Source organism: Gluconobacter potus, from assembly GCF_015244705.1.
Lineage (GTDB): Bacteria > Pseudomonadota > Alphaproteobacteria > Acetobacterales > Acetobacteraceae > Gluconobacter > Gluconobacter potus.
The window spans coordinates 1-115,343 of sequence record NZ_JABCQF010000002.1 but is presented as its reverse complement, the minus strand read 5'-3'; the positions used below and the strand labels follow the sequence as shown (position 1 = coordinate 115,343).

Sequence of the window (115,343 nt, the reverse complement as noted above, 5' to 3'; positions counted from 1 at the left end):
CAGAATCTTCAGGAACAGAAGGCGGCCAATGCGCTTGCCAATACAGTGTTCCTTGATGCCCAGGCCAGCAATACGAAAATTCTTAAAGCCCTTTCCAGAATCAACACGCAGACACTTGGCCCGGCGTTTCTTGTCCAGTTCGCGCATCGCCTGAAGGGGCACGACCCGCAGAAAGACCCGGCTTTCCTGTGGCTGGAAGGGATATTGCAGGAAAAAGGGACAACTCTGGAGCAGATCGTTCATGAAGAGTTGCAGGAACAGAGCGCCCTGAATGCGACCATCCGCAACATCATCACAAGCATGCGGCTGATCACCACGCTGGACTGGAGCAGTATTTTTGAAAGCATCAGCGCGGTCAGCCAGATCCTATATCGTCATGCCGGCTTTTCGGACATGGATCCTGCGACCCGGAACCTGTACAGCAAGGCCATCGAGGCCCTGGCGAAAGGGTCCGGGCATGCGGAATGTGACATTGCGAACAGGGTGACGGCCCTTGCCGCGATGGCGGCCAATGAGGAAAATCCCGATCCGCGCCGCGCCGATCCGGGTTATTACCTTCTGGCGGAAGGACGACCAGGCTTTGAAGCGGAACTGAAATTCCGCGCCCCGCTGAGGGTCCAGATCGGGCAGATCTGCCGTCGGCTCGGCATCACGGGATACAGCCTGGGCGTTACGTTACTGACGCTTCTTCTGCTGTCAGCCTTCCTGTCCATCATGAACGGCAACCTGTCGGGCCGGGCGGCGTGCGCGCTGATTGTTCTGGGCTTTATTCCAGCCACGGATGCCGTTGTGGCGGGTGTGAACCGCTTCCTGATGTGGGCCATCAGGGTCTCGGAACTTCCTGCGCTGGAACTCAAGGACGGCGTTCCCGCGAATCTGCGGACCATGGTTGTCGTCCCGACCCTTCTGACGAAGCGTTCCTCCATTCTGGAAATGGTGAACCGCCTGGAGAAGCATTATCTTTCCAGCCGGGATGGCGAGATCTATTTCGCCCTTCTGACGGACTGGACGGACTCATCCACGGAAAGCCGGAAAGGTGATCAGGACCTGCTGGCAGTGGCGAGGCGGGAAGTCGCCCGCCTGAACCAGACTTATGGCGCGGGTCCTGCGGGGACGCGATTTCTGCTCCTGCATCGCAGGCGGCAGTGGAGTGCCAGCGAAGAGAAATGGATCGGGTGGGAGCGCAAGCGCGGCAAGCTACATGAACTGAACCGGCTGCTCCGCGGCGCGACGGATACCAGTTTTTTCAGCCTGTCCGGGCAGAATATTCCGCAGGATGTCCGATATGTCGTGACGGTAGATTCCGACACACGGCTGCCGCATGAGGTTGTCAGGCGTCTCGTCGGGAAAATCGCCCATCCACTCAATAATGCGCAGTTCGATCCGAACGAAGGGCGCGTCACGGAGGGCTATGCGGTTCTTCAGCCGCGTGTCACGCCCTCTCTGCCGGAAGCACGGCAGAGCACCCTGTTCCAGAGGGTTTTCTCAAGCCCCAACGGGATAGAGCCTTACACGGCGGCCGTCTCCGACCTGTATCAGGACATGTTTGCCGAGGGGTCCTTTGCCGGAAAAGGCATTTACGAGATCGACACGTTCGAAGCGGCACTGGCGGGGCGCGTTCCCGATGGGACGCTCCTGAGCCACGATCTGTTCGAAGGCGTTTTTGCCCGGGCCGGTCTGGTGACGGATATCGAGGTCATCGAGGAATATCCAACCGATTATCTGGTTTCGGTTACGCGCCTCAACCGCTGGGTCCGCGGGGACTGGCAGCTTCTGCCGTGGATTTTCTCATGGATGGGCCGTTTGCCGACCATCCGGATCAAAACCAACCCACTCACGGGAATTGCGCGCTGGAAGATGCTGGACAATCTGCGCCGCAGCCTTTCGGCCCCCATGGCCATCGGAGCGCTCTTCGCAGGCTGGTTCCTCGGGTTTCATAATGCCCTGGTGTGGAGCCTGTGCATTGTCTCGACCCTCGTCATTCCGGCTTCCCTGCCGCTTCTGGTGGATATTATCCGGCGCAGACGCGGGGAGACGTTCCGCAGCTATTTTTCCCTTCTGACGGTCGATCTTCAGCGCACGGCCCTGACCACGGCGCTGTGCTTCGCGTTTCTGGCCGATCAGGCCTGCCTTGCGGGCGATGCAATCAGCCGGACACTGGCCCGCGTTTTCGTGACCCGCAAGCATCTTCTGCAATGGGTTACGGCAGCCCAGGCAGCCGAAGCGCCGCGCGAGCAGATCCAGGGCTATTTCCGCCAGATGAGTGGAGCCGTCCTGATCGGCCTGCTGACAGCAGGCGTCATGGTTGTATCGGCTCCCTGGGTCTGGCTCGTCATTCTGCCTTTTGCGCTGGCCTGGTGCCTGTCGCCGGCGATTGCGTGGAAAGCCAGCCAGTACCGCGCTTCCGCCCGCAGGCTTGAGGCGACCGAGGCCGAGACCGTTTTCATGCGCATGCAGGCCCGGCGCACATGGCGGTATTTCGAGACATTCGTCTCTGCCGCCGATCACATGCTGCCGCCAGACAATTTCCAGGAGACCCCTGCCCCGCTCGTCGCGCACCGGACATCCCCGACCAATATGGGGCTTTATCTTCTGTCCGTTGTTGCGGCCTGCGATTTCGGCTGGATCGGCGTGGCGGATGCCACATCGCGTCTGAGCGCCACGCTCGGGACCATGGCGCAGCTTCCACGGTTCAGGGGACATTTCTATAACTGGTACAGTACTGCCGATCTTTCCCCGCTGCCGCCCGTTTATGTGTCCACCGTCGATAGTGGCAATCTGGCCGGCCATCTGATCACGCTGGCCTGCGCCTGCGAAGAATGGATCCAGAAAGGCCGGAAATCCGACACCTGGCGGGAGGGTGTGCGTGACGCCCTGAACCTCGCACTCGAACAGGCCACATCGGGCAGCGATGTCTTCCGTTCCTCGGAACTCGCGCAGCTCATAGAGACTGTTCTTCAGGACATGAAGGACGGCCATGCCAGCCAGCTCACGCTCGCCTACAGGGTGCAGATGCTGGTCGGTCAGGCCGAAGAACTTGTGCATCTCCTGCACAGGCGGGCCACGGCAGGACGCGCAGGGCAGGACATCTCTGCCACGGGTGCGGAGAACCTTCTTTTCTGGCTGCATGCGGCGCAGGACTGCATCCAGAGTGAACGCAAGGATCTCGAAAGCAGTCCCCTGCTCCATGACGAACTCCACAGGATTGCACAGAGCGCGAGAAACATGGCGCTGGAGATGGAGTTCGGCTTTCTCCGGAACACCGATCGAAAGCTGCTTTCCATCGGCTATGTCGTCAATGAGGGCACGCTGGATGAGAACTGCTACGACCTGCTGGCGTCGGAAGCCCGGCTTGCTGTCTTCTTTGCCATCGCGAAAGGCGACATTCCGGCCTGGGAATGGTTCCGTCTGGGACGGCCACTGGCCACTGTGGCGCATGGAGAGGCTCTGGTCTCGTGGTCGGGGTCCATGTTCGAATACCTCATGCCGTCCCTGATCATGGCCGCGCCTTTTGACAGCCTTCTGGAAGAGACGAGCCGGCAGATTGTCCGGCGTCAGATCGAATACGGGCAGTTCTGCGGTGTGCCCTGGGGGATTTCGGAATCCGCCTATAATGCGCGGGATCTGGATTATAATTACCAGTATTCCGATTTTGGTGTTCCGGGCCTTGGGATGAAACGGGGGCTGGCGCAGAATCTGGTCATTGCGCCTTATGCCACGGCGCTGGCCACCATGGTGGATGCGCATCTGGCCACGGAGAACTTCAAGGCCCTGCAGGCTGCCGGAGCGCAGGGGAGCTACGGATTTTATGAGGCGCTGGACTATACGAAAGCGCGGCTGCAGCCGAACCAGACCGTTGCGGTCATTCATTCCTACATGGCCCATCATCAGGGCATGTCCATCCTCGCCATAGCGGATACGGTCCTGAAAGGGCTTATGCGCTCCCGCTTTCATGCGGAGCCCATGATCGGGGCGACGGAGCTGCTGCTTCAGGAGCGCGCGCCAACAGGCGGCGTCATTACGACACCGCTGAAAGAAGAAGAGACCGCGCCTGCTGCGCTGACCATCCAGTTGCAGTCCGGCGGACGTCATCTTCGCACGGCCGATACGAACACGCCTGTCACGCATCTTCTTTCAAACGGGCGTTACAGCGTGATGCTGACGGCAGCCGGGTCCGGGTACAGCAAATGGGGGGATCAGGCGGTGACGCGATGGCGCCGGGATTCCACTCTCGATAACTGGGGGAGCTATATCTACCTCCAGCGCGCCGGGAGCCCTCACGTCTGGACGGCGGGGTTACAGCCTTCCGGCGTTGAAGCCGAAAGCTGCGATATCGAGTTCCTGGAAGATCGCGCGACCTATACGCGGCAGGACAACAGGCTGACGACGACGCTGGAAGTCCTCGTTTCGGCCGAGGACGACGCCGAGCTTCGTCGCATCTCGGTCCGGAATTCCGGCACGGCCGCAGTGGAAGTTTATGTCACGTCCTATGTGGAACTCGCCCTGTGCCCGCCGGGGATGGACATCAGCCATCCGGCCTTTGCCAAGATGTTTGTGCAGACGGAATATCTTCCCGCCTGCAAGGCGATCATTGCCACGCGGCGCAAAAGAAATCCGTCCGATCCGGAGATCTGGGCCGCGCATCTGGTTGTGGGCGGCAGCGAGCTTTCGATTGAAACCGATCGCTCGCGGTTCATCGGGCGTGGCCGGGATCTGCGGGATCCGATTGCCGTTACGGGGACCGGGCCGCTTTCGGGATCAACCGGAACGGTTCTGGATCCTGTTTTCTCCGCACGCTGCAAGCTGACACTTCCTGCGCGTTCCACGCGGCATGTTTCATTCTGGACGATCGTGGCCTCAACCCGCGAAGCCCTCATGCAGAGCATCGTGCGCCATCAGAATGACGCGGATCTCGATCGTGCGCTGACCCTTGCCTGGACGCATGCCCAGGTTCATCTGCGGCATCTCGACATCCAGCCCGTCCAAGCGGATTTGTTCCAGCAGCTTGCGGGATATCTCCTGTTTCCGGGACCGGCCCTGCGCGCATCGGCTGCCCGCATCAAACGCGGGGCGGGCAAACAGGCGGATCTGTGGGGACAGGGAATTTCCGGCGATCTGCCGATCCTGCTGCTGGTCATTGCCGAAAGCGAGGATTTCGACCTCGCGCGAAGCATTCTCACGGCCCATGACTATCTGAGCTTCAAGGGGCTGGCTTTTGATCTCGTTATTCTGAACGACCATTCGGCGTCTTATGCGCAGGATCTGCAGCACGCTCTTGAAGCCCTGGTCCGCTCTTCCGGGCAGCCGGGAAGCGTGCGTCTCCTGCGTGGGACGCTCATGCCGGAAACGGTCAGGGAGCTTCTGTTCTCGGTGGCCTGCGTCGTTCTGACGGGCAAGGGTGGGAACCTGCAACATCAGATCACCCGGCTCGAAATGAAGCAGCGCTCGAAAGCCGTGCAGGCCGTCCAGCGTCCCTGCCGTCCCTACCACGGAGCACAGGAAACGCCTGAACTGCCTGTGTTGGAACTGGCGAACGGATATGGTGGCTTTACGTCTGACGGGCAGGAATATGCCGTCATCATCCGGGGCAGGACCCGCACTCCTGCGCCCTGGGTCAATGTCGTTTCCAGCCCTCATTTCGGTTTTCAGGTCTCTGCGGAAGGCAGCGGTTATACCTGGTCCGAAAACAGCAAGGAGAACCAGCTGACCCCCTGGTCCAATGATCCGGTCGTCAACCCGACCGGAGAGGCGTTTTACCTGTGCGATGAGGAGAGCCGGCAGTTCTGGTCCCCGGTGGCCGCCGTATGCCCGGACGACAATGCCGTTTATGTCTGCCGGCACGGGCGCGGATACAGCCGGTTCGAGCGCAACGCCAACGAAATTGTCTCGAGCCTGCTGCACTATGTGCCGCCTGAAGATCCCATCCGGATTTCCAGACTGAAACTGACCAATACATCCTCGCGCGCCCGGACCCTGAGGGTCACGACCTATACCGAATGGGTGCTCGGACAGTCCCGCAGCACAACGGCACCCTTTGTTTTCACGGAGCAGGACCCGGAATCCAGCGCGCTGTTCGTCAGGAACAGATGGGGCGAGACGTTTGGCGAGCAGGTCGCCTTTGCGGATCTGGCCGGTCAGCAGACGTCCAGCACAGATGACCGGTGCACGTTCATTGGTCCGAACGGCACCCTTTCCGCCCCCAGAGCCATTATCCGGGGTGGACCGCTTGAGGGCATTATCGGGGCCGGCGTTGATCCCTGTGCCGCATTGCAGACTGTCGTCACGCTTGAAGCCGGGGAAAGCGCCGAAATCCTTTTCCTGCTGGGTCAGGGACGGAATGCCGAACACGCCCGCCAGCTAATCCGGCAGTACAGAGCGGCAGATCTCGATGCCGTTCTGGAGGCTGTCCATCGCAGATGGGAGACGATCACGAAAACCGTGCAGGTCCAGACGCCGGACCGCGCCATGGATATCATGCTCAATGGCTGGCTGCTGTATCAGTCCCTGTCCAGCCGTATCTGGGCCCGGGCGGGTTTCTATCAGGCCAGTGGCGCCTATGGATTCCGGGATCAGTTGCAGGACGGAATGTCTCTCGTTCTGGCGGCTCCGCAGCTGGTCCGGGAGCATCTGCTCCGGGCGGCATCCCGGCAGTTTCCGGAAGGAGACGTGCAACACTGGTGGCTCCCCCAGAAGGGGAATGGTGTTCGCACGAGGATTTCGGATGACTGTGCCTGGCTCGCCTATACCGTCGCGCAATATGTCCGTGTCAGTGGGGATGCGGCGGTGCTGGATGAGGAAATACCCTTCCTCAGCGCGCCTGTCCTGGCGGATGGGGAGCATGAGCGCTTTCTCCAGCCGGAAGTTACGGACGATACGGCCTCTCTTTATACGCACTGCATTCTTGCGCTCGATCATAGTCTGCAGAGAGGTGCCCATGGCCTTCCGCTGATGGGAACCGGCGACTGGAATGACGGCATGAACCGTGTTGGCGAAGCCGGAAAAGGGGAAAGCATCTGGCTGGGATGGTTCACGCATGCGGCATTGTCAGCGTTCCTTCCCCTTGCCCGCGCACGACAGGACACTGAACATGTCGAGAAGTGGACCCGCGTTATGGCGGAGCTTGAAACCGCTCTGGAAGCCGCGTGGGATGGTGCGTGGTATCTGCGGGCGTATTTCGATGACGGAAGCCCTCTGGGCAGTCACGCCAACAGTGAAGGGCGCATCGATGCCATTGCCCAGTCATGGGCCGTGATTTCAGCGGCAGGCTCTCCCGATCGTGCGCGGCAGGCCATGCGATCCGTTCAGGAACAGCTTGTTGATCTGAAACAAGAGATCATCATGGTCCTGACGCCCCCGTTCAATGTTTCAGAGCCGGACCCCGGCTATATCCGAGGCTACCCGCCCGGCATTCGGGAAAATGGCGGCCAGTACACGCACGCGGCCCTCTGGACGGTTATGGCGACCGCTCTGCTCGGAGAGGGCGATGCAGCGCATGAGATGTTCTCGACACTCAATCCGATTCATCATTCCCGCGATCGGGAGGCGGCAGACCGTTACAAGGTCGAACCCTATGCGGTTGTTGCAGATGTTTACTCTTCCAGCCCGCATGTCGGGCGGGGTGGCTGGTCCTGGTACACAGGATCGGCAGGATGGATGCAGCGCATCGGAGTTGAGACGTTGCTGGGGATACAGATTGAAAAAAACCAGCTGTTGATGAACCCGCGCATTCCTGCGGGATGGCCCGCATATGAAGTGCGCCTGCGCTGGAAAACGTCAGAATATCACATCCGGATAGAAAACCCCGACCATGTCTGCCAGGGAGATCTCTTCATGCAGGTTGACGATGCGCTCGTTGCATTAACCCGGCCGATCGATATGGAAAATGACGGCCTGACCCATCGTGTAAATGTCGTAATCAAAGGATCGAAAGGTCTCGATCCGGCAGGTTCATAACGATTTGGAAACGAGATCAGAAAGTGAGCTCAAGAGTCATGACTTCAAAGGACGCAAAGCGGATCACGACGGGAGTATCGGCATCCAGGGCTACGGGGGCAGTAGATTTCGCCCAGAGCGGATGAACGCTGTAATGCGTGAGAGCATCGTCGGGCAGTTCAAATGCCTAGGTTCTGTTGACAAAGGACGGTAGCCACAGTTTTACGACTGCGGGGTTAAGAAGGGCGAAGAACGATTTTCTTGTCTTGTCATAGCGTGTGGCGATACGGCGAAACTGCTTCAGCTTGTTGAACATCCGCTCGATACGGTTGCGATCCCGATAGCGACGGAAGTCGCAGGGGATATCCTCTGTGCGCTTTGAACGCGGCGGGATGACAGGAAGAATGCCTCGAAAAAGCAGGTTCTCCCGTATCCTGTCACTATCATATCCCCTATCGGCCAGAAGTCGGCGCGGTGTCACGACCGACAGGTCCATCAGGGCATCAGCGCCGGAGTAGTCAGAAATTTCACCGCCCGTCAGTTCAAAGCCAAGAGGGCGTCCCTGACCGTCAGCGCGGGCGTGGATCTTGCTCGTAAAGCTGCCGCGGCTTCGACCAAAGCCTTCCTTATGTGTCCCCCTTTTGCGCCAGCAGCCTGGCTGTGAGCCCGAACGACCGGGCTGTCGATCATGTGCTGCCAGTCATCGGTCAGGCCAAGTTCGACCAGCGTTTCCAGCAGGGCGTCCCAGACACCCTGCTCTGCCCATCGACGGAACCGGACATAGACCGAGTTCCATTTTCCGTAGCGCTCATGCATGTCCCGCCACGGGCAACCGACGCGCAGCACATAAAGCATTCCGTTGAGAAACAGACGGTTATCCTGTGCTGGCCGGGACCAGCGGCCACGCTCAGGCGGCAGAAGGTCCTAGCCCCGAAAGGCCTGCTTCCTCCATCTACAGCCAATCCTTTTGACAAATAATAAAATTAGTTACGAATCATTTGTTGTGATATTTGGAATATATATTTTTTTGTCTCATAAGACAGAATATGGTTTGACATTCGTATCATATATTTGCCTCAATATAAGAGCGGGACCCCGGGTTCACCGCTTCCGATTGCGGTCGGTTCAGCATTTCCAAGTCGTCATCCGGCACAAGGCCGTACGAGAAAGGTTGAGCGATGAATGTCAGGGATCTCGAATATTTCATTTCTGTAGCGGAATGTGGGTCATTCTCTCGTGCGTCTGTTCAGTTAGGGCGCCCTCAACCAGTGCTCAGCCGTCATATTCGTGAGCTGGAGACTGAACTGCGAGTTCCGCTTCTTTATCGAAATGGTCGAGGCGTCGTCATGACGCAGGCGGGGGAACGCCTCAAGCAGCTTGGCGCCACGATCATTCGCCAGATCCAGGAAGCACAGAACCAGATTCGCCACCTTTCACCGGACCACCTGGACTCTGCTGCCATCGGAATGCCTGCGAGCGTCAGCGCCATTCTGCTCCCCCCCCTCGCCCGTGCCCTGCGCGACGCCCATGCGGATGCCGAACTCCGCTTTCTCGACGGCTGTAACGGCGATCTGCTGAACAGCCTGAATGCCGGTTCGCTGAATGTCGCGCTGCTTTACGATGCGCCAGGACTTGCTCATCCCAATCTGGAAGCCGTGCTTTCGCAACCCCTTTATCTCATTGAGGCTTGTCCTGCCGGGCTGGAAACATCAGACATCAATGCGACGATCGAGGCCGCTGAACTGGCCAGAATCCCGCTAGTTTTACCTGGGAAACGCCATGGCCTGCGGCAGATCGTCACCACATGGGCCAACCGGAATGCGCTTGATCTGACTGTACAATGCGAATGTGATTCCTATTCTTCCATGCTCCAGGTGGTTTCATCCGGCATGGCAGCGACCCTTCTGCCGGCAGCATCTCTGAAACGCGAAATTCTCTCCGGCTATTTTCGGTGCCGACTGATCACGAAACCCGCACTCTACCGCACCATCGCACTCGCAGCGTCCCAGAGCCGCCCGGTCAACGCCGGACTTGTCACCCAGATCAAGAAAATGATCGAAACTGTTCGGGACGATTTTCTCTGGCCCCAACTTCCCGGGAACACACAGCCAAACATACGGGCCATCCCGGCGTCTTCCCTGAATGGTGCTTTACAGGCAGCGGAAGAGATCGTTCTCTGAGGCCATTCAGGACGAATGGCCTCCCCCTCCTGCCGTCAGACCGAAATCCTGAGATATTCCTGCGGCTGTTTCGAAACACCGCGGATTGCCGTGACTTCAAATTCCACCTTCAAATCATCGCGCGCCAGAGGTGTGCAGGCCATTGTCGCGGCCGGATCAATCCCCTTGAAAACCTCTCCCAGAACCAGAGCCACGGGAGCCATGTTCGCACGATCCGGAACATGGGTGATGATTCGCACCACATCGGCGAGAGACGATCCCACCGCATTCAGTGCCCCCTCGATCGTCTGAAGCGCACGCCGGGCCTGGACCGCGACGTCAGGCGAGATTTCCCGCGTTCTGTAATCAACACCTGCCGTATTGGCGACGAAAAGCATGTCACCGACTGCCACCAGTCGCGAATAGCTGTTGCGCTCTTCGTACATGCTTCCTGATTTGACCTTGATGATATCCGGCATCTGTCTTTCTCCGAGAAAGGAAGAGATCTCATCAAAAAGTATTGCTCATCGCAGCGTTTTTTTCCTTCCATAACAGCTATACATAAAACCGCCTTGGTCCTCTTCCAGCGCCATGGAACAACACGGGCTGGACCTTTCAGCACAGGAATCCACATCATGACCGAACAACCCATTATTTCCCTGGGCCGGGACATCGATATGCCCCAGTTGGGGCTGGGTGTCTGGCAGACTCCCGTCGATCAGACGGCGGATGTCGTGAAATGCGCGCTTGCTGCCGGTTATCGCGCCGTCGATACCGCCGCGATCTATGGCAATGAAGAAGGCGTCGGAACGGGCCTGGAAGGACATCCCGAAATTTTCCTCACAACCAAGCTCTGGAATACGGATCAGGGCTTCGACAAAACCCTCCGCGCCTTCGACGTGAGCAGCCGCAAGCTGGGCCGGACATCAGTTGATCTCTACCTCATCCACTGGCCGGCACCACGCCTCGATCTCTACGTCGAAAGCTGGAAGGCCATGATCCGTCTGCGGGACGAAGGCCGCGTTCGCGCGATTGGTGTCTCGAATTTCACGCAAACCCATCTTGAACGGATCATCGGGGAAACGGGTGTCACCCCGGCGCTCAACCAGATCGAACTCCATCCCGAATTCCAGCAGCACAGCCTGCGGGCCTTTCACGCCTCAAAAGGCATCCATACCCAGTCCTGGAGCCCGCTTGGACAGGGGCGCACGCTGAACAGTCCGATCATCGGGAAAATCGCGGAGAAGCACGGCAAATCTCCGGCGCAGGTCATCATCCGCTGGCACCTTCAGAGCGGCCTGATCGTGATCCCGAAATCAGTCACGCCCTCCAGAATCGCCGAGAACATCGCCGTTTTCGATTTCACACTCGACGCGGATGATATGGCGCAGATCGCGACGATGGACCGTCCCGACGGCCGCATCGGTCCTGACCCTCTGACAGCAGATTTCTGAAGCCTTCAGGTCCTCTCCGGAAGCAAGCCCGGAGAGGACCTCTCAACCACGTGTTGAAGCAGGACTTAACGCCCCGTTTCAACAATGAGATTGAGATGTGGCTCGACGATGGCGCGCGTTCCCGGCGGCAATACTGTCGTCGCATCCATCTGTTCGATGATCGCCGGCCCGGCGACCTCATTCCCACTCCTGAGCAGACTGCGTTCATAGATCGGGCATGACACAAAGCCTTCCGTCTCAGGAAACCACACGTCGCGCGCGCCTGTAATGGCGGACTGCGCATCAGGTCCGGCATCCGGATGTGCCGTGAATGCGGCTTTTTCCACCTTGCCTGTCGCCTCGATACGGAATGTCACGAACTGAACAGGGTCCGTCTGTGAGGCAAAGCCGTATTGCGCTTCATGCGTTGCGATGAAGCTGCGGACCATGTCGGTCACACTCTCATCATTCATGGCATCAATCGAAACCGGCATGTCCACCGCGAGTTCGTAATTCTGCCCGACATAGCGCATATCCGCGCTCATCCTGAGTCCGCGATCTTCCTCACGGACATTTTCCTGAGCAAACCAGTGGTTGGCCTGTTTCAGCAGGTCCCGGAAGATCGACACGATATCGGTGTACATGCCCGGATGCGCGACCATAATCTGCGTACTGGAGAAATCCGCCCGCAGATCTGTCAGCAGCAGGCCAAGTGCGCACATCACCCCTGGTGTCAGGGGGATAATGACACGCTTCATGTCCAGCTCCTGCGCCAGACGCACGGCGTGCAGCGGCCCTGCTCCACCAAGCGCCATCAGGGCATAGTCACGCGGATCATGGCCCTTCTGCACGCTGATGACACGCACGGCACGTGCCATGTTGGCGGTCACGACAGAGATGATGCCCTGCGCCGTCGCCATCACGTCCATGCCGAGCTCTCCGGCCAGAAGACCAATGCGCTCCATGGTCAGATCCCGCCGGATCGCCATACGGCCGCCCAGCAGAAATTCCGGATTGAGGGTCTGCAATGCGACGTTGGCGTCGGTTGTGGAGGGTGTGAGGTTGCCCTGATCGTAGCAGACGGGTCCAGGAAAAGCGCCGCAGCTCTGGGGACCAACCTTCAGCAGGCCGCCATTGTCGCGATAGGCCAGCGAACCGCCCCCTGCACCGACCGTATGGATATCCAGCATAGGCGCCTTGACGGGATAGCCATGCACTTCCGCTTCACCGGTCAGACGGCAGGTGCCATCCTTCAGCAGCGCAACGTCCGTGCTGGTTCCCCCCATGTCAAAGGTGATGATGTTGGGGATGCCGATGACCCGTCCGATGGCCTGCGCCGCGACAACACCGGTGGACGGCCCCGAAAGAACCGTTCGCACCGGCAGGGCGCGCGCCAGATCGAAACTGATGACACCACCATTGGACTGCGTAATCCGGGGCGCAACCGAGAGACCCAGCTCCAGAAGACGTGCCCCCAGACGGGCAATATAGACTTCCATGACCGGGCCGAGATAAGCGTTCACCGCCGTCGTCGAGAAGCGCTCATATTCACGGAACTCAGGGGCGACCTGATAGCTTGCGCAGGTAAAGGCCTCGGGAAACTCCTCCCGAACGATCTCATAGGCGCGGCGCTCATGCTCCGGCTTTATGAATGCATACAGAAAGCCGATCGCCACCGCCTTGACGCCGGCTTTTTTCAGGGCCCGTGCCGCGTCGCGCACACTTTCCTCATCAAGCGCGACTTCCACCGTGCCATCGTGCCGCACCCGTTCCGGCACCTCGAACCGCAGGGCCTGAGCCACCAGGGTTTCCGGCTTGTCTTCCTGCGTATCATAGAGGCTCGGACGCTGCTGGCGGCCAATCTCCAGAAGATCACGAAAGCCATCCGTGGTAATGAACCCCGTCAGCGCGCCCTTGTGCTGGATGAGCGCATTCGTGCCGACAGTCGTCCCATGGCCCAGAAAACTGATATCCGAGGTTTCGGCCGAAACCGTTTTCAGTCCTTCGGTGATACCGGTCAGAATTCCGCGTGACGGATCATCCGGCGTCGAAGAGACTTTCCAGATCGCAAACCTTTTCGATTCCGTATCATAAAGACAGATGTCACAGAACGTTCCACCAGAATCGACACCAAGTCTCCACGCCATTTTCCGCTCCGCTCATTGATTGCGTCGTGATCTGTTCACGATACCCATCTCTTTCGGCGCGGAATAAGAGCCGTTTTGAAATAACAGCTATGCCAAGACACGCCGCAAAGAGTCATGGCACGTCTTGTCATCGATAAAAAACGACACTGTTTTCAGTTCGAGGACGAAAAAAGATGGCGCCGAAGGTCATTCCCGTAAAATCGGATGAAAACCTGCCCGAAACGGTCGATGTCGTCGTGATTGGCGGCGGCATTATCGGCGTGACGACCGCCTTTTTCCTGGCACGTGCGGGCGTTTCCGTCGCGCTCTGCGAAAAAGGTGTTATCGGCGGCGAGCAGTCGAGCCGCAACTGGGGCTGGACGCGCGTCATGGGACGCGACGAACGTGAACTCCCTCTGGGAATGAGCAGTCTCAATCTCTGGCGCGAGATGAACAGACTGACCGGACGCGAAACCGGCTTCCGCCAGTGCGGCATCCTCTATGCCTGCGATAACGAAAAGCAGCTGGACGAATTCCGGAACTGGAAAGATATCGCCGATCGGTACCAGATCCAGACAACACTCATGGATGGTGCCCGGACGGCCGAGATGGCAGCGGGATCACAGCGCGCCTTCCAGGGGGGTCTCTTCTGCGCAACGGACGGCCGGGCTGAGCCGACAATGGCTGCATCGGCTGTCGCCGAAGCCGCGCGGGAGCACGGCGCGGCAATTCTGACGCATTGCGCCGTCCGCGCCTTGGATCGGCAGGGCGGTCGGATCTCGGGCGTCGTCACCGAACGTGGCCGCATCAGATGCAGCACTGTCGTCCTCGCCGGCGGCGCATGGTCGCGGCTTTTCGGGGGGAATGAAGGCATCAACCTTCCCTCGCTCAATGTGCTCGGCAGCGTCATGCGCGTGGACAATGTGGAAGGCGCTCCGGAAGAAACGGTGGGCGGCAGCGACTTTGCCTTCCGGCGCAACATTCAGGGCGGCTACAATATCAGTCGCCGGAACGCGAGCGTATCGGAAATTACCCCGGATTCCTTCCGTCAGCTGCGCCAGTTTGCCGGCTCCTATCTAAAGAATCACAAGGAGCTGCGCCTGCGTCTGAGCCGCGCATTTCTGGACGAATGGAGAATGGAGCGTCGCTGGACACCCGACAGTGTCACGCCTTTCGAAAAGATCCGCACTCTGGACCCCGAGCCGTCGCACGGCCTGCTGGAAGAAGCCGCACGGATCATCAAACGCGATTTTCCGCCCTTCCGCACCATGCGTGAAGTGGAACGATGGGGTGGGATGATCGACGTCACGCCGGATGCCGTGCCCATCATCGACCGTGCCGAAAAAATTCCGGGGCTGGTTCTGGGCGTGGGTTTCTCCGGTCATGGCTTCGGTATCGGACCAGGTGCCGGAAAGCTGTTGTCTGAGATTGTCCGGAACGTGACAACCTCTGTTGATCCGGCCCCCTTCAGTTTCACGCGTTTTGGCTAACCTTTCCTGTCTTCTCTCACTACCCTGACGACGCATCGGAGATCCTGCATCATGACCTCTTTCCAGCGCATCGCCCTCGATCCTGTCACCGTCGAAATCATCGGAAGCGCACTGGCTTCCGTCGTGGAAGAGATGGGCGAGGCTCTCGTCCGCACCAGTTATTCAACGAACATCAAGGAACGCCGGGACTGCTCCACCGCCCTGTTCGACCAGTTCGGCTACACGCTGTGTCAGGCCGAACACATCCCGATGCATCTGGGGTCGTTCATCGAATTCATCCCCCTCGTCATGGACCGTTATCCCACAGCCCAGATCGAACCGGGCGATGTGTTCATCGGCAATGATGCCTTCGTAGGCGGCGGCACGCATCTGCCCGACATCGTGCTGGCCGAACCGATTTTCATGGACGGTGCGCTCGTGGCCTGGGCCATCAACACGGCCCATCATTCGGATTTTGCCGATCGGGGTGATGCCCATATCTTCCAGGAAGGCATTCGCATCCCGCCGATCAAGCTCTACAAGCAGGGGGTTCTGCAACAGGACGTGCAGGACCTGATCCTCCTGAACTGTCAGGTGCCGGACGAGCGGATCTCCGACCTTCGCGCCCAGATGGCCGCAAACCGGCTCGGTGTGAGCCGTTTCAAGAGCCTCTGCACGAAATACGGCGTTGATGTCATGATCAGCGCAGGTCTGACCCTTCAGGATTATGCCGAACGCAAGATGCGCGCCGGCATCGCAGCCATTCCGGATGGCACCTACACGGCCTCCGACCTGTTCGAGACCATCGACCATCCCGAGATCATGGAAATCGGCTGCCGGATCACGATTACGGGCGATGAAATGACACTCGCCTTTCAGAGCCCGCCGCAGGTCCGCGCCAATCTCAACATGACGCGTTCGGCTCTGCTGGCCACCGTGTATTACGCCATAAAATCGATCGTTGATCCGACGATCCCGCCCAATGCCGGTCTGGCCCGCCCCCTGCATGTCGAGGCTGAATCCGGAACCCTGCTCTGCTGCGCCCTTCCTGCCGCCGTCATGGGACGGATTTCGACATGCCAGCGTGTCGTTGATGTCATCATGGCGGCACTGGCCCCTGTCTGCCCCGAAAGCATCACTGCCGCGACCAATGGCTGCGTCGGCTCCGCAACCTTCAGCGGAACACGCAAGGGCAGCAACAAGTTCTGGATCTATCTCGAGACCATCGGCGGCGGGTCCGGTGCGCGCTATAACAAGGATGGTCTGGATGGTGTCCAGGTCCATCTGACCAACACTTCTAACCTGCCCATCGAAGCACTGGAAACAGAATACCCGCTGACCCTGCTGCGATACGAACTGGTCGAAGACTCAGGGGGGAAGGGTAAATTCACCGGTGGCCGGGGCCTGCGTCGCGTTTACCGGGCAGAAGAGGAATGTTACGTTTCCACCAGCATGTCCCGCCTCTCGACGGCGCCCTGGGGACTGAATGGCGGCGGTCCGGGTGGTATGGCACAGGTGAAATGCACGGCGCCGATGGTCCGTGGCAATGCCACGCTCGCCCCCTCGGATATCGTGGAAATCGTAACCCCCGGCGCGGGCGGCTACGGAACACCGGACGTTCTCTGACCCCGGACAAGGAGATCACATCATGTCGGAACAGTGCTCTCCCCTTCCCTCCGGGCGCGTTGCCCTGATCTCGGGCGCGTCCCGGGGGATCGGCCGCGCCATTGCGGAACGTCTTGCAGATCAGGGCTGGCGCATCAGCGCCGGCATGCGGGACGTGGATGGAAGCTGGCTGACGGCGCCCCATCTGACCTGTCCGTATGATGCTGCGAACCCGGCTTCGGAAGAGGCCTGGGTGGCAGAAACGATGCGTGTGTTCGGCCGGATCGATACCGTCATCCTGTCCGCAGGAATCATGATTCCTGGGTCGATCCTTGAAACCGACGATGCCGATCTGGATCGCATGTTCCAGATCAACGTCCGCTCCCCCACACGGCTGGTCCGGGCGGCGTGGGACGCCCTTGCGGCTGGTGGCCGGGGGCGAGTCGTACTGCTGTCATCCATGTCGGGAAAGCGCGTCAAATCCGCGCGATCGAGCACTTATGCCATCACGAAATTCGCCACGTCCGGCCTTGCCGCAGCAATCCGGCGCACTGGCTGGGACAGCGGAATCCGCTCCATCGTGGTATGCCCCAGCTTCGTCGCCACAGACATGACGCGGGACATCGCAGGCTGGACACCGCAGGACATGACACAGCCTGCCGATATCGCTGTCATGGTCACAACAGCGCTCGACCTGCCCAATACGGCCAGCGTTTCTGAACTCTGCTTCACCTGTCAGGATGAAGACATGGCTTGATCGCAGGACAAAGGAGGATCAGAGTCCCAACGTCAGGACAGGAACTCGATATAACTCCTGATTTTCTCGATGATCTGCCCGGCCTCGCGGTCGGACAGTTCATCCGTCGGTTTGGCAACGGTCACCGCCGCCCGACATGTCCCGTCTCCCTCGAGGATCGGCAGGGAAATACCCGATATGCCCTGGATCACCGCGTTGCGTCGGGAATCGTACCCATCCTCACGGACCTGATTCAGGAGGTCTTGCAACGCCTCAAGGTCAACGTTCAGTTCCTGATAGCGCGATGCGTTCGCCTGCAAGATCGCCATCTGATTGTCCGGATCCTGATTCGCCAGAATGACCGTGCTTCCCATACCGTAACCCAGTGGCAGACGTCCCCCCAGCCCGTCATGACCCAGAACGGGCAGACGGCTATCGGTGATGTACATGTCGGTAATGATCGCATCCAGACCTGTGCGCTCAAGCAGGAACGCCGAAGCCCTGAACTCCCGCCCCAGCAAAGCAAGATAGGGCTTCCACTGCCGGATACGCTCCACGGGACTTGTCCTGAACCGTCCCAGCGCAAGAGCTGCCGGGCCAAGACGATAGCGTCCCCGCTGGGCCGCCTGCACGACCAGACCATGCCTCCGTAACGCCTGCAGGGACCGGTGGACAGCCGATTTTTCTGCTGAAACAAGCTCGGCCAGTCGGCCAAGCGCCAGTCCCTGCGACCCATGTTCGTTCAGAATCATGAGGAGCTGCGCCGCGCGATCGGAGTTCTGGGAATACTGCGCCTGCTTCGCAGCCGGAGCATCCTGTACCGGCGTCTTCCGCGTCGCTGCTCTCTCCTGGACGAACGACACCGATGTCACCACGCTATATTCCTTCAATGGGGCGTTCCGGATGCGTGCCCGAACAACAGACCGCACCGATCATCCCCGCAATGAATGGCAGAAGAAGTGCCATGGACCAGCTTCCTGTCATCCTGACGATATACACCATGACGATTGGCGCAACACCACTGGCCGCATTTCCCCAGAATGTCGTCCACCCGGCAACAATCCCTGCCTGTCCGGACGTAAGGTCCTGAACGGAGGTCCAGATGGAAATCTGGCTGAGTCCTGAACAACCCAGGGCAAGACCGAAGATCACGATCATACCCGTCACATTCTGTACATGATCGCCAACCAGAACCAGCGTACCGCAACAGAACGTCCCGATCATGCCCATAGGCGTCCGGGCCTTCCACACGGACCCCGTCCGCCTGAGCACAGCGTCCGCGATCATGCCGCTCAGGAACACGGAAACGTAAAGGAAGGCCCATGGCAGGGAATACAGCCATCCCATTGACGTGAACTGAAGATGCCGGTGATCCATGAGATAGAATGGCATCAGCGTCAGGAAAAAGGACTGGATGGTCAGCAGGCACATGTAATGAACGCCGATGAACCAGAACTGCCGTGAGCGCAGAAACCGTTTCATGGGCACACGGTCTGCCACCGGCTTCATGTCTTCGACCGTCGGCTCCTCCGTCGCCGGCCGATCACGCATGAAGATGCTCCACAGGCAGCTCCAGATCACGCCCCCCACGCCAAAGACGTAAAACCCGAGTTTCCAGGAATAATGTGCCGTCATCTGCGTCAGCATCGGACCACCGATCACCGATCCCAGATAGAGAAAACCCAAGAGAACCGCGTTCGCCCGTGCCCGCCGACGGGGCTGAAACCAGTTGTTGATGGTCACGATGCTCGAAGACCAGTCAGGAGACTGTCCGACCCCCATCGCAAGACGGATCAGCAGGAAGCTGGCAAACGAACTGCCCATGGGCGTCAGGATCGTTGCGATAGACCAGGCGAGACAGCCGACAAACAGACATTTCCTGGGACCGTAACGGTTTACCAGGGCGCCGGCCGGAAGCTGAAGCAGCGCGTAGGTCCACAATACGCTGGCAATGATGATGGAAATCTGGACGAGGGAGAAGCCGAATTCCGCCTGTATCCGAGGCGCTGACAGCGTCATGGCCTGACGGTCCAGCGACATAAGCAGATTGATCGGCGCCACCAGGGCAAAAAGGATGACCCAGCCAGCGCCCCACGACGTCCGGACAGGACGCATCCCGAATTCATCGACAAGGGCCGCGTCAATTCCGCTCAAACTTCCCTGCCTCCCCGGTCGTTCCCCCATCATGTTGGTTCCCTTCCGAAACGTTCGTGACAACAGTATGCAATTTCCTGATGTGCGACCAGTATATCAGTTATACACCCGGGCCGGCCGCCAGACTGATTTACCTGCAGTTTTTGAATAACAGCTATGTGTTGGATTCCGGCGCCCTTCAGAAGATGCTTTCCAGATCGTAACGACAGCAAACCCGCTCTACCGATCGCAACCCGCTGCGAGCCCTGAAAACGGAGATCATGTCAGTGGCATCTTTCACATTCTCCAGACGCCTGTCGGCAACCACACTCCTGTTTGCAGCCAGTGCAATGTCCCCCATAGGCGCGCAGGGTGCCACGCCCTCCGCGAAGAGCATCCGGCCTCACAGCGGGCATAGCGCCCCTCCCGCATCCCACCCGACACCCCGCAAACAGGCAAGCGCGGTCAAGGTGCAGTCCGATCCCGAGCAGATCCATGTCTCAGCCGGACGGCGCATGGCGGGTGGTTTCATGAAACGTCAGGTCGCCCCGGAATCCACAAGCTCCATCACGGCTGCGGCCATTGCCCGCAAATCAGCCATTGCCTCGCCGTTGCAACTCGTCTCCACCCTGCCGGGCGTCAATTACGGCACGCAGGATGCGTTCGGTCTGAGTATCCGCAACACGATCAGTGTCCGCGGCTTCCAGCAGACACAGCTGGGCTATACGATCGAAGGTGTGCCGGGCGTCGATCAGGCCTATTACAATCCCTATACTGAAACCTATGCCGACAATGAGAATCTGTCTGACATCACGCTGATTCCCAGCACCTCGCGGATCAACGACCCGGTTCAGTCCTCCTCGGGTGGTGAACTGATCGAGACCGTACGGGATCCTTCAGAAAAAGCCGGTGGCATGATTTCCTATGCTGCGGGGTCCTACCGCGCGCAACGCGTATTCGGACGGCTCGACAGCGGCTATATCGGTCATTCCGGTATCCGTCTGTTCGGTTCCGCGTCCTATACCGCCGCGGACATCTTCGCGGGTTCCGGACGCAGCAACAAAACACATGTCGACTTCAAGGCGCTCAAAGAGTGGGGCTCCATCGGACGCAGCAGTCTGTTCGTTTCTTACGACGCCTGGAAGAATGCCCGTAGCAATCCCTATACGCTCGCAGCCTACGAAACCGCTGCAAAGACGAACAATAATTTCTCCGTAGGAAACTATGCTTCCACTTATACCCCAGGCGTGACGACCAACTACTGGAAGAACTATCTTTATCACCGTAACAGCGTTCTGATTTCATTCCAGAACGAGTTCTCGCTTGCGCGGCACCTGAACCTGCATATCACGCCCTATTTCCACTGGAACTTCTCCAACAGCCCGGGCCAGACTTCGCTTAACCCCGACTCTCTGTATTCGGGAGACCAGCGCGTCACCCTGGATACGTCCAGCCTGACGCTCGTCAACGGACGCGTCAATGGCCTGGCGAATACGGCGCAGCGTGAATACGAGACCGGGGTCAACACCTATATCCAGTATGATCCGATCCACAGCAATCACCTGATTTTCGGTTACTGGTTCGATCACTGGAACATGGACGCAACATCCGGGGTTACACCTCTGGACATTAACGGAAATGCGTCCAGCTATATGGGCAAGGACCTGCTTTACGCCACGAATGGTAGCCTCATCGCAGGCGCAAAGTATCAGATGTCCACGATGATCAACAATTTCTACGTCTCTGACACGCAGAGCTTCTTCGATGACAAGCTGAAAATTACTGCCGGCGTGAAAGAAATGATGTTCTACGTCTCCGGCACCAACCAGCTCGCCGGGCCACAATATCATTTCTCGCAGGCCATAACACAGCCCATGCCGCGCGTATCGGTGTCGTACAACATCACCAAGGACATGCAGGTCTATATCAACGGAACAACCAACGCACGACCGCCCGTCCCGCTATCCACCTATCCCAACATCTACAGCACCGCGACTGGAGCAATCTCCCAGAGTGGCTCTAACAATGCCCGTATGGAATACACGATCAGCGAGGAACTGGGCTTCCGTTACTACGGGGCTTTCAATTTCGACGCAGCGTTTTTCAATGCCAACCTGACGAACCACCAGGTCACGACCCAGGCTTTCATCAACGGCGCATCAACCAACACCGCCATCGCAGCAGGCGGCCAGACCGTACGCGGCGTGACAGCAGAAGCGTCCCTTCATCCGTTTTATGGCTTTGCGCCTTATGTGAACGGGCAATATCTCCATTCCACGATGGACAACAATTTCAACACAGCCTCGGGGACCCTGCCGACTGCCGGGAAAATTGCGGTTTTCAGTCCGAAATTCATGGCCAATGTCGGGGTAATGTACACAAAAGGACCGTTCTTCGCCAACGTAACCTTCAAATATGTTGATTCCCAGTACTCGACCTTCATGGACGATCAGTCGATGCCGGCTTACAAAACCGTCGATCTGGGTCTGGGTTACCACTTCCCGAAATGGTTTGTCCTCCACGAGCCAGTCCTTCGTCTGAACTTCATGAACCTGACGAACAAAGCCTATCTCGGCGGCATCAGTACTGTCACCACCAATGCACGACCAACACGCGCCACGAACGGCCAGATCGTCGCAGGCTCGACACCCGCCTACTTCCTCGCAGCCCCCATGACCTTTGTGATCAACATCTCGTCTTCCTTCTGAGCAAAACCAAGACGCTTCCCTCGGGATCAGAACAACACTTTACGCCGCCCTGCAAGGAACCCTCGCAGGGCGGCGTTTCATTTGATCCTGAAGGCAGATAACCACGTCCTCCATTGCCAGACGCGTCGTTTTACCAATCAATCAAGATCGAACTGTGAGGGCACTTTGGCGATTACATGACGACTACATGACGACCCAGTTGCCCTCAATGATCATGTTGGTGGCAACAGTGATTCCATGCCCGAGATAAGCAACCTTCCCGGCTGCAATCCCCCGTGTCGCAAGGATCGTTCTGATCCCCGTCAGAATGGCTTCGGACGGATCATGTGGGGTGGAGGGCGTCTTGAAATAGGACAGTTCCTCACCCTCAGCCTCCGAGACCGGAAAATCGGTCAACGTTCCGCCGACATCTATTCCTATCCGGACCATGGGAGCCTCCGTTGACAGACTGTTTTCAGTATTCGGGTTCTTTCCAGACATCATGCGAACCTCAGGTCAGGAGACGGGCGACATCGAAGGCGCCGATATCGTAACGGGACCGACCGTGCATGATGCAGTCGGCGATGATCTCCCCGACCAGGGGAACAAGCTCGAACCCGTGGCCGGAAAATCCGAATGTGTGGAAGACGCCGGGAGCACGTGCGGACGGCCCGATGACAGGCAGAAGGTCAGGAGTCTTTCCTTCCAGCCCCGTCCAGGCCCGCACGATCTGGACGTTCCGGATGGCCGGAAACAGCGCCTGCGCCGCTGCCGCCCCCCGGGACAGGGCACGAAAATCAACCTGCGTTGACCCCTTTTCCAGATCGGCCCAACCCTGGATCCCGCCGCCGACAACCAGCGTTCCCTGCGACGACTGCTTGAAGCTCAGGGGCCGGCCGACCGTGCTGAAAACCGGCCCGAACGCCTGCTGCACCCGCTCGGTGACAAACACCATGGAGGCCTTGTACCCAAACCGGATGACCTCACCGACCATCCGGCAGACCTGACCGCCCCAGGCACCTGCCGCATTGACGACATGGCGCACGGCCCAGTTTCCGGCATCCGTCACCACGCGCCACCCCCCGGCCTCGGGTTCAAGCGCCATGACGGAGATCCCCTCGCGAATGACGGCCCCATGCCCTTCAACAGCCCGGCGGAATGCGGCAATCGTCCGGTGGGGATCAGCCGCCCCATCACGACGGGCGATGAGCCCTCCAACACAGTGCTCACTGATCATGGGGGCCAGCCGACGCAGCTCCCGGGTATCGATCAGTTCTTCATGATGGAACCCGAGGTCACGCGTCCGGGCGGCCCGGGCCGCCAGTGCCTCCATCTCGGCATGACTTTCGGCAACCTTGATCTGACCGCCCGCCCAAAAGCCGCAGTCATCCCCGACAAGCGCATCCATCCGGTACCACCGCTCCAGCGCCTCAAGGGAAAGGCCGATTTCCGCCGGATCGCGCCACAGCGTCCGGACACCCGCCGCCGTCGCGCCCGACGCCCGACGCCCGATCCATGACCGTTCGAACAGCACGACGTCCTGCCCCCGCTGCACCAGAGCCAGCGCACAGGCCAGACCATGCAGCCCCCCGCCGATCACGGCCGTCGTGGCCTGCCCGGCCTTCATGACGAAAGACCTTCATCTGCCAGACCCGCCAGATCGCAGAGCCGGACCGGTTTCAGGGGCGGCCGCACCCGGAAGGGCTGGACCTCACCCATCTGACGCCCCTCGGCGGCGGCAATCAGGGCCGCCACGGTCAGGCCGCACTGTCGCCCCTGACAGGACCCCATTCCCGCCCGGGTAAAGGCCTTGAGCTGGTTCGGCCCCACGCTCCCCGCAAGCACCGTACGCAGATCGCGAACCCGCAGTTCCTCGCAGCGACAGACGATCGTGTCGTCATCCGGCGCAAAGATCTCCCCGCGCGGCCGGAAAACCCGATCCAGAAAAGGACGCAGCGCCAGGGCACGCGCGAGGGCCGCCCGACAGCTCTCCTCGGTCATCCCGGGCTCAGCCGCGACTTTCCCCAGCCTTTGCAGGATGCGCAGAGCCGACAGCCTGCCCCGATGGACCGCAGCCTCGGCGCCACCAATACCGGCCGCATCTCCCGCGATCAGGATATCGGGATGGCTGCACTCGCCCCATTCATTCAGAACGGGCCTGTAGGCGGCCTGCCCGGCATCCCATTGGATTTCACATCCGAGACTGCGTGCCGTATGCAACTCGGGCAGCACCCCTTCATGAACCAGCAGAAGAGACGTCCTGATCTCTGCCAGCCGTCCGGCTGCCGTCCGGTAGCGTACGCCCTCAAGCCGGTCCGTCCCCAGAGCCTGAAGATCAACAACACCCGGAACATAGCGTCCGGCACGATGGCGCAGCCCCGCATACCAGGACATGCCCTTGGCAAGCTCGCCGCTGCTCCGCAGGACAGCCCTGCCTGCGAGCCGCAACGACTCACGCAGTGGAGTGGAAGGCCGGGTATCGAGAAAACCCGCCACCGCTCCCCCCATTCTGATCAACTGATGCGCATAAAGCAGCGCTAGCGGCCCACATCCTGCAATCCAGACAGGCTCCGAAGGAACGCTTCCGGGGTTCTTGAGCAGGATCTGCGCCGCCCCGACCGTCATGACCCCGGGCAACGTCCACCCCCGGAACGGAGCCGGACGCTCCTGCGCTCCTGTCGCGATCAGAACCAGACGCGGGGCAATCACACGTGTCCCCCCGGGGCCGGTGACATACGTCCCCAGAGTAGGCTCGATCTGCCAGACGCGCGTGGACGGCCAGTAAACCGCCCCACATTCACGAAACGCCCGGACTGTCGCCAGACCGGAGCAGTACTGCGAGCCCAGCGCCCTGCCGCGGGACGTCCCCGCATTTGCTTCGACCCCACGCCAGATCTGGCCGCCGGGCGTCGGCTGTTCGTCAACGACGACGACCTTCAGCCCCGCGCGCGCCGCAACGATCGCAGCGCTCATTCCAGCCGGGCCGGCTCCCACGATCAGAAGATCCGGCTTCAGCATGACGGCCCCACCTTCCGTGGCCCCGTCTGCCGCTGCACCTTCAGACCGGCCCGGACAAGCGTCTGGCACGCGCGGACCAGCCCTTCTCCCTCGACCAGCATCAGACAGTCGAAACACACACCCATCATGCAGTACGGAGCCCGCCGGGCACCGGAGACCGGTGTCGTCCGGCTCCAGGAAGCGCCCTCACGCAACAGCGCGGACGCCACCGTTTCTCCGATCCGCGCGATGACCGGATACCCGTCGATCTCGATCGTCACCGTGCTCTCCATCCTGCCCCGGTCATCTTCAAGCAGCCTGAACATTGAACCTCCTGGCACTGAACTGCTGGACGTCATCCCAGCTCCCATATCCGGCGATGCGCTTCGCGAGCCCGCGGGCGTGATAGGCCGCCAGCGTCACCCCCGAATGGCAGATGCAGGCATACGCCCCCGGAAACCTGGAACTGCGCTCGTAAATGGGCGCGATATCCGGCGTGATCACGCGTCGGCCGCTCCACTGACGGACGGCTGAAACGCGCGCCAGATCGGGAAATACCCTGATGGCGCGTGCCGCCAGACTGGCTGCCGCACCGGCCGTCGTGCCTGTATCGCGGCCGACATTCTCCTTGGTGCCGCCAATCATGATCGTGCTCCCGGCAGTCTGCCGGATGCGGTCGGAGGGATAAGGCAATACAGGCCCCACACGCTCTGTCACGAGGATCTGCCCGCGCTGCAAGGTGAACGGCAGCGTCATGCCGAGCGGCTCGGCAAGAACCCGGCTCGCTTCCCCCGCCGCAATCACCACCCGGGCCGCGTGCACGACACCCGTTTTCAGATGCAGCCTGAACTGCCCGCCGCAGACCTCGATCCCATCGACACGTCTTCCGCGATGAACCGTCCCGCCAGCATCCACAAATCCCTGCTGAAGCGCCATCAGCAGACGCAGCGGATTGACATGACCGTCCAGGGCGGAAAAGGCTCCCCCGGTAACGTCCTTTCCAAGGCGGATCCCGGGATAGAGATGCTCCAGCTCGCGGCGGGAGAGCATCCCGATTTCGGTCCTCTCCATCTAGCCTGCAAGTCTGGACAGGATCATCTGCCGGGCTTCGAGTTCCTGATCGCCCAGACAGAACGTAAGGCCGCCCTGCCCTGCGAACTCGATCGGGATTCCGCCTGTTTCCTCGATTTCCCTGGAAAAACTGCGCCACTCTTCGACCGCCAGCCGGGACAGACGCTGATAGGCGGGCATGCCCACACCCTTGCTCTGATACCAGACCAACCCGAAATTCGCCTGGGCAGCGCGCGGATCGCTGTCCCTTCCATCGATCATCAGAACAGAATCCAGATGCGAGACCAGACCATAGGCAATGGCCGAACCGACAACCCCACCCCCGATGACCACGCAATCGAACATCACATCCCGTCCTTTCGATACAAGAACATTGCAGATTCGATTATGAACTGTCTAAGACCGTTTTTGACCCATCCCATTCCGGAAGGTTATGGCCGCGATGAAGCCCCTGAATTTCCGGCAGATCGAACTCTTCACGACCCTGATGGAACAGAAAACCGTCAGCGCGGCAGCCGTAGAACTGAACATCTCCCAGCCAGCAGCCAGCAAACTGCTCCGGCACCTTGAAATCGATACTGGTCTGGAACTGTTCGAGCGCGCGAAAGGCCGCTTGTGGCCCACTGCCGAAGCCAGAACACTGTATGAAGAATTGTCCTGCCTTTATCACAGTCTCAACAAGATCGAAGATGTCGTCCAGGCCATCCGGCGCCGCAAGAACAGAGAGCTTGTTATTGGCGTCCTGCCCGCTCTCTCAACAGGTTTTATTTCCCGGGCAACTGCACTTTATCTTGAAAAGAACGAGAACGTCTTTCTCAATATCGTTTCCCTGCCCTCAGTCGATATCCTGCGTGGCCTTACCAGCAAGACGATTGATGTCGGTGTGATCGGCAGCCAGCAACAGACAGACGGTATCACCTGCGTTTCGCTCATGGAGCGCCCGATGGTCTGCATCATGCCTCGTGGCCACCCGCTTGCAGCACAAACCATCATCACACCGCATCACCTGACGAACGTCCCGTTCATCTCATTCAGCGTGGAATCGCTGACAGCCCAGCTGGTCCGGGACATTTTCCAGCAGGAAAACGCGACGCTGAATATCGCGCATGTCGTCAACACGGCACCGCTCCTGCTGTCTCTCGTCTCGGCGGGGCTGGGCGTCTCGATCGTGCATCCCTTCTATATCCCATCGGATGACACGAACATCATTGTCCGGGAGTTCTCACCCGCCGTGAAATTCAAGTTTCGCGTGTGCTACCTGGTCGAGAAGAAATCGGACAGTCTGACCCGCCGCTTCTCGGATATTGTCCGCCTGCTGGATTGAACCTGAACCAAACGGCATTGCACAAAAAAACGCGGAAAGGAGGACCTTTCCGCGCGTAAAACCTGGGTTTTTTTTCAGAACGCCTCTGATATCAGAGCGTGAAATTAACACGTCCGTAATAATACCCACCCGTCATCGGAACCTGTGACGAGAACGTATCGTAAGGATTGCCACCAAGCTGGTTCAGCTCACCTGGAAGCTTGCGGGGACGGACATTAAAGATGTTGTTCGCACCCACAGCCAGATGCCAGCGGGAATTCACACGATAGCCGATCTCAAGATCCGTCAGCCAGCGCGGAGAATTCTTGAACTGGGCGAAGCAGCTGCTGGACTGCTGAAGCTGCTTGCCATCAATCGGACAGATCGAGGCCGTCGGCGTCCAGTCCTGATAGGTCATCATGTCTGTCGTCTCGCCGTAACGGGTCTGACGCACATTCACGTCCCATTTCCCGATTGTCCAGAACGCATTGAGAATGATCTTGCTGCGCGGATAGGCCGTCGTCAGATAGGCAATGTTCTGGGCGTTCAGAAGCGGCGATCCCGTGGACGACATGCCGTTATGCGTCAGGCGCGTCCGGTTCAGATCGAGCGCCATGGACAGGGTCAGGTTGCCGTATCGATGCATGCGGAACATATAATCCGCCTTGATGTCCAGCCCCTGCGTCCGAGTACTTGCCCCGTTCGTGAAGTAGTAGGTCTGCACGGCGTTTTCGGAAAGCTGGGTCAGGGCCGGAAGGGACACACCCATGGCTTCCAGCGCCGAAATCGCGGTCGCTCCTGTCACGTTACCGCCCTGCACGATGCGATCGCGGATGTTGATCTGATAGACATCCGTCTCGATATGAAAGCCATCGATCGGCTCAAGAACGATACCACCGGTCGCGCTGGTCGAACGCTCGGGCTTGAGGGGGGACGCGCCCGTCGCGCGGGCTTCGGAGGACGACACCGGCAGCAGACCCAGCACTGATGTCGGGCCGACATTGATGGCGCTGTAATGCTGTTCGGCCATGGTCGGCGCACGGAAACCGTTGCTGATGGTGGCGCGCAGGCCGATCCGCTTCGTGATGTCGTAACGCGTGGAGACCTTGCCGTTCTCGGTATTGCCGACATCGGTGTAGTGCTCGAAGCGGCCGGCGAAGTCGAGATCCCAGTTCTTCAGCAGATGGAAGTCACCATCCAGATAAGCCGCCCAGACATCACGGTTCCATTTTCCGGCATCCTGCGGCGTCAGGCCGGCCAATGCGGACGTTCCACCATATTCATAGGACGCAGGCTCACCAGCCATGATGGTGTACTGCTCAAGGCGGTGCTCGCCGCCAAATGCCACCGTGACGGGAACCACATTGGCGATCTTGAAGTTCCGACGCAGATCAAGGTTGTTCGTCCACTGCGCAAGGCGGAAATTGGACGTCCGGACAGTCGTGGGCGTATATCCGGTTGCGGCATACATGTTCGGATTGGTCGTGTTCTGGTTGGAGATCTTGTCCAGATCCTCACCCCAGGTGCTGCTCAGATCCCAGTCAAACCCGAAAAAATGCCCGCCCTTCAGGCCAAGGGTCGCTGCATAGTCGTTCTCGTCGATCGTCTCCAGCGGAGAATAGCCGTAGGGGAACAGTTCCGGGTTACTGGCACTGGCCCCCGACGGAACACGATAATTCTCATACGCTTCCGCATGACGGTGCGCATAAGTGATTTGTCCGTAGAACTGGATGTTTTCGGTCAGGTTCTTGCCAAAATCGATCCCGAGATTCTCACGCGTCTCTTCAGGCGTGCTCATGATCTTGTTGGAGTTCTTGGGCACCTTGACGGAGCCCGTATACAGCTCGTTCGCAGCACCTGCCGGGACATAACCCGCGAGGCGGTTGTCGACCGTATTCGTAACGAAATGATCCGTGTGGTAAACCTGTCCAGAAATATGGATGAACCCGTCATTGCCGAGCTTGAGACCGCCATCGGCGTTGAGCTGGTACTGCCAGCCATCCCCGTTATAGGCGTTCGCACCCGTCTGGGCGCTCATGTTCAGACCATGATCCTGCTTCTTGGTGATGATGTTCACCACGCCCGCAATGGCGTCGGAGCCGTACATCGCAGCAGCGCCGTCTTCGAGCACCTCGATATGGTCGATCATGTTCGAGGGGATCATGTTCAGATCCACAGGCGTCGCGCCAAAATTCGGGCCAGCATCCGCATTGATGTTGGCCGTGGTGTGACGGCGCTTGCCATCCACCAGCACCAGAACCTGGTTCGGATTCAGGCCACGCATCCGGATAAAGGATGTCAGTGCGCCGGCGTCATTGCCCATCGTGCTCATGTTGATGGACGGATACGTCTTCGCCAGCGCATCGGCGAGGTTCATCATGCCTGAGCGACGCAGCGTCGCGCTGGACAGAACCGTGATCGGGCTCGTGCTCTGACGGGCATGGCGGTTCGTGGCATGCGTACCGGTCACGATCACACCCTCTTCGCCCCCTGCGACGAACGGCGCATTCCTGGCCTTTGCCACCCTCTTGGCGGGCGCAGCTGCCTTCACCGGCGCCGCCTTGGCAGGGGCCTTGTGAACCGACGCCTTCACGGGGCCTGAAGGGGCCTTTGTCGTGGCGGCAAAAACCGAACCAGTGCAGAAACTGACGGAGAGAAAAGTCGAATAAAGCGCAAGTTTCCTGATGTTCATGATCGGCTCCATCGCCCTGGCAAGACAGGGATATCAGTCGGAATAGTCAGATCGCACAGCAGGAACCGGAGGGCCCACTGCTGCACGGTGGGATTATCTCGTGGTCGGGACTACATGGCTTCGGGGCGCAGCAAACTGGCCAGTGCATTTGCAATCACCTTCGTCGCACGGCGCATGTCTTCGAGAACCACATGCTCATTCGCACGGTGGCCATTGGCGTCCTGAAGCCGGCGCGGCCCGGCACCGTACAGAACCGTGGGGTAACCCGCATTGCTGTAAATCCGGGCATCTGTGAAAAGCGGCATGCCCTTCACGGCAATCCGCTCCCCGAAAACAGCCTCCGCAGCATCCTGCAACGCTGCGATCAGAGGGGCCTGACCCGCGTCCGGCACCAGAGGCAGCGCCAGCAGATGTTGTGTCACGACGCATTGCACACCCGGAACATCCGCCGCCTCCAGAATGATCTGACGTAGTTCGGCCTCGACATCGGCCGCTTTCTCGTCGGGAAGAATCCGGCGTTCCAGGCGGAATTTCGCATGTTCGGGAACGACATTGGCTGCAACGCCGCCTTCGATCGTTCCGATGACGAGCGTTGGTGTATCAATTCCAGGAATGGAACAGACCGTCTCCACCAGCCCGTCCCGATAGGCATACAGCGCCGACATGACACGACTGGCCGCCTCGATCGCATCCGCCCCCGTTTCTGGCCAGGCGGAATGGGCTGCCTTGCCGGTGAAAGCAACATCCAGCTGAAGACTGCCGTTATGCGCGATCATCACGTCATAGGTGAAACCCGCACTGATGACATGATCCGGCTTGCTCAGCCCTTCGGCCAGAAGCCAGCCCGGGCCGACATGGCCGCCAATTTCCTCGTCATAGGTCAGGTGAAGCTCGACGGTCCCGGAGAGATCCGAAGCGGCTTCTTTCAGCGCCCGCAGTGCAAACGCATAGGTTGCGAAGTCGGACTTGGAGACCGCGGCTCCGCGACCGTAGAGCTTCCCGTCCTCGATGACGCCACCATACGGATCGTGAATCCATCCTTCACCGGGAGGGACCACGTCACCATGCGCATTGAGAGCGATAACAGGCCCCTTACCGTCCCCGAAACGTTCCCGGATGATCAGATTGGTTGCGCTCTGCATTCCGTGGCGTTCCACGAAATCCCGGGGAACAGGATGACATTCGACTTCGAACCCAAGATCCCGCAACTGCCCGGCAGAGAACAGCGCATGCGGTGCGCAGTCACCGGGCGGGTTGTCCGACGGAACCCTGACAAGCTCCTGGAGAAACGGCACCTGCCGCGTCTCGAAATCCCGGTCGACAACACAGTCCAGACTCTCGGTCAGCGTTTTCTTGCAACAGGAAGTCTTTTCCAGCACAGCGCCTTCTCCCACCGGATCGCCTTTCCGTCTTCAGTTCATATTCTCTTTGTATACGAACTGAATTCGATCTCGAAGCGGAATGTTGTCCGAACTGCAAAAAAAATTTCCTATCCGGGATGATCGGCCTCAAACCGCAGAAAAGCCTGGGCCCGCACCGAGCAGCGACCCGCGAAAAAGTCCGCTGCCGGACAGTCATCAACAATCTCGCCCGCATCCACGAACAGAATCCGCGTTGCCACCTGCCGGGCGAATCCCATCTCATGGGTCACGCACATCATGGTCATGCCCTCACGGGCCAGTTCCGTCATGACCTGAAGAACTTCCTGCACCATCTCGGGATCAAGCGCCGATGTCGGCTCATCGAACAGCATCACATCCGGCTTCATCGCCAGAGCACGGGCAATCGCCGCACGCTGCTGCTGCCCACCGGAAAGCGCGATCGGATACTTGTCCGCATGGCTCTCCAGCCCGACCCGGCGCAGAAGGGTTTTCGCATGCTCGCGGATCTCGTCCTTCGCACGCTTCTGGACCAGACGTGGTGCCAGCATGATGTTGTCCAGAATGCTCAGATGGGAAAACAGCTCGAAGCTCTGGAACACCATCCCCGCTTTCGCCCGCAGCGCCGAATGATCAGTCTGTGCAGACCGCACGGCCATGCCATCGACCCAGATCTGGCCGCCTTCGAACGTCTCCAGCGCATTGATGCACTTGATGAGCGTGGACTTGCCCGAGCCTGACGGCCCGCAGACAACGACCACTTCTCCCCTCCCGATTTCCGCCGAACAGCCTTTGAGCACCTGAAAGGCGCCATATGATTTCGCCACATTGTCCAGCGTGATCATGACGGATCTCCATAAAAACGTGCAGGAGAAAAGATCTCCAGATCGGGACGTTCGGAACGGCGCAGAACCATATCCGCGACATGCCGCCCCATGGCCGGCGCGAGCGTGACACCATTGGCCGTTACGGCCGTGAAGAATCCGGGAACATCGGGGCTTTCCCCAAGGATCGGAGCACCATCGATATCGATGTTCATCGCAGCCCAGCTCCTGACGACATTCACCGCGCCCAGAGCCGGAATGAGCCTCTGGGCAACCCAGAGATTCCCTTCCAGATTCTCCCGCAGCGGACGCGGATGGCCATGCACCGGATCCAGCCCGGCGCTCCACCCCCCGCCAATCAGCAGGGAGCCGTTTGCTGCCTGTTTGAGCGTCAGGTGACGGCTGGCATGTGCCAGAAGCGAAAAGACCAGCGGAGCCACAGGCTCGGTCACGATCATCTGCAACGGCGCCCCAAAGACCGGCAGACGCCTGCCGACCAGCTCCGCAACCTCTCCCGCATAGGCCCCGGCAGCATTCACCACCGCCCCGACCGACCAGCTTGCCGCCCCCGCACTGACGCGGAACCGGCTTCCATCGCGCTCGATTGCGGAGAGTGCCGTCAGTTCCTCAACCCGCACACCCGCCTGACGCGCCCGGGCGAGGACGGCCTGCGTTGCTGCCATGGGATTGATCTTGCCTTCCTCGGAACAATACGCCCCTCCCAGAAAGCCTTGTTTCAGGTTTGGCTCGATCCCGTGTAGTTCACCCGGATCCAGGATCCGCGCATCAACGCCAAGAGACTGCTCGACCGCAACCTTGCTGCGCAGACGCTCCATGTCGGATTCAGTTTCCGCCACGACCAGGCCACCACAGACCTTGATTTCCAGATCCCGGTCGAACGTCCCACGCAGCGCCTCCCACATGCGGATGGATTCCCGCTGCAGAGCCAGCGTCCGCGCGGGCATCGACGGGCCATCCGTATCCGCACTGGCATCGAACGCCATGAGCTGGGCATGCAGACTGCCCGCATTGCCCCCCGAGGCCAGCGCCCCGGCACGCCCGCGTTCCAGCACCACGACGCTCTTCCCGGCCTCCGCAAGGAAGAGCGCCGCAAAAAGCCCGACAATCCCCCCGCCCACGACCACGACATCCACGGTCTCAGCGGTGCCAGAAGCCGATTGCACGGCCTGTCCCAGACCCGACGGAATGGGAACCCGGACATGTCCCCGCCATTCCGGCTTCTGCCGCGCCAGTGCCGCCACCGGCACCGGACGAAGCGGAATCTGGGGCGCCGTAAAGTCCTTCTCGCTTTTCGGCTCAGGCAGGACCTTCATCAGCGATGCCTGACAGAACCGCCCCTGACAGCGCCCCATCCCGGCACGTGTTGCGCGTTTGAGAGCCGCCAGATCCGCAATCCCGTCCTCGGCCACCCGTGCCCTGACAGTCCCGGTCGTCACACATTCGCACCGGCACAGGATGGTGGTATCCTCCGGCACCGGAAGCGGCACAACCGGCTGATAGAGTTTCCACAGAAGGGCCTGAAAACGTGCATTGTCGCGATACATCCGCCGGCTGCGGTCCAGACCGGGGGGCAGCATCTTTCCGGAACGCTCCAGCAGTCGCGCCGCGCACAGCCTGCCCTGGGCCTGCGCCAGAAAAGCACCGCCAAAACGCCCCGCTTCGCCGATAACGGACACATCCGCCTGATCGGTCCGCCCGTCGGGATGCCGTCCTGTTTCGGGGTGGGTTACGGGCCAGTCCCGGACGTCCTGCTGACAGCCCAGAAGACGCGGCAACTCGCTGGCCGGGACAAACCCGTCGCCAAGACAAACCGTCTGGACCTCAATCGAGCGCGCTTCTGCTCCGGCTTGCTTCACCGTCACACGTTCGACACGCCCCGAGCCCTCGATCCGTGTCACGACGCTCTCCCACAACACGGGCACACCTGCCCGGCGCAGCGTCCAGAGATGCCGCATCCCGGCAAGTGCGAGACGTGGCGCGGCCGCAGAGAGCTGCCCGGCCAGGACGGGCCGTTTCACGGGCGCAGGCCCTGACTCCACAACAGCCGCCACATCGGCCCCACGACCGACGAGTTCCGCTGCGAGCTGAAGATTGAGCGGCCCATTTCCGGCAATAATGACCCGGCCCGGAGAGACGGTTTCATAGGCCCGCAGCAGCGTCTGTCCCGCTCCCGTCGTGATGACGCCCGGCAGCGTCCAGCCCGGACGCGGAGCGGGCGTTTCCTGCGCGCCGGTAGCCACGATGATGTGCTGCGTGCGGATATAGAACGCCTCGCCATCCCGCAGCCCCCCGATGACGAGCGTGCCGTCCTCGCGATGGGCGCACCATACGAGCGTGTCATGCCACAGACGTGCACCACTGGTCCGCATGGCATCAATCAGGTGCCGCCCCTTGCGCGCCTGATCGTCCTGCTGCTCCGGATGTACGGCGTTCTGCTTGAAATACTGGCCGCCCGGAATGTGACGCTCATCCACGACAAAAACGTCCACACCGCCCCGTGCCAGCTCCGTCGCGGCCACCAGTCCCGCCGGCCCGGCGCCCACCACCAGAACCTCGCAGACATGCTCAGCCAGCCGCTCCTCACCCTGCGACAGGGGCGCTGAAACAGCCGCATCCGGGAGACGGTCATTGCTCCGGACCCGCATGCCGTCCCGCACCGGCGTCATGCAGCCCCGGCGCGACATCTGCCCGTCCACTTCCAGTAGGCAGTCCTGACAGGCCCCGATCCCACAGAACGGCCCGCGCCCTGACCCGTCCGGAGCTGTACGATGCACGATCCGGCCCGCAGCCATCAAAGCTGCCGTCAGGGTCTGGCCGGCTTGCGCAGAGACAGGACTGTCATTGAACGTGAAACTCAGATGATCCGACATCAGCGTGCGTCCTGCGTCGTGACAGGCAGTTCGATAGGATCAACTGCCGCGGACTGCTGCTGACGACGATAGGGACGCTCCGCATAATGTTCGATCCGCCGCTGCAGAAAATCCCAGGCCGTCGTCATCAGCAGGTAATACAGGGCCGCCACGGAAAACAGCTCCAGAACCATGAACTGGTCCTGCACCAGGATCTGGCTGCGCTGCATCAGTTCTTCCATGGAAATGACTGACGTCACGCTGGTCGTCTTGAGCAGTCCGTTCACCGAATTGCCCAGCGGCGGGATGATGAGCCGGAACGCCTGCGGAAACGCGATGCGCCAGGCGATCTGCCGTTCGCTCAAACCCAGCGCCCGTGCCGCCGCGATCTGGCCGGTTGGCACGGCATTGAGACCTGCACGGATGATTTCCGCCAGATACGCCGCCTCGTTCAGCGTCAGCCCGATGATCGAACACGCCATCACGCTCAGCCGGATATCCAGCTTCGGCAGTCCGGCATAGATCACGACCAGTTGGACCAGCAACGGCGTGCCCCGGAAAAACCAGACATAGAACCGCGCTGGCCAGGAGAGCAGACGACGCTGCGAGCGTTTCATGACGGCAATCAGCAGGCCCAGCAGGAACCCCATCACCATTGAGACGGCCGTCATGTAGACCGTGATGAGCGCCCCGCGGAAAATATAGGGGCTGCCGAGATAGGTGAAGAAGCCGTGCCAGCTCCAGATCTGCATGTCGATGCCCCGTGCTCGTGTGTCGAATCAGTGTGTCGTATCAGGGTGTGTCGGACGGATGGGACGGCCCTGAGACCGTGATCCGTCCGGGAAAGGGCGAGACGCCATAAGGCGCCATGAGGCGCTCCAGCGTTCCGTCCTCACGCATGTTTTCCAGAACATCCGCCAGTCGCTGCGCCAGAGCCGGATCCCGCAGCGCCAGGGCAACGGGGGTGGGATACAGCCCCTTCAGAACCGGCCTCACGCCGCCCTGAAGCGCATTGCGCCGTGCCACCGCGTCTATGGAGAACACGGCCGTCACCTGCCGCGCCCGCAGGGCGGCAAAGGCGATGCCCACGTTCTGGAAAGTCTTGATATCGAAGCCCGGACGCCCGGCGTCCCGAAGCGCCTTATCGGCCTCCCGGGCGTGATGCTCCTCGATCCCGCCCATCTCGACCCCGATCGAAGATCCTGACAGATCCTCGAGCCTGGCAGGATGCAACGCGGAATCATCATTCAGGGAAACGCTGATCGCCTGGATTTCGTACGGGATCATTTCCATCAGCCGCGCCCGCTGGGCGGTGTAGAACATCCCCGTATTGATGACGTCCCACCGCTTTTCAAGCAACCCGAGCGTGAGCTGCGCAAAGGACGTCGAGAGCGTGACCGGCGTCAGGCAGAGCCTGCGGGCGATCTCGCTTCCGAGTTCGATCCGCATCCCGGCGATCTGTCCGTCCACCGTCACATATTGCAGGGGCGGCAGAGTCGGATTGGTCGCCATGACCAGATGCCCGGAGGAAATCAGCCCGCTGACTGCCTCCGGGCATGGCGCAGCCTGCGCTCCGAACGCCAGGGCTGCGCAGAGCAGCCCCGCCCCCCGGATCAGACAGGATACAGGGCTGCCCCCCATATCAGGCGCTTTCTTCGAACCGCAGGTCCAGATCCCGGACGATCTGAAGCGCCCGTGCATCATCCTCAGCCGGCAGTGGCAGACGCGGCGCGCGCGGACCACCCACATCGAAGCCCATATGCTTCAGCAGGGCTTTCGTCCCCGAGACATAGCCCTGACCGCCCACAAACTGGATCAGCGGGACATGGCGAAAATACATCTCGCGGGCCTTGCCGATATCCTTGTAATCGTCACAGAGATTGAAAATCTCGCTCATGACATGCGGCGCCACATTGGACGCAACAGCTACCCAGCCGATCGCCCCTTCGAGGAAGCTTTCAAAGCCCATGATCCCGCCGAAAACCGAGAGCCGGTCCCCGCAAAGCCGGATGATGTCCCGCACGCGGGTCACATCCATCGTGGATTCCTTGATCAGGCAGCAGTTGTCGATATGGGACAGCCTCGCCACGAGTTCCGGCTTCATATCCACATTCGCTGTGGCCGGGTTGTTGTAGAGCATGATCGGCAGGCCGATCGCATCCGAAATCCGGCGATAATGGACGAACAGTTCATCATCCGTCGGCGTGGAATAGAACGGCGGAATGATCATCACGCCATCCGCCCCGAGCTTCTCGGCTTCCTGGCTGTAGCGGATCACGTCATAGGTATTCTCGGCGCCCGTCCCGATGAAGACCGGAACACGCCCCGCCGCCTGCTCGATGACCGTCTGCGCAACGAGCGTGCGTTCATCATCCGTCAGCGACAGGAACTCGCCGGTGGACCCCAGCGGGATGAGGCCCGCGATACCCTGCGCGATCTGCCAGTCGGTAAAGCGCCGTAGCCCCTGGACGTCAACGCGCCCTTCGCTGTCATACGGCGTGATCATGACGGTATATGTTCCACGAAACTTCATGGGTCTTTCCTTCCTCAATGTTCCGGGTCCGGCCGCAAGCCGGCTGGATCCGCTGCGGCATCACCGCCATGGGTATTCATGAACGCCGCGATATCCGGCTGCTGCGCCGCACATCCACGACCCTTTCCGACAGCCCTGACCTGACCATCCTCCAGAAGGACAATCCTGTCGGACAGCGATGAAACGACATTCATCGCGTGGGAAACCTGAACGATCGTCATGCCGTCCTGCGCCAGATCGCGCAGCAGCACACCGACATCGCGCACCTTGTGCGGATCGAGCGCCGATGTCGGCTCATCCAGCAGAAGAAGCGAAGGCCGAAGCATGAGCGCGCGCGCAATCGCCACACGCTGCTTCTGGCCGCCTGACAGGTCGGCAGGCAGCATGTCGGCCTTGTTCGCCAGACCCAGCCGCTCCAGCAGCGCCCGGGCCTCATGCTCGGCATTCCGGCGCGAGCGCTTCGCCACGACCGTCGGCGCCAGCGTCAGGTTCCGCAGAACCGACATGTGACCGAACAGCCCGTATTGCTGGAACACGATCGCCGCCTGCTCCCGCAGGATACGTGCCGAGGCCGGAGCGGCCATGTCCACGATCCTCCCGTCAACGCCCATCTGCCCCTGCCAGACCGGCTGAAGCCCGATCAGCGTGCGCAGGAACGTGGTCTTGCCCGAGCCCGACGGCCCGATGAAACTCACGATCTCTCCGCGCTCGGCCTCGAACCCGGCATGACGCAGGGTCTCGTTTTTCCCGTGGCGGACGCCGACGTCGCGGACATCAATGTACGGCAATACGTTTCTCCAGCAGGCGGCTCAGGCAGGTCAGCGGATAGGAAATGGCGAAATAAAGCAGCAGCACCACGCAGAAGACCTGCACCGAGGGCAGCCCGCGGTTGGACAGGATCACTCCCGCCTGACTCAGCTCCACAACCCCGATCTGCGAGGCCAGCGCCGTGTCCTTGATGAACAGAACCAGGTATCCCACCGCGGGCGGCACGATGGCGGACAGCGCCTGCGGGCCGATCACGTAGCGCCACCGCGCCCAGAGCGGCAGGTTCAGCACCAGCGCCGCCTCGACCTGTTCCACCGGAACCGTCTTCACGCCGCCATGCAGGATCTCGCAGAGATAGGCCGCGGCAATCAGCCCGATGGAGCCGATCGCCACCACGGTGGCCGACACGTCCACACCCATCATGCCCGCACAGAAAAAGACGATATACAGCGTCACGATGAACGGAATGCGACGGATGGTCTGCACATACAGCACTGCCAGCATCCGCAGCGGAAACATGTAACGCAGGTCCGACAGCCGCAGCGCCGTCAGGAGGATCGCCCCGGCAATCCCGAGAAGACCGCCGCCCAGCGACAGCTCGACCGTCCGGCCCATCGCCTGCAGCAGAAGCGCGATGTCATAATGCGAAAACGCGATCATACTATCCGCTCCATCGTCCGACGGCACAGAGCAAATACGCCGGTCAGGGCAAAGGACAGCACGGCATACAGACCGCCCGTCACGAGCATGACCTCAAGGATCCGGAACGTTGTCGATCCGATATCGTAAGCCCGGCCCGTCAGATCCTCGACGCCGAAAATGGACGCCATCGCGCTGCCCAGGATCATGATCTGGAAATGGTTGGCCAGCGCCGGAAACATCGTGCGCCCCGCATAGGGCAGGATCACCCGCAGATAGGTCTGACGCCGGTTCAGCCCCAGCGTCAGCGCAACCTCATGATAGACCGGCGGCACCCGCGCCATGCCAGCCCCAAGGATATCCGCCAGATAGGCCGCCGCATTGAGCGTCATTCCGATCACGACCGACAGAAACGGTGAGACCATCAGCCCCATCAGCGGCAGACAGTAGAAAACCGCGAAAATCTGCGAGAGCTGCGGCGTGTTGGTCAGGGCCGTGCTGTAGCTGCGACTGAGCCTACGCCAGCCCCCCTGATTTTCAAAACGCACAACCGCCAGCCCGACCGCCAGCAACAGGCCGAACACGAAGGCCAGCCCCGCAATCAGGACCGTCACACCGACACCGCCCAGAAGGAACGGCAACCGCGCAAAAACGGGACGGAAATCCAGCCCCGTCATGGCGCGCGTTCCGCCACAGCCGGGTCGAACCACCGGCGATGGATCTGCTCCAGACGCCTGTCATGCTCCATCGCGTCGAGAATACGGTTCACATCCGCGCGCAGGGCCACGTCCTGCCGCGTCATCCCAATGCAGTCATCCCCTACGGGGGGCGCGAATCCCCGAATGATCCGCCAGTGAACCTGCGGCTGTGACGGCAGGTAATGGCCGACATATTCAATGACATCCACCATCGCATCGCCGCGCCCCTGCGCCAGCGCACGGATGGCATCGGCATAACTCTCCAGAAGCAGCATCGGCGCCTTGGGAACGCGTTGCTGCAAATAGGCAACCGCCGTTGAGCCCCGCACCTCGATCAAACGATGCGCGCCCGATTCAAGATCCGTGAAGGAGGTAATGCCCCGATCCTCGGGTGTGATGACCGCAAACTGTTCGGAATAAAGCGGCCGCGAAAACGCAATAACCTCCGCACGACCGGGCGTGAGCGTCAGGCCGCCGAGAACGATGTCGACCTTCCCGGCCATCAGATAGGGAATGCGTCCGCTGGACGAGAGCGTCACGAAACGCGGCTCAACACCCATGCCCCGGGCAATCTCCCGGCCGATATCGACATCATATCCCACGAGTTCGTTATGATCGTCATATTCCCCAAGCGGAGGCAGCCCGGGCTCCACACCAATATTGATGTGCCCGCTCGCCCGGATGGCGGCGCTGTCCCTCGCCCCTGCTCCCCCACCCCACAGGGCACCGGAAACAGCGCAGAACCCCAGCAACAGACTGTTCCAATTCGCTCTCAAGAAAGGTTTCCCTGCATGCTGTGCGACTTTGGGGTTGCGGTTGCCCGATCACTGATCTAATTCAGATATACGTTCTGTATACGATAGAAAACCCTTTAAAAGAAATTTCTTCTCCGGACCGATCCCGATAGGAAACAAGATGCAATCCGTCACCTTCACCTTCCTGAGCCAGGCCATCGAAGGCATTGAGGGAGAACCGGTTGCAGCGGCCCTCAGGCGCGCCGGAATCACGGAACTCGGCCAGTCCGGCGTCGATGGCACACCACGCGGCGCCTTCTGCTTCATGGGAAGCTGCCAGGAATGCCGCGTCCGCATCGACGGCGCCGTCGCCTATGCCTGCAAGGCTCCCGTCCTCCCGAACATGACCGTCACGCCCTATGTCCAGTCCTGATTTCTCCCCCGTTACCGTCATCGGTGGAGGCATCGCCGGTGCGACATCCGCCATCGCGCTCGCCCGGCACGGCTTTCCCGTCACCCTGATTGACGAACAGCCGGCTGCGGGCGGTCAGATCTTCCGCGCGCCCTCACCCTATGCCCGCCAGACGGTTCCCCCCAATCACGAGTTTTCCGGCGGCGATGCCCTGCGTCAGAAACTGGCCGCATCCCCGGTGGATGTCCGGTTTTCCACCCGCGTCTGGGGCCTGTCCCCCACCCTGACCCTCGACCTGATCGGGCCGGACGGTATCGATCAGCTTCCCCCGTCGACCGTCGTCGTCGCCAATGGTGCCACCGAGCGCTTCCTTCCGTTCCAGGGCTGGACCACGCCGCGCATCACCGGGCTCGCCGGCGCCAGCATCCTGATGCGCAACGGCGGCACCCTGCCCGGCCAGACCGTCGTAGTGGCGGGGTCGGGGCCACTCCTGTTCTCGGTCGCCCATCAGGTGCTTGAACTGGGCGGCAAGGTCGCCGCCATCGTGGATGCAGGTCACCGCTCCGACTGGCTCCGTCTCGGCGCCATGCTGTCTCTGGATCCCGCCCGTCTGACGCAGGCCACCAGCTGGATGCTGCGCCTCCAGCAAGCTGGCATTCCGATCCACCACCGCGCCAATATTTCGGCAGCGCAGGAAACGGAAACCGGCCTTCTCCTGACCGTCAGCGAAATGGACCACCCTGAACGCCGCCACGTCTATGCTGCCGAGGCCGCGGCCTGCGGATATGGGCTCAAGCCTTCCACCCTCATCACACGCACGGCCGGTGTCCAGCACCGTCATGATCACGTTGGCGGTTATCTCGAACCCGTTACGGATGTCGCAGGCCGTACCAGCCGCTCCGATCTTTACGTCACGGGCGACGCCGCCGGCATCCGGGGCATGGCCGTGGCCCGTCTGCGGGGCCTGATCACGGCCCATGCCATTGCCCAGGACCGGAGGGTGATCTCCGCCCGAACCTACGAAACCCTGACACGTGCACCCCTGCGGCGGCTTCGCCGTCTCGAAGCCGTCTCCCGCCGGATGCTTCCCCTGATGAACGCCGGGAGTGTCATCCCGGCCCATCTTCAGGACGAGACAATCGTCTGCCGCTGTGAGCGGGTGAAGGCCGCGACCCTGCGCTCCGCCATCGAGGCCGGAGCCGAAGACCTGAACCAGCTCAAGGCCTGGACACGCTGCGGCATGGGCCCCTGTCAGGGTCGGATGTGCGAGGACAGCGCCCGGGGCCTGCTGACGGCAGCCTGTGGCAACACTCCCGAAGAAGCGGGCAGTTTCACGGACCGGATGCCCTTCTTCCCCCTCCCCCTCACAGCCGTGACCGGGACCTTCGCCTATTCCGACATTCCCCTTCCGAAGGCAGCCCCGCTATGACCCCAACCCTGCAGACCAGACCGGACGTCTTTGACACGGTCATCGTGGGTGCCGGTGTCATGGGCGCCACAACCGCGCTTTTCCTCGCGCGCGGCGGCCAGAAGGTGGCGCTGGTCGACAGGCAGGACATGTTCCGGGCCGCATCCGGCGTCAATGCAGGCACCCTGACCCTGCACATGACCCGCGCCCAGCTCATTCCCCATGCCATCCGCGGCCGTGAAATGTGGCTCGACAGCGCCAGCTGGCTTGGGGAAGACGTGGGAGCCCTGGCGACACCAGGGCTTTCGATGGCCTTCACCGAAGCCGAAGAAGAGCTTCTGCGCCAGCGTGCACGGGTCAGGCAGGACATGGGAGCCCCCATCAAGGTGGTCTCTCCCGAAGAAGCCGTCCGGATCGAACCGGGCGTGAATCCGACCCTCCGCGCCGCTGCCTATTGCGCACTGGACGGCCATATTCCGACCTATCGCGTCGGGGGAGCCTATGCTCGTGCGCTCCGGCAGGCCGGCGTCACGATCATCGAAAACAGTCCGGTCGAGACCATTACCCCCGCCACTGGCGGTGGCTATGACGTCCGGGTTTCCAATCGTACCCAGCCCGTGCATGGCCGCAGGATCGTACTCAGCACCGGAGCATGGCTCGAGAAAATGCTGGGGTGGCTTGGATACACCATTCCGATCCGCTGCCTCATCAACCAGCTCGTCGTCACGGAGACGCTTCCTCCCGTCATGGGAAGTGTCCTGAGTATTGCCAATGGCCTGCTGTCCCTCAAGCAGTTCGCCAATGGCAGCGTGCTGATCGGCGGCGGCTGGCAGGGCGAAGGCAACATCAATCAGGGCGGCACCCGCGTCATTCCCGAAAACCTGCGCGGCAATGTCCGTCTGGCCCAGTATGTCGTCCCGCGTCTCGACGAAGCGCAGGTCCTGCGCGTCTGGCTCGGCCTCGAATCCGAAACGCCGGACGCCATGCCCCTGATCGGCGCGCTGACGCCCGATGATGATGCCTTTGTCGTCGGCTGCGTCCATTCCGGCTTTACGAGCGGCCCGTATATGGGCCGACTGCTCGCCGAGCGGATCCTGGGCGGCAACCCGGACCTGAGCGCCTTCGACCCCACCCGCTTTTCCACCCCCGCAGCCACTGGACCACAGTCATGATCCCAGCATCCCCCACGCCGTTCCGGGGTGTCTATGCCGCAACGCTGGTCCCCTTTCTGGAAAACGGGACGCTTGATGAGCCCCGGTTCAGACAGCATCTTCTGGACTGCACCCGTCCCGAAGGCATCGTGGGCATCCTGTGCAACGGTCATGCGGGCGAGAACCATCTGCTGACGCGTGCGGAAAAGCGGCGCGTCGTGGAACTGGCGGCCGAAACCATTGGCGAGGACCGCATCATCGTTTCGGGCATCCTGTCCGAAGACCTCGACGAAGCCTGCCTGCACGGCCGGGATGCCGTCGAGGCGGGAGCCGACGCCCTGCTCGTGTTTCCGCCTTTCTCATGGGCCGTCTCGCAGGACCATGATGCCATCATCGCCCATCATGCCGCCATCTGTGAGGCCGTAGACGCCCCGATCATGCTGTATCAGTCGTCAGTCGGCAGCGGCGGCATGGCCTATTCCCTTCCGATCCTGGAAAGCCTGCTCAGGCTCCCCGGTATCGTCGCCATCAAGGAAGGCAGCTGGGAAACCAACGCCTATGACAAACATCGCAGGCTCGCCGCCCGCGTCGCACCGCATGTGGACGTCATGGCTTCGGGGGATGAACATCTCCTGCCCTGCTTCGCCATCGGAACGACGGGCAGTCTCGTCAGTCTCGCCGCTATCCTGCCCGTCTCGCTCGCAAAGCTGTGGCGCGCGATGGAAAACAATGACCTCCCGGCCGCCCGCCAGGTCCATGACGTCATCCAGCCACTGGCCAATCTGATCTACGGCCGTGCGCCGTCGGGACGCGCAACCCTGCGCCTGAAAGCCTGCCTGGTCATGCAGGGCAAATGGCCCTCCTGCCGTACCCGCAAGGCTTCTGATATCATCGCTCCAGAAGAATGGCAGGAACTGTCAGCCGCATTGCAGGACGCAATGACTCTGGAAGGACCATAATGAGCGATTACATGGTGGCCGAACGCGAATTAAATCTTGCGGAACTGGCCTACACGCAGATCCGGCGCATGATTCTCGAGAAAGAGCTTCCGAGCGGCATGTCCGTTGTGGAAGGCCGTCTGGCCGATCATCTGGACATCTCACGGACCCCAGTCCGCGAAGCCCTGATGCGACTCGCCGCCGAGGATCTTCTGGTCAAGCAGGGGTCGCGTTCGTTTGCAGTCCGGAATGTCTCGGCCACCGAGTTCTTCCAGGGCATTCACATCCGCGAGATCCTCGAAAGCGAAGCCATCAACCTGTCTTTCGACAGACTTGATCGCAGCATGCTGGAAAACCTTCGCCAGGAGGTCATCGAGCTCGGCGAAACGCCGGAACAGACTGCCGCCCAGTGGCAGCTCGATGACAGGCTGCATCTGATGTTCCCGAAAGTCTCGGGCAACTCGGTCCTTCTGCGCTCCATCAACGAACTGCGGACTCTGACCCGCCTGTGCGAGGTCACCTACCCCCTCGGCCGTGTTCCTGCATCCACACGGGAACATCTGGCCATTCTGGACGCCCTGCTCGACGGTGACAGCACCGGCGCCCGCGAAGCCATGGTCATGCATCTGCGCAATGTCGCAACCGACTGCATGGACATTCTCAGGGGCGGCTGAACAGCTTCCCCATATTTCAGGAGAACCCGTCATGACGACTTTTGACATCGTTATCCGCAACGGCATGATCGTGACCGCAACGGATAAATATATTGCCGATATTGGAATAAACGGCTCAAAGATCGTCGATATCGGTTTCGATCTGAAAGGCCATGAAACCATTGATGCAACCGGCCTGCTCGTCCTGCCGGGCGGAATCGACGGCCACTGTCATATCGAACAGGAAGAAGCCGACGGGACGATCCACGAAGACGATTTCGTTTCCGCCACCGGCTCGGCCCTGCTGGGCGGCACCACTACGGTCGTCTGTTTTGCTTCCCACGTTCCGGGTCGTGGCCTCGTAGAGCAGTTTGACGCCTATCGCAGGAAAGGCGCCAATTCCCGCATCGATTTCGCCATCCACCAGATCATCACCCGGACCGACGAACAGACCATCCGTGATGAAATTCCCGTCGTGGCCGAAAGAGGTGCCGCGGGCCTGAAGGTCTTCATGACCTATGACGATTTTCACCTCTCTGACGGCCAGTTCCTGCAGGTTCTGGAAGCCGCACACAAAAGCGATATCCTCGTCTCCGTACACTGCGAGAACTATGACGCCATCCGCCACCTGATCCTCAAGCATCTGGCCGAAGGCCGCACCGAGCCGCATGGCCATGTCACATCACGGCCGCCCTGTGTTGAGCGCGAGGCTACTTATCGCGCCATGACGATGAGCGAGTTGACCCACCAGAAAATCCAGATCTTCCACGTTTCCTGCCCCGAAGTCGCCGAAGAAATCGGCCGCGCCCAGTCGCGTGGCGTGAAGGTCGTGGCGGAAACCTGCCCGCACTACCTCACCCTGACGGAAGAAGACCTCAAGCGGGATGGCTTCGAAGGCACGAAATATATCTGCAGCCCTCCCCTGCGCACAAAAGCGGCTCAGGAAGGCATGTGGCAGTATATCCGCAGTGGCGTGATCAGCATTATTTCCTCGGACCATTGTGGCTATACATTCGACGGCTCCGTCGGCAAGGGACGGCACGGTCGGGACGCGGATTTCTCTCTGATCCCCAATGGTATGCCCGGCCTAGGAACGAGACTGCCCGTTTTCTATGACGCGGCCATCAATAGCGGAAAAATCGACCTGACAGACTTCGTTCGGCTGACAGCGACGACCCCCGCCCAACGATATGGCCTCTATCCGCAAAAAGGCACCATTGCTCCAGGCTCCGACGCAGATCTCGTCCTCTGGGACCCGAAAAAATCCGTGACGATTACCAACAGCCTCTTCCAGAGCAATATCGATTACACACCCTATGAAGGTCGATCCGTCCAGGGATGGCCTGTAAAAGTCTACCAGAGAGGCAAGTTAGCCATGGATGATGGCAAGCTGGTCGCTCCGCCGGGCTCTGGTCAGTTTCTTAAGGCGCGAGAGAAATAAAAAAACCAACTCTCTGTAAGTATATATCGCTGATCCTTGCTACCCCCTCTTTAAACCGGAGAAGCAGGGCTTCGTAGAAAACATATTCTGCTGAAGGGAAGAGTATTTTACCGCCCTGTTTTCTCTCCTCTCTCCCGAAAGCAAAAAACGCCCCGAGCGCTGGCTCTGGGGCGTTGTGTGAGGGTTCGTTGAAGATGGCTGCGGGGCACAACCATAGAAAACAGCAACCTGCATGCGGTTTCGTGATCCTATTATATAATGGCTCGGTGTCCGTTATCTCTGCTCCAATATTCGCAAAATTACTCAATTGATCAACTACGATCGGCAAGCAGACATGAATACCTTAAAACCTTGGCTCTGAGAGAATTCTATGATGCCTTCGCCGTACCTGAGTAAAGCCAGAAGATCGAACTGTTTGGCTATTACCGGGGGCTGATGTCCTTTTACTCCGACTGGGTCGAGACCTTCGTCCGGCCTTCCGTGCGGCTGGACTGAGCATCATCCGCGCCTGAGAAACCCGCCTGACAGCAAAAAAGCCCGCGGCATACGCCACGGGCTTTTTGTCCTAGAAGTCCGCCCGTACGCTGCCGAAGAACATCCGGGGTGCTCCGATCTGCATGGACTGATCCGTCAGCGCGCCCGAGGCGATATCCGCCGGATTGCCGTTTTGCCCCATCGTGGAAATATAGCGCTTGTTCGTCAGGTTGGAGCCGTTGAACGCGACCGTCAGGTTTTTGATGGCGCCCAGATAGCGATTGTACTTCTTCATGTTCCCGAAGCTGTACTGCACGCCCACATTCGTCAGCCAGTAACCGGGGCTTTTGACGTCTCCCGTGTAGCTGTAATTGCGCGTGCCCGTGTAGCTTCCATCGGCATAGGCCGTCATGCCATGCCATTCGTAAGACACGCGCCCCTTGTACATGAAGCGTGGATAATTGACGATCTGCTGGCCTTTCGTTGCGTAGACCGTGGAGCCGCTGACAAGGTTCTGGTCATAGACGCCATGGTTGTAGCTGATGGAGTTGGTCAGAGCGAAACCGCGGAACGGCATCAGTGTCAGACCCGCATCTACACCGTTCATCGTCACACCACCCACATTCGAGACGGCCGAGATCGGGTTGACGACCGGCCCTTCCGTGATCTGCTGCAGGCGGTTGTTGTAGTTCGTCCGATACGCATAAACCGTCGCGGCGACAAGTTTGCCCGTGTAGCGATAGCCGATCGCGTAGGTCCAGGCCGTCTCGGGACGGATCGAGGATTTCGTGTCGTCATACGCCGTCTGGGACACTGCAAACGGCGAGTTCGACAACTTGTAGCCGGATTCCGCATAGGTCCGGGCGTTTTCCGAAATATCGAAATACAGTTCGTGATCCTTCAGGAAATGCCAGTCCGCGCTGATATGCGGCAGGAACGGCTTGGCCACCGTCAGGCTTTCCCCGCTCGTAACCGCAGCACCAGCGCCATAATAGTCCTGGTTCAGATAGCCGTCGCCAACACGCGTCGTGCTCAGCAGGGACTTGAAGCCGAAATGCAGGGCCAAGTTCGGCAGCACGTTATACGTGTCCTGCACAAAGGCCGTGAACGTGTTGGTGTTGTAGTTCTGGTTGAAGATCTGGGCGAACGGATCGCGCCACTGGGTCAGCGGATCGTGCACCTTACCCTGCACCACGCCATTCACGACCGCCGGCTGCGCATAGGCGTTCATGGGCGACATGTAGCTGTTGTTCTCGTACCAGACACCTGCGCCGATATGATTGCGCGCGATATCGTAATGCAGTGCCGAGACGATGCCAAAACGCCGGATTTCCGGCTCTTTCATCAGTTCACTGACCGGCGATCCCGTCGGCGATGGATAATAGGGAGTCGCCCAGGAGGTCTGGTTGCGCTCGCCATGCCCGTAGGCCGTCGTGTTCCATGTCAGACGGTCAGTCAGGCGCAGATCGGCCTTGATGCCACCAAACGTATCGACCGTATTCGTGCTGCCATCGTAATACGCCGCGTCCGCCGGATCATCGAGCGTCCCGACTTTCCCAGGATAGGTCCCGTTCGCCGCGTTCACAGCCGCGATATAGCCAGAATTGCTGCCGTTCTCGTAACTCGACAGACCATAGCCCACCCGGTTGATGATCTGCGGCGAGACATCCGGATAGGTGTTCTGGTGCAGGTCGCTCCAGTCAAAGAACGCTGAAATCGAGCTGTCATGGCCGATTGGCTGAACGAGTTTGGCGTTCACCTGCTGCATGAACTGCTCGCCATAGCCCTTCCACATTCCGCTGTCGTTGCGCATATAGGACGTATAGAACTTCGTTCCGCTGGAATTGAGCTTGCCGCTCTCGAAGCGCAGGAATGTATGGTAGGTGCTGTAACTGCCGAAACCCGCCGAAGCCGTACCACCCATCTTGTCCGACGGCGTCATCGAGACATAGCTCAGCCCGCCCCCCAGATTGTTGCTCGCCGCCATGCTTTCCGCCCCGGCCGACTGCGACACATCGATGCGCGCTACGTTCTCCGACGAAATCGCCATGATCGGGTTCAGACCGTTATAGTTCCGGTATGTCATCTCCCCGAGCGGCATCCCGTCGAGCGTCATGCCGATTTCCTGCTGCTGGAAGCCATGCATGAAGATCTGCGCACTCCATGTGTCGAGCCCCTGTGCATCGCCCGACTGGAACACAATGCCCGGAAGCTGTGAGATCACCTTCATCGGGTTGGTACCGGCCGGTGCTTCCGCCAGCATTTTCTGGCTGACCGTCTCGACTGTCCCGCGCGGCGGATGACGGGCCACAACCGCCATGTTTTCCGCGCTTTTGCTTACATATGGCCCGGTATGCCGATGCTTCGGAACTGCCGCACGGGGCATGTTTTTATGTGCAGCGGGAGCTGCTCTGTGCACCACGGACGAATGCCTGGTGGCCGCCATGGCGGACGAAGAAAAGGCGGCCGACAGCATCGTCGTCACGGAGAAGGCGAGGTGCAGGGAGCCGGGTCGTTTACACATATGCAGTCTACCTCATCTGGCTTACAGGCACGTCCTGTAGCGGGGCGGAAATTCGGTCCTGAAAGTCAGTAGCGGCCCTGAAGCGCCTCGAAGAAACCGTCGAAATTGTCCCAGGGAATCATATGTCCCGCATCCGGAACATATGTGATGGCTATCGCAGGATTGAGCTGCAGGATTTCTTCAACATCCTCCTTCTGGATCACGCCACCCCGCGTTGCGATAACAAGAATGGCAGGCGTTTTGAGATGAGGCAGATCCTGATGGATATCTTCGGTGTGGAACTTCTCGAACGTGATCCGGGTCGCCAGTTCATCACAGGTATGGAGCCACTGCGCCCGCAACGTGCATTGCTCGTCCGTCCATGTCGGGCAGAATCGCTTCATCTCCGCCCCGCTCATGCCCCTGCGCGCCAGACGGATTGATTCCGTGTACCAGTCCAGTTTGGCAGGATAGGCCCGACGTCCGGGACCACTGACGGGAGGATCGATCAGCGCCAGATGTGCCAGCCCGGCATCATTCTGCCGCGCCGCACGGATCGCAATGCGCGCGCCCATGGAATGCCCCATCAGGACCACATCCTTCAGGCCCAGCGCGTCAATGAAGCCGCGGACATCCGCCGCATAGGTATCGAGATCATAATCCAGGTCCGGCCCCGTCGAAGACAGGCCACGCCCGCGCACATCCAGCACATAGACATCATGCGTCTCGGCCAGACGGTCCGCGACGAACCCCCAGGTGATGGCCGGGCTCGTAATGCCGGGCACCAGCACCAGCGGCGCACCCTTGCCGCCATAGCGCAGATAATGCTGCCGGATGCCATTGGCATGAACATTTGCACCATAAAGCAGACGTGTCTGGGTCATGACGTGATCCTTCTGAAAAATCGTGATATCAGGCGTTGGGAAGGCGGGACAGCAGGGTGTCGAGGTCCATGACGTCCCCGCATTTCTGCGCCATGTCGAACAGGTTGGCCTCATGCGGCCCGATGGCCCGGTCGCCCACGCAGTCGGAGACGATCACCGGACGGAAGCCGTACTGCATCGCATCCAGCACGCTCGCCCGCACACAGCCGGACGTCACACAGCCGGCCACAACAACGGTCTGCACCCCGTGCGTCACCAGCCAGGAGGCCAGCGGCGTGCCCGCAAACGCAGACGGAACCGTCTTGCGGACCACATATTCGCCGGGCTCCGGCGCCAGTTCGTCCACGATGGCAGAGGCCGGATTGGTCTCCGTCAGCCCCAGCATCGTCGGCACCTTCAGCGAGAAAACGTTCGCATCCGCGCCATCATCCGCGAACACGATCCGCGTATGCGCCACCTTCCAGCCCAGACGCCGCGCCGTTGCCAGCAGCGTTTTCGTCCGCTCGATCGCTTCGGGAATATTGCCGCCACCAAAGGCTTCCGGATCGGCAAATCCGTTGACGAAATCGACAATCAACAGCGCGATGCGCCCCGTCATACCCATTTCGTTTCCGAAACCCTGCTTTTTGTAGCGGTCCTCGTCGCGGTTATCCTGCGTGCTCATCATGCGTTCTCCACAAGCCTGCCGTCTTTCACGACTGGCACATCATCAAGCGTGACCGTGCAGCCCCGCATCGGAATATCGATATGGCACGCCGTATCGCGCGTGCCGCCCGCCTCGTTATTCGGCCCCGTGGACCACAGGAAGTTTCCCGAACAGGCGCGCGGATCCATGCCGATGCTGGCTTCGCGGTCATAGAACCCCATGACCGACCAGTGCGCCCGATCCTGCATCCCCCAGCCGATATGCGACACCGCATAGACTTCCGGATCGTTGAAACTTTCCATGTAGTCCCGCAGGTGATCGGCCTCGTAGCCGCCCTCGATCGCCCGGACAAAGCCTTTCTCAAGGTGGCAGGTGATGGGTGCCGTCACGTAGGATTTCTGCGGCAGGAGAATGTCTCCCGGCGCCAGAACGATCTTCCCTTCCGCCGAGCCCTCATTGGACCATGTCGCCAGAAAACCGCTCGGCCAGTGATCCCAGCGTCCCGGCGCATCCACAAAGCCATATTCTTCGAGCATCGGATAATCGCCCAGCGCAAAGGACGCATCCGTCCCTGCTGCTGACGTCACCCGCATGACCTTCGCCGCCTGAAGCTTTTTCGAGGCCGCCAGAACGCGCTCGCGGTCTTCCATCGTGGGCGTCATCCGCACCAGAACCTCCGGCGGCTCCACGGCCAGCAGGATACGGCCACCCGCTGCAAGGATTTCATGCTGTTCGGCCGAGAACAGCAGCGTCATCAGATCCAGCACCAGATCGCTGGCCTTGAGCATCTCGACCGCCGCCCGGTTGTTCGTCAGCGGCGTCGTCCCGACAAAGGCCAGCGGATCCCGCGAGAAGGACAGCGCCCCGTTCGTCGGCTGAAGATCCAGCCGGTTCGCAATCGCTCCCTTTTCCCGCACGGCCAGAACCGCACAGCGCAGGGTCTGCTCATTGCTGCCCAGCGACGTCAGCAATGTCACGGTCTGCCCCGCTTCCAGACGACACAGCGTCAGCACCTGTCGCCAGGCCTGCACCAGTTCAAAATCACTTACGGGCATGAAGGTGGCTCCTTGGACTCCGATCCTGCCTTGAGGATCTGGTTGAGGCCGATGGCGGCGATCGTGGCGGTCGCAATGCCGCCCAGCGTCACACCACCGATTGTGAAAGTAAGGTCTCCCGCCCCGGCCACGAGGGCCACACCAACAGGAAACAGCGTTGAGGCGCGGGAGAAATCCACGCGGTTATCCACCCAGACGCGCACCATCGTCGCCGCGATCAGACCAAACAGCCCGACCGAGAGGCCACTGAGCACAGGCTCCGGAATGGCCCGCAGCAACGCCCCGAAGAACGGCGAAAAACCCAGCAGAATGGCGAAAATTCCGGCCACCCCGAAAGTCAGCGTCGAATAGACCCGCGACAGCGCCATAACGCCGATATTCTCGACATAGGTGGTCACGCCCGTACCGCCGAGACTGGCTGCCAGCATCGTCGCCAGCCCGTCCCCCAGAAACGCCCGTCCCGTCAGATGATCCAGCGGCCGCCCTGTCATGGCGCCGATCGCCTTGAGATGCCCGAGGTTTTCCGCCACCAGAACCAGCGCGACAGGGGCCAGAAGGATCGCCGCATGGCCGGTAAAGCGCGGCGCCGTCAGATGCGGCATTCCGATCAGTGGGGCGGTCAAAACTTCGGAAAAATCCATGGCCGGCGCCAGGTGCAGAACATTCGCCACCAAGACATACAAAAGCGTGGAGGCAATCAGGGACAGCAGGATCGACAGCCGCCGCAGATAAGGCCCGCCATAGACCGCCAGCAGAGCCGTACACAGCAGCGCAAAAATGCCGCAGGCCGTGCCCGCCCCACCATGCCCGAGCCCTCGCGACGCCACAGGCGCCAGATTGAGCCCGATCGCTGCGCCAATCGCCCCGGTGACGGACGGTGGCATGAGGCGTTCGATCCACCCCGATCCCGTAATCCGTACCAGAACCCCGATCAGCGCATACACCACGCCTGCCACGAAAATCCCGCCACAGGCCAGTGCAATATCGGGGTTCGGACCGTGTCCGGAATATCCGGTCAGCGCCACGACGAGTGCAATGAAGGAAAAGCTCGATCCCAGATAGCTCGGAATGCGTCCGCCGGTGATGAGGAAGAACAGGATCGTTCCCAGCCCCGAGCACAGGATCGCCACATTGGGGTCAAACCCCATCAGCAGCGGTCCCACCACGGTCGATCCCGTCATCGCAAGGACATGCTGGCCGCCAAGGAGAATGGTCTGCCCCACGCCCGGATGCTCATCGGGCGCGATCATGTCCGTCCGTTGTGCCCGGCGCCAGACCGGAAGCCAGCGTTCACCCATTCTCAGTGTCCTCCCTGCGCACGGATCCGGGCCACATGCGCCTCCAGTTCCGTCCATTCGGGCCGACCCGGTGCCATGGTCCGCCGCAGATACGCAACAAGTTCCGCAATCTGCCGATCAGACAGGATCTCCCCGAACCCTGGCATGGTGGTCGCCTGCACATAGGCTGGCTCCGACACCCCCTTGAGAATGACATGAACAAGATTATCCGGGCTGTCCGCCTGGATATTGCTGTTGAGCGCAAGCTGCGGACGCGCGCCGAACAGATGCGCGCCCTCACCTTCATGGCAGCTTGCGCAACTCCCGTTATAGATCCGCGAGCCTTCGCCCCGGTCCAGCGCCTGCAGCCCGCGCGCCTGCTCCAGAACCGCATCCCGACGCGACGCCACACCTTCGATGGCGTTCCTGCGATCAAAGGACGCGATGTAATGCGCAATCGCCCGCACATCCGCATCAGGCAGGGACGCCATGGAATGAACAACCGGCGCCATCGGCCCTCCCGCTGGACCATGCGCTGGGCTGAACCCCGTCCGCAGATAGGCGTACAGATCGTTCTCGCTCCAGGGCAGCGGAGACTGCGACAGCGTGCTCAGCGCAGGTGCCGTCCAGCCTTCTGCCTCTCCCCCGCCCAGATACGCATTCTTCCAGCGCTCGGCCCCCAGCGCATTGCGTGGCGTATGACAGGCCGAGCAGTGCCCCAACCCTTCCGCCAGATAGGCGCCGCGGTTCCACTGTTCGGACTGTGCCGGATCGGGCGTGAACGGCTCGGGGTCATGGAACAGCATATTCCACCCGGCCATCGAAAAACGCATGTTGTACGGGAACTTCAGCGCCGTCTTCGGCACCGCGTTGCGCACCGGTTTCTGCGACATCAGATAGGCATACAGATCCCGCAGATCCGCATCGCTCGTCTTCGCAAACGCCGGATAGGGAAACGCCGGATAGAGATGCCGCCCGTCCCGGCTGATGCCATGACGCATCGCCCGCTCGAACGCTTCGTAGGACCAGGCTCCAAGCCCGGTCTCCACATCCGGCGTGAGATTGGTGGAATAGATGATCCCGAACGGCGTCTCCAACGGGAACGCCCCCGCATTCGTCACTCCACCCGGTACCGTATGGCAGACCGCACAATCTCCCGCGGCCGCAACCTTCTCGCCTCGCGCAATCGCGGCGTCGGAAAACAGCCCGGCCTCCGGCGGTGAGACCGGCGCAATCGCCGATCGCCATGGCATGACCGTCGCCATCAGACCGCCCACCGTCGCAAAAGCCGCTGCAAACGCCCCACGGCGCAGCTTCGCGCCCAGCGTCGTCCGTGCCATCGCCGGACGCATTTCCGGCCCAGACACGCCCAGCGCCGCCAGTGGCCGCACCGCTTCCGCCGTCAGCGGACCCAGCGCCTCATCCAGCCGCGCCTTCACCTTTTCCGGCGTAAACGGCACGTCCCGAAAGCGCACGCCCGTTGCGGCATAAAGCGCATTGGCAATCGCCGCCGCACTTGGCACTGACGCGGACTCCCCCGCTCCCAGAGGCGGCTGGTCCTGCCGGTCCATCAGAACGGGTTCGATCGCCGGAAGCTCCGGGAAGGTCAGGATCGGATAGCCGCCCCAGTCCCTGCTCTCCACGCCCTTGTCGTCGAACTGCACCTCTTCGCGCAGGATGCGGCTCGTGGACTGGATGACATTGCCCTGAAGCTGATGGCGCACCCCGGCCGGGTTCACCATCATGCCCGCATCCTGCCCGACCACCGCCCGCGTGACACTCACCACACCGGACTGACGATCGACTTCGACATCCGCAACCCAGGCCGACCACGCCGCCGCTGTTCCCGGAAACGTCCCATGCACATACTGCGCATAGGCCAGTCCGCGGCCCTTCAGCACGCGTTCCTGCGGATCAACTTTGACTGGGCCGGCCCGATAGGTCCATCCAGCCCGATCCGCCGTCGCCTTAAGAAGCTCGCAGGCCCGCTGGTCCGGCAAATGCTCCAGACGGTATTCCAGCGGATCAGCCCCGGCCTCTGCCGCCAACTCGTCGATATAGCTGTCATGCGCAAAGCTGTTCGGAAGTGCCGAGACCCCCCGGAACCAGGACGCCCGCGCAATCGGGGGCATGTCCTGAACCGTCACCCGCGCGTTGGGATAATCATAGGGCGGAACAGACGTCCGGTCCCCCATCTGCGCCACGGCCGGAACTTCCGCCGGAACAACACCGGTCAGAACCAGCGCGAGCAGCGGCGAGACATTGGACGGATAGCTGGTGTCCAGATCATACGCGACGGGCTGCCCGGACGCATCAATCCCGCCCCGTATCCGCACGAGCTGGGCAGCGCCTTTCGGCTCCCAGACATGCTCCTGCTCACGCGAAAGCTGCACCCGCACCGGACGCCCCACCGCACGCGACAGCAGAGCCGCATCGCCGCCCACGTCGTCTGCGCAGTTGCGCCCGTAGCATCCGGCCGCCTCGTGCCGGATGACCTGAATGTCTGCCGTGGACAGACCCATCAGCAACGCCAGATCCGCGCGCAGCATGTGCGGGTTCTGCGTCCCGGACCAGACTTTCAGCTTGCCATCCTGCCAGTCCGCCACCGAACAGGACGGACCGATGGAACCATGCATCTGGTATGGCCAGAAATATTCCCGTTCCAGAACAGTTTGCGCACCTGCCAGACCGTCTTCAAGCGTGCCTCGATCCAGTACGACGCGCGGTGTCGAAGAATTGTCCCGTACAGCCGCGGCCGGATCGGTCAAATCCGGCAGCGCAACAGGCGCCCATTCAACCCGCAATGCCTGCGCGGCAGCCGCAGCCTGCTCTTCGCGCTCGGCCACAACACCCACGAAATCCCCGACCACGACCACATCCACCACACCCGGCAGATGCGCCACAGACTCCCGATCGACCGAAAGCAGCGCCCGTCCGACATAGGGCCCGTGGTCGTAACCTTCATAAGGCGGCCGTACGACACGCCCATGCAGCATCCCGTCCACACGCACGTCATGCACGTAGACTGCCCGGCCCGTCACCTTGTCCGGAATATCCACGCGCGGCATGTTGCGCCCCACCAGACGATATTCGGACGCGCTTTTCACCGCCGCCGCATCATCCAGCAGAACCCGCAGTTCCACGTCCTCAACCAGATCTCCGATGCGATAGACCCGGTTCGGCAAAGGCGGGTCACAGACCAGTTCGCCATCCCGCAGCGTCATGGTCCCGATCGCACGGCCTGTCAGTTCCGCTGCACGTTCCAAGAGAAGACGCCGCGCCTGTGCTGCGGCCCGGCGCAGCGGAATGGCCGTGACCTGAATGGTCTCGCTCGCAATCGTTGCACCCTGATCCGGCGTGTCCTCGGTATGGCCCAGCACCATCCGCACCCGTGCCGGACGTGCATCAAGCTCTTCCGCCACGATCTGCGCCAGAGACGTCGCAATTCCCGTTCCCAGATCCACATGCCCGCAGAACGCCACGACCTGATCATCAGCCGTGATGCGCAGGAAAATTTCGTCTTTGGGAATGAACCCGCCCCGTGCCGCCAGCCCTTTCGGTGGCTGCGCGGGACGAAAAATGCTGAGAGAACCAGTGGGGAGCGAGGCCTGCGCCATCAAGGGTCTCCCTTCACAAGACCCGCCGCAATGCAGGCCGCCTTCATGATTTCGACATGGGTGCCACAGCGGCACAGATTATATCGCAGCGCCTCTCTCAGCGCCGCTTCGTCAGGATCGGGCACGACATCCAGAAACGCCTTCACCGTCATGACCATTCCGTTAAGACAATATCCGCATTGCGCGGCCTGTGCCTTGATGAAGGCCTGTTGGACCGGATCGGACCCGTCAGGAGAAAGCCCCTCCAGCGTCACGACGGACTCACAGGCGGCGGCCGTTTCGACCCGGACCACACAGCTCCGCGCGGCCCTGCCATCCAGCAGCACGGTACAGGCTCCGCATTCTCCCAGTCCGCACCCGAATTTCGGACCATTCAGACCGAGATCATTGCGCAGCACTGTCAGAAGTGGTGTGCCGGGGGCAGCGTGAACCTCGCGCCGTTCCCCGTTCACCCTCAGAAAGACGCTGTCCGTCATAGCGTCCCTCTTCTTCACGTCAGGACGTCAGCTTCAGGTCATAGACATTGTCGCCGTAGCACCAGTACGGATCTTCCGGCTGACGCAGCCAGGTGTTGGCGTTGGAGATCGTCTGGACCTTGGTCGCACGCTCCTTGCGGGCGCCGTAATAGGCCTCGAACGTCGCTTCCAGATCGGCAACGCCAAGCTCGCTCAGGCAACGCGTCAGAACCGCTGCATCCTCGACGGCCATGGCTGCACCCTGCGCCATGTGGGGCTTCATCGGATGGCAGGAATCGCCCAGAAGCACCACGCGGCCCTCATGCCATTTCGGAAGCGGCTCACGCGTCTTGAGCGGCCATTTCGTCACGGTTTCCGCCGCATCGATATAGCCCTGAACCATCGGATGGTAATCCGCGAACGCCGCCTTGAACTCTTCACGCGTGGAAGGAAGCTGACCGGCGCGACTGGTCCATTCCGCCGGCTCTCCCGTCACAAGATAGAATTCCTCTTCCTTGCGATCGAGGTAATAGCAGACGATATGGCGGTCCGCAGTCCACCACTTGGCATTGACATCCGCGCCCAGAGCCTTTGCGGCCGCACCGGGGATAATCGCCCGATGCGCGATCCAGCCGGTATAAAGAGCCTCCTCCAGACCAAAGATTTTCTCGCGTACACGCGAGTTGATCCCGTCTGCCGCAACCAGAATATCTACCGTGTCCGTGAACCCGTTCTCGAATTCCAGCAAAACGGTCTTCCCGTTATCCGTGAAGTCGACGAGTTTGTGCCCCCATTTAATGCGGTCGGGCTCAATGCAGTCCAGCATCGCCTGATGCAGATCACCGCGATGAATGGTGATGTAAGGCGCGCCGTAACGATCACGCTCTGCATTCAGCGGGATTTTTGCGAGAACCGCTCCATCCGTTCCGTTCCGGCTGACCCAGTAGCCCGGAAGACAGGAAATCTCCTCGAGTTTCCTGTCCAGACCATCAAGATGAGCAAGGATTTTCAGGACGTTGGGGCCAAACTGGATACCTGCCCCCAGTCGGGAAAAACCGGGAGCCTGATCATAAAGCGTTACGTCAAAACCCTGACGCTGCAAAAGTCCTGCTGCTGCAACGCCGCCAAGACCAGCCCCCACAATACCGACCCGAACACCACCCGACATCTGATTGCCCTTCTGCTGCTGGCCATCGCGGAGCAAGAGAGCTCAACAATAATGGCGTACACACGATATATGGATAATTCACAGTCCTTCTTGGAACGTCAAGCGAATTATGACGATTCCGTTTCGTTTCCTGTAGGGGATATATTCCGGGGGTTTCAGTCTTCGAAAAACGCCAGTTTTCTGAGGATATGCAGCGCCGCAATCCTCTCGCACTCATCAAGAGGCGCCAGTGTTCGTGCAGTTACGTCAGCGGCACTCGGAATCGTGCTCTCCACAAGAGCAAGCCCTTCTGCTGTCAGGGAGACGATACGCTGCCTGCGATCATTGCGATCCTGGACAATGCTCAACAGCCCTCTCTTGCGCAGACGCATGACGATATCACGCAGAGTTGCGTGGTCGATGCCGGTTGCCGCGCTGATCTGTACGAGGGGCGCCTCTTTCAGGCGATGAACCGTAACCATGGTGGCAAACTGGGCGGAGGTCAGCCGATCATCGGGAATTTCGCGCTGGAAGATGATTGTGTGCCGCTGATAGGCACGCCGGAGAAGATGTCCGATCTGATTGCAAAGTTCGTAATCTGCATCATGCGACATCGGATTTTTCTCCATTAAAACCATCCAGGATTCTTACAGGCTCCGGGAGGATTGTATATTCAAATTTCCCGATCGTACTTCCCCTCCCCACGAGAATAAGGAGAACACCTCATGCCGCATCCCGGATATCCCGACCGGCCATCCCGGACCGCACGAAATTCAGCATGACATGCAGCCATGATTAATGACGTACACACCACGGAAAGGCTTATGCCTGTCAGAGATACATAGCGGGCAGAAACAGCAAACAATGGCAGCAATACAATGTTTTTTGCGAATTGATTTTTTGTTGCAGAATCGAATTGTCATTCATATTGTCGTTTACACGTTATAAAATCGCAACGTAGCGTTCCCCGGTTATCCAGATTGCCACCCCGTCAGACCCGTGTGAGGGCAAGGATTGATCTCAATGCGTATCGTCACTCAGAACAAGCTCGCGTTACGCCACATGGCTCTGCTTTCCACAGTGCTGGCCGTCATTCCCTCATACGGATGGGCGGCAGAAAAACCACAGCATGTCCGCAAGGGGAAAGCGCATCCGCTTTACACGGTCCCCAAGTCAGGAGCCCCTGCCGCACGGCATGCCCCAACCCGCCCTATGCAGCCCGAACTCATGCAGGTCCAGGGGCAACGCGTTTCGCATGGTGCGCAGACTGTTATCTCCCAACATGTCTTTACGAACGCCGTTGCCGGAACCTCCGTCATGAAGGCACTGCAGAACGTGCCGGGCGTGCTGTTTCAGTCGGACGATGCGCAGGGCGTCGATACAGGCGGCGTCAAACTCTATATCCACGGGTTTTCGCAGAACCAGATCGGCTTTTCACTGGACGGCATTCCACTCGGTGAGTCCGTCTACCGTAACTATAACGGCCTGAATGCCGTCGCAGCACTGTCGTCCGAAAACGTCGGCCATATGGAGATGTCCCAGGGCGCTGGCGCCGTGGATATGCCCAGCACCAACGTGCTCGGCGGCGCGATCATGATTTCGTCGTCCGATCCCAAGGACAAGTTCGGCGGCACCCTTGCCGCAACGGGTGGCAGCAACGCCACCACGCATGCCTTCATCCGCATCGACAGTGGCAAGCTGAACCCCACCGGGACCAAGTTCTACGTGTCCTACATGCGCAATGACACAAAGCTGTGGAAAGGATACGGCACCCAGTTCTTCCAGCAGGCCAACCTGAAACTGGTGCAGCCGATCCATAATGAAAGCAGCGTCTCGCTCCTGTTTGACTGGGCGGACGTCCAGCAGTTCAACTACCAGTCCGAAACACTTGAGACGGTCCAGAAGCTGGGCTACGGCATCTCCAACTATTATCCGAATTACCGGCTGGCCTATAATGCCGCGCAGGGGATCTACTCGCACGGCGAAGATACGACCAGTGACCCGAAGGATGTGTCCTACTACGCCGGGACAACGGCCTCACGTGATCTGCTGGGTGGACTGAACTTTCATCTCAAGCTGACGGATCACCTTCGCTGGGATTCTGTCGTGTACGGCCACAACCAGAAAGCCAATACCCAGTGGTCCGACCCGTGGATGGCGTCGGCGAACGGCGCTCCCCTCTCCGAAATCGTCAAGCAGCCCGATATCCAGCGCTTCGGCCTGACGTCGAGCATGACGTATGATATCGGCAAACACGAAATTCATGGCGGCATCTGGTACGAGAACAACAAATACATCTCGAACATGTATGCCTATAACGACCCGCTCCTGGCGGATGGGCAGACATTGACGCCCAATCCTTTCCGCAAATGGTCCGATCCTTTCGCGAAACTCTGGGGCCAGACCTACAATACCAACACGATGCAGACCTATATCGAGGACACCTGGCGCCCGGTCAAAAACCTGTCGCTCCATGCCGGTTTCAAGTCCATGCTGAGCACGACCCGTGTCGGGCAGACCGGAAATTACGAGCCCTATACCGGCACCAATGCCCTTGCCGGCGGCGTGGGTCTGACGACATTCGGAGCGTTCCTGCCGCATTTCAGCGGAGACTGGCATTTCCTGACGCATCATGAGCTGTATTTCGATATTGCCAAGAACATGCGCGCCTATCCGGAAAGCGGCTATCACCTGTCGGCATCACCGTTTGCCGTCTCGCAGGAGGCCTTCGACCTGTCACGCAGCTCCGTCAAACCCGAAACCAGCTGGGCCTATTCGGTCGGCTACCGCTTCACGCAGCGTCGCGTGGATTTCTCGGTCAGCGCCTACCGCGTGAATTTCTCGAACCGTCTGGGCGCGCTGGTCCAGGGCAGCCAGACCAACCCGCAGACGACGGTGCTGAACCTTGGCGGCGTCACAATGAACGGCGTGGATGCAGGCCTGACCCTGCGTCCCCTGCGGGGCCTCTCGATCTTCAACTCGATCAGCTACAACCACTCGACATATGACAACAACATCACTCAACAGGGCACGACCTATGCCACCAAGGGCAAGCATGTCGTGAACTATCCGGACCTGATGTACAAGGCGACGGCGGAATACACCTACAAGAAGGCCAGCTTCAACATCGACGCCCTCTACACCAGCAGCCGTCCGTTCAGCTACACGAACGACACCTCCCTTCCGTCCTACTGGCTGGTCAATTTCGGAGCGCGCTACAATTTCGGCCGCATCGGACGTCTGGAAAATCTGACGGCATCGTTTAACGTCACCAACCTGACAGGATCGCGCTACTTGATCATGACCGGCGATGACGGTGGCAATCCGCTTTCGGGCGATTACCAGTCGCTGGTCGTGGGCGCACCCCGCCAGTTCTTCGGTGGAGTAAAGGCAGACTTCTGACTCTCCCCTGTCCGGATCGGACATCCTCCCAGGACTGCCTTTCCGGATTGATGGAAAGGCAGCCACACCCCCAACCGGATGGCTGCATGAACGGTATGACGAACAACCAGCGCCCTGCCCTGTGGGAACGGATGAGCTTCGGCTTCGGCGATCTAGCAGGGAATGCCCTGTTCGGAATTACCGGGGCCTATCTCATCTATTACTACACCAATGTTTACGGTATTTCCGCGTCTTCCGTTGCCCTGCTGATGCTTCTGGCACGTGTGGTCGACAGCGTGGTGGACCCGGTCATCGGATATCTGATTGACCATCGCATCCTGTTCGGGGGGTGCGTCCGGCCCTACCTGAAATGGTTTTCCCTGCCACTCGGCTTCCTGACATTCTGCTGCTTCCTGCCCCTGCCGCTTGGGTCAGGCGGCCGCCTCGCCTGGGCCTATGCCACCTATCTCGTGATGGGGGTACTCTTCTCGCTCGTCATCGTACCTTACGGGCTGTTGCCCAACGTCATGACCCGCAACCGGGAAGACCGTCTCTCCCTGTCCACTTTCCGCATGATGGGCGCAACACTTGCAACATTTCTGGTCGGATCATCCATCCTGCCCATGGTGCACCTGTTTGGCGGGGGCAACGAAAAGCTGGGGTACCCGCTGGCGATGACCATTGCGGGAGCAATAGGCGGAGGGCTGGCGCTCATTCCCTTCTTCACCTGCCGTGAGCGCTACGAACTGGAAGCGAATGACAGTCCCGTCCGGGTGCTGCTCGGCTCCCTGTTCCACAACCGGGCATGGGTGATCATCACGATCGTGCTGAGCCTGTTCTATATTAATCTGACGGCATTCTACGGCCTGTCGATCTACTATGCGACAGAAGTCCTGCATCGCCCGCAGTATTTCGGGGGGCTGCTCATCTCGATGATGGGGGCCAGCAAGGTTCTGGGCGTAACCTGCTCGCCGTGGCTTGCCCGACACGTCGGACAGAAGCTGACAATTGTTCTGCCCTACATCCTGTCTGCCATGGGTCTGGCGCTCTTTGCATATGGTCCGAACAGTGCCGCTTATCTTGTCGCGGTCTTCGGACTGATCTGCTTTTTCCAGGGCATGACGCTGCCGGTTTTCTACGCAATGGTCGCGGATTCCATCGATTACGGCACGGCCGTCACTGGTGTGACGGCATCCGGAATGGCCTACTCCGTGAACAGTTTTGCGGGAAAGGTCGCCTGGGCCATCGGCGGCTCGCTTTCCGCGGCGTTTCTGGGCTGGGGCGGCTATGTTCCCCATGCCGCCACCCAGACCCACACTGCCCGCGCCTTCATCACGTTCGGTTTTCTGGGCGTGCCTGCCTGTGTCGCCCTCCTCTCTGTCCTGATTATCCTGCTTTACCCTTCCGAGGCCGAGATGACGCGCATCCTCCAGCCGGAGACCCCAGTTGAGCCACAGAGCATCTGACATGACGCACCCATTCGACAGGGAGGCCGCCACGATCGTCGCGCAGATGACGATTTCGGAAAAACTCGACCTCGTCTGTGGCAACGGCCTGTGGCGCACGACAGGCATGCCCCGTCTGGGGCTGCCCTCTCTGCTGATGGTCGATGGTTCCAACGGCCTGCGCGTCGTGCCGGACCAGATTTCTACGGATACGCAGAATGCCGATCTTGGGGCATTCCTTGATGCCGTTGATACAACGGACGATCCGGAAAACCGGGACAGCAATGTCCTGCTCGGCAAAAGCGTGCCGGCAACATGCTTTCCAGCGCTCTCGGTTCTGGCCAACAGCTGGGACATCGCGCTGGCCCATGAAGTCGGAACAGCATTGGCAATCGAATGCCGTGCTGCGGGCGCCCAGATCCTGCTCGGGCCCGGGATCAACCTGCGGCGCTCACCGCTGGCAGGTCGAGGATTTGAGTATTTCAGCGAAGATCCGATCCTGACGGGAGAAATGGCAGCGGGCGTCATCCGCGGTCTTCAGAACAGGGGCGTGGGGGCATCACTCAAGCATTTTGCGTGCAACAATTCCGAAGTTGAGCGCATCAGCATGGATTCCGTCGTCGAGCCCCGCGCGCTGCACGAACTGTATCTTCTGGGATTCGAGCGTGCGATTGCCAGAAGCAGTCCGTGGACGGTCATGACATCCTACAACCGGCTCAACGGAATCCAGACATCCCAGAACCCCTGGCTTCTGCGCCATATCCTGCGGGATCGGTGGCAGTATGACGGCGCGATCATGTCCGACTGGCACGGAATTCAGGATCTTCCCGCCGCCATAAAAGCCGGAAACGATCTGGACATGCCGTTCAATGCCGCCCGCAGACGACAGCTTGAAAACGCAGTCCTGAACGGGAGTATGCCCGAAACTGCGCTGGACGAAGCCTGCACCCATATCGCGGCCCTTACCCTGCGGATCGTGGATGCCCAGCGCAGACTGCCCGTCACACGCCCGGATTTCGCGGCCCATCACGACCTCGCCCGCAAGGCCGCCTCCCGCGCTTGCGTTCTGCTGAGCAACCGGAACGACGTCCTGCCCCTCACCCCTGAGCCCGGCGAACGCCTGCTGGTCATTGGCACAGGCGCGGTCTCACCCGAAATCCAGGGTGCGGGCAGCGCCGCTGTGCGGCCCATCCAATGCGATATTCCGCTGAAGTGCCTGAAAGCGACTGCCCCGGAAAGCGTATCCATCCACTGGGAACCGGGCTGGGGCGCGGATGGCGACCATGACGCGGAACGTCTGGCCACTGCCCTTGCCGCAGCATGCATAGCCGAAACCGTTATCGTCTTTGCCTCAACCCCGCCCTGCTTCAGTGGCGAAAATGCCGACCGGCCCGATCTGAATCTCTGTCCGGCGCATGATCATCTGATCACCGAGCTGACGAAGATCCACAATCGGGTCGTGGTGGTTCTGACACATCCTGACGCTGTCGTGCTCCCTTGGGCCGATAACGTGCAGGCCATTCTTTCGGCAGGTTATGCGGGAGCGGGGTTTGGGCAGGCCGTCGCCGATATCCTGTTCGGGCATGCCAACCCTTCCGGCAAGACGTCCGTCACATGGCCTGTGCGACCAGAAGACTGCCCGGCCTTTCTGGGATATCCCGGTGAACAGGGGACGCATCTGTACCGGGAAGGCATTTTCGTCGGATACCGGTTTTTCGACATCCGCCGCATACAGCCTCTTTTCCCGTTCGGCCACGGGCTGTCCTACACGTCCTTCACCTATGACGCCTTGGAGCTGACAATCGGAGCAGATGGTGTTGCTATCCAGTTCACACTATCCAACACCGGCACCCGGGCCGGTTGGGAAGTCTGCCAGCTTTACCTTGGGCGCAGTCCGACCGCTCCCAACCGCGCACTCCCCCATCATCCACTCCGGGCCTTGAAAGGGTTTGCGACGGTTCATCTGGAACCGGGCGAAAGCCGCGTCGTGGACATGACGCTGGACCGCCGCGATCTCGCCTATTTCGACACCGTGCGTGAGGACTGGACCGTTCTCACCGGAACGGTCAGCATCGAAATCGGGGCATCCTCCCGCGATATCCGCCTTGTCACGGAACTGCATGTCGCGGGAGACGCTACTCCAGCACGATGGCTCAACCTGCACACTCCGCCCGGACAGGCGCTGGAGGTTGCGGGTTTGCAGGATGATCTGGTCACATGGCTTGCAGATGTGACGGGCCAGAGCATCTCCGAGACCGAAACGCGGCTTGCCCCCTGCCGCCGTTCCTTCCTCGGCATTTATGACACGCTTTGCTGGTCGTTCGATCTGGAGCTGGACGAAACCCAGCTGACACAGATCCTTGATGACGCCAACAGACGCAGTGGCGCAAGAAAACCCGAACATCGCAGCGAACTGGAACCATCATGATTGTTGAGAGCACCGTGCCCCCGGCCCGAGCATGGAACACCTGGTCCGACCGCCCGGCAGCGATGACGTTCCTGCCACTGGGCGTTCATGTAACGCCCCTGCTCTATTCCACCAGCCAGCGCTGCGCGACGCTTCTACCGCCGGGCAAGGACCTGTTGTTCGGCCGTCATGACATGGGCGGAAGGCTGGTGGAGTTCGAGACCCGGCATGGCGGAACGGAAATCGCATTCCGCTATGAGAAGGATGACCCCTACTGCCTGCGGGGGGCATGGGACGGACAGGTTCTCGCGGAATGGGGACTGCGTTACTGGCTGACACTGTGCCTGTCTGCCGAGTGCGGTACAACTGTGACCTATAATGGGGAAGCGGCCGTCATCCGGCTGGGTTATCGGTATGTAGCCCTGATGGGCGACATGGCCCCCGTTCAGGTCACGGCTCATGAAACGCTGGAAGCCGCAGCAAAAGATTTCGACGACAACGGCTATTTCCATACAGCCAGCAGGGGCACATCCGCCTCCGTCATCGCATTACGGTTCAATCTGGAAATGATGCGCAAAGGGCGTTTCGCCGCAGCCGTCGCGGACAGTGAGGCTTTGGCTACAGTGAAAGCACGAGAAGCACTTAAGCGCACTTTTGAGAAAGAACCAATGCTTCCAGCCCAGACCGGACGTCACGCTGGAGCCCTGGATGCCGTTCGTGATGTCATGGCTTGGAACACCCTGTATGACGGCATCAATCGTCGCCCTTATACCACTTTCAGCCGGACCTGGAATCTGGGGACATTCGCAGTCTGGTACAACGATCAGACTTACTCCGCATTGATGACCGCCCTCATTGATGGACAGACTGCGCGAGAGAACATGGCGGTAGCGACAGCAAGCGCAACGCCTCAAGGCAATTTTGCCTGCCTTGCCACATCGAACGACACATGGGTGGACCGGACACAAGCTCCGAACGGCGCATTCATGACGTGGATGATCTATCTGCGCCAGCGCGAAAGATCATTCCTCGAATGTCATTACGAGGCGTTGTCCCGCAACCACATGTGGTGGCGACGTGAACGCGATCCCGACGGCATGGGGCTTGTCTCCTGCGGAACTTCCGATGTCGGAGAGGCCCTGTACAAAGGTACTCACTTCGGAGCCCGCAACGAAACAGGCATGGACAATTCCCCAACCCATGACGAAGCTATCTACGATCCGGAAACCCGCACACTGTCACTCCTTGATGTCGGTCTCAACTGCTCCTTAGCGCTTGATGCGGAGTACCTAGCCCATATTGCGCGGGAACTGGGACACACTGAAGATGCACAGACTTTCGATGCAATGGCGGACGACACCCGAAGCAAGATCCGGGAGCATCTGTGGGATCATGAACGCAGCATTTTTGCCAATCGCCAACGCCACGGCGGGTTCGTCCGCAGTCTTGGTCCAACAAGCTTCTTCCCGCTGATCTGTGGTGCCGCCACGCCTGAACAGGCCCAGTCCCTGATCGAGCACTTTTCTGATCCAGTTCGCTTCGACGGCCCATATATGATCCCGAATGTCAGCCGGGATGACCCTGCCTTTGCAGATAACGTTTACTGGCGCGGCCGTATCTGGCCGAATGTAAATTATTTTGTATGGCATGGCCTGCGGCGCTACGGTTTTGTAGCCGAAGCGTCCCTGCTTGCTGAACGCAGCATGGCTTTGTTCAACCAGTCCTGGCGCCGACGCAGGATTGCAGCAGAAAATTACTCCGCGACAACAGGCGAAGCCAACGACCAACCAGATACTGACCTATTCTATTCCTGGGGGGCAATGCTGCCGATGCTGGGCGTTGCAGACGTTATGGACATCAATCCCTGGGCAGGCTGGGAGTTGCATAACACAGGTGCGGACGTCACACTTGGCCCGATCCACACGCCTATTGGACAAGTCGTCGTGACAACCACGAATGCTTGTATGACCCTTTGCCGTGGACAGGAAAAAGTTCTCTCCTGGACAGGAACGGGCCGCCTGACAGAGCTCACGATCAGCGATGGCCTCCTAAGTTGCCATATCCATGCTGCTGAAGGCCGACAGGGCATCCTGACACCCGGCCCGACCTACGCCGCGCGGATCGTGGAAATTCGTGTGGATGGCAGCCCCTTCCCCACACCACAAAGCCCGGACATAGACCTGTCCGGTATTCGTTGCGGGCAACGGCTCGATCTTTACCTCGCTCCGCGGTTCACGACGTGAGCACCACGGCATTGCCCGACTGGTTCCAGAAACCCGAAAACCGTTTCCGAACCGCGGCCTTCTGGTTCTGGCATCACCTGCCCACGCCTCAGATGTGCCGCGAGGCCATCGCGGACATGAAACGGGCTGGGCTGGGCTGCATTCTCGTGCAGGCCCGACTTGCCATGCCATTGTCCGACTATCTTTCTCCAAACTATCTGGCCCTCTGCCGTCTCGTCTCGGATCTCGCAGAAGAACACGGGCTCAGTATTGAGATCTACGATGAATATGGCTGGATGTCGGGACATGGAGGGGGCCTCACTGTACAGGGCGCAGATCACCTCCGTGAACGACACCTGTTCTGGACTACCGGAATCCTCCAAAACGGACAGACCATACTTCAGATTTCAGGCATCGACGCCACGTTTCTGGATTTCCTCGGGCCAGCCGGAAGACGCTGGACACATGAAGGTGGCAAGGCCCGATGGGGCTTGTGGCAGATCGTAGCCGGTGGCGTCATACCCTCCCGGACACTTCTTCAGCCTTCCCAGATCAGATTTCTTGAAACAAGCGACAGCGGTTGCACCGTACAGATCATTGCCCCGGATCTCCCAGACGAAACCCCTGTTGCCCTCTTTGTGGCAGCGACATGCCTGACATCTCGGCTGGTCAATTACCTTCTTCCGGAAACAGCCGAACGCTTTTCCAACCGTGTCTACGCGCCCCTGCGAGCGGCTTTTCCCAAAGCAGAAGCATTTTTCTTCGACCATCCTTATGCCGGTTTCTACACATGGAACGGCCAGAATTCAGGCTCCGGACCTGACGCAATCCACAATTCCCTCCTCTGGGACGACAGCCTGATTGACGCTGGAATTAACGGTATCGTCCTTTTAGACGCAGTTTATGGCACGGACCCACAGGCAGCATCCCGTCGCGCATATCTGTTTGAAACCTACGCCCGGCAAATGCATCATGCCTTTTTCGGCACACTGAGACGATGGTGCGACACGCATGACATTGGCCTTACTGGCCATGAACTCCTGCCCCATGTCGGTGGCTGGAATCTGCTTGGAGGGCTGGACGGTATTGATGCACGTGTCAGTCCGGGCGTAGACTATTTTGATATCGATACATTTAAAACCCAGACCGTCACGGATGCTGCTGACTACAGTACCCAGCTTTCCGCCATATTGGGAGACTCCCTCGCCCGTGCGCATGGCCGCACACGCTGCACGGTCGAACAATATTCTACCGGCCGGGAAGTGGGTCGACCATCACTGCACGGACAATGGGACCTTTCACTTTCTCGCCTACGCGCCCAGATGATTCGTCATATCCTTCAAGGCGCACGCCGCGTTCTGCTCCATGCCCTCTTCCTGCCAGACGCGATTCATCCAAATCCCTCTCATCAGTCCGATCCTCGTTTTGACTTTGCACCTGGATTCAACCTTCAGCCCTGGTGGGAGGACGCACCGGACGTTCTGGAAGAAGTTGCTCGTCTCTCGGCTTTTCTGGAAGACGGAACGCCTATAAGATCCGTCGCCCTGCTCTATCCCCTGGAGGAGCTCAGGGAAAGTAGCAGTACACCAGACTGCGCAGCTCATTTCGGCTTTTGGGCCGAAGCATTGATGGACGCAGGCGTCGGATATACCGTTATTGACGAAAAGCAGATCAGTGAGGAAACCGTCTGCAACGGCTGGCTGCATCTGGTTTCAGGCCAGTTCGATACGCTTATTCTGCCAGACGTCACCGTCGTGCGTGATCCTCAAACTCTCTCGATCCTTGAAAAATTCTCCCATACGGGGGGACGCCTGCTCAGATCAGGCAAAGCCATAACAACCTCCCGAAATGACAGAACGCGGTGGATCGAAGGGCCAGTTATCACAACTTCGGAAATTACTCGTCTTATTAAAGAAAACTTCCCTCCACCTCTCCTGTCAATCGAAGGCCAACCTCAAAGGATTACATTACAGAGATTGACCCCCTCCCTGCTACGCATAGCTATCTTTAATGACTCAGATCAGGAAAGAACCGCCAGACTTGCCCCAGCACCACGGGAACGAATTCTTCTAGAGTGGCGATGCAATACGGGGGTAGCAATGTCACCGGTTTGTGTCCCCGCCAATACGACATTCACCCTCTCCCTGATGCCCCGCCAGCTTTCAACTTTTGAATTATCTGTCACAACAGCAGAAATCCACTGTTTCCCAATGGAAGATAAAGCCTGTCTCCCGACTTCTTACAAAAAGATGCTCAAAGACGGGTGGCTCTTTCAGCCCGATCCAGAAAGCCGTCCGGTGCCTATCGCCGTTGAATGCGGCTGGGAACAACAGGGATTTGAGTATTTTTCCGGCACAGGCATTTATACCCTGCACCTATCTAATTTTAACAGACCCTATAAAGAAACTCTCCATCTGGTCTTACCAAAAATTGCAGGCACAGTGAAATGCTTCATTAATGGGCTACAGATAGGGAAAAGCATTGAACATAGCGCGTCATTTCTTCTCCCTTCATCAGATCAAGATCTAAAAATTACTCTGCACATCCGCAATACTGCTGCAAATACTCTATACCCCACAATGGATTCCTCCTTGAGTCCAACAACTTTTCTTTCCGGTTTACTGGCACCTCCCTACATATGGGACGGGATTGCGCAAATAAAGCAGATGGTTAGATGTAGGGCACCCCCGCTTTGAACCTGCGGGTGCCAAGGCATTGAAATGATGGGGGATTTGATAGGCGCCTGGTGTTTAGCAACAAAATAAACCCGCCTCTAAGGGGCGGGTTTATCGTGTCCGATCAAGGACTTATTCAGATGGTTGCGGGGGCACGCAGCCCCCGATACCGACAATCTCTGACGTTGGCTGTTTAGAAAACAAGAACCCAGAATGATTACGATTGCAGTTTATAATAAAATTCAAAGACCAATACTTACAAAATCAAGAAAGACGGACGCGTAACTCCTGCTCAACTTCCTGATGTATGTCAAATTGTACTTCCGTTTCGACCTGAAGAGTTACAACAATAGCATACGAGATATCGTCGTCGGGGCTTAACCCTCCTCCAGAGGCATCACGACATTCTACACGAATGGGAATATTCGCACCCTCGTCAAATTCTGGAATGGTCTGCACCCTATTTTTTAGCCGTTTAGACCAAACAGAACCACGTTTTATAATATTTTCATCAAGGCCATCTGACTTCATATCAAAGCCCCAGTTACCATCGTCCTCATCGTTAGGTTCATTAATAGTTGCCGCTTTCAACGCGGCTAGCCTGTATTGAGCACGTGAGGTATCGACGGGCGAAAACCATGCCAAGGTAACACGCATTGATCGGGGTAATCTCTCACCCGACAGGGATGGTGGTACGGGCATTCTGAATATTTGTGCGCCGTCCTTTCGGATTTTACCTAAGCCAACTAACGTGACACCACCTTCCGGAGATTCGCACATCAGGAGATTATTTAAATATCCATGACCAAAATAACGACAAACTTCCTCTTTTGCTCGAAGATGTTGACTCTTACCAAGTCGCGCTCTTTCTTCCTGGTATAGATCAATCGCATCCTGTGGCCACCGGGCTGCATTGACTGCCAATGCCCGTGTCAGAAGAGCATTCTGGAAACGAGTTAATTCACGGCCTTCGTATGGGCCACCTTCTCCAGTAAGACTTTCGGCAGCACGTAACAACGAGCGGGTAACCAAAGCAGCAGCAGGACTCGTCCCACGTGATTTCTGGATAGCATTCTGACCTGGAGGAGATGCCGTCACCAGCCCAGTACGACTTGATCGGTCGACACTGCACAATTTTACATCGTGTCCGTACGGTCGAGCACGCACCTCAAGACAACCCCCAGCTTCCAGCAAGTCAGGTTTTATAGACCTTTTAAGACCAAGACCAACTGCACTAGTTACCTGTGGCACGAACTCTCCATCATCCTCGAGCTTAAATATCCCCGCTTGTTGTGGAGAAGCGTGGTAAGTGAGATCAAGCGACAAAGCACCCACCGTGAGGGCATTCATAGCTTCTGATGGTGCAAGAAGCGTTCGGTTAAATATAGTATTCCTCATCGCACTACGAATATTCATTCGCCGAGAAGTAACGTCTGCGTTTTCAACTGCTGTTGTCGTTGTTCGAGAAAGAACAAGAGATCCAACGTTGCCAGCCGACACCACAAACAACAGCCCTTCTGTTGCAGCCCACCAGTCCATAAGGCGGGCGAGAGCACTAATACGCCCAGCAAAATGACCGTCACGAACACCAATGGAAAAATTGACAACAAATATATCAGGTGCAACGGGTTCATCTGTACCAATCAGTTGCATCAGAGTAGTGTGGACGATATCAACGAAAAGTCGATTCCCCGCTGTCTCTGCGCCGCTTTCTTGATCAATCAGTACAGGCACACTAATAAGTCGCGTATCCGTCAGAGGAGCACCATCAGCTTGAAGGTCTCCTCGAAGAATTAGCGATGCCATCGCTGTGGCATGATAACGCTGTGATACCGGCGACAGCGGAACCAAATCGTGTAAATCTTCAATGACAACGCCGCCATCCAGTGCGCGGTGAGCAGCTACCGGTGTCCCGTCCAATAACGCGACACGTATCGGGGCATTCTCATCAAAAGTGCCTTGCAGCGCATTATCGTCCTCAGCTTTATCTGAACCGTTCGGTAGCGCTTGGCCAATCGTTTGAGGCAGGATAAATTGAATACCTTCGATAGAGGCTAGTCCATTTATATCGTTAGGATTTGCGAGCATTTCCCGCACAGCCATGCATGGCAGTTCGACGAGAAGCGCTTCATAGACAAATCCCGTTTCAGATATAGAACTGCGATCCAATATTGTCCCTGCCCGCGAGGCAACACGCAGTTCCACTTCCTCGCGCCATTTTTTTCGCTTTGCAGCGCTTTCAGTCGGCCAAATTTCAAATTCTATGGAAATTTGATCATCGTCTGGTGTGAAGGCAAGACGATCCTCGATAATGGTCCGAGCATCTTCTCCGAGCCTGTCTTCTGGTCCCCATGGGCGTAATTCAAGAAGTAGATCAAATACCTCCCACCATGGTGCAGCTCCATTAGGAGCAGTCTCACCGCGTTGATGGGCGCGCCAGAGTGATAACATTTGGCGGAACGAGGCAATAGTCGGAATCGTCGCGTACAGTGTGCGTGGCAGCGTCTCGGAACCCTGAGCAGGCAGAAAGCCCTCTGGATATTCCTCGAAAGGCTCTAATTCCTCCTCGGAGAAAACTTCTAGACCAGCCTCCCGTGCCACCTTGGAAAATTTCGAAATACTGCCTGCTGTAACGAAGACAAGTGCACGTTCGGGAGCAATACCCGCAGGATCATTACGTAAAGCTATTGAGGGATCATTACTGCTGAGTGCAGCACCTAATCTATCGAATGTCGCCTGGAATCTCTCTCCTTGACGAAGCCGGCCAGGTCCCGATGGTTTCGGCATGGAGACTGGTTTTCCCTTACGACGATCAGCCGTAACTGGGTCAGGAAACCGGAGGATCGGTCGTTCCACCATTTATGCTACAGTTCCCCGCATACCAGAATGAGATTGAAGTGCTTTAACTCGATCGTCCAAAATCGAGCGAAGCTCTCGATTTCCCTGTGCCAGCGCTATTCTTCGCCTGACGTCGAGAAAGAAGGCTTCAGCCTCTGAAAAACTGATGGGATCAACCGCCTCATATAAACGCTTAGCTGTATACCCAGGCTGCCCGTTTAACGTATTAAGTTGATCAGAAAAATACCTGATCATTTGCTTAGGCGAAGGCGCCTCCAGGTTCAGTCGAATCTCAAACCGCCGCCATGTGGCACGGTCTAAAAGCTCAGAATGATTTGTAGCACCCACTAACAAGCAGTAGGATGGCAGGTCATCAATCTGAAGCAATAAAGTAGTGATAACTCGCTTAATTTCCCCGGTTTCGTGAATATCGCCTCGTTCTTTACCAATAGCATCAAATTCATCGAAGAATAGTACGCACGGCTCAGTCCGAACAAAGTCAAACAACCGCCGTAGGCGCTGCGCCGTTTCTCCCAAGTAACTAGTGACAACTGCATCGTAACGAACAGTGAAAAGCGGAAGTGCCAATTCGTAAGCGATCGCTTCAGCCAGGGAGGTTTTACCATTTCCAGGAGGCCCAGCTAGCAATAGCCGATGGCGAGGCTCTAGACCATGCACTCGCAAGACATCTGCGCGTCGCTGCTCTTCTATAAGTTCATCACATGCTCTACGCACGGGCTCTTCTAGATACAGGCTCGATAAGGGACGTCGAGGTTCACGACGTTGGATGCCACCGGAACCGTCGCGAACCCGAATCCCTGCTGTTTGGGGTTGGTTGCTTTTCTGAGTGCTCTGGGTCGCATCTAGCATTCGCGCAATGCGATCGGCGACACCGGAGTGCTTTTTTGACCGTTCGTCAGCCGCTATAGCTTCGGCGACCGCGCGTGCACCAGCAGCGTCCCCTTGGACACTAGCCTTGACAAGATTAATAATCAGGTCGCTACGCGCCATCCAAACCCGCACCTTCTCAAAACCAACGGCGACCCACAACATTCGCCCTGTTAAGGCAATTTTTGCACGGATTTGATCAAAATGACACCCGCAAATGGTATTTTCTGAACGGTGGAGCAGAAATCGGTTCAGTTACAGAAGTCTGAATAATATGAATTTCGATTTAATGAAACAAAGGGACATATCTTATCCATCTGCGACTATGTTCACCTTCACACTCCGTCGTGCCTTCGCAAACCCACGATCCGTCGCGATAAATCGCTCTAACATAGGTACAATGAGGCGCACGGGATCGGTAAACGTCTGCCCGGTTCCGCGACCCAATATTTCGGCATAGGCAGCAAGATCACGATGCAGCGCGGCTGGCAACTCCAGCGTGACCTTCACGGGCTTGTCGTCCTCGATCGGACCAAGCTTCAGTTTTGTCATGGACGGGGTTCCTTCTCTTCCCAAGGTGTAAGGGCAAGATCGCGATTCAAAATAAGCGTGAACGGGAGGCCCGGTCGGTCGGTCAGCGTCGGCTGGACGTTCAGGCTCCGGTCGATCAGACGGTTGCCGACCATGGAAAAGCCGTTGCTCGCACCGCTGCGGATGGCCTGCATGAGATTGTTTTCATTCCACGACGTTCCTGCTTCGGAGCCCACGCTGAGCAGAGTCGTGACGAGGGCTGCGCGGAACAGTTGCCCCCAATGGTTATTCACCTCGTCGGACAGGCCGGACTGGCCGATCGCATCACCACCGGGCAGCTTTTCCAGCACCAGGCTCTCCCCGTTCGGGTAGATCAGCCGGGTCCAGATGATCTGGGTCCGCTGCTGCCCGAAGGAAACACTGCTGTTATAGGCCCCGAACAGGGTGCTGCCCTGCGGGACCAGCAGATAACGGCCGGTCGGGCTGTCATAGACGTTCTGGGTCACATGCCCGACGATCTGGCCGGGTAGATCGGAACTGATCTTCGTATTCAGCGCTCCAGAGATCACCGTGCCCGCCTGAAGAACGTATGGGGATGCGGGCGGCGTAATCCGGTCCGGGCTGGTTGTCGCGCGGTCGGGCTGGCCTGCCAGAAAGGCGCGACTGCCGATCTGTTGGTCGGTCCCAGCCAGTGATGCCTGCGCTCCGGATGCGACAGCCATGACTGGAGCCGCCTGCTCACCCTGCCCCTCTCGCGCTTCGACCTGCGCGAAGAGCCGGCTGGTCCGCGCCGCCTCAATCTCCTGGTCGCCGCGACGATCCCCCATGCCGGGAACCGGCCCCGCACGTCCCTGCCGCTGCGCATTGAGGATCGGCCCGCCCAGATCGCCGGGCAGAGGCTGCCCCAGCTTCGGGACATGGGTATAGTCGCTGGGCAAAGCCGACAGCCCGTCGGCCGAGGCGCGCGCGTCGGTATCCTGTGCCGCCTGAACCGGCCCCTTCTGCGTATTGCTTTGCAGCGCGTAGCCCAACGCGAGACCGATGGCGAGCATTCCGCTGGCCCCCAGGGTCCAGATGACGGGGCGCGAGAGCTTTACGACCGGCGGACGCTGTGTGCGCAGCCGTAGATCTGGTGAGGGTGCCGGCCCCGCTACGCTCCCGTTGCCAGTAGCGCCCCCCTCCTCATCCGGGCGTTCGTCCGCGCTGCTCATGACTTCCTGCCGTCCGTGCGCACGATACGCACGCGCTGCTCGGAGTGTTTGTCACCCAGGCGCAATTCAGCGGCGGCAAACAGGCGGTCGACGATCATCCAGTTCTGCCGCACCCGATAATTGACCAGTTCCGGGCCACCATCCGCCCCCAGCACGAAGAGCGGCGGCAGTTCCCCCTGCCCTATCCCCGACGGGAAAGCGATATAGACCTTCCGCCCGTCATCGAAGGCCCGGCTCGGAAGCCAGGGCGGCGTCCCGCCTTTTACCGCCTGAATAGTGTAACGGAAATTCAGCGCGGCCAGAGCCAGCCCCGCATCGACAGGCGCTTCATCCGCCGCCGTATCGTCCTGATGATGCAGCGCAATGAGGTCATCCTCGGGATAGTCCCACGACACCGACGCCATATACGTGGCAGGCGTGGAGCGCAGTTCCGCCAGATAGGTCCGGCGATCCGTATTGACGATCAGATTGGTGGTGAGATCGGGACGTGTCGGCTTCACCAGAATGTGGATGCGTTTTGTCCCTCCTGCCCCGCTCTCGGTATCGCCGATGATCCAGCGTACCGTATCCCCAGCAGCAACCGGGCCGGTGCCCACCAGCTTCTCGCCCTTCTGGAGCATGATATCGGTAATCTCGCCGGGCGAGGTATAAACTTGATAGAGGGCGCCCGGAGAATAGGGATAAACTTGCACGGCATTGATGAATCCCGCCCGCGTCGGCTGGATGCGGGCGGCAAGATTGGCCTGGGTCACGCGCACGGCGGGATCGGCCGCTTCGGGCGCGGAGTGGACGCGCCGTAACGCTGGAAGCGGCTTGAGCTGGCCCGGCAGGGGAAGGATTTTCGGGACTTCCACGACCTGCACAGGCTTCGGTGGATCGGGCTGGCGTGTCGCCTGGGCCGCATCATCGTAGCGGATGACGGGCGGATGATACTGCCCCGCGCAGGCGGACAGGGTGAGCAGCGCCAGTGGAACGGCGCGCATGACCATGCGGATCATTGTCCGAGTTCCTTCGACCAGTTGATGGAAGAGACGTAGATGCCGAGCGGGTTTTTCCGCAGATGATCGGCGTCGCGCGGGGTGCGCAGAACAACCGACACGATGGCCGTCCAGCGTTCGGTGCCGGTGAACGCGCCGTCACGGTAATGGCGCTCCGTCCAGGCGACACGGAAGCTGTTGGGCGAGGCCCGGATCACCGAGGCGATGTCCACCTCGACCTGCTCATGCCCGATCCGTGAAAACGGATCGTTCAGGCGGGCATAATCATTCAGCGCCACCGCGCCGGAGGTGGTGGTGAAATCATAGGCACGAAGCCAGTTCTGGCGGACCACAACGGCATCGGACGACAGGGAGCGCACATCACCGATAAACTGCGCCAGATACCAGGCAATCTGCGGATCGGCGGGCATGTAGCCGGACGTGGCCGGGGCCACGACCTGCGCCTGACCCAGCCGGTCCACCTGCACGACCCACGGCGTGATGGTGCCGCGCATAGATTGCCAGACCAGCCCGATCCCAAGCCCGGCCGAAAGGAACAGGGAGCCAAAGGCCATCAGCCGCCAGTTGCGTGCTTGCACGCGGGCGGAGCCGATCCGCTCATCCCAGATCTGCGCGGCTTTCTGATAGGGCGTGACCGGAGCGGGCGCGATCCCGTAACGGCTGGTGGAGCGACGGAACATCGTCCTCATTCCTTTTCCGACAGATCGATTGAAGAAGATCCGCCGCCGCCATCGGCCGAGCGGATGACATGCGCGGCTTCGGCGGCATGGGTCGCGGCATTGCGGCGCTTCATGTTTCGTGCCCATCGGGGTGGCGTGCCTTCGGGGCCACCGGTAACACCACCTCCGCCACCGCCATTACCTGACGGGCCGCCGGACGACCCGCCCCCCACATCGGCCCCTCCCGTGAAGCGTCCGCCCGTCGCGGTAAAAGCACCTCGCGCGCCCTCGCCGTAGCTCTGCTTCATGGCGGTCGCCGCAGAAGACATTTTACTCTTCACGGCATTCGTGGCAGCGCTACCTGGCGCGCGGGCGATACCGCCCAGCCCGGCTGCCATGCGGGCACCGGCACTTTCGCCAGCAGCATTCATGGCACCCATGGAATATGCCGTATTGGCCGCACCCGCGATCGCGGCCCCTCCCCGTGCGGCAGCAGCCGTGGCACCCACGGCCGCAGCCCCGCCAGAGGCAACCGCTCCGACACCAGCGACAGCCGCCGCCCCCATCGCGCCCACCGCCATGCCGGTGCCGACGGCAGCCCCCGCGCCAAGCTGTGGTGCGCCGGAGATCAGCCCGTTGGCGATACTGCCGCCGTAAATGGACAGACCGACGATAGCGAGAGACGCCAGTACCACCGACGTTGCCTGTCCGACGGTGGGCACAGCATCGCCATAAGAAGTCGTAAACTGCTGGAATAATACAGACGCGATGCCGGAGATCACCGCCAGCACCATCACTTTCACGCCCGATGACATGACATTCCCCAGCACCTTCTCGGCCAGGAAGGCCGTCCGGTTGAACAGGGCAAAGGGGATCAGCACGAAGCCTGCGAGGCTGGTCAGCTTGAACTCGATCAGGGCCACGAAAAGCTGCACGGCCAGAATGAAGAATGCCGCCAGCACGATCAGCCAGGACAGGCAGAGCACGAAGATCTGGATGAAGTTCGTAAAGAAGGCGACCGGGCCAAGCAGATTATGGACTGAGTCCAGAAGAGGCTGGGCCGCATCGAAACCGGTCGAGGCCAGACGACCGGGACGCAGGAAATCCGAAAGCGCCAGATTGCCACCCCCGACCCTGAGACCCATGGCGGCGAAACTATCGAACACCACCTTCGCAAGATGGTCGAAATTGTTGATCAGGAATGCGAAGAAGCCGATATACAGTGTCTTCTTCACCAGACGCTGGACGATGTCCTCATCCGCCGACCACGCCCAGAACAGTCCGGCCAGTGCGATATCGAGCACGGACAGCGATCCCGCCAGCGAAACCACATTTCCTTTCAGCAGACCAAAACCGCTGTCGATCGTGGTCGTGAAGGTATTCAGAAAATTGTCTATGACGCCGACATCATTCGTAGCCATGGCGCTCAGTTCCCGCTGCCGCCGAACATGGACACCGTGCCGGGCACATAGGCGTCATGCTGCGAGAAATGCTGATACTGCGCGTCACTTTCCGCTTCCGTCGCAGCATCACGTGCCTGTTGCAGGGCCGTGGCGCGACCGTTGGCGGCCAGTTCGGCCTGAATGTCGGAAAGCTGACGGGACTGAAGCGCCATAAGCTGGTTGCCGGCCTGGGCCGCCTGCAACGCCCCGGTCGATGTCTGGCTGGCCGAAACCAGTTGTGTCATGGCGCTGCTGTCAGACGGGATGTTCCCCACTACCCGCGCCTGGAGTTTCAGGGCGTCCTCGAACCCGCCGACGGAATTCTGCCAGCGTGTTTGCGCCTGAGAAAACAGGGCGCTGTCGGACATACTCGACGAGACGGACGTGTATGCCTGCTGATACTGCCGCTCGACCGACTGGACGCTATACGCAATGTTCTGCGCCTGCGCGAGCAGCGCCGTAGTCTGGGAAATTGTTGATTGCAGCGTCGAGAGTGCCGAGAGCGGCAGGCTCGCCAGATTGCGACCCTGATTGACCAGCATCTGCGCCTGGTTGGCGAGAGAGGTGATCTGGTTGTCAATCTGCTGAAGCGTCCGGGCCGCGATCAGCACGTTCTCGACATGGTTCGCGCCGTCATAGACCGCCCATTGCGCGTGGGCAGGTGGAGAAGATAAAACCGTAAAAGCAATGACCACTACGGTAGAAATCAGACGATATCTCACGGCACGCCCCCTTCCCGCAGAAGGTCCGCCACCCACGTGACACCACGCGCCTCAAACCAGGCAGGCAGAAAGCCGTCCCGCCCATGTTCCGCCAAAACCGCATCAATCAGTCGGTGATCGTCCTTGCCGGATGCCGCGCACAATGCCAGCGCCACAGGACCGAGGCCCAGTTCGAACAGGCGGTTGCCGCGCTGCGTCTGGCAGTAATACTCACGCTTGGACGCCGCGCGCGCGATGATCGCGATCTGCCGGTCGTTCAGGCCAAAATCCCGATAGAGCGCCATGATCTGCGGCTCGATGGCGCGCTCGTTCGGCAGGAAGATCCGGGTCGGGCAGCTTTCCACCACGGCTGGCGCGATCGGCGAGTTGACGATGTCTGACAGGGACTGGGTGGCGAAAATCACCGACGCATTCTTCTTGCGCAAGGTTTTCAGCCACTCTCGCAACTGGCCGGCGAAGTCCCCGTCATCCAGAACAAGCCAGCCCTCGTCGATGACCAGCAGGGTGGGTCGTCCGTCGAGACGGCCCTCAATGCGGTGGAACAGGTAGGACAGCACGGAAGACGCGGCGCCGGAACCGATCAGCCCCTCGGTCTCGAACACCACCACATCGGCGTCGCCCAGCCGCTCGGCATCGGCGTCAAGCAACCGGCCATAAGGACCACCGAGGCAATATGGGGCCAGAGCCTGCTTCAGGACGTTGGACTGAAGGAGTGCCACCAGGCCGGAGATCGTGCGTTCATGGCGGGGCGATGACGCCAGGGAATTCAGAGCGGACCAGAGATGGGCTTTGATGTCCGGCGTCAGCGCCACGCCTTCGCCGAGAAGGATATGCCCCAGCCACTCACTGGCCCATTTGCGTTCATCGGGATCGTCAATCTGTGCCAGCGGCTGGAGGGAAACGGCAAAGTGGCCGTCATCATCTATCAGCCCACCACCCAGATCATGCCAGTCCCCGCCCATCGCCAGCGTTGCGGCCCGCATTGAGCCGCCAAAATCGAAGGCGAAAACCTGCGCGCCCTGATAGCGCCGGAACTGCAACGCCATCAGCGCCAGCAGCACCGACTTTCCTGCCCCGGTCGGTCCTGCGATCAGCGTATGACCGACATCCCCGACATGCAGGGAAAACCGGAAGGGTGTCGCACCCGCCGTTCTGCCGTAGAAAAGCGGTGCTGCCCTCAAATGCCCATCCTGCTCCGGTCCCGCCCACACGGCGGAAAGCGGGATCATGTGCGCAAGGTTCAACGTCGAGACCGGCGGCTGGCGGACGTTGGCGTAGACATGACCGGGCAGGCTTCCGAGCCACGCCTCCACGGCGTTAAGGCTTTCCGTCATGCAGGTGAAGTCGCGGCCCTGGATGATCTTTTCCACAAGCCGTAGTTTCTCAGCGGCAATTGACGCGGAGCCATCCCACACCGTGATGGTCGCAGTGATATAGGCTTGGCCCACATCGTCCGCCCCGAGAGACTGCAACGCCAGATCGGCATCGGCCGCCTTGTTGGCAGCGTCGTTATCCACGAGGACCGAAGCCTCGTTGGTCATGACTTCCCGGACAATGGACGCAATGCTCTTACGCTTTGCGAACCACTGACGCCGGATCTTCGCCAGAACCTTCGTGGCGTCGGTCTTGTCGAGCAGGATCGCTCGCGTGGACCAGCGATAGGGCATGGCCAGGCGGTTCAGATCATCCAGAATTCCGGGAAACGTGCGGCTCGGGAAACCCGTGATGGTCAGGGTTTTCAGGAAGGCATCGCCGAGTTTCGGCTCCAGTCCGCCCGAGAGCGGCTGGTCCACCAGGAGCGCATCAAGATGCATCGGAATCTCCGGCACCCTGACCCGCTGGTTCCGCGTCGAAATAGTCGAATGCAGATAGGTCAGCGTCTCGCCGTCATTCAGCCAGGCTGCCTCGGGCATGAAGCCGTCGAGCAACGCCAGCATCCGGTCCGTACGATCCAGAAACGAGTGAAGCATCGCATGCGGGTCTGGTCCGTCGTGTTCCCGGCCCTCATAGAGAAACCGCTCGGCCCGGCCGGAAGATTCCGCCGGCGGTAGCCAGACCAGGATGAGGAAATACCGGCTCTCAAAATGCGCACCCTCATCCTCGAACTGCTCCCTGCGCTCCAGATCGACCATCTGGCTGGCGGCGTCCGGGAAATCGCTCTCGGGATACACTGTCGCCGGAACGCGCTGCGCTTCCACGAACACGGCCCAACCTGAACCCAAGCGGCGGAGCGCATTGTTCAGCCGTCCCGTCACACCGACCAGTTCCGCTGGTGTGGCGCTGTCCAAATCTGGACCACGGATTTTTGCCGTGCGCTGGAAACTTCCGTCCTTGTTCAGGACAACGCCTCTCTCAACCAGAGCGGCCCAGGGCAGGAAATCCGACAGGAGGCCAGCACGGTTGCGATATTCACCAAGGGACATCATCGCCCTGCCCTCCCTATGCCCGCAGCCACGCGGGATAGCGCAGATGCCTCCGGCCTACTTCCACGAACAGCGGATCGCGCTTCGCACCCCAGACCGCGAGGCTGTGCCCGACGATCCAGAACACGGCTCCGACCAGCCACAGGCGCAGGCCCAGCGAGATTGCCGCCCCCAGCGTACCGTTGGCGATCGCCAGGGTGCGTGGAGCGCCACCCAGCAGGATCGGGTCTGTCAGGGAGCGATGCACCGGAACATGAAATCCGGGCACCGTATCATCGTCATATCCGGCAGCCATCAGATGAGTGCCCCGCCGGAGAAGGAGAAGAACGACAGGAAGAAGCTGGACGCTGCAAAAGCGATGGACAGCCCGAAGACGATCTGAATCAGGCGACGGAATCCCCCCGACGTTTCTCCGAAGGCCAGGGTCAGACCGGTCACCGTGATGATGATCACCGACACGATGCGCGCCACCGGTCCCTGCACGGATTCCAGGATCTGGTTAAGCGGTTCCTCCCACGGCATGTCCGAGCCCGAGGCCAGGGCCGAGGAACACCATGCGACCGAGAGCAGCAGCATGACAGAGACGGCAGGCGCGTGCCGACGCACGCGCAACAGCGCGAGGTTCATTGGGAATCTCCATCGGTATTGATTGAATGAATGCGATAGGTGCCTGTGGCGGGATCGAGCCCGTCCACGGTGCCGAGTTCGGACAAGCGGCGCTGCGTGCCTCGGCCGGAGAGGGCAGCGATCACGTCGATGGTTTCCGCGATCAGCGCACGCGGCACGGTGACGACGATTTCCTGGATCAGTTGCTCCATGCGGTGCAGGGCACCGATGGCGGTGCCGGCATGGAGCGTGCCTATGCCGCCGGGATGACCGGTGCCCCACGCCTTGAGCAGATCCAGTGCCTCGGGACCGCGCACCTCGCCGATCGGGATACGGTCGGGCCGCAGACGCAGAGCCGAGCGCACCAGTTCGGACAGGGTCACAATGCCATCACGAGTGCGCAGGGACACGAGGTTGGGTGCCGCGCATTGCAGTTCGCGCGTATCCTCGATCAGCACCACGCGGTCGTCGGTTTTCGCAACCTCGGCCAGCAGGGCATTGACCAGCGTGGTCTTGCCCGTGCTCGTGCCGCCCGCGACGAGAATGTTTTTCCGTTCGGCAACAGCGCAACGGAGATATGCCGCCTGTCCTTCCGTCATGATCCCGGCCTCGACATAATCGTCGAGGGTGAACACGGCGACGGCGGGCTTGCGGATGGCGAAACTCGGAGCCATCACCACGGGCGGGAGCAGTCCCTCGAACCGTTCCCCAGTCGGCAGTTCCGCCGAGACGCGTGGGGCCGCGTCATGCACCTCCGCCCCAACATGGTGGGCCACCAACCGGACGATGCGCTCGGCGTCGGCGGGCGTGACAGTCTCGCCCGTGTCGGACAGCCCTTCGGACAGCCGGTCGATCCAAAGTCGCCCATCGGGATTGAGCATGACCTCGACTACGGCTGGATCTGCCAGATGCAGCGCGATCGCTGGTCCCATCGCCGTGCGCAGCATGGAGATGCCGCGTAGCTGACTTTCCGAATTATGATGCGAAACCGCCATCTGCCCCCCGCTCGAACGGGACCAGAACAGACGATCCCCACATGAGGATGATTAAAAGAAGGCCATTTCGGCTCGATTCAACAACTATTGCGCACCGTGCGGTCATCGCGCGGAAACGGCGGTGATCGGCGGGATTGACGAATCCTTGCGGCAACCCCACGCAATCTGACGATTACTGGAGGTCTTCACCACCATTGCGCCGCGTGTCGATGTCCCGCGACAGTTCCCTAAGAAACCGATCTCCGGTCGCCAGTTTCCGCCCGAGCGATTGCAGGAAACCATCGAACCGCTCGACGCCTTTTGCCCTGGCCGATGCCTGGGCACTATCAGGCAATGGCGGAGTGACGGTCAGCCAGAAACGGATGAACAGTGCCAGCGTCTCGCCCATAATGGCGAGGTCTTCGTCCATCCCGGCGATCTGGCGGTCGATCCTGTCCATGCGACGGGCGAACACTGCTTCCAGCCGCTCCGAGGCGTCGGCAGAAAGAAAGGACGCGACGGCCGCCTCGATTACCGCCGATTTCGAGACGTTGCGCCGTAACGCCAGCGCTTCGACCTGCTTCAGAAGCTCCGGCTCGAAATACACATTCATGCGGGTCTTGCTCGGCATGGGCATCCTCACAGATCAAGGCCATCGGCCGGGTCCATCGTTGCTTGCCGCGCAACGGCGCGGGCCTGCTGGCGGATGGTGCGCGCTTTGGCTGCATCGACATCCGGCTCGTCGTCGAGCACATCGAACTCCTGCATACCCGGACGCTCGGGCGGTACGACGTCCTCATGCTCCGGCAGTTCCGGTTCGCGGCGGATGCCGGCATTTGCAGGATCACCATCAGCGCCCACACTGCCATCTGGAGCCGGCCCTCCTGATGGAGCCCCTGTCTCCAGCACCGACCAGTCGTCGGGCGGGAGTGCCAACGGGCGTTTCGTTTCGGTGGCCGGGGGCGACAGGACACGCTCCATGAACCGCGCGTCCTCGTAATAGCGCGCCTTCTTCGCGCGGACGGGAGCGACACCCGCGACCAGCAGCAGTTCATCGGTCGGTGGAAGCTGCATTACCTCTCCGGGCGTGAGCAGCGGCCGTGCCGTTTCCTGCCGTGACACCATGAGATGCCCGAGCCAGGGTGACAGGCGGTAGCCAGCATAATTGGTGGAATCACGCATCTCGGTCGCGGTGCCGAGCGCATCCGACACCCGCCGGGCGGTGCGCTCGTCGTTGGTGGCGAAGGCAACACGGACATGACAGTTGTCGAGAATGCTGTTGTTCGCGCCGTAGGCTTTTTCGATCTGGTTCAGACTCTGCGCGATCAGGAAGGATTTGATCCCGTAGCCCGCCATGAAGGCCAGCGCACTCTCGAAGAAATCCAGCCGGCCGAGGGCGGGAAACTCATCGAGCATCAGCAGCAACCGGTGCCGATGGGCGGAGACGTGCAGATCCTCCGTCAGCCGTCGGCCGATCTGGTTCAGGATCAGGCGGATCAGCGGCTTGGTGCGAGCGATATCGGACGGCGGCACGACAAGGTAGAGACTGGCGGGCTGACTGCCGGACACGATATCCGCGATGCGCCAGTCGCATCGTGCCGTCACCTTTGCCACCACGGGGTCGCGATAGAGGCCCAGGAACGACATGGCGGTGGACAATACACCTGACCGCTCGTTGTCGCTTTTGTTGAGCAGTTCGCGCGCCGATGAGGCGATGACGGGATGTACGCCCGCCTTGCCGAGGTGCGGCGTGGACATCATGGCGCGCAGCGTCGCCTCCACCGGCCGCTTCGGATCGGAGAGGAAGTTAGCGACACCGGCCAGCGTCTTGTCCGGTTCCGCATAGAGGACATGCAGGATCGCGCCGACCAGCAGGGAATGCGAGGTCTTCTCCCAATGGTTGCGCCGGTCCAAAGCACCTTCGGGGTCGACGAGGATATCGGCGATGTTCTGGACGTCGCGCACCTCCCTGTCACCACGCCGGACTTCCAGCAGCGGGTTGTAGGGCGAGGATGCCGGATCGGTCGGATCGAACAGCAGCACACGCCCGTGCCGGGCACGAAATCCGGCGGTCAATCCCCAGTTCTCGCCCTTGATGTCATGGACGATGGCCGAACCCGGCCAGGTCAGCAGCGTCGGCACGACGAGCCCGACGCCTTTGCCAGAACGGGTCGGCGCAAAACACAGGACATGCTCGGGGCCGTTATGCCGCAGATAGTCCTGATCCCACCGGCCCAGCACCACGCCATCGGGATCGAGCAGCCCGGCTTCCTTCACCTCGACAGCATCCGCCCAGCGGGCCGAACCATACGTGGCGACGTTGCGGGCCTCCCGTGCCCGAAGGATGGATAGGGCGATGGCAACGACGCTGCCGATAATTCCACCGGACGAGGCGATATATCCGCCCGTCACGAAAATCGACGGGGCGTAGGCATCGTAGAAGTACCACCACCAGAAGAAGGCCGGCGGATCGTAGAACGGCCAGCCCGCCACCGTGAACCAGGGAGCGCCAAGCTGGGGCTGAAAGCCGAGACGCCAGGCCGTCCATTCCGTGGCACTCCAGATGGCGACGAAGACGATCAACAGAACGAGGGCGACCTGCCCCCACAGGACACGGCTTCCGGACATCGGGGCTCCAATCGGCTTGGGGAATGAAACCGATCAGAGAAGGGGCGACCAAGTGGCAGGCAATATATAATGAGTCGCGATCGTACCGCCGGATACCATGGCGTAGAAAAAGGACGGTCAGTGCCGGGTTGCGCGGGCGTCGATCACGGCCTGCTCGAGAATCTTCCGGTAACCGATTTTCGTCATCCACTGTGCACGGACAAGATGGCTTTCCCAACAGATGCGCGTGCGCTCTCCGTCAGCCGGGTCGCGGTGCAGCACGATCCGCGCCACCTCCGTCCAGTCGGCCCGATCCGCCTCGGCGTCGAGCAGGCGGAGATAGGTGATGAAATGCACTTCGTCATAGGTCGTGATCTCCGGCACGGTCGGCGCCAGGTCATCGACATCGGGGTCCAGTTCGGGTCTTGCTGTCATCCGACAGCCCTCCAGCAGGATTGCGGTCGATAATATCCTAAAATGGGATAATCCCAAATCAGGATTATCGGAACGGCTCCCCTCCCCGCCGGAGAGCCATTCCGCATGAAGAAATCCCTGCGCACACCCCGGCAGCGTTTGCTCCAATCGCTCCTTACAGAAGCGCGCAAGACCGGGGGTATGACGCAGGCGGAACTGGCGGCCGCACTCGGCAAACCCCAATCTTTCGTCGCCAAATATGAGAATGGCGAGCGCCGAATCGATGTCATTGAGTTCGCTGACATAACAGCCGCCCTTGGCGTTTCTGGCGCCGATCTTCTCGCCCGTCTGGCGCACGGCGAGGAAAAGTCCTCGCCGAAAGAGAAGAATACCACGAGCCAGGACGAATAGGAACGATCATTCCTGGAACGATCGTTCCGACGCAGGTCTCGATGATGGCATGGACCTCAAGGAGGTCATGGCGGTCAACCTGCGTCGGATGCGTCATGACAGGGACATGACGCAAGAAGAGCTGGCCGATCGCGCCGGGCTGAGCACCCGCTATGTCGGGGCGATCGAACGTGCGGACGTGTCGGCAAGCGTCACGATCCTGGGAAAGATTGCAGCGGCACTGGACGTGGAACCGGGCGCCTTATTGAAAGCTGCCCCGCCCAACCCGCGCTGACCGGCTGAGGGGAAAAGACGCCCTCACTCCTTCCACGCGGTGCTGTCCTTCACGACGACGGCGAACATATCCGCCAGTTCGGCCAGTGCGACGCGACGCACGGTTTCCGCTGCGATCGTTCCGCCCAACGGATCGGCGACATCGCGTGTGGCAATAGCGTCCGCCACCAGGGTCACGCGCAGGCCGTACTCCTCAGCCGCCGCGCGGACAGTGGTGGACACGCAGACACCCACCGTATCGCCGGCGATAATGACCTCGTTCCGACCCGTCTCCTTGATGCACTCCGCGAGCCGGGTGCCTATAAACGCATTCGCATGGGTCTTGAACAGAACTGTCTCCCCTTCGCGAGGCGTCACCTGGGGCAGGAAATCGCGATACGGGCCATCGCTGGCGAAGGCGGGAGCGCCTGGTCCTGCGTCATGGGCGATATGGATGACCGGCACGCCATTGCGACGCGCAAGAGCAAGAAGCCGCCCTGCCTCATCCGCCGCCGTATCGACATTAGCGAGCGGCACACGCCCGTCGCGATATTCGCGCTGGATATCGATCAGGATCAGCACTGACCGGTCGAGCGGCGACGGACTGTCGTCGAGACCGTAGATCTGGCGGAAGGTTTCGAAGGTCATGGGGATTTTCCTCCTGGTAACAGGCTGTTTTTACAGACCAGCGCTTCATAGCTTCATAAGCTTGCACCGCCCGTTTCGTGATGTTCCGGTATCTTGACTGGAAACGATGATGGCACGGTTTGAGCCTGCATGGTCAAACCATCCATACGACTCATATGTGTAGCGAGATCCAGAAGATTCCGCAGCGCGGCGCTGCGGTTCTGTGGCGACCAGACCGCGCTGAACCGGGCGTGTTCCTTCTCGTCGTCGATCGGACGGAAGACGATGCCGGGGAATGGCACATGACTCCCTGCCTCGTGGGTCAGCGTGATCCCCTCTCCTGCGGCAACCATGTGCATCAACGTGTCCCGTCCGACATCGCGCCGCTGGAGGCGCGGCGATCGTCCATGTTCGGCCACGCGCCGGACGATATGTTCGAAAACCTGCGGCCCGGCGCCATTCGACCGGACAAGGAAGTTTTCCGTGAGAAGGTCTGCCCAGGCTAGGGATTCCAGAGCCGCAAGCGGATGCGCGGCAGGAAGAGCGATCACCAGGGCCTCGCTCCAGAGGTGCCGGCTATGGCAGTCAGGGACATCGGCGACATTGATGATAAAGGCCACATCGAGCTTGCCGTCACGTATCATGGCAAGCGTATGTGACGACGGTCCTTCGAGGATGCTCTGCTCGATTGCCGGGTAGGCTGCTCTGTAGCGTTGGCGTAGATCGGCAAGAAACCCTGTCGCGATCGAGCCATTCAGCCCGATCGCAAGGCGCCCGACCGTGCCGTCGGCAATCGCGCCTGCCGTCCTGACAGCATGATCGATCTGTTCGATACCGGCCGAAATCTCTGCGACGAAGCGGCGCCCGGCCTCCGTCAGCCGAACGCCGCGATGACGCCGTTCGAACAGTAAAATACCCAACGTCTCTTCCAGAGCCTTGATTCGGGTACTGACGCTCGACTGTGTAACACCCAATGCATTGGCTGCATGTCGGAAATTCAGATATTCAGCGACCGAGAGAAGCTGAATAAGCGAAACGAGCGGTATGCCACCGCCTGCAATTCCTGTAACCTTAGAAAGATGCCGTGCACGCCGCATTTAATCACTTATCGTCATGCTAGAAGATATTCATAATTCGTTTATGGAATGCATGAGAAACCACCATCGACATGGAGATTAACTCCGGTGATGTATCCAGCCAGAGGACTCGCCAGAAAAGTTACAGCATTAGCGAGTTCGCTTAACTGTCCGACCCTGCCCATCGGAACATTCGCAAATAATGGCAGAACAACTCTCTGAATCTCGTCCCATGCTGCATCTGCTGCCGCCAAGCCTTGCGCTGCGGCAGCAGCACGGAAAGCCTCCTCAAGCCTTAGACTCTTGATCGTTCCTGGAGAGACTGCATTAACGGTGACACCGTCTGCAGCCACGGCTTTCGCCATTGAAGCACTCATCGCATTCATTGCTGCCTTGGCGGCGGAGTAATCAGGCGCATTGGCCGGAGGGAGTGTTGCCGCACCACTGGAAATATTGATCACCCGTCCCCATCCAGCCAAGCGCATTGCGGGAAGGAGGCACATGCTGACGCGAACAGCGGCGAGCACGTTCCGATCATAAGTAGCAGACCATTCAGCCGCAGATGTGGTTCGCCAATCGCTCTTCACACCAGACGCGCCTGCGTTGTTTATCAAAATGTCGATCGGGCCGACAAGCTTATGTGCCTCAGAGACGAGCCGCTCCACGGTTTCTTGCTGCGTAAGATCACCCAGAACGACATGGGCAATCCCTCCTGCAGCAAGAATACTATCCATGACGTGTTGGGCCTGTACTCTGTCTCGTCCGTGAACGACGACAATCGCTCCCTCACGTGCCAAGTTTTCGGCAATTGCAGAGCCAATCCCTTTGCTGCTTCCCGTCACCAATGCCGTCTTGTTTTTAAGTTGTAAGTCCAATGCCTAAGGTCCTATTTTAAATAGCGATAGGAGAAAGGTGGGTCATGAAGGTCGATAGAACAATTACGCACTTTAAAGTGCCTATATCTCCTGACCATCGAGAAGCATGCCTTGGGCCTGATGGAGCCGCCGCGCATGTGATCCGCGTGATCAAAATGATCCAAGGTCGATGGAAACTGCCCATTCTTTTCCGACTTTTTGCCGACCCAACCATGCGGTCTTCGCAGTTAAGCCGAGATATTCCTGGGATTTCTCAGAAAATGCTGACGCAGCACCTGCGCGCTCTGGAAAAGGATCATCTTATCGAACGAATTGACTTCAACGAAAAGCGACCTCGCGTCGAGTACAGACTTTCCGAAGAAGCCCACAAGTTAATGCCTATACTGATTGAGGCGCGAATATTTTTCGCAGATCATCCCAGATAATTACTTAGAAATCATGGAAAAATTACTCATTTACGCTTCTATTTACAGGGCCACAAAAGTGAATGAAAAGTCCTAAGATAGTTCATAAGGCGCTGTCGATTTAATAAGAAATTTTTATGACCTATTAATGGCCAAGAATCATAAGTCAAAATTCGACCACTATTCTTTAAGAAACACAGGGAACAATCATCAAATTCAAATTTTAACACTCCCTACTGAATCCGTTATAATCCAAGTACTCTATTTCGCCCTAAATGCCACGACATCGATCCTCCCTGCACTATGCCGGTCACCTCCCGACCGAGGTGGCGCTCGATCACAGGCCGCCACGGGACCAGCGTGAACTCATGGGATTTCTCGACAATGGCGAATTTCCCGCTGGATAGCTCTGCGGTGCCGGTGAACATCCCACTGACCGTCTCGCCGTCCGCAGCGGACCGAAACGGCACGGACTTCGTTGCCGCCAGTTCCGCCCCGACACGGGCGACCTCCCGCTCCTGAAGCGTGGCGAGCAGGTTGCGCCGGTAGCTGACGCGCCCGTCCAGCCGGCGGACCGCATCACCCTGCCCGATCAACCTCACCCGCCGCTGTTCCATCGCCTCGCGCACCTGTTCCCCGAAGCCGGCGGGCACCAGATCGGACACCATGCCTCCGACCAGCCGCCGGTCGAGCCAGGTCGAGCCATCCGCGCCGACCTGGCTTTCAAGATCGAAGGACGACAAGATACGGACGTTGGCCAGTCCGCCCCTCGCCGCATCGTGGGCAGCAGCACGGGTGGCGAAATCCTCGGGAATACGCCACTGGTCGGGGTCGATCCGTTCGACGATACCAGCCCGGCGCAGGGCCTCCAACCGCCGGACATGGGAGGCGACAAAACCGTCATAATCACCACCCGGCACCCGACCCTCGAACCGCGCCTGTTCCAAATGACGGCTCGGCCGGTAAGTGCCGGCTTCAGTGATGCTGGCAATCGCCCGATCAGAAGGTCGACCTGCGCTATCAGGTAGGTCAATCTCGACGATGCTGCCGATCCGCGCCTCCGCGACGCGGACCGGGTCGATACCGGAAACATGGTGCGTGCGGCCGTCGATCCCATCGACCACCAGGGTCAGTTCCTCACCCAGTTCGTCGGACAGATGCTTGTCGATGACGCGACCGATGATCGGCATCGCAGGTGCCGCATCATGGATTGCAAAGCTCATCGGGTCGCGCTCGGCGTCCTCCGCTCGCAGCGCCTTCTGCATCGTGCGGATAATGTCCCCACGCTCGCCCATCTCTCGCAGCGTCGGCTCCAGCCGCTCATTCAGTTCCCACACGCCCGGCGCATGTTCCGTGGCAAGACCCATGTCGCCCAGCTTGCCAAGGCGACGCAAACGGAGGGTCCGATCCGCCTGCCCGCGCGGATCATCAGGCTCGTGACGCACATCGAGAAACCGGTCATTGGCCTCCGCGAGCATCGCCCGGTCGATGCGGGTAAAACAATCCTGGTCGATCTCGGCAACCATCTTGCGGCGCTGCTCGATCTCGGTGACAGGGCCGAGTTCCAGCGTCACCAGTTCGCTCGCCCGCTCGCGGATACTGTTGGCGAGATAGTCGCCATTGATGACCAGATCCTCGCCCAAATCGTCACGGCCGTTGACGACGACATGCACATGCGGATGGCCGGTATTGTGGTGGTTGACGGCCACCCAATCGAGCTTCGTACCGAGATCGGCTTCGACCTGCGCCATCAGGTCGCGAGTATAGCCCGTCAGGTCGGCAAGATCCCCGGCGTCCTCCGGCGAAACGATGAAGCGGAACTGGTGCCGGTCATCCTGCCCGCGATCGAGAAAGGCATTACCATCGGCGCGATCCTCGGCCCCAGAATAGAGCCGTCCGCGCTCACCATCGCGGGCGGTGCCGTCGCGCTGGATGTAGCGAAGATGGGCGGCGGCCTTGCCATTCCGCCCGGCGGCCCGGACGGAGCGGGATTTGACGACAACGCGACGACTGCCTGGTCGGCGATGGCTCCAGCCATTCGAGAGGTTCCGGGCGCGCACGAACGTCGCCCCGCGTCCACGTCGCACACCACGTCCGGACGCGATGCTTCCCTCCCCCCTTGGCGCATGGCTAGGACCGCCACCTCGGGTGCGTCCGCTCCCGCCGCTCGCCGCCTGTTGCTGGCGCGTGACGGTCCGCACCCTGGTGAGGAAACTTCTGGCACGACCGACTTTCGGCGTGTCGGCGCGGATACGCCCCGGCCTCGGGCGGAACCGGTTGTCGTCACCCGCGCTCATGACTGCCGATCCGCCTGAAACTGCCAAAAACAGGCAGGAGTGCCGCGAAAAACGGGGCGGAAACTGGCTACGCCGCCTGTGGCGGCACCATACCCCCTCAAAGGGGGTGCCACCCAAAACAATGTGCAGACAAGGGCTTACCCTGCGGATCGGACCCATGGGGTGCCGTCCGCTTTAATCTTGCGCTCCCTTTTCTGCCCTCTTTGTGCCTCTCCACCCTCTGCCCTGCACATCGTCATCATGGCCGCGATCCCATGTTGCCAGCCACCACGAACAGACCATCCGAGCGCGGCATGATCCCCGACATATCTCGCAACAATGCCGCCGCGCTGCGATCCTGCTGCACGATGAAGAGCGGCGCACGGGGCCAGGCAAACCGATCGGGCGCGGCGATCACGACGGGAACATCGCCACCGGCTGTGATGATCGGCGCAATGGCGGCGACATAGGCGCGCGTTTCCAATGGCAATGGACGCCCTGCCAGAGACGCCTCATAGCGATCGGGGCCGGCGTTATAGGCGGCGAGAAAACCCGGCGATCCGTAGCGGTCATGCAGTTCGCGGAGATAGGCCGCGCCTGCCAGAATGTTGTCGCGCGGGTTGTAGGGATCACGCCCGAGATGATGGCGGACGCGCAAATCTGTCCATGTGCCGGGCATGATCTGCATCAGCCCCATCGCACCCGCCGACGAAACCACGCCCGGATCACCTGCACTCTCGGCCCCCATGACGGCCCTGATCCAGATCGCTGGAATGTCGAAACGCCGCGCAGCCTCAGTGACCTCGGCGGCATACGGGACGTCAAATGTCTGCGCCGATACAGCAAACGGTGCCATGGACACGAGACATCCCGCCATCAGCAGACACGCAATCCGGGTCTGATTGCGCATGGGGTCAGTCCCGTCCATCGCGCTTTTGGGGGCGGCTCCAGTGCAGCGACCAGATACCGCCATTGCCGCCGTCACGGAACAGATTGGCACGTAACGGTTGCGGCAGGAGCGGATCGTCGATCAGCAGAGCAACGTAATCACCGGCCCGCTCGCCCGTGCGTTTCCAGCCGGCGCCGATCTCCGGACCATCCTCGTCATCACGATGGATGCGATAATCCGGTGCGTTGTCGGAATCCGATTTCTCAGCCGGTACGATGACAATCTCATGGGAACCGAGGAAGGTCTGGATACGCCCGGCAAAGCCGGCCTTGTCGCGCGTGAAGCTACCGATCTGCGGCATGGGAAGTCTCCGTAGCGATATGGGAAAGGATCGGCATCGACCTCTCAGCGAACAGGCCGTGCCAGACGAAATGGCCGTCGCCGCGCGCGTCGGTGTAGAGCGGCGTCGCCCGGCCGATCACGCCAGCGCGCGGGAGCGGGCCGAAATAGCGCCCATCCAGACTGTCGCGAACGGCTGGGTTCATGAGGAAAATCTGATCAGGTCCAATGCGGCGGCAGCCCTGCCAGACCGGCAACACGCGCCCCCGCCGGTCTCGGTCCTGCGCTTCGCCGAGCCGCACGTCATCCACGGTGACGATACGACCGACACGGCACACCTGTTGCCCAGGCAGCGCCGCGACAGGCTTCAGCAGCGGTACACCCCGCCCGATATAGCCGCGTCCGACTATGAAATCGGCCAGCGGTTTCGGTGGCCTGACGGCGACCAGATCACCGGCCTTCAGCCCGTTCGACGCTGTGAGGTCGTAGAGGCCGAGCGGCGCGCTGGCGGATGCGTTCCAGAGCAGCTTCACCGGCACGGGAACGATGGCAGCAACGGCCACGCCCATCGCGGCAAAATACGTCGCCATGACATAACCGAAGCGGGTCATGGCACGATCTCCTGCCGTCTGAGCCACGCCCGATGACGTGCCATGGTGTAGGTGCGCGGCCGATCACCCGCGTTCAGACGGTTGCCGACATGCCGCCAGTGATCGGGTGCGACCGTGCAGGCGTCGATGCCGGCCTCTTCCAGCGCATCGATATGACGGAGCACCTGTTCGACCTTCGGCCAGCCCGCGACCCGCAGCAGGATTTCACCGCCCGGTCGGACGAAGGGCACTGTCTGACAGGCGTCTCCCGGTGCCACGGCGCGCAGGATGTCGATGCGCGATGCGATCGTGCCGAAATCATTGGCTACCCAGCGGACGAAGGCGAAGACGCTGCCGGGACGGAAGCAAAAGATACGACGTCGGCGGTCGAGGATCTGTTCCTGAGCCTCATGGCCGAACCTGATCCAGTTCTCGACGCGCTTCTCGATGTGGGTCAGTTCGACATGGGTCAAGGCGTCGTGTGCGAACGGCAGGGCGGGGCCCCGCGCACGGGGCGTTGTGGCGCTGGTCATGGCCCGTCTCCCGGCATGGGAGAAAGACCATACGCGTGCGGATCATGCGGCCTGTCGGCGGCACCGGCACCACGGTCGACATCCGGTCGCCCCAACATCAAAAAGTTAGATTCTAAGTTAGACTCTAAGTTAGGAGCGCGATTCCGTGTTTCAGGCCAAAGGCTTAGCTGGGGTTCGTGCGCCTGAAATCCCGATAGTGATGCGCCCGAAGTCCCGATAGTCCCTGCGCCCGAAATCCCGTGTCCGTCCACACCATCATCCACAGGCACTGTGGGTAAGTTTAAGGGGCGAATATGCAGTAGATTCCGCCGCCCTTCATGCCGGATCGCCAGGCGATAACCGGGGAGCGACTGGCGAGCAGCGATGCGCCGCAGGTCGAACGCGAAATCGGAGACACGCGCCAGGCTGCCGGATTTCTCATGAAGATGGGGAATCTCGAACAGCCAGCCCTGCGGCTGGTGCCCGGCATGTTTGCGGGCGACGCGGTAGAGCCAGCGTTCGATGCCGCCGGTCAGACGGAAATAGGCCGGGTCGATGGTCAGGACCAGCGACCGGTCAATGACGCCGCGATAGAACCAGTCCGGCAGAACGCACTCCATGCCTTCGACACGGCCGTCGCGTGTCGTCCGCTCCTCCCATTCGTTGATCCAGGAGAACTGGTGTCGGCGCCAATGTTCGTCGTTACGGATGGTGGTGCGGATCACAGTCGATTGCAGGCGGGCGAACGACGCCTTGAGCAGGCGGTATTCCCTTGCGCCCGTGGCACGGCCAACGGCCGTCAGAAGCTGGTACGGGGTGAAGCGCAGAAAGCGGGATGTCCTGAGGCCACCATTTTCGGCCTCGACGATCTGGCTGGCAGCCCAGATCAGCACGTCGGCATCCCAGATCGTCGCCATGCCGTGCTCGGCCAAACCACGAATTTCGACGCTCTGGCCGCCGGCCTCATAGAGGATCGGCGCAACGCGCTTTGCCTTGGAGAGCGAAAAGAACGGCCGCTCCATCAGGTCGCGCTGATCGCGAGGGCTGGCATCGCTGCCCGCGATGACGAAGGGATCGAGGCGCAGCCGCTCGCTCTCGCGCCCCTGCCGCCCGCGCCGCGGCATGACGCTGGCCATTCAAAGGGTCGCCTTTTCGGCCAAGGTCAGCGGACGGGCCGGAAAGACCCGGCTGGGTGTCACATCGGTCGTGGATCTGCGGACACCGCTCTCGGTCCAGCCTTGGAGGTCGTCGAGGGCATAGACGATGCGGCCACCGATCTTCCGATAGGTCGGGCCTGTGCCGTAGGTACGGTGCTTTTCCAGCGTACGGATGGAAATGCCGAGGAAGCGCGCCGCATCGGGCGTGCGCAGGAAACGGGGCGGCAACCCCGTCTTGGGATCGAGCATGATCGGGCCTCCGGTTGGGTTCGGCGGCTGTCGGCAACGACAGCGGGCCATGGCGAACCGTGGCGGAAGATCGGCGAGATTGAGAGTGCCGGAAGCAAGAGGGATTGATTCCGGCATCCCGATGGGGGAGGCTTATTGGAAACGACCGCCATGGGAGGGGAGAACGAACCCGCTGCGCGGGAATGGTGTAGCGTGGCTGTCTGTCACCACGGCGTGAGAGAGGTGTTTTATTTGAAGCTGGCCTGATGGTCCGCCGCACTCTGGCTTGTGTCCAACACAAGGAGCCAGATGATGACGGAGCTTATTTCTGTAGGCGCGATCAGCCCTCTTCGCCAGCGCCTGATCGACGACATGACAATGCGAGGGTTCTCACGCGAGACGCAGCGCAATTATATCCGTGACGTCGGTCGTTTTGCGACCCATCTGGGCCGTTCTCCGCACACGGCGACGGCGGAGGAGGTCCGTCAGTTCCAAATCGAGCAGCACGAGGCCGGCCTGCCGATACCGACGATGAACAGTATCGTGTCGGCGCTGCGATTTTTCTTCACCTACACGCTCGACCGACCTGATCTTGCGCGCAAGCTGGTTCGTACCAGACATCCCCGCAACCTGCCCGTCGTGCTGAGCCGCGATGAGGTTGCCCGCCTGCTCAATGCGACCACCTGCCTCAAGCACCAGGTGGCGCTCTCGGTCGCCTATGGGGCGGGCCTGCGCGTCGCCGAGGTGGCCGCTCTCAAGGTGAGCGATATCGACAGCGCGCGCATGCTGCTGCGGGTCGAGCGGGGCAAAGGGGGTCGTTACCGCAACGCCATGCTGCCGGCCGACCTGCTGACGTTGCTACGGGAGTGGTGGAAACTCGGCCGCCAGCAGGGCGTGATGCATCCGCAGGGCTGGCTGTTTCCCGGCCAGAACGCGATGAGGCCCATCTGCACCCGGCAACTACATCGTGTGGTCGTCACCGCGGCCCATGCCGCGTCGATCAGCAAACGGGTCGGTCCCCATACATTGCGGCACAGTTTTGCGACGCACCTGCTGGATGATGGCGTCGATATCCGCGTGATCCAGGCCCTGCTGGGTCACGCCCGTCTCAACAGCACAGCGCTCTATACAAGGGTCGCTACCCGCACTGTGCGGGCGGTGATCAGCCCGCTCGACACATTGGGGGCCCTGGCGACGACGCAGGCGAGGCCCGACGGCTGATCCCCGAGCTTCGGTGGGCACGGTCATGTCCGCCTCGCTCGAACTTGGCGATATCTTTCGGGCTGCCGGTCCTGCCTGGCGGGCAGCCCATGCCGGACGTCTTCCCCTACAGCAGCTCAAGGTCATGTCGGCGATAGAGCACTGTCGCACGGCAGCCCTGGGTGGTCATGTTGCGGCCTGTGGGGACTGCGGACACTGGCGGATCGCCTATAACAGCTGCCGCAACCGTCATTGTCCGCGTTGTCAGGGGAACGCCGCACGGACATGGCTGGCCGAACGGGAGGCCGATCTGCTGCCGGTCGGGTATTTCCATGTCGTCTTCACCCTGCCGGCACGGATCGCCGACATCGCGCTGCAGAACAAGGCCGTTCTCTACGCCCTGCTGTTCCAGGCCGCCTCGGAGACGATGATGACGATCGCCGCCGATCGCCGGCATCTGGGTGCCCGCATCGGCATCACCGCCGTGCTGCACAGCTGGGGTTCGGCGCTGACCCACCATCCCCATGTGCACATGATCGTGCCGGGTGGCGGCCTGTCGCCCGATGCCCAGCGCTGGATCTCGTCGCGCCCGGCCTTCCTCCTACCCGTTCGCGTGCTGGGCAAGCTGTTTCGCCGTCTGTTCCTCACCCGGCTACTTGCGCTTTTCGAGGCCGATCGGCTGGCCTTTCGGGGCCAGCTTGCTTCCCTGGCAGACCGCCGTGACTTTCTGCGGTATCTGGCCCCCGTGCGCAGCAGGCGTTGGGTCGTTTATGCCAAACCGCCTTTTGCCGGTCCCAAAGCGGTGCTGGCCTATCTGTCGCGCTATACCCACCGCGTCGCCATCTCGAACCGCCGTCTCCTCGCGTTCGACGAAAGGGGCGTGACGTTCCGGTACAAGGACTACCGCCGGGATACCGCGCATCAGCAGCAGGTCATGACGCTTGGCACGGATGAATTCATTCGCCGCTTCATGCTGCATGTCCTGCCACGGGGATTTCATCGCATCCGCCATTACGGCCTGCTGGCCAGTTCCAACCGCAAGGCCAGTCTCGCCCGGGCGCGGGACCTGCTGAATGTCATCCCCACACCAGCGGCGGAAGTCCCGGAGTCCGGACCGGTCACGCCACCGCCCTGCCCATGCTGTGGGGGGCAGATGGTCGTTATCCAGATCCTTCCCCGCTGGTGCCAGCCCAGAGGACCGCCACGGGCGACTGATCCGGCCGGGGAATCAGCATGATGACCGGCAGACATGACCCTATAACCCGATGCCTGCCGGAACCGTCTCGTTCCGGCACACCGACAGGCTTACGCAAAACGCGAAAAAACGGCGGAGAGTGCGCACCTGGCCCTGAAGATCCTGTCATCTTCATGTGTAGGATCAGCGGGAAACGCCCTTTGCCGCGTCACGAATGCCGCCACGTGACCCCGCTCAGGGGCGCCTCAGGGCAGCGCCAGTTGCAAATTCCCCATAACTGAGTCCCGGTGTCGCGGGTTCGGTCCTCCCCGACTTTCGTACGCCTCACGGCGCCCGAAACTCTTCAGGAATGCGGAAAGTCCGCTTCGGAGTTACTCAAAGATACGAACAGTCATAGATTTAGGTTAACCCATCTATTGATGGCGTACTCTATGTTCGCTGTTGCGTTTATGGGCGCAGATATTCGTCTACTCAGAGAGCGCTAACGATAGTTACCAGGCGTTACCCCCATAATTCGCCTGAACATAGCAGCAAAGGCACTTGGCTGTTCACCGAGAGAAAATGTTGCTCTACTGGCAACAATATAGACCGCTCGAAGGGTAACCTTGCCCCGCGCTCTTAACGCATGCGGGGTGCGAGGCGGTATCCATAAACCGCGTTGCGGAGGCACAAGCCACAGACGCGTCGGGGTGCGGATCTCCATGACGCCTTCAGTCGCATGAATGAACTGACCATCTTTGTGGCAGTGTTCACCAACTGTCTCGCCATCCACGTAGTCCCGCGCAAGCGCCTGGATATCAGCGGGTTTAGAATTATTAATGTACGGCATCATCGATCAGATGTTCAATGAACCACTCTCGGGCGGCCTGGCTGGTCTCGTTAAAGCACCGTACATAAGGGTCGAAATGTCCCCCGTGGATCATGTGTAGCTTTTTGGGGGCAAAGCTGACTGGTAGCTTTCGAGGCAGATATCAGTCGCCGTCAGGATGTCCTGATCAGCGACGATCATCAGTAGAGGGGTGGAGCTGATTCGAGCGATATGAATACCGGGTTCGTTCTCGCGTGCGAATTCGGCGCTACGAAGGGTCAGTTCATTCCACCATGTCGGTGCAAAACTCCGGGTGCCGTTGAAGAAATCATAGGCATCTGTTCCGCCCATGGCGCACGCTATTTCCGGCCTGTCGGAGACTGCCGGAAACAGCGCAGGAGCTTTTCCCTAGAACCGTCTGGGCAAAACTGATGGCGTCACGGTAACCCCGCCTCTGAAGCACGGGGTCGGCTTCCTGTCGGGGAATGCCGTCACTCGCTCCGAAATTGGCGTGATCATACAGGATCACCCCAAACCCTGCGGCGACGAAAACTTCGGCGTAGCGATCGAGATATTGCTCCTTAACGCCAGAAAGACCATGCGCCATCACGATTGCTGGATATTTGTCCTTTTCTCCTTCTGGGCGATAAAGCCAGCCACGGAGCGTTCTTCCCTCAGATGGGAACTCAATATCATTCCGCATTGCGACCTTCCTTTCACGATGCTTCCTGATAATGGTTTTACCGATTGGCCAATAGAACGCTTCTAGCCAAATAAAACGCCAGATCGGCCATGGATCTCAAGTGTCTTATCGCACGATCAAAGAGATATCAGTTCGATCTCCGTTGAAAAATGGCGAGGTATGTCCGCTTTCAGAATGAGCAAAAACTGACAACAATTTCCATTACGAAGGCGAAATCTTCGCCAACGTCTCACTCTCCGCGACGGCGACAAGGCTCTCACGACGTCTGTCCAATACCTCATCAATCCGGGAAATTATGGCTTCGTGTCCATTGCACTGGCTCAAATATTTCGGAAGGGTGCCAGCCGGTCTGAAAGATAAAGACGGTTCATTCGGCGCAACTCTTCGGGCGCACCTAGCGTCGCAGGAGCATCCTTCGCGAGCATGCCGCGCAAGATTTTCATGGTATTCAGAACGACCGCAGCAATATCTCTCGCCAGTGCTTCATCCAACCCTGGCGCACAGACACGCAACGCTGCCGCAATTCCGGCTATGGCATGTCCCCGTGCACGATCACGGATCTCCATCTTGTCAGTCCGTGCTTCCATCAGCGCGGAAAGGGACTTCACGCGAGGATGAAGCGTGACAAGCAGTTCGATCAGCACGTCCGCCAAAACGTCCGGGGGCAGCGTGGCGGCACGTTTGGCAAGTGCCGCGCATTCGTCTTCCAGAACGGCGATATGCCGCTGCACCAAAGTGTCCGCTACCGCCTCCTTGTTCGGAAAGAAACGATAGAGCGAGCCGATCTTCGCCCCGGCACGCGCGGCGATCTCCGCCATGGTTGTCGCCTCGTAACCTCGTTCCGCCATGAGGTCGGACGCGGCCTCCAGCAGTTCCTCGACGCGCTGACGCCCAGCCGCGCGCAGCGGCTGAAGAGATGTCCGTTTACCTCTTGACGAATTTGAGTCCATCCTCAAATAATACCCCTGCTTGAGTGCCTACTCAACTTACTAACGTTTCCGCGTGTTCCGGACAACGGTTCGGGATGACGGTCGAACGTCAACAGGGAAGGTCTTGCCATGATTTCACTCCCAGCCACCAGGACCGCCCTCGTCCTGATCGATCTCCAGAAGGGCATCACGGGGCTTCCCCTGGCTCCCACACCGGGTACGGCGATTGTTGAGCGATCAAAAGAACTCGCCGCGCGTTTCCGAGCCGCCGGAGCTCCGGTCATTTTGGTTAATGTAGCGTTCGCGCCAGATTTCGCCGATGCCGTTAATGCGGCTGTCGATCGCTCCTTTTCACCGCCTGGCGGCTTCGCACCAGACTGGGCTGAACTGGTCGACGGGCTTGCCGAACCGACCGATCTGCGTATCACGAAACGGCAATGGGGTGCCTTCTACGGCACGGATCTCGATCTTCAGTTACGGCGACGTGGTATCACGACCATCGTGCTCGGCGGAATCGCCACCAATCTGGGTGTGGAATCTACCGCCAGAGCGGCGCATGAGCATGGATACAACGTCGTGCTCGTCGAGGATGTCATGTCCACATTCACCGAAGACATGCAGCGCTTTGCCTGCGAGGAGATTTTTCCTCGCCTCGGCCGGGTGACGACGAGCGACGCGATCGCGCTGGATGCGTAAACGCATGGCTCATGTCTGCGTGTCTCGCGGTTCCCGGCGAGATCATTCATGAACGCCAGAACGTCGTCGCCAGGCTCAGACCCGGATCAACTGCCTCCGGGCATCTGGAAAATCGTGAGCGTCGCGGCGATAGGGTCTTTCATGGCGCAACTGGACGCCACGATCGTCAATGTGTCGCTACCAGATCTTGTCGCTACCCTGCACGCGCCGTTTTCACACATTCAGTGGGTGGTCAGTGGCTATCTGCTGGCGCTCGCCCTGACGTTGCCGCTGAATGGATGGCTCGTAAGCCGCCTCGGGGGGCGAGCCGTCTATTTATGGTGCTTCGGTGCCTTCACGCTGACATCAGGCCTGTGCGCGCTGGCGTGGTCCGCGCCGTCCCTGATCGTATTCCGTCTGCTGCAAGGCATGGCGGGCGGCCTGCTTGCCCCTATGGCGCAGATGACGGTTGCCCGTGTGGCGGGCCGTCAGATGCCGAGGGTCGCGAGCGCGATGACGGTGCCCGTTCTGCTCGCGCCACTTCTTGGACCGGTCCTCGCGGGCGCCATTCTCTCCGTCGCGTCCTGGCGCTGGATCTTTCTTCTCAACGTGCCGGTCGGACTTGCGGCTTTTGCCCTTGCCGTTCTGTTTCTCCCTGACGATCAGCATGACGAGCGGCCCCGTCCGTTTGACCTGACAGGGCTCGGATTTCTCGCACCCTCTCTCGTCTCGTTTCTCTTCGGCATGGATCATATCGCCAGGCTTTATGGACAGGCGACCTTAGGCGCGTCCCTCGTGCTGTTCCTCCTGTATATCCGATCCGCACGACGCAAGGGCGATGACGCGCTGATCGACCTGCGCCTGCTGCGTGCACCCGCCTTTTCGGTGTCGGCGATCATCATGTTTCTGACGAACGGGGTGTCGTTCGCGGGTCAGATGCTTCTGCCCGTATGGCTGATCCACGCCTGCGGTGTCTCGCCCGAGCGGACAGGCCTGTTCATGGCGCCCCTGGGTCTGGGGATGATGTGCGTCTATCCGCTCATTGGCCGTCTGAGCGAGCGGTTTGACGCACGCAACTTGACTGGTTGCGGCGCACTGCTTTCGCTGGCCGGAACAGTGATCCTGGCGGCGCTCGCTTATAACGGTTTGCATGTCGTCCTGCTCGCCTTAGCATTGTTGCTGCGTGGCGGAGGTGGGGGCGCCGTCGGCATTCCGGCGATGAGCGCGGGATACGCTTCGATCGCACGCGCGGATATTCCGATGGCAACGACGGCGCTGAACATCATGCAAAGGATCGGCGGGCCGACATTGATTACAGCGTGCGCAACATTCCTTGGGTGGCGGCTCGCGGGGATCGGTCCGTCTCATGTTGCATCAGAGGCTTATGCCGAAACATTTGGATTGCTCGCGTTATTCCATGGCGCTCTGTTGCTCGCCACGCGCTTCATCAAGCCTTCAGAAAAGAAACGCCAGTTCGGATCGAACTGAACTGGCCGGGCATTGATACTCTCCTGAGGAAATAAAGCCACGCAGGCAAGCTTGGCCAACGTCGTCCGCTTTTGAGGTCACTCGTTCGTGCTTCGGATTATCCGACATGAAGGCGGAAGCTGCCTGCCTGAAATCCAGAACGTGGGCCTGGTTGGTTTCGGTCCGAAAGCACACCATTTCAGAACCAGTATTCGCAAACCGGGAGACGATGGCATGAAGATCGGCATTATAGGCGCAGGCCAGATTGGCGGCACACTGGCCCGCAGATTTACGATCTGTGGCCATGACGTGAAAATCGCCAACTCACGCGGCCCGCAGACGCTGACCGAACTGGCGCGGGAAACCGGCGCGAAAGCCGTTACCGTCGCGGATGCAGTGAAGGACGTGAACCTGATCGTCGTCACTATTCCCGAGAAGAACATCCCAACCCTGGGCCACAAACCGTTCGAACATGTTCCCGCAGATGTGGTGATCGTCGATACCGGGAACTATTATCCCCGCGAACGGGACGGACGCATCGCCGCCATCGAAGCAGGCAAGGTGGAAAGCGTCTGGGTCTCGGAACAGATCGGTCGCCCGGTCATCAAGGTCTTCAACAACATCTACGCCAAGCACCTGCTGGAAAATGGAACCCCAAAGGGCACGGCGAACCGCATCACGTTGCCGGTCGCGGGGGACAGTGCGTCCGCGAAGAAAGCCGTCATGACACTGGTCGACGACATCGGATTCAATCCTGTTGATGCCGGGCCTCTGGCGGAATCCTGGCGCCAGCAGCCGGGAACGCCGGTCTATTGCGCGGATCTGGATGCGGCGGGTGTTGCGAAGGCGCTGGCTTCGGCCAGTCCTGACCGCACTGCACAATGGACGGCGACCGATCAAAGTCCTGGCAGCTTCGAAGCACCAGCCTGATACGGCTTCACGCGGCAGACCTCACGCGCCCGGATGAAGTCTCGGGCCGATAACCTCCATCACCCAGTCAACGAAGACACGTATCCGCGGAGAAAGTTGCCTGTTGCTCGGATAAAGCACCGAGAGCGGCGTGGGTGTCGGTGGGAAATCGGCCAGAACCTCGATCAGCGTGCCATTCGCGAAATCATCAATGAAGCGGTAACGTGGTGCCTGCACGAGGCCGAAGCCCTGCCGCGCGGCCGCGGCACCGGTTTCAGCGCCACTGACCAACAGCCGCGTCGGCAGCATCACCTCGATCACCTCGTCTCCGCGCATGAACTCCAGCGGCAGGGGCTGGCCGGTGCGCGACGACACGAAACCGATCATCTGATGGCCCTCAAAGTCCTCCGGTGTCGCGGGCATTCCATGCTGCGCCAGATAGTCCGGGCTGGCCACAGTGACTTCTTCCATCACCCCCAGAGATCGGGCCGCCATGTCGCTGTCGGCAAGCGCGCCGGCCCGCACGACGCAATCCACATCCTAGGCCATGGCGTGTGTCAGGATAGGGTAGTCGTGTTTCCTGTCTGTCAGGCGTAGGGAGCGAGAAAGGCCTGAAGTGCTGCAAGCAGAGCTTCAGGCTGTTCCTCGGCCGGATAGTGGCCACTGTCGGGAATGATAACGGATTGCACGTTGTCGGCGACGGATCGGAGTTCCTGTTCGACCATGTCGTCGCACGCCAGGGCGCCGGAGAAGGCGAGCACCGGCAGCGCGATCCTGCGTGCCATGCGCCGACGATATTGCGGGATCGAAGCATCGATTGCCCGGTAATATTCAAAGCTCGCGCGCAGGGCTTTGGGGTCGCGGCGCAGTTGTTCGATGTAAAACTCACGCGCAGCGGCGGGGAGCGCCTCCGGCGAACCCGCCTTGGTGGCGAACTGGTAGCCGAAATAGATTGCCTCACGGCCCCGGACCAGCGCCTCGTTAACGCCGAGCGCACGGTTGAAGTTAAAGTGCCACAGGAAGTCGCTGGTGCGTCGGTCGTCGCTAATCAGCGGCGGCGACGCGGAGAGACCGGGGATGATCGCCTCTCCCAGCGCAATGCGGGCAATCCGCTCCGGTCGGTCGGCGGCCATCGCGTAACCGGTCCACATGCCGATGTCGTGACCGACCATGGCGAAGCGTTCGTGGCCGAGCGCATCCATGAGCGCGAACATGTCGGCGGACAGCGTATCGGCATCATAGCCATCTTCCGGCTTGTCGGAGAGGCCGACGCCGCGCGGGTCGACGGCAATAACGGTGAAGCGTTCGGCAAGCGGCAGCATGAGCGCGCGCCACGCGAACCAGTTTTGCGGCCAACCGCCGAGCAGCAGCAACGCCGGCCCTTTGCCGCCGATTACGGCATGCAAACGCAAGGTGCCGATATCGACCAGATAGCTCTTGAAGGTATCGGTAAAGCCATCAGGCAGAAGGGGAACGCTCGTTACTGAACCAAAGCCAGAGACAGGTTCACCGATCGAAAATCCGGTAGGTTGCATGCGCATCATCCTTTATGTGATGCGCAACACATATATTACTCAGTGCCGACCCGCAAGGATTCTGTGATAGGCAGTACATAATATCAGCGGGGGAACAGGTGATCCATGAACTGTTCTGCCGCAGCGAGCAAAATCGGCTGCGACACGCCGTCTACGGTTTGGATCGATATCCCGTTTAGGAATGTCATGACGCAGGTCGCGAGCACCTCCTCATCAGCTTCGGGTGCCAGTTCACCCTTCTGTTTCGCCTTTAACAGGCGCTCTGCGAGCCGGACGCGGATGCGTTCACGCTGGTCTCGCAGGAAAGTACGAACGGGATCACCAATAGGCCCGAGATGGCGAGCGCCGAGCACAATGAGGCAACCGCGCGGTTCATCATAGCGGCTAAAGGTCTGGATCGTTTCGGCCAGCATTGATCGTAGCGCGTCGCGCACGTCACCATCATCGGTCAGTGCCCGCATGGTCGAGTCACCATCAGACGTAATGTACAGTTCGACTGCTTCGCGAAAGAGGTCTTCCTTGCTGCCGAAGGCGGCGTAAATGCTGGGCGAGTTGATCTGCATGGCATCGACAAGCTGAGTCATCGACGCACCGTCAAAACCATGCTGCCAGAACACGTTCATGGCGCTTCGGAGGGCTTTATCCCGATCAAAGTTACGCGGTCTGCCGCGTCGTGCTGCAGGCGTCTTCGTCATTCTGGTCCCCAATATGTGCTGAGTGATACATATAGGTGAGGCATCTGAAGAAGAACAGAACGGCTCCCGCCTGCGCGCTTGCTAAGTCGGGCCGGACGGTCCGTTCTAGCATTACTTTGGCAGGAAAGAGTTAGGATAAATTCGAAAGATAATATTTGTGTTCGCCATTCGAGCGATGCTCAACCTACGTATCCTGGCTCAATCAGGTCGAACGCTGGTTCGCACTCCTCACCGAACGTTAGATACGCCGAGCTTCTTTCGTCAGTGCCAGAGATCTCACTGAGAAAATCAATGCCTTCGTCCAGACTTATAACGCCAGAGCGAAACCATTTGTCCGGACCGCTACATGCAAGGCCACCGTCGAACAAGTTGAACGTTTATGTAACGCTATTTGCGGGACAGGACACTAGCGTGCTTTTTAGAAAGTACCTGTCATGAAACGTTCTTTCATGGCGGTTAGAAACATCCGAACATTAACGGATTGGCGCTCCCTGGCCGGAAACAGCATGAAGACAGGTAATGCAGACGTAGGAATATCTGCCAGAACTCTGCAAAGCTGTTTTTTTTCGATAGAATCATGGGTTTGGTACGACAACGCTCTGGTAATACCGAGGCCGTCTCTGGCAGCCGCAAGGGCCGCGTCTATACTATTGACGTAGAGCCGAGGTGAAATTCTGACTGAAGGTTCATTCTTTCCGCCCAGTCGCCATTCCGAATGTCCAGTCGCATATTCATCGATATCGATGAGACTGTGTGCCGCGAGATTCTCAAGACTCTGTGGCTCTCCATGCTGTGCCAGATAAGCCGGGCTGGCGACAAAAACTTTCCGGACCTCGCCGATTTTCTGCATTTTCAAGGCACTGTCTTGCGGCGGGGCAATCCGGATGGCGAGATCGATCCCTTCCTCCACAAGATGAACAACCCGGTCTGTCAGGAAGAGCCGTATGGTCAATTGTGGCCAAGCTTTCAAAAGGTCCGTAACAACGGGAAGAACATGTAGCCGCCCGAAAATAACTGGAGCGGTAATCGATAATACGCCCTGTGGCTCCGTCCCCGCGCCTCGTGCAACAGCGACCGCACCATCCAGATCGGCAATCGCTGCACGACACCGGACCAGAAACTCCGCCCCTTCCGTCGTAAGATGAACAGAGCGCGTTGTACGGTTGAACAGGGACAGCCCTAAGGTAGTTTCCAGGTTTCTGATCGTCCGGGTCACTGTGGTGGCGGAAAGCCCCAGTTTCCGGGAAGCTCCGACAAAGCTGACCTGATCGGCCACGGCCATGAAAATCCGTAATGTCTGAAGGTCGATCAGAGGTCTCTCCTGCAACTCAGTAGATTATGAGCGCAAACCGCAATAGTGAAATGCATTTTTGAGAGATTATCGCGCATCTTGCCCCGTGGAAAGACAATGCTCCTGTTCTGTCGTTCTTTCGGGAGTTCCCATGAAACTCTACTATCACCCTCTTTCGGGACATGCGCATCGAGCGCATCTCTTTCTCTCTCTTGCTGGCCTGCCTCATGAGTTGAAGCCTGTTGACCTTGCCGCAGGTGAGCAGAAGACTGCGAAATTCCTGAAGCTGAATGCCTTCAGGGAAATTCCCGTCCTGGAAGATAACGGGATCATTATTCCGGATTCCAATGCCATCCTTGTGTATGCGGCACGGAAAGTCGGTCCGTCTCATTGGCTGCCCGAGAACGCAGTGACAGAGGCGGAAGTGCAACGCTGGCTGTCTGTAGCGGCGGGAAAGATTGCCTATGGATGTTGCGCTGCGCGCCTAGTGACAGTTTTTGGCGCATCATTTGATACGGCAGAGGTTATTCAGCGCGCTCATGACACACTCAAAGTGATCGCGTACGCTCTGAAGGACAGAACCTGGATTGCAGGAACCCAGCAGCCCACGATCGCGGATGTCGCTCTCTACAGCTATATCGCAAGAGCACCGGAGGGAAATGTTGATCTATCGGGATATGACGCGATTGCTGTCTGGCTTCAGCGTGTGGAGAGCCTGAAGGGCTTTGTCCCACTTCAGAAAACTGTGGCTGGCCTGGAAACAGGATGCGGGCAATGAACTTCGCGCACCTGACGTTCGATCATGTTGGCATTCGCGTGACAGATCTCGCCGTTTCTGAACGGTTCTATGCCAAATTCGGCTTTATCCGCGATCCGGAAGAGTTCGCTCCGGCCGTGAAGGCCTGCGGCCTACATCACCCGTCCGGACTTCGTATCCATCTCATTTTCAATGGCGTGCCAGACCCGGTCGGGAATATTCTTATGGATGTTCCTATCAAACGCCCGGGCTATACGCACGCGGCGTTCATTGTTGAGAGCATGGCGGATCTGGTGCGCTGGCTGGAACAGGAACAGATCGTCATTACGGAAGGACCAGTCCAGATGGGACAAGACAGACGCATTGTCTGTTTCATTCGTGATCCGGACAGGAACGTCCTGGAGTTCAACGAAATCCTCAAGTAATCCGATGGTGCTCAGACCGCAGTAAATTATAAATGAGTGCAGGGTATCCTTGCCCATCCCAAACAAGGGGTTGGGGCTGGCAGTTCAGGAAGTGCTTTGCCGATGCGAAGTTCTCCATTGGCAAACGATGAATATGCTCGCGAGCTAATTCTCCCGACACCGCCTTCGTCCGAACGGGAAAACACCGGACATGCCTTATCTCAACGATCAGACAGTCGGATCGGATAGCGCAAAAGATCACGGTAACCCCCACGAACATAATACCGACCATCGGCAACGAGACGCCGAACCTGGTTCTTGCGAGGATCATTGTCCCAATCGACCTTCCTGCCACAAAACCCAAGCAATGCCTCAGCAAGCTTGCGATAACTCGCGCCAGCCGCCCGACCATCAAACGCCCGGAGCATCATGATATGCCGATCCCGTGTCTGCTTTGGGAAATCGTGAGTCCGCTTGCCCTCAGACCGGCCGACCAGCGCGCGCCATAAACGCAGCACGGCCTCCGCGCGAAGCTCCAGCAGCTTATCAAGTGGCAGGATAGCGACATAGGTGGCAGCTCCACCCACTGGACGTGTCGGGAGCCAAACCTGATGTGCCGACGCGCCGGGCTGCCAGAAACCATGCCACGCTCCACCGTCATCCAGCCGCGCGACGAGGTCCGGCAATTCCGCAAGGTTAATCGGCATGACGGCCGGATCCTTCGCATTCGCCAGAGCCTCGCGCAGTTCGATCACGTCAGGCGAGAGTTCCGGTATCCAGAAAACAGGCGTGCGGCCGGCAGGCTGCACCGGATCGACAGGGAAATCGCAGACCCCATCGTTTGGAAAAGGCTTTCCTGCCCCGAGGTTTCGGAGCCGGAAGCGTTTTCATCTTTCGGAACGAGCGACGATATTCATCATCACGTCGAAGATATTCCCAGGCCATGCCGGCGGCAGCTATGTCTTGTGCGTGTTCGTAAGCGGCCGGCGACTGCCAATCTGACATCGGCATCGCGTTACCCTTCTTTTTGCGCCTGCTTCTGGCAGCAGGAACATCAGGATGCGCAATAGGAAGATTTTGTGCAGACTGTGTTTGGAGATATGTCGATCTCGTAACGCGATCGCACCACGTTATTACGTTCGTCGGCGCGTGCCAGAATAGTCCGCGAGCCGGGCATTCGTCCGGCGAGCGGCGTTTCGTTTCCTTCCCCTCGCGCCGATCCGCTACGTCGGATCGGCGCAAATTTGTGCGGACAGATAGATCAAGAAAGTGGGGACCGCAGAACCGAATTGTCGGCCCTGCGGCGCTCACTTCCTACGCCGCTACTTTCTTCGCCGCGTGCCAGGCCAGGCGCCGGGTCGCCGTTGCCGCATGGTCCGCATCCAGTTCCATCCCCAGCCAGTCCCGGCCAAGATGCTGCGCCGCCACCAGCGACGAACCCGAACCGCAAAATGGGTCCAGCACCAGGCCACCAGCCGGGCAGAATGTATCCACCAGGGGCAGCAGAGCCACGACGGGCTTTTGCGTCGGATGCAGCTTGTTCCCGGAATACGGCATGTCGATCACGTCCGGCACCGGCTGGCCGGGCCGCTTCACGTTCCCTTTTGCCAGAAGATAGGCGCTTTCGTGCTCGTAGCGCAGCAACCCCGACGATGACGCGTAAGATTTGCGAAAGACGATATGCCCGACCATGCGAAAACCGGCCGCCTTCCACGCCTCGGCAAAGAGGTCGATCTTGTTCCACCCGTAAAAACTCACGGCAAGGCCGCCCCATTTCAGAACACGGTGCATCTGATTGACCGCCGGCCGGAGCCAGCGTGCATTGTCGTCGTTGCGGACCTTCCGCCCATCCCTGCCCTGATAGTTCACCAGGTAAGGCGGGTCGGTAAGGATGAAGTCCACAGCATTGCGAGGCAGCGCCCGCATCAGTTCCACGCTGTCGCCGTTGAGAATGGTATTGCGGAAATCGGTCGCCGTGTTGGTATTACCGGTCATGGTCTTTGCCCTTTGTTCCGCGAGGAACAGCCCCCGCTGTTCCTCTGCCTCGCGGCGAGCAGCGGGGTAGCAATGGCAAGGGCGACCGATGGGGAGGGGTCTCTCCCGGTCTGCACGGAGCGTAGCGCAGGAAGATCGGGGACACCCTATCGGGCGGCGTCAGCGCGCTGACGCGAACCCTTTCCGGCGCGAGGGCAGCGCCCTTAGCCTGTTTTTACCTTGAGAGCCGACCCGGCTGCCTCGGAAATGGCAGCCATGATTTGAGGTTTGGCCATCTTTTCGGGAATTTCGAGCAGCGGGACACCCGCCTTCTGCAAAGCCAAACGCTTCACCGCCATGCGGTCATCCGCATCGCCGGACAAATCGTGGCCTGTGCCATGATATTCGATCACCAATACAGGCAGCCCATAGCGATCAATCAGCAGGAAATCGACACGCTTGCCGCTATAGGAGCTGAAAGCCTGCTTCTGACGCGGATCTTCCGGATCGTAAGTCGTTCTGATGAACCCACCCATCGAAACCTCGAAGGCGAAACGCCAGTCGGGCTGATATGTCCTGATCCACTCGTCGAGCGCGTAGAGTACCTGCACAGCCTCCTTGTTGACGGGCCGGACGGCGCGCAGGCTGCACTGACTGATGAAATGTAGCTGATTCTGCGTGTTGGACAGATCGTTGTCCTGAAAATACTGCCGCCGACGCTCTGCCTCCTTCTTCTGGTCAGCGGCCTGTGTTTCCAGCGTAGCAATCCGACGACGCAAAGACGAAACTTCTGTATCGCGTCCAGAGATCTGACGATCCAGTGTCTGAAGTCGAGCATTCCTTTCGGCAATCTGCTGCCCGGCCTGTGCCAGGTCGGCCGTCGCGCGCCGACCCCGGATATAGAATCCAAGGGCGTATCCAATCGCCAGAAGAATGATCATTTTTTCCACGAGCGATAAGCCTCCCTTTTCTGCGCGATCACCGCCGATTACCGCATTGACCTGCGTATGGTCTTCTCAAATCCCCTTGTCCTGTCCTTCATCGTTCTGTCGCCCCATGACCGGGAAGGTGGACAGGATGGCACGCAAACCCGACAGGATCAGGATCAAGGTGTTCAGCCCCGCCAGTAAGGCGGAAACGGCCGAAGACGCATTCCGCCCGTCCGACGATGCCATCCGCTCCCTCGCCCGCCTGATCGGCCGTCAGATAGCCCGCGAGCAGTTCGAGCGTGCCCGCGCGCTGGAGCGGAAACAGGCCCGGCAGAACCGATCTGGTCCTATGCGGTAGCCTCCCCTTCCCGGCTGCGTTTCCCCGGCGAACGCCCTTTCGTCGGGCAGTCGTGTATTTTTCTTGTGACCATTATGGTCCCGTGATATAAGGTCAGTCAATGAGGATCATCGCCCGTCGAACGCTGAGAGAGTTCGTCGACAGCCTGACGGGCCAGAAGGACCAGCCGGCCGTGAAGGCAGCGCTGGACGCCTGGTTCGCCGAAGTCGGCAGGGCCGCCTGGGCGAGCACCGCCGATGTGAAGCGGCTCTATGCCACGGCCAGTATCGTCAGCGCGGAGCGGATCGTCTTCAACATCAAGGGCAACGCCTATCGCCTGGTCGTGGCGGTCGATTTCGAGAAAAGCATCGTCTGGATTAAATGGATCGGCACGCACAAGGCGTATGACAGGATCGACGTGACGGAGGTGGAGCATGACGGCTGATCTGAAACCCATCCGCAACGAGGCGGATTATGACGCGGCACTCGAAGAAGTCGGGCGGCTGTGGGGTGCCAGGAGCGGCACGCCGGACGGTGACAAGCTCGACGTGCTGGCGACGCTGATCGACGCGTATGAGGCGAAGCACCATCCGATCGACCCGCCCGATCCGGTCGAGGCGATCCGCTTCCGCATGGAGCAACAGGGCCTCACCCGCAAGGATCTGGAGCCAATGATCGGCCCGCGCAACCGGGTGGCCGACGTAATGAACCGCAAACGCGGCCTGTCGATCGACATGATCCGCCAGTTGCATGACGGCCTCGGCATCTCCGCCGAGGTGCTGATCCGACCGAGCCGGATGGACAAGGTCGCCTGACAGGAAACACCACCAAGGAACATCCCCATGACCCGCGTCGCCCTGTATGCCCGCTATTCCTCCGACAACCAGCGCGACGCCTCGATCGAGGACCAGTTCCGCATCTGCCGCGAACACGCAAAGCGGGAAAAATGGAAGGTCATTGGCGCCTATAAGGACGCGGGCATCTCGGGCGCCAGCATGATCCTGCGTCCCGGTATCCAGACCCTGTTGCAAGATGCCCAGGCCGGACGCTTCGACATCGTGCTCGCTGAGGCGCTGGACCGCATCTCGCGCGACCAGGCCGACGTGGCCACCCTGTTCAAACACCTGAAATTCGCCGGCGTTCCGATCGTTACCCTGGCCGAGGGCGAGATCAGCGAACTGCATGTCGGCCTCAAGGGCACGATGAACGCCCTGTTCCTCAAAGATCTGGCGGCCAAGACCCATCGCGGGCTGCGCGGCCGGGTCGAGGGCGGCAAATCCGGCGGTGGATTGTGCTATGGCTATCGCGTTGTCCGGCAGTTCGACGCAAAGGGCGAGCAGATCCGGGGCGACCGCGAAATCGACGCCCGCCAGGCGGAGATCATCCGTCGTATCTTCCACGACTTCGCCGCTGGTATCGGTCCACGCGCCATTGCCAAAGCCCTGAACGATCAGGGCGTTGCTGGTCCCGAGGGCAAGCTGTGGAGTGACACCACAATCAGGGGTCACGTGAAGCGCGGCACCGGCATCATCAACAATGAGCTGTATATCGGGCGCCTGATCTGGAACCGTCAGCGCTATGTCAAAGATCCATCGACGGGCAAGCGCGTCTCACGCCTCAATCCAGAGTCAGAATGGGTAGTGACGGAGGTTCCCGACCTGCGGATCGTCGACGACGCGTTGTGGCAGGCAACGAAAGCTCGCCAGAGCGTCATCGCCGAGAAATACGTCAACGTCACTGAAGCTGTAAGGGCGCATCACAAGCGGAATCGGCTCAACGGCACGCGCCGCCCGAAATCCTTGCTGTCGGGCCTGCTGTTCTGCGGGCTGTGCGGTGGTCCCTACACACTGCGAGGTTCCGACCGCTTCGCCTGCTCGTCCCACGTCACCAATGGTTCCTGCACCAACAGCCGGACGATCCCCCGCCCCGATCTGGAACGCCGCGTGCTCTCCGGCCTCAAGGACCGGATGATGGCGCCGGAAATCGCGGCCGAGGCCATGCGTGCCTATGCCGAGGAGACCAATCGTCTCAACCGCGAACGTCGCTCCAACGCCGATGTCTGGCAGGTCGAACAGGTGAAGGTCGAAAAGCAGATCCGGGGCATCATCGAAGCCATCAAGGAAGGCATGTTCCATCCCAGCATGAAAGCAGAGATGGATACGCTCGAAGCCCGCAAAGCCGAACTGGCGTCGCTACTCTCCGGTGTTCCCGATGTCGTGCCTGACCTGCTGCCGAGTGCCTCGGCGATCTACGCCCAGAAAGTCGGCCGCCTGACCGACGCCCTCAACCGCCCCGAGGAACGGCTGGAAGCTGCCGAGGCACTGCGGGCGCTGATCGAGAAGGTCGTGCTGACGCCCGGCCCGAACCGGGGCGAGATCGACGCGATGCTGTATGGGGAACTGGGCACGATCCTGAACTGGATCGAGCGGCAAGCCCTTGGAAAGTCTGAAAAAAGAAACACTCCCGGAGCTTTGCTCACGGGAGTGTCGGTATCAGTGGTTGCGGGGGCAGGATTTGAACCTGCGGCCTTCAGGTTATGAGCCTGACGAGCTACCGGGCTGCTCCACCCCGCGGTGGTGTGTGATGATGTTGGGGATTTTTGTGGTG

98 protein-coding genes, 1 tRNA gene and 2 pseudogenes (1 of these 101 running past the window's edge) are annotated in these 115,343 nt (G+C 60.0%); 33 read left to right on the top strand and 68 right to left on the bottom strand.

Features of this window, described 5'->3' with window-relative positions:
- Positions 1-7,953: the 3' portion of a GH36-type glycosyl hydrolase domain-containing protein gene (locus HKD31_RS04600; RefSeq protein ID WP_194264377.1), read on the top strand. Its footprint begins 570 nt before the window's first position; 7,953 of the gene's 8,523 nt are visible here — the last part of the coding sequence; its start codon lies off the left edge, out of view; the stop codon is at positions 7,951-7,953.
- Between the two features lie 169 nt (positions 7,954-8,122).
- On the opposite strand, the pseudogene HKD31_RS04595 reads toward HKD31_RS04600, so the two are convergent.
- Positions 8,123-8,841, bottom strand: a pseudogene (locus HKD31_RS04595) (transposase); the annotation flags it as partial.
- A 269-nt stretch (positions 8,842-9,110) separates the two neighbouring features.
- On the opposite strand from HKD31_RS04595, the gene HKD31_RS04590 reads away from it, so the two are divergent.
- Positions 9,111-10,112, top strand: coding sequence for a LysR family transcriptional regulator (locus tag HKD31_RS04590; protein ID WP_081107218.1), 1,002 nt, complete (start codon positions 9,111-9,113; stop codon positions 10,110-10,112).
- Between the two features lie 35 nt (positions 10,113-10,147).
- On the opposite strand, the gene HKD31_RS04585 is transcribed toward HKD31_RS04590, so the two are convergent.
- Positions 10,148-10,570, bottom strand: coding sequence for a RidA family protein (locus HKD31_RS04585; protein WP_194264378.1), 423 nt, complete (start codon positions 10,568-10,570; stop codon positions 10,148-10,150).
- A gap of 156 nt (positions 10,571-10,726) precedes the next feature.
- Between HKD31_RS04585 and HKD31_RS04580 the strand changes: the two genes are divergently transcribed.
- Complete coding sequence (locus HKD31_RS04580) at positions 10,727-11,545, top strand: aldo/keto reductase (RefSeq protein ID WP_194264379.1); 819 nt, start codon at positions 10,727-10,729, stop codon at positions 11,543-11,545.
- 65 nt (positions 11,546-11,610) lie between these two features.
- On the opposite strand, the gene HKD31_RS04575 is transcribed toward HKD31_RS04580, so the two are convergent.
- Positions 11,611-13,671: a hydantoinase/oxoprolinase family protein gene (locus tag HKD31_RS04575; RefSeq protein ID WP_194264380.1), complete on the bottom strand. Its 2,061-nt coding sequence runs from the start codon at positions 13,669-13,671 to the stop codon at positions 11,611-11,613.
- Between the two features lie 173 nt (positions 13,672-13,844).
- Here HKD31_RS04575 and HKD31_RS04570 point away from each other — a divergent pair, with 173 nt between their 5' ends.
- Genes HKD31_RS04570 through HKD31_RS04560 form a run of 3 tightly spaced genes read left to right on the top strand, consistent with a single transcriptional unit; the run spans position 13,845 to position 17,481 of the window.
- Positions 13,845-15,140, top strand: coding sequence for an NAD(P)/FAD-dependent oxidoreductase (locus HKD31_RS04570; protein ID WP_194264381.1), 1,296 nt, complete (start codon positions 13,845-13,847; stop codon positions 15,138-15,140).
- A 51-nt stretch (positions 15,141-15,191) separates the two neighbouring features.
- Positions 15,192-16,745 carry a hydantoinase B/oxoprolinase family protein gene (locus tag HKD31_RS04565; RefSeq protein ID WP_194264382.1) on the top strand — a complete coding sequence of 518 codons (1,554 nt, stop codon included), beginning with the start codon at positions 15,192-15,194 and terminating at the stop codon, positions 16,743-16,745.
- Positions 16,746-16,767: 22 nt separating this feature from the next.
- Positions 16,768-17,481: an SDR family NAD(P)-dependent oxidoreductase gene (locus tag HKD31_RS04560; RefSeq protein WP_194264383.1), complete on the top strand. Its 714-nt coding sequence runs from the start codon at positions 16,768-16,770 to the stop codon at positions 17,479-17,481.
- 32 nt (positions 17,482-17,513) lie between these two features.
- Here HKD31_RS04560 and HKD31_RS04555 read toward each other — a convergent pair whose 3' ends face one another.
- Both HKD31_RS04555 and HKD31_RS04550 read right to left on the bottom strand, forming a co-directional pair.
- Positions 17,514-18,335: an IclR family transcriptional regulator gene (locus tag HKD31_RS04555; RefSeq protein WP_062495006.1), complete on the bottom strand. Its 822-nt coding sequence runs from the start codon at positions 18,333-18,335 to the stop codon at positions 17,514-17,516.
- A gap of 1 nt (position 18,336) precedes the next feature.
- Positions 18,337-19,614 carry an MFS transporter gene (locus HKD31_RS04550; protein WP_194264384.1) on the bottom strand — a complete coding sequence of 426 codons (1,278 nt, stop codon included), beginning with the start codon at positions 19,612-19,614 and terminating at the stop codon, positions 18,337-18,339.
- 266 nt (positions 19,615-19,880) lie between these two features.
- Here HKD31_RS04550 and HKD31_RS04545 point away from each other — a divergent pair, with 266 nt between their 5' ends.
- Entirely contained in the window at positions 19,881-22,301 is a 2,421-nt protein-coding gene (locus HKD31_RS04545; RefSeq protein ID WP_338085533.1) for a TonB-dependent receptor, read from the top strand.
- 183 nt (positions 22,302-22,484) lie between these two features.
- On the opposite strand, the gene HKD31_RS04540 is transcribed toward HKD31_RS04545, so the two are convergent.
- The 5 genes and pseudogenes from HKD31_RS04540 to HKD31_RS04520 form a co-directional block, all read right to left on the bottom strand.
- Positions 22,485-22,730 (bottom strand): hydantoinase/oxoprolinase N-terminal domain-containing protein, encoded by a 246-nt coding sequence (locus HKD31_RS04540; RefSeq protein ID WP_228120220.1) that lies wholly within the window; start codon positions 22,728-22,730, stop codon positions 22,485-22,487.
- Between the two features lie 61 nt (positions 22,731-22,791).
- Positions 22,792-23,907: an NAD(P)/FAD-dependent oxidoreductase gene (locus HKD31_RS04535; RefSeq protein ID WP_194264386.1), complete on the bottom strand. Its 1,116-nt coding sequence runs from the start codon at positions 23,905-23,907 to the stop codon at positions 22,792-22,794.
- Positions 23,904-25,298, bottom strand: coding sequence for an FAD/NAD(P)-dependent oxidoreductase (locus HKD31_RS04530; protein WP_194264387.1), 1,395 nt, complete (start codon positions 25,296-25,298; stop codon positions 23,904-23,906). The genes HKD31_RS04535 and HKD31_RS04530 overlap by 4 nt, the downstream gene beginning before the upstream one ends.
- Positions 25,292-25,603 (bottom strand): (2Fe-2S)-binding protein, encoded by a 312-nt coding sequence (locus tag HKD31_RS04525; RefSeq protein WP_194264388.1) that lies wholly within the window; start codon positions 25,601-25,603, stop codon positions 25,292-25,294. Before HKD31_RS04525 ends, HKD31_RS04530 begins: the two co-directional genes overlap by 7 nt.
- Positions 25,587-26,693: pseudogene (locus HKD31_RS04520) on the bottom strand (NAD(P)/FAD-dependent oxidoreductase). Before HKD31_RS04520 ends, HKD31_RS04525 begins: the two are co-directional and overlap by 17 nt.
- An 88-nt stretch (positions 26,694-26,781) precedes the next feature.
- Here HKD31_RS04520 and HKD31_RS04510 point away from each other — a divergent pair.
- Positions 26,782-27,672, top strand: a complete 891-nt coding sequence (locus tag HKD31_RS04510) for a LysR family transcriptional regulator (protein WP_194264391.1) — start codon at positions 26,782-26,784, stop codon at positions 27,670-27,672.
- A gap of 91 nt (positions 27,673-27,763) precedes the next feature.
- On the opposite strand, the gene HKD31_RS04505 is transcribed toward HKD31_RS04510, so the two are convergent.
- From HKD31_RS04505 to HKD31_RS04455, 11 genes are all read right to left on the bottom strand, one after another.
- Positions 27,764-30,343, bottom strand: coding sequence for a TonB-dependent receptor plug domain-containing protein (locus HKD31_RS04505; RefSeq protein ID WP_228120218.1), 2,580 nt, complete (start codon positions 30,341-30,343; stop codon positions 27,764-27,766).
- Between the two features lie 110 nt (positions 30,344-30,453).
- Positions 30,454-31,722: an ArgE/DapE family deacylase gene (locus HKD31_RS04500; protein WP_338085532.1), complete on the bottom strand. Its 1,269-nt coding sequence runs from the start codon at positions 31,720-31,722 to the stop codon at positions 30,454-30,456.
- Positions 31,723-31,832: 110 nt separating this feature from the next.
- Entirely contained in the window at positions 31,833-32,567 is a 735-nt protein-coding gene (locus HKD31_RS04495; protein ID WP_194264394.1) for an amino acid ABC transporter ATP-binding protein, read from the bottom strand.
- A complete protein-coding gene (locus tag HKD31_RS04490) occupies positions 32,564-35,437 on the bottom strand; it encodes an FAD-dependent oxidoreductase (protein WP_194264395.1) in 2,874 nt (957 codons plus the stop codon). Before HKD31_RS04490 ends, HKD31_RS04495 begins: the two co-directional genes overlap by 4 nt.
- A complete protein-coding gene (locus HKD31_RS04485; protein ID WP_041111837.1) occupies positions 35,437-36,168 on the bottom strand; it encodes an amino acid ABC transporter permease in 732 nt (243 codons plus the stop codon). Before HKD31_RS04485 ends, HKD31_RS04490 begins: the two co-directional genes overlap by 1 nt.
- Positions 36,169-36,208: 40 nt before the next feature.
- Entirely contained in the window at positions 36,209-37,057 is an 849-nt protein-coding gene (locus tag HKD31_RS04480) for a transporter substrate-binding domain-containing protein (RefSeq protein WP_194264396.1), read from the bottom strand.
- A gap of 1 nt (position 37,058) precedes the next feature.
- Entirely contained in the window at positions 37,059-37,949 is an 891-nt protein-coding gene (locus HKD31_RS04475) for a dihydrodipicolinate synthase family protein (RefSeq protein WP_194264397.1), read from the bottom strand.
- 14 nt (positions 37,950-37,963) lie between these two features.
- Positions 37,964-38,737: an amino acid ABC transporter ATP-binding protein gene (locus tag HKD31_RS04470; RefSeq protein WP_194264398.1), complete on the bottom strand. Its 774-nt coding sequence runs from the start codon at positions 38,735-38,737 to the stop codon at positions 37,964-37,966.
- Positions 38,724-39,377: an amino acid ABC transporter permease gene (locus tag HKD31_RS04465; RefSeq protein ID WP_194264399.1), complete on the bottom strand. Its 654-nt coding sequence runs from the start codon at positions 39,375-39,377 to the stop codon at positions 38,724-38,726. The genes HKD31_RS04470 and HKD31_RS04465 overlap by 14 nt, the downstream gene beginning before the upstream one ends.
- On the bottom strand, positions 39,374-40,033 hold the full coding sequence (locus tag HKD31_RS04460) for an amino acid ABC transporter permease (RefSeq protein WP_194264400.1): 660 nt from the start codon (positions 40,031-40,033) through the stop codon (positions 39,374-39,376). The genes HKD31_RS04465 and HKD31_RS04460 overlap by 4 nt, the downstream gene beginning before the upstream one ends.
- Positions 40,030-40,830, bottom strand: coding sequence for a transporter substrate-binding domain-containing protein (locus HKD31_RS04455; protein WP_062494970.1), 801 nt, complete (start codon positions 40,828-40,830; stop codon positions 40,030-40,032). Before HKD31_RS04455 ends, HKD31_RS04460 begins: the two co-directional genes overlap by 4 nt.
- Before the next feature lie 139 nt (positions 40,831-40,969).
- Here HKD31_RS04455 and HKD31_RS04450 point away from each other — a divergent pair, with 139 nt between their 5' ends.
- The 6 genes from HKD31_RS04450 to hydA are packed head-to-tail and all read left to right on the top strand — an operon-like array spanning position 40,970 to position 46,791.
- On the top strand, positions 40,970-41,221 hold the full coding sequence (locus HKD31_RS04450; RefSeq protein WP_080691930.1) for a (2Fe-2S)-binding protein: 252 nt from the start codon (positions 40,970-40,972) through the stop codon (positions 41,219-41,221).
- Complete coding sequence (locus tag HKD31_RS04445) at positions 41,208-42,629, top strand: FAD/NAD(P)-dependent oxidoreductase (RefSeq protein ID WP_194264401.1); 1,422 nt, start codon at positions 41,208-41,210, stop codon at positions 42,627-42,629. The genes HKD31_RS04450 and HKD31_RS04445 overlap by 14 nt, the downstream gene beginning before the upstream one ends.
- On the top strand, positions 42,626-43,780 hold the full coding sequence (locus tag HKD31_RS04440) for an NAD(P)/FAD-dependent oxidoreductase (protein WP_194264402.1): 1,155 nt from the start codon (positions 42,626-42,628) through the stop codon (positions 43,778-43,780). Before HKD31_RS04445 ends, HKD31_RS04440 begins: the two co-directional genes overlap by 4 nt.
- Positions 43,777-44,718 carry a dihydrodipicolinate synthase family protein gene (locus HKD31_RS04435; protein WP_194264403.1) on the top strand — a complete coding sequence of 314 codons (942 nt, stop codon included), beginning with the start codon at positions 43,777-43,779 and terminating at the stop codon, positions 44,716-44,718. The genes HKD31_RS04440 and HKD31_RS04435 overlap by 4 nt, the downstream gene beginning before the upstream one ends.
- Positions 44,718-45,371 carry a GntR family transcriptional regulator gene (locus tag HKD31_RS04430; protein WP_228120216.1) on the top strand — a complete coding sequence of 218 codons (654 nt, stop codon included), beginning with the start codon at positions 44,718-44,720 and terminating at the stop codon, positions 45,369-45,371. The genes HKD31_RS04435 and HKD31_RS04430 overlap by 1 nt, the downstream gene beginning before the upstream one ends.
- A 31-nt stretch (positions 45,372-45,402) precedes the next feature.
- The gene (hydA, locus tag HKD31_RS04425; RefSeq protein ID WP_194264404.1) at positions 45,403-46,791 is read left to right on the top strand and encodes a dihydropyrimidinase; all 1,389 of its coding nucleotides are present in this window, start codon (positions 45,403-45,405) and stop codon (positions 46,789-46,791) included.
- A gap of 565 nt (positions 46,792-47,356) precedes the next feature.
- Here hydA and HKD31_RS04420 read toward each other — a convergent pair.
- The 9 genes from HKD31_RS04420 to HKD31_RS04380 all read right to left on the bottom strand — a co-directional run bounded on the left by HKD31_RS04420 (position 47,357) and on the right by HKD31_RS04380 (position 59,463).
- Positions 47,357-49,789: a TonB-dependent receptor gene (locus tag HKD31_RS04420; protein ID WP_228120214.1), complete on the bottom strand. Its 2,433-nt coding sequence runs from the start codon at positions 49,787-49,789 to the stop codon at positions 47,357-47,359.
- 65 nt (positions 49,790-49,854) lie between these two features.
- On the bottom strand, positions 49,855-50,652 hold the full coding sequence (locus HKD31_RS04415) for an alpha/beta fold hydrolase (protein WP_194264405.1): 798 nt from the start codon (positions 50,650-50,652) through the stop codon (positions 49,855-49,857).
- A 28-nt stretch (positions 50,653-50,680) separates the two neighbouring features.
- On the bottom strand, positions 50,681-51,316 hold the full coding sequence (locus tag HKD31_RS04410; protein WP_194264486.1) for an N-carbamoylsarcosine amidohydrolase: 636 nt from the start codon (positions 51,314-51,316) through the stop codon (positions 50,681-50,683).
- A complete protein-coding gene (locus HKD31_RS04405) occupies positions 51,316-52,353 on the bottom strand; it encodes a M29 family metallopeptidase (RefSeq protein ID WP_194264406.1) in 1,038 nt (345 codons plus the stop codon). The genes HKD31_RS04410 and HKD31_RS04405 overlap by 1 nt, the downstream gene beginning before the upstream one ends.
- Positions 52,344-53,651, bottom strand: coding sequence for a solute carrier family 23 protein (locus HKD31_RS04400; protein ID WP_194264407.1), 1,308 nt, complete (start codon positions 53,649-53,651; stop codon positions 52,344-52,346). The genes HKD31_RS04405 and HKD31_RS04400 overlap by 10 nt, the downstream gene beginning before the upstream one ends.
- Positions 53,652-53,653: 2 nt before the next feature.
- The gene (locus tag HKD31_RS04395) at positions 53,654-57,247 is read right to left on the bottom strand and encodes a molybdopterin cofactor-binding domain-containing protein (RefSeq protein WP_194264408.1); all 3,594 of its coding nucleotides are present in this window, start codon (positions 57,245-57,247) and stop codon (positions 53,654-53,656) included.
- The gene (locus tag HKD31_RS04390; RefSeq protein ID WP_194264409.1) at positions 57,247-57,723 is read right to left on the bottom strand and encodes a (2Fe-2S)-binding protein; all 477 of its coding nucleotides are present in this window, start codon (positions 57,721-57,723) and stop codon (positions 57,247-57,249) included. Before HKD31_RS04390 ends, HKD31_RS04395 begins: the two co-directional genes overlap by 1 nt.
- A 19-nt stretch (positions 57,724-57,742) precedes the next feature.
- Complete coding sequence (locus HKD31_RS04385; protein WP_194264487.1) at positions 57,743-58,870, bottom strand: FAD-dependent monooxygenase; 1,128 nt, start codon at positions 58,868-58,870, stop codon at positions 57,743-57,745.
- Between the two features lie 155 nt (positions 58,871-59,025).
- On the bottom strand, positions 59,026-59,463 hold the full coding sequence (locus tag HKD31_RS04380) for a MarR family winged helix-turn-helix transcriptional regulator (protein WP_228120212.1): 438 nt from the start codon (positions 59,461-59,463) through the stop codon (positions 59,026-59,028).
- A 409-nt stretch (positions 59,464-59,872) separates the two neighbouring features.
- On the opposite strand from HKD31_RS04380, the gene HKD31_RS04375 reads away from it, so the two are divergent.
- The 5 genes from HKD31_RS04375 to HKD31_RS04355 all read left to right on the top strand — a co-directional run bounded on the left by HKD31_RS04375 (position 59,873) and on the right by HKD31_RS04355 (position 71,000).
- Positions 59,873-62,251: a TonB-dependent receptor gene (locus HKD31_RS04375; RefSeq protein ID WP_194264410.1), complete on the top strand. Its 2,379-nt coding sequence runs from the start codon at positions 59,873-59,875 to the stop codon at positions 62,249-62,251.
- An 86-nt stretch (positions 62,252-62,337) separates the two neighbouring features.
- A complete protein-coding gene (locus HKD31_RS04370) occupies positions 62,338-63,696 on the top strand; it encodes an MFS transporter (RefSeq protein ID WP_194264411.1) in 1,359 nt (452 codons plus the stop codon).
- Between the two features lies 1 nt (position 63,697).
- On the top strand, positions 63,698-66,103 hold the full coding sequence (locus HKD31_RS04365) for a beta-glucosidase family protein (protein ID WP_194264412.1): 2,406 nt from the start codon (positions 63,698-63,700) through the stop codon (positions 66,101-66,103).
- Positions 66,100-68,325, top strand: a complete 2,226-nt coding sequence (locus HKD31_RS04360; RefSeq protein ID WP_194264413.1) for an MGH1-like glycoside hydrolase domain-containing protein — start codon at positions 66,100-66,102, stop codon at positions 68,323-68,325. The genes HKD31_RS04365 and HKD31_RS04360 overlap by 4 nt, the downstream gene beginning before the upstream one ends.
- Positions 68,322-71,000, top strand: a complete 2,679-nt coding sequence (locus HKD31_RS04355; RefSeq protein WP_194264414.1) for a hypothetical protein — start codon at positions 68,322-68,324, stop codon at positions 70,998-71,000. The genes HKD31_RS04360 and HKD31_RS04355 overlap by 4 nt, the downstream gene beginning before the upstream one ends.
- Positions 71,001-71,243: 243 nt before the next feature.
- On the opposite strand, the gene HKD31_RS04350 is transcribed toward HKD31_RS04355, so the two are convergent.
- The 15 genes from HKD31_RS04350 to HKD31_RS04280 all read right to left on the bottom strand — a co-directional run bounded on the left by HKD31_RS04350 (position 71,244) and on the right by HKD31_RS04280 (position 87,313).
- Complete coding sequence (locus tag HKD31_RS04350) at positions 71,244-73,766, bottom strand: S8 family peptidase (RefSeq protein WP_194264415.1); 2,523 nt, start codon at positions 73,764-73,766, stop codon at positions 71,244-71,246.
- 72 nt (positions 73,767-73,838) lie between these two features.
- Positions 73,839-74,828 (bottom strand): AAA family ATPase, encoded by a 990-nt coding sequence (locus HKD31_RS04345; RefSeq protein ID WP_064274285.1) that lies wholly within the window; start codon positions 74,826-74,828, stop codon positions 73,839-73,841.
- A gap of 186 nt (positions 74,829-75,014) precedes the next feature.
- A complete protein-coding gene (locus tag HKD31_RS04340; RefSeq protein ID WP_064274286.1) occupies positions 75,015-75,257 on the bottom strand; it encodes a DUF2274 domain-containing protein in 243 nt (80 codons plus the stop codon).
- A complete protein-coding gene (locus HKD31_RS04335; RefSeq protein ID WP_194264416.1) occupies positions 75,254-76,447 on the bottom strand; it encodes a TraB/TrbI/VirB10 family type IV secretion system protein in 1,194 nt (397 codons plus the stop codon). The genes HKD31_RS04340 and HKD31_RS04335 overlap by 4 nt, the downstream gene beginning before the upstream one ends.
- A complete protein-coding gene (gene trbG / locus HKD31_RS04330; RefSeq protein ID WP_194264417.1) occupies positions 76,444-77,445 on the bottom strand; it encodes a P-type conjugative transfer protein TrbG in 1,002 nt (333 codons plus the stop codon). The genes HKD31_RS04335 and trbG overlap by 4 nt, the downstream gene beginning before the upstream one ends.
- Positions 77,442-78,125, bottom strand: coding sequence for a conjugal transfer protein TrbF (gene trbF, locus HKD31_RS04325; protein ID WP_194264488.1), 684 nt, complete (start codon positions 78,123-78,125; stop codon positions 77,442-77,444). The genes trbG and trbF overlap by 4 nt, the downstream gene beginning before the upstream one ends.
- Positions 78,126-78,130: 5 nt before the next feature.
- Positions 78,131-79,525 (bottom strand): P-type conjugative transfer protein TrbL, encoded by a 1,395-nt coding sequence (gene trbL / locus HKD31_RS04320; protein ID WP_194264418.1) that lies wholly within the window; start codon positions 79,523-79,525, stop codon positions 78,131-78,133.
- Between the two features lie 5 nt (positions 79,526-79,530).
- A complete protein-coding gene (gene trbJ / locus HKD31_RS04315) occupies positions 79,531-80,268 on the bottom strand; it encodes a P-type conjugative transfer protein TrbJ (protein WP_194264419.1) in 738 nt (245 codons plus the stop codon).
- Positions 80,265-82,694, bottom strand: coding sequence for a conjugal transfer protein TrbE (gene trbE / locus HKD31_RS04310; protein WP_194264420.1), 2,430 nt, complete (start codon positions 82,692-82,694; stop codon positions 80,265-80,267). Before trbE ends, trbJ begins: the two co-directional genes overlap by 4 nt.
- 13 nt (positions 82,695-82,707) lie before the next feature.
- Positions 82,708-82,986 (bottom strand): VirB3 family type IV secretion system protein, encoded by a 279-nt coding sequence (locus tag HKD31_RS04305; RefSeq protein WP_194264421.1) that lies wholly within the window; start codon positions 82,984-82,986, stop codon positions 82,708-82,710.
- Positions 82,986-83,318 carry a TrbC/VirB2 family type IV secretion system protein gene (locus tag HKD31_RS04300; RefSeq protein WP_194264422.1) on the bottom strand — a complete coding sequence of 111 codons (333 nt, stop codon included), beginning with the start codon at positions 83,316-83,318 and terminating at the stop codon, positions 82,986-82,988. Before HKD31_RS04300 ends, HKD31_RS04305 begins: the two co-directional genes overlap by 1 nt.
- Entirely contained in the window at positions 83,315-84,244 is a 930-nt protein-coding gene (gene trbB / locus HKD31_RS04295; RefSeq protein WP_370543898.1) for a P-type conjugative transfer ATPase TrbB, read from the bottom strand. The genes HKD31_RS04300 and trbB overlap by 4 nt, the downstream gene beginning before the upstream one ends.
- A gap of 220 nt (positions 84,245-84,464) precedes the next feature.
- Positions 84,465-84,908, bottom strand: a complete 444-nt coding sequence (locus tag HKD31_RS04290; RefSeq protein WP_456305981.1) for a ribbon-helix-helix domain-containing protein — start codon at positions 84,906-84,908, stop codon at positions 84,465-84,467.
- 2 nt (positions 84,909-84,910) lie between these two features.
- Positions 84,911-86,899 (bottom strand): conjugal transfer protein TraG, encoded by a 1,989-nt coding sequence (locus HKD31_RS04285; protein WP_194264425.1) that lies wholly within the window; start codon positions 86,897-86,899, stop codon positions 84,911-84,913.
- A gap of 117 nt (positions 86,900-87,016) precedes the next feature.
- Positions 87,017-87,313, bottom strand: coding sequence for a DUF2285 domain-containing protein (locus tag HKD31_RS04280; protein WP_194264426.1), 297 nt, complete (start codon positions 87,311-87,313; stop codon positions 87,017-87,019).
- Positions 87,314-87,418: 105 nt separating this feature from the next.
- On the opposite strand from HKD31_RS04280, the gene HKD31_RS04275 reads away from it, so the two are divergent.
- Positions 87,419-87,703 (top strand): helix-turn-helix domain-containing protein, encoded by a 285-nt coding sequence (locus HKD31_RS04275; protein WP_194264427.1) that lies wholly within the window; start codon positions 87,419-87,421, stop codon positions 87,701-87,703.
- A 49-nt stretch (positions 87,704-87,752) separates the two neighbouring features.
- Positions 87,753-87,977: a helix-turn-helix domain-containing protein gene (locus HKD31_RS04270; RefSeq protein WP_194264428.1), complete on the top strand. Its 225-nt coding sequence runs from the start codon at positions 87,753-87,755 to the stop codon at positions 87,975-87,977.
- A 23-nt stretch (positions 87,978-88,000) separates the two neighbouring features.
- On the opposite strand, the gene HKD31_RS04265 is transcribed toward HKD31_RS04270, so the two are convergent.
- From HKD31_RS04265 to HKD31_RS04255, 3 genes are read right to left on the bottom strand one after another with little or no spacing between them, the layout of a single operon-like run.
- On the bottom strand, positions 88,001-88,603 hold the full coding sequence (locus tag HKD31_RS04265; protein WP_194264429.1) for an isochorismatase family protein: 603 nt from the start codon (positions 88,601-88,603) through the stop codon (positions 88,001-88,003).
- Between the two features lie 53 nt (positions 88,604-88,656).
- Entirely contained in the window at positions 88,657-89,679 is a 1,023-nt protein-coding gene (locus HKD31_RS04260) for a LysR family transcriptional regulator (protein ID WP_194264430.1), read from the bottom strand.
- A gap of 41 nt (positions 89,680-89,720) precedes the next feature.
- Positions 89,721-90,533 carry an SDR family NAD(P)-dependent oxidoreductase gene (locus tag HKD31_RS04255; RefSeq protein ID WP_194264431.1) on the bottom strand — a complete coding sequence of 271 codons (813 nt, stop codon included), beginning with the start codon at positions 90,531-90,533 and terminating at the stop codon, positions 89,721-89,723.
- Positions 90,534-90,577: 44 nt separating this feature from the next.
- Between HKD31_RS04255 and HKD31_RS04250 the strand changes: the two genes are divergently transcribed.
- Positions 90,578-90,958 (top strand): winged helix-turn-helix transcriptional regulator, encoded by a 381-nt coding sequence (locus tag HKD31_RS04250; RefSeq protein WP_194264432.1) that lies wholly within the window; start codon positions 90,578-90,580, stop codon positions 90,956-90,958.
- A gap of 224 nt (positions 90,959-91,182) precedes the next feature.
- Here the strand turns inward: HKD31_RS04250 and HKD31_RS16335 are convergent, their stop codons facing one another.
- The 7 genes from HKD31_RS16335 to HKD31_RS04215 all read right to left on the bottom strand — a co-directional run bounded on the left by HKD31_RS16335 (position 91,183) and on the right by HKD31_RS04215 (position 96,949).
- On the bottom strand, positions 91,183-92,415 hold the full coding sequence (locus HKD31_RS16335) for a DUF3363 domain-containing protein (RefSeq protein WP_370543897.1): 1,233 nt from the start codon (positions 92,413-92,415) through the stop codon (positions 91,183-91,185).
- A gap of 1,057 nt (positions 92,416-93,472) precedes the next feature.
- Complete coding sequence (locus HKD31_RS04240) at positions 93,473-94,123, bottom strand: lytic transglycosylase domain-containing protein (protein WP_194264434.1); 651 nt, start codon at positions 94,121-94,123, stop codon at positions 93,473-93,475.
- Positions 94,124-94,127: 4 nt separating this feature from the next.
- Positions 94,128-94,463 (bottom strand): DUF736 domain-containing protein, encoded by a 336-nt coding sequence (locus HKD31_RS04235; RefSeq protein WP_194264435.1) that lies wholly within the window; start codon positions 94,461-94,463, stop codon positions 94,128-94,130.
- Positions 94,447-95,052, bottom strand: coding sequence for a S26 family signal peptidase (locus HKD31_RS04230; protein WP_194264436.1), 606 nt, complete (start codon positions 95,050-95,052; stop codon positions 94,447-94,449). Before HKD31_RS04230 ends, HKD31_RS04235 begins: the two co-directional genes overlap by 17 nt.
- Positions 95,049-95,564 (bottom strand): DUF2840 domain-containing protein, encoded by a 516-nt coding sequence (locus HKD31_RS04225; protein WP_194264437.1) that lies wholly within the window; start codon positions 95,562-95,564, stop codon positions 95,049-95,051. The genes HKD31_RS04230 and HKD31_RS04225 overlap by 4 nt, the downstream gene beginning before the upstream one ends.
- Entirely contained in the window at positions 95,561-96,679 is a 1,119-nt protein-coding gene (locus tag HKD31_RS04220) for a replication initiator protein A (protein ID WP_194264438.1), read from the bottom strand. The genes HKD31_RS04225 and HKD31_RS04220 overlap by 4 nt, the downstream gene beginning before the upstream one ends.
- The gene (locus HKD31_RS04215) at positions 96,680-96,949 is read right to left on the bottom strand and encodes a helix-turn-helix transcriptional regulator (RefSeq protein WP_194264439.1); all 270 of its coding nucleotides are present in this window, start codon (positions 96,947-96,949) and stop codon (positions 96,680-96,682) included.
- 288 nt (positions 96,950-97,237) lie between these two features.
- Between HKD31_RS04215 and HKD31_RS04210 the strand changes: the two genes are divergently transcribed.
- Complete coding sequence (locus HKD31_RS04210) at positions 97,238-98,149, top strand: tyrosine-type recombinase/integrase (protein ID WP_194264440.1); 912 nt, start codon at positions 97,238-97,240, stop codon at positions 98,147-98,149.
- A 25-nt stretch (positions 98,150-98,174) separates the two neighbouring features.
- Positions 98,175-99,365, top strand: coding sequence for an IS91 family transposase (locus HKD31_RS04205; protein ID WP_194265724.1), 1,191 nt, complete (start codon positions 98,175-98,177; stop codon positions 99,363-99,365).
- A gap of 439 nt (positions 99,366-99,804) precedes the next feature.
- Here HKD31_RS04205 and HKD31_RS16330 read toward each other — a convergent pair whose 3' ends face one another.
- The 4 genes from HKD31_RS16330 to HKD31_RS04190 all read right to left on the bottom strand — a co-directional run bounded on the left by HKD31_RS16330 (position 99,805) and on the right by HKD31_RS04190 (position 101,784).
- Positions 99,805-100,152: an AraC family ligand binding domain-containing protein gene (locus tag HKD31_RS16330; protein WP_370543896.1), complete on the bottom strand. Its 348-nt coding sequence runs from the start codon at positions 100,150-100,152 to the stop codon at positions 99,805-99,807.
- A gap of 90 nt (positions 100,153-100,242) precedes the next feature.
- Positions 100,243-100,482, bottom strand: coding sequence for a hypothetical protein (locus tag HKD31_RS16010; RefSeq protein WP_228120209.1), 240 nt, complete (start codon positions 100,480-100,482; stop codon positions 100,243-100,245).
- Positions 100,460-100,834 (bottom strand): alpha/beta hydrolase, encoded by a 375-nt coding sequence (locus HKD31_RS16005; RefSeq protein ID WP_228120207.1) that lies wholly within the window; start codon positions 100,832-100,834, stop codon positions 100,460-100,462. Before HKD31_RS16005 ends, HKD31_RS16010 begins: the two co-directional genes overlap by 23 nt.
- Before the next feature lie 320 nt (positions 100,835-101,154).
- Entirely contained in the window at positions 101,155-101,784 is a 630-nt protein-coding gene (locus tag HKD31_RS04190) for a TetR/AcrR family transcriptional regulator (protein WP_194264443.1), read from the bottom strand.
- 108 nt (positions 101,785-101,892) lie between these two features.
- On the opposite strand from HKD31_RS04190, the gene HKD31_RS04185 reads away from it, so the two are divergent.
- The 3 genes from HKD31_RS04185 (at position 101,893) to HKD31_RS04175 (ending at position 104,835) form a co-directional block, all read left to right on the top strand.
- Complete coding sequence (locus HKD31_RS04185; protein ID WP_194264444.1) at positions 101,893-102,459, top strand: hydrolase; 567 nt, start codon at positions 101,893-101,895, stop codon at positions 102,457-102,459.
- Positions 102,460-102,507: 48 nt separating this feature from the next.
- The gene (locus tag HKD31_RS04180; protein ID WP_194264445.1) at positions 102,508-103,926 is read left to right on the top strand and encodes a DHA2 family efflux MFS transporter permease subunit; all 1,419 of its coding nucleotides are present in this window, start codon (positions 102,508-102,510) and stop codon (positions 103,924-103,926) included.
- An 87-nt stretch (positions 103,927-104,013) separates the two neighbouring features.
- Positions 104,014-104,835: an NADPH-dependent F420 reductase gene (locus HKD31_RS04175; RefSeq protein WP_338085531.1), complete on the top strand. Its 822-nt coding sequence runs from the start codon at positions 104,014-104,016 to the stop codon at positions 104,833-104,835.
- Positions 104,836-104,856: 21 nt separating this feature from the next.
- On the opposite strand, the gene HKD31_RS04170 is transcribed toward HKD31_RS04175, so the two are convergent.
- The 4 genes from HKD31_RS04170 to HKD31_RS04155 form a co-directional block, all read right to left on the bottom strand.
- Entirely contained in the window at positions 104,857-105,351 is a 495-nt protein-coding gene (locus HKD31_RS04170) for a LysR substrate-binding domain-containing protein (RefSeq protein WP_370543888.1), read from the bottom strand.
- Positions 105,352-105,401: 50 nt separating this feature from the next.
- The gene (locus HKD31_RS04165) at positions 105,402-106,349 is read right to left on the bottom strand and encodes an alpha/beta fold hydrolase (RefSeq protein WP_194264446.1); all 948 of its coding nucleotides are present in this window, start codon (positions 106,347-106,349) and stop codon (positions 105,402-105,404) included.
- Between the two features lie 83 nt (positions 106,350-106,432).
- The gene (locus HKD31_RS04160) at positions 106,433-107,044 is read right to left on the bottom strand and encodes a TetR/AcrR family transcriptional regulator (RefSeq protein ID WP_194264447.1); all 612 of its coding nucleotides are present in this window, start codon (positions 107,042-107,044) and stop codon (positions 106,433-106,435) included.
- Between the two features lie 418 nt (positions 107,045-107,462).
- Entirely contained in the window at positions 107,463-108,371 is a 909-nt protein-coding gene (locus HKD31_RS04155) for a LysR family transcriptional regulator (RefSeq protein WP_194264448.1), read from the bottom strand.
- A gap of 115 nt (positions 108,372-108,486) precedes the next feature.
- On the opposite strand from HKD31_RS04155, the gene HKD31_RS04150 reads away from it, so the two are divergent.
- Complete coding sequence (locus tag HKD31_RS04150) at positions 108,487-109,113, top strand: glutathione S-transferase family protein (RefSeq protein WP_194264449.1); 627 nt, start codon at positions 108,487-108,489, stop codon at positions 109,111-109,113.
- Complete coding sequence (locus HKD31_RS04145; protein ID WP_194264450.1) at positions 109,110-109,517, top strand: VOC family protein; 408 nt, start codon at positions 109,110-109,112, stop codon at positions 109,515-109,517. Before HKD31_RS04150 ends, HKD31_RS04145 begins: the two co-directional genes overlap by 4 nt.
- A gap of 200 nt (positions 109,518-109,717) precedes the next feature.
- Here the strand turns inward: HKD31_RS04145 and HKD31_RS04140 are convergent, their stop codons facing one another.
- From HKD31_RS04140 to HKD31_RS04130, 4 genes are all read right to left on the bottom strand, one after another.
- Entirely contained in the window at positions 109,718-110,251 is a 534-nt protein-coding gene (locus tag HKD31_RS04140) for a DNA -binding domain-containing protein (protein ID WP_194264451.1), read from the bottom strand.
- Between the two features lies 1 nt (position 110,252).
- A complete protein-coding gene (locus HKD31_RS16325) occupies positions 110,253-110,501 on the bottom strand; it encodes a transcriptional regulator domain-containing protein (protein ID WP_370543895.1) in 249 nt (82 codons plus the stop codon).
- Between the two features lie 309 nt (positions 110,502-110,810).
- On the bottom strand, positions 110,811-111,491 hold the full coding sequence (locus HKD31_RS04135; RefSeq protein ID WP_194264452.1) for a DNA methyltransferase: 681 nt from the start codon (positions 111,489-111,491) through the stop codon (positions 110,811-110,813).
- A gap of 203 nt (positions 111,492-111,694) precedes the next feature.
- A complete protein-coding gene (locus HKD31_RS04130; RefSeq protein ID WP_228120273.1) occupies positions 111,695-112,411 on the bottom strand; it encodes a DUF2726 domain-containing protein in 717 nt (238 codons plus the stop codon).
- A gap of 136 nt (positions 112,412-112,547) precedes the next feature.
- Here HKD31_RS04130 and HKD31_RS04125 point away from each other — a divergent pair, with 136 nt between their 5' ends.
- The 4 genes from HKD31_RS04125 to HKD31_RS04110 all read left to right on the top strand — a co-directional run bounded on the left by HKD31_RS04125 (position 112,548) and on the right by HKD31_RS04110 (position 115,276).
- Positions 112,548-112,757 carry a hypothetical protein gene (locus HKD31_RS04125; RefSeq protein ID WP_228120205.1) on the top strand — a complete coding sequence of 70 codons (210 nt, stop codon included), beginning with the start codon at positions 112,548-112,550 and terminating at the stop codon, positions 112,755-112,757.
- Between the two features lie 100 nt (positions 112,758-112,857).
- The gene (locus HKD31_RS04120) at positions 112,858-113,181 is read left to right on the top strand and encodes a type II toxin-antitoxin system HigB family toxin (protein ID WP_194264455.1); all 324 of its coding nucleotides are present in this window, start codon (positions 112,858-112,860) and stop codon (positions 113,179-113,181) included.
- Positions 113,171-113,551: a helix-turn-helix domain-containing protein gene (locus HKD31_RS04115; RefSeq protein WP_194264456.1), complete on the top strand. Its 381-nt coding sequence runs from the start codon at positions 113,171-113,173 to the stop codon at positions 113,549-113,551. The genes HKD31_RS04120 and HKD31_RS04115 overlap by 11 nt, the downstream gene beginning before the upstream one ends.
- Before the next feature lie 27 nt (positions 113,552-113,578).
- Complete coding sequence (locus HKD31_RS04110; protein WP_194264491.1) at positions 113,579-115,276, top strand: recombinase family protein; 1,698 nt, start codon at positions 113,579-113,581, stop codon at positions 115,274-115,276.
- On the opposite strand, the gene HKD31_RS04105 is transcribed toward HKD31_RS04110, so the two are convergent.
- Positions 115,233-115,309, bottom strand: a tRNA-Met gene (locus HKD31_RS04105). The genes HKD31_RS04110 and HKD31_RS04105 overlap by 44 nt on opposite strands.
- Between the last annotated feature and the right edge of the window lie 34 nt (positions 115,310-115,343).

Coding starts and splice junctions, on each gene's coding strand:
- HKD31_RS04590 (WP_081107218.1), top strand. CDS start 9,111: ATGAATGTCAGGGATCTCGAATATTTCATTTCTGTAGCGGAATGTGGG.
- HKD31_RS04585 (WP_194264378.1), bottom strand. CDS start 10,570: ATGCCGGATATCATCAAGGTCAAATCAGGAAGCATGTACGAAGAGCGC.
- HKD31_RS04580 (WP_194264379.1), top strand. CDS start 10,727: ATGACCGAACAACCCATTATTTCCCTGGGCCGGGACATCGATATGCCC.
- HKD31_RS04575 (WP_194264380.1), bottom strand. CDS start 13,671: ATGGCGTGGAGACTTGGTGTCGATTCTGGTGGAACGTTCTGTGACATC.
- HKD31_RS04570 (WP_194264381.1), top strand. CDS start 13,845: ATGGCGCCGAAGGTCATTCCCGTAAAATCGGATGAAAACCTGCCCGAA.
- HKD31_RS04565 (WP_194264382.1), top strand. CDS start 15,192: ATGACCTCTTTCCAGCGCATCGCCCTCGATCCTGTCACCGTCGAAATC.
- HKD31_RS04560 (WP_194264383.1), top strand. CDS start 16,768: ATGTCGGAACAGTGCTCTCCCCTTCCCTCCGGGCGCGTTGCCCTGATC.
- HKD31_RS04540 (WP_228120220.1), bottom strand. CDS start 22,730: ATGGTCCGGATAGGAATAGATGTCGGCGGAACGTTGACCGATTTTCCG.
- HKD31_RS04535 (WP_194264386.1), bottom strand. CDS start 23,907: ATGAAGGCCGGGCAGGCCACGACGGCCGTGATCGGCGGGGGGCTGCAT.
- HKD31_RS04530 (WP_194264387.1), bottom strand. CDS start 25,298: ATGCTGAAGCCGGATCTTCTGATCGTGGGAGCCGGCCCGGCTGGAATG.
- HKD31_RS04525 (WP_194264388.1), bottom strand. CDS start 25,603: ATGTTCAGGCTGCTTGAAGATGACCGGGGCAGGATGGAGAGCACGGTG.
- HKD31_RS04510 (WP_194264391.1), top strand. CDS start 26,782: ATGGCCGCGATGAAGCCCCTGAATTTCCGGCAGATCGAACTCTTCACG.
- HKD31_RS04505 (WP_228120218.1), bottom strand. CDS start 30,343: ATGAACATCAGGAAACTTGCGCTTTATTCGACTTTTCTCTCCGTCAGT.
- HKD31_RS04495 (WP_194264394.1), bottom strand. CDS start 32,567: ATGATCACGCTGGACAATGTGGCGAAATCATATGGCGCCTTTCAGGTG.
- HKD31_RS04490 (WP_194264395.1), bottom strand. CDS start 35,437: ATGTCGGATCATCTGAGTTTCACGTTCAATGACAGTCCTGTCTCTGCG.
- HKD31_RS04485 (WP_041111837.1), bottom strand. CDS start 36,168: ATGCAGATCTGGAGCTGGCACGGCTTCTTCACCTATCTCGGCAGCCCC.
- HKD31_RS04480 (WP_194264396.1), bottom strand. CDS start 37,057: ATGGGGGGCAGCCCTGTATCCTGTCTGATCCGGGGGGCGGGGCTGCTC.
- HKD31_RS04475 (WP_194264397.1), bottom strand. CDS start 37,949: ATGAAGTTTCGTGGAACATATACCGTCATGATCACGCCGTATGACAGC.
- HKD31_RS04465 (WP_194264399.1), bottom strand. CDS start 39,377: ATGATCGCGTTTTCGCATTATGACATCGCGCTTCTGCTGCAGGCGATG.
- HKD31_RS04460 (WP_194264400.1), bottom strand. CDS start 40,033: ATGACGGGGCTGGATTTCCGTCCCGTTTTTGCGCGGTTGCCGTTCCTT.
- HKD31_RS04450 (WP_080691930.1), top strand. CDS start 40,970: ATGCAATCCGTCACCTTCACCTTCCTGAGCCAGGCCATCGAAGGCATT.
- HKD31_RS04445 (WP_194264401.1), top strand. CDS start 41,208: ATGTCCAGTCCTGATTTCTCCCCCGTTACCGTCATCGGTGGAGGCATC.
- HKD31_RS04440 (WP_194264402.1), top strand. CDS start 42,626: ATGACCCCAACCCTGCAGACCAGACCGGACGTCTTTGACACGGTCATC.
- HKD31_RS04435 (WP_194264403.1), top strand. CDS start 43,777: ATGATCCCAGCATCCCCCACGCCGTTCCGGGGTGTCTATGCCGCAACG.
- HKD31_RS04430 (WP_228120216.1), top strand. CDS start 44,718: ATGAGCGATTACATGGTGGCCGAACGCGAATTAAATCTTGCGGAACTG.
- hydA (WP_194264404.1), top strand. CDS start 45,403: ATGACGACTTTTGACATCGTTATCCGCAACGGCATGATCGTGACCGCA.
- HKD31_RS04420 (WP_228120214.1), bottom strand. CDS start 49,789: ATGTGTAAACGACCCGGCTCCCTGCACCTCGCCTTCTCCGTGACGACG.
- HKD31_RS04415 (WP_194264405.1), bottom strand. CDS start 50,652: ATGACCCAGACACGTCTGCTTTATGGTGCAAATGTTCATGCCAATGGC.
- HKD31_RS04410 (WP_194264486.1), bottom strand. CDS start 51,316: ATGAGCACGCAGGATAACCGCGACGAGGACCGCTACAAAAAGCAGGGT.
- HKD31_RS04405 (WP_194264406.1), bottom strand. CDS start 52,353: ATGCCCGTAAGTGATTTTGAACTGGTGCAGGCCTGGCGACAGGTGCTG.
- HKD31_RS04400 (WP_194264407.1), bottom strand. CDS start 53,651: ATGGGTGAACGCTGGCTTCCGGTCTGGCGCCGGGCACAACGGACGGAC.
- HKD31_RS04395 (WP_194264408.1), bottom strand. CDS start 57,247: ATGGCGCAGGCCTCGCTCCCCACTGGTTCTCTCAGCATTTTTCGTCCC.
- HKD31_RS04390 (WP_194264409.1), bottom strand. CDS start 57,723: ATGACGGACAGCGTCTTTCTGAGGGTGAACGGGGAACGGCGCGAGGTT.
- HKD31_RS04385 (WP_194264487.1), bottom strand. CDS start 58,870: ATGTCGGGTGGTGTTCGGGTCGGTATTGTGGGGGCTGGTCTTGGCGGC.
- HKD31_RS04380 (WP_228120212.1), bottom strand. CDS start 59,463: ATGTCGCATGATGCAGATTACGAACTTTGCAATCAGATCGGACATCTT.
- HKD31_RS04375 (WP_194264410.1), top strand. CDS start 59,873: ATGCGTATCGTCACTCAGAACAAGCTCGCGTTACGCCACATGGCTCTG.
- HKD31_RS04370 (WP_194264411.1), top strand. CDS start 62,338: ATGAACGGTATGACGAACAACCAGCGCCCTGCCCTGTGGGAACGGATG.
- HKD31_RS04365 (WP_194264412.1), top strand. CDS start 63,698: ATGACGCACCCATTCGACAGGGAGGCCGCCACGATCGTCGCGCAGATG.
- HKD31_RS04360 (WP_194264413.1), top strand. CDS start 66,100: ATGATTGTTGAGAGCACCGTGCCCCCGGCCCGAGCATGGAACACCTGG.
- HKD31_RS04350 (WP_194264415.1), bottom strand. CDS start 73,766: ATGCCGAAACCATCGGGACCTGGCCGGCTTCGTCAAGGAGAGAGATTC.
- HKD31_RS04345 (WP_064274285.1), bottom strand. CDS start 74,828: ATGGCGCGTAGCGACCTGATTATTAATCTTGTCAAGGCTAGTGTCCAA.
- HKD31_RS04340 (WP_064274286.1), bottom strand. CDS start 75,257: ATGACAAAACTGAAGCTTGGTCCGATCGAGGACGACAAGCCCGTGAAG.
- HKD31_RS04335 (WP_194264416.1), bottom strand. CDS start 76,447: ATGAGCAGCGCGGACGAACGCCCGGATGAGGAGGGGGGCGCTACTGGC.
- trbG (WP_194264417.1), bottom strand. CDS start 77,445: ATGATCCGCATGGTCATGCGCGCCGTTCCACTGGCGCTGCTCACCCTG.
- trbF (WP_194264488.1), bottom strand. CDS start 78,125: ATGTTCCGTCGCTCCACCAGCCGTTACGGGATCGCGCCCGCTCCGGTC.
- trbL (WP_194264418.1), bottom strand. CDS start 79,525: ATGGCTACGAATGATGTCGGCGTCATAGACAATTTTCTGAATACCTTC.
- trbE (WP_194264420.1), bottom strand. CDS start 82,694: ATGATGTCCCTTGGTGAATATCGCAACCGTGCTGGCCTCCTGTCGGAT.
- HKD31_RS04305 (WP_194264421.1), bottom strand. CDS start 82,986: ATGGCTGCCGGATATGACGATGATACGGTGCCCGGATTTCATGTTCCG.
- HKD31_RS04300 (WP_194264422.1), bottom strand. CDS start 83,318: ATGAACCTCGCGCTGTTGCGCGTGCGTCGGCACGCGCCTGCCGTCTCT.
- trbB (WP_370543898.1), bottom strand. CDS start 84,244: ATGCTGCGCACGGCGATGGGACCAGCGATCGCGCTGCATCTGGCAGAT.
- HKD31_RS04290 (WP_456305981.1), bottom strand. CDS start 84,908: ATGCCCATGCCGAGCAAGACCCGCATGAATGTGTATTTCGAGCCGGAG.
- HKD31_RS04285 (WP_194264425.1), bottom strand. CDS start 86,899: ATGTCCGGAAGCCGTGTCCTGTGGGGGCAGGTCGCCCTCGTTCTGTTG.
- HKD31_RS04280 (WP_194264426.1), bottom strand. CDS start 87,313: ATGACAGCAAGACCCGAACTGGACCCCGATGTCGATGACCTGGCGCCG.
- HKD31_RS04275 (WP_194264427.1), top strand. CDS start 87,419: ATGAAGAAATCCCTGCGCACACCCCGGCAGCGTTTGCTCCAATCGCTC.
- HKD31_RS04270 (WP_194264428.1), top strand. CDS start 87,753: ATGGACCTCAAGGAGGTCATGGCGGTCAACCTGCGTCGGATGCGTCAT.
- HKD31_RS04265 (WP_194264429.1), bottom strand. CDS start 88,603: ATGACCTTCGAAACCTTCCGCCAGATCTACGGTCTCGACGACAGTCCG.
- HKD31_RS04260 (WP_194264430.1), bottom strand. CDS start 89,679: ATGCGGCGTGCACGGCATCTTTCTAAGGTTACAGGAATTGCAGGCGGT.
- HKD31_RS04250 (WP_194264432.1), top strand. CDS start 90,578: ATGAAGGTCGATAGAACAATTACGCACTTTAAAGTGCCTATATCTCCT.
- HKD31_RS16335 (WP_370543897.1), bottom strand. CDS start 92,415: ATGCTCGCGGAGGCCAATGACCGGTTTCTCGATGTGCGTCACGAGCCT.
- HKD31_RS04240 (WP_194264434.1), bottom strand. CDS start 94,123: ATGCGCAATCAGACCCGGATTGCGTGTCTGCTGATGGCGGGATGTCTC.
- HKD31_RS04235 (WP_194264435.1), bottom strand. CDS start 94,463: ATGCCGCAGATCGGTAGCTTCACGCGCGACAAGGCCGGCTTTGCCGGG.
- HKD31_RS04230 (WP_194264436.1), bottom strand. CDS start 95,052: ATGACCCGCTTCGGTTATGTCATGGCGACGTATTTTGCCGCGATGGGC.
- HKD31_RS04225 (WP_194264437.1), bottom strand. CDS start 95,564: ATGACCAGCGCCACAACGCCCCGTGCGCGGGGCCCCGCCCTGCCGTTC.
- HKD31_RS04220 (WP_194264438.1), bottom strand. CDS start 96,679: ATGGCCAGCGTCATGCCGCGGCGCGGGCGGCAGGGGCGCGAGAGCGAG.
- HKD31_RS04215 (WP_194264439.1), bottom strand. CDS start 96,949: ATGCTCGATCCCAAGACGGGGTTGCCGCCCCGTTTCCTGCGCACGCCC.
- HKD31_RS04210 (WP_194264440.1), top strand. CDS start 97,238: ATGATGACGGAGCTTATTTCTGTAGGCGCGATCAGCCCTCTTCGCCAG.
- HKD31_RS04205 (WP_194265724.1), top strand. CDS start 98,175: ATGTCCGCCTCGCTCGAACTTGGCGATATCTTTCGGGCTGCCGGTCCT.
- HKD31_RS16330 (WP_370543896.1), bottom strand. CDS start 100,152: ATGCCGTACATTAATAATTCTAAACCCGCTGATATCCAGGCGCTTGCG.
- HKD31_RS16010 (WP_228120209.1), bottom strand. CDS start 100,482: ATGGGCGGAACAGATGCCTATGATTTCTTCAACGGCACCCGGAGTTTT.
- HKD31_RS16005 (WP_228120207.1), bottom strand. CDS start 100,834: ATGCGGAATGATATTGAGTTCCCATCTGAGGGAAGAACGCTCCGTGGC.
- HKD31_RS04190 (WP_194264443.1), bottom strand. CDS start 101,784: ATGGACTCAAATTCGTCAAGAGGTAAACGGACATCTCTTCAGCCGCTG.
- HKD31_RS04185 (WP_194264444.1), top strand. CDS start 101,893: ATGATTTCACTCCCAGCCACCAGGACCGCCCTCGTCCTGATCGATCTC.
- HKD31_RS04180 (WP_194264445.1), top strand. CDS start 102,508: ATGAACGCCAGAACGTCGTCGCCAGGCTCAGACCCGGATCAACTGCCT.
- HKD31_RS04165 (WP_194264446.1), bottom strand. CDS start 106,349: ATGCAACCTACCGGATTTTCGATCGGTGAACCTGTCTCTGGCTTTGGT.
- HKD31_RS04160 (WP_194264447.1), bottom strand. CDS start 107,044: ATGACGAAGACGCCTGCAGCACGACGCGGCAGACCGCGTAACTTTGAT.
- HKD31_RS04150 (WP_194264449.1), top strand. CDS start 108,487: ATGAAACTCTACTATCACCCTCTTTCGGGACATGCGCATCGAGCGCAT.
- HKD31_RS04145 (WP_194264450.1), top strand. CDS start 109,110: ATGAACTTCGCGCACCTGACGTTCGATCATGTTGGCATTCGCGTGACA.
- HKD31_RS16325 (WP_370543895.1), bottom strand. CDS start 110,501: ATGTCAGATTGGCAGTCGCCGGCCGCTTACGAACACGCACAAGACATA.
- HKD31_RS04135 (WP_194264452.1), bottom strand. CDS start 111,491: ATGACCGGTAATACCAACACGGCGACCGATTTCCGCAATACCATTCTC.
- HKD31_RS04130 (WP_228120273.1), bottom strand. CDS start 112,411: ATGATCATTCTTCTGGCGATTGGATACGCCCTTGGATTCTATATCCGG.
- HKD31_RS04125 (WP_228120205.1), top strand. CDS start 112,548: ATGGCACGCAAACCCGACAGGATCAGGATCAAGGTGTTCAGCCCCGCC.
- HKD31_RS04120 (WP_194264455.1), top strand. CDS start 112,858: ATGAGGATCATCGCCCGTCGAACGCTGAGAGAGTTCGTCGACAGCCTG.
- HKD31_RS04115 (WP_194264456.1), top strand. CDS start 113,171: ATGACGGCTGATCTGAAACCCATCCGCAACGAGGCGGATTATGACGCG.
- HKD31_RS04110 (WP_194264491.1), top strand. CDS start 113,579: ATGACCCGCGTCGCCCTGTATGCCCGCTATTCCTCCGACAACCAGCGC.